Origin of the sequence: Pseudomonas sp. 43mfcvi1.1 (assembly GCF_900115935.1) — a bacterium.
Taxonomy (GTDB): domain Bacteria; phylum Pseudomonadota; class Gammaproteobacteria; order Pseudomonadales; family Pseudomonadaceae; genus Aquipseudomonas; species Aquipseudomonas bijieensis.
This window is the reverse complement of sequence record NZ_UETT01000001.1, coordinates 1-115343: the sequence shown is the minus strand read 5'-3', so window position 1 is coordinate 115343 and position 115343 is coordinate 1. Positions and strand designations below refer to the sequence as shown.

Annotated in this window: 102 protein-coding genes; 21 read left to right on the top strand and 81 right to left on the bottom strand. The window is 61.2% G+C overall.

The features are described 5' to 3' along the window. Window positions 1-43: 43 nt before the first annotated feature. Window positions 44-1558: a polyphosphate:AMP phosphotransferase gene (pap, locus tag DTP52_RS00520; protein ID WP_109751381.1), complete on the bottom strand. Its 1515-nt coding sequence runs from the start codon at window positions 1556-1558 to the stop codon at window positions 44-46. Window positions 1559-1708: 150 nt separating this feature from the next. On the opposite strand from pap, the gene mnmC reads away from it, so the two are divergent. The 5 genes from mnmC to DTP52_RS00495 all read left to right on the top strand — a co-directional run bounded on the left by mnmC (window position 1709) and on the right by DTP52_RS00495 (window position 9291). Continuing rightward, window positions 1709-3691 carry a bifunctional tRNA (5-methylaminomethyl-2-thiouridine)(34)-methyltransferase MnmD/FAD-dependent 5-carboxymethylaminomethyl-2-thiouridine(34) oxidoreductase MnmC gene (mnmC, locus tag DTP52_RS00515; RefSeq protein WP_109751380.1) on the top strand — a complete coding sequence of 661 codons (1983 nt, stop codon included), beginning with the start codon at window positions 1709-1711 and terminating at the stop codon, window positions 3689-3691. A 276-nt stretch (window positions 3692-3967) separates the two neighbouring features. Beyond that, a complete protein-coding gene (locus tag DTP52_RS00510; RefSeq protein WP_109751379.1) occupies window positions 3968-5740 on the top strand; it encodes an N-acetylglutaminylglutamine amidotransferase in 1773 nt (590 codons plus the stop codon). A gap of 3 nt (window positions 5741-5743) precedes the next feature. Continuing rightward, on the top strand, window positions 5744-7489 hold the full coding sequence (gene ngg, locus DTP52_RS00505) for an N-acetylglutaminylglutamine synthetase (RefSeq protein ID WP_109751378.1): 1746 nt from the start codon (window positions 5744-5746) through the stop codon (window positions 7487-7489). A 178-nt stretch (window positions 7490-7667) separates the two neighbouring features. Then, the gene (locus DTP52_RS00500) at window positions 7668-8858 is read left to right on the top strand and encodes an osmoprotectant NAGGN system M42 family peptidase (RefSeq protein ID WP_109751377.1); all 1191 of its coding nucleotides are present in this window, start codon (window positions 7668-7670) and stop codon (window positions 8856-8858) included. A gap of 205 nt (window positions 8859-9063) precedes the next feature. Then, entirely contained in the window at window positions 9064-9291 is a 228-nt protein-coding gene (locus tag DTP52_RS00495) for a YheU family protein (RefSeq protein ID WP_003199186.1), read from the top strand. Here DTP52_RS00495 and csrA read toward each other — a convergent pair. From csrA to DTP52_RS00480, 3 genes are all read right to left on the bottom strand, one after another. Further along, the gene (csrA, locus tag DTP52_RS00490; RefSeq protein WP_057448496.1) at window positions 9280-9480 is read right to left on the bottom strand and encodes a carbon storage regulator CsrA; all 201 of its coding nucleotides are present in this window, start codon (window positions 9478-9480) and stop codon (window positions 9280-9282) included. The genes DTP52_RS00495 and csrA overlap by 12 nt on opposite strands. A 151-nt stretch (window positions 9481-9631) precedes the next feature. Further along, window positions 9632-9964, bottom strand: coding sequence for a YnfA family protein (locus DTP52_RS00485; RefSeq protein WP_109751831.1), 333 nt, complete (start codon window positions 9962-9964; stop codon window positions 9632-9634). A 57-nt stretch (window positions 9965-10021) separates the two neighbouring features. Next, the gene (locus tag DTP52_RS00480; protein WP_109751376.1) at window positions 10022-10837 is read right to left on the bottom strand and encodes an SDR family oxidoreductase; all 816 of its coding nucleotides are present in this window, start codon (window positions 10835-10837) and stop codon (window positions 10022-10024) included. Window positions 10838-11126: 289 nt separating this feature from the next. Here DTP52_RS00480 and DTP52_RS00475 point away from each other — a divergent pair, with 289 nt between their 5' ends. Further along, window positions 11127-11279 carry a DUF3309 family protein gene (locus tag DTP52_RS00475; RefSeq protein WP_003183939.1) on the top strand — a complete coding sequence of 51 codons (153 nt, stop codon included), beginning with the start codon at window positions 11127-11129 and terminating at the stop codon, window positions 11277-11279. A gap of 62 nt (window positions 11280-11341) precedes the next feature. Here the strand turns inward: DTP52_RS00475 and DTP52_RS00470 are convergent, their stop codons facing one another. The 11 genes from DTP52_RS00470 to ccmA all read right to left on the bottom strand — a co-directional run bounded on the left by DTP52_RS00470 (window position 11342) and on the right by ccmA (window position 21208). After that, window positions 11342-13435, bottom strand: a complete 2094-nt coding sequence (locus DTP52_RS00470; RefSeq protein ID WP_109751375.1) for an LTA synthase family protein — start codon at window positions 13433-13435, stop codon at window positions 11342-11344. A 385-nt stretch (window positions 13436-13820) separates the two neighbouring features. Continuing rightward, the gene (locus DTP52_RS00460; protein WP_109751374.1) at window positions 13821-14228 is read right to left on the bottom strand and encodes a hypothetical protein; all 408 of its coding nucleotides are present in this window, start codon (window positions 14226-14228) and stop codon (window positions 13821-13823) included. A gap of 14 nt (window positions 14229-14242) precedes the next feature. Continuing rightward, window positions 14243-15445, bottom strand: coding sequence for a c-type cytochrome biogenesis protein CcmI (ccmI, locus tag DTP52_RS00455; RefSeq protein WP_109751373.1), 1203 nt, complete (start codon window positions 15443-15445; stop codon window positions 14243-14245). Then, window positions 15438-15911: a cytochrome c-type biogenesis protein gene (locus DTP52_RS00450; RefSeq protein WP_109751372.1), complete on the bottom strand. Its 474-nt coding sequence runs from the start codon at window positions 15909-15911 to the stop codon at window positions 15438-15440. The genes ccmI and DTP52_RS00450 overlap by 8 nt, the downstream gene beginning before the upstream one ends. Continuing rightward, a complete protein-coding gene (locus DTP52_RS00445) occupies window positions 15908-16444 on the bottom strand; it encodes a DsbE family thiol:disulfide interchange protein (RefSeq protein ID WP_109751371.1) in 537 nt (178 codons plus the stop codon). The genes DTP52_RS00450 and DTP52_RS00445 overlap by 4 nt, the downstream gene beginning before the upstream one ends. Continuing rightward, window positions 16441-18429, bottom strand: coding sequence for a heme lyase CcmF/NrfE family subunit (locus tag DTP52_RS00440; RefSeq protein WP_109751370.1), 1989 nt, complete (start codon window positions 18427-18429; stop codon window positions 16441-16443). The genes DTP52_RS00445 and DTP52_RS00440 overlap by 4 nt, the downstream gene beginning before the upstream one ends. Window positions 18430-18432: 3 nt before the next feature. After that, window positions 18433-18888: a cytochrome c maturation protein CcmE gene (ccmE, locus tag DTP52_RS00435; protein WP_109751369.1), complete on the bottom strand. Its 456-nt coding sequence runs from the start codon at window positions 18886-18888 to the stop codon at window positions 18433-18435. After that, on the bottom strand, window positions 18885-19061 hold the full coding sequence (ccmD, locus tag DTP52_RS00430; protein WP_109751368.1) for a heme exporter protein CcmD: 177 nt from the start codon (window positions 19059-19061) through the stop codon (window positions 18885-18887). Before ccmD ends, ccmE begins: the two co-directional genes overlap by 4 nt. Next, window positions 19058-19813 carry a heme ABC transporter permease gene (locus tag DTP52_RS00425; protein WP_109751367.1) on the bottom strand — a complete coding sequence of 252 codons (756 nt, stop codon included), beginning with the start codon at window positions 19811-19813 and terminating at the stop codon, window positions 19058-19060. Before DTP52_RS00425 ends, ccmD begins: the two co-directional genes overlap by 4 nt. Before the next feature lie 94 nt (window positions 19814-19907). Next, complete coding sequence (gene ccmB, locus DTP52_RS00420; protein ID WP_109751366.1) at window positions 19908-20576, bottom strand: heme exporter protein CcmB; 669 nt, start codon at window positions 20574-20576, stop codon at window positions 19908-19910. After that, entirely contained in the window at window positions 20573-21208 is a 636-nt protein-coding gene (gene ccmA, locus DTP52_RS00415; protein WP_109751365.1) for a cytochrome c biogenesis heme-transporting ATPase CcmA, read from the bottom strand. The genes ccmB and ccmA overlap by 4 nt, the downstream gene beginning before the upstream one ends. 197 nt (window positions 21209-21405) lie before the next feature. Between ccmA and DTP52_RS00410 the strand changes: the two genes are divergently transcribed. Both DTP52_RS00410 and DTP52_RS00405 read left to right on the top strand, forming a co-directional pair. Further along, window positions 21406-22977, top strand: coding sequence for a flagellar hook-length control protein FliK (locus DTP52_RS00410; RefSeq protein WP_109751364.1), 1572 nt, complete (start codon window positions 21406-21408; stop codon window positions 22975-22977). Next, window positions 22974-23303 carry an EscU/YscU/HrcU family type III secretion system export apparatus switch protein gene (locus tag DTP52_RS00405; RefSeq protein WP_109751363.1) on the top strand — a complete coding sequence of 110 codons (330 nt, stop codon included), beginning with the start codon at window positions 22974-22976 and terminating at the stop codon, window positions 23301-23303. Before DTP52_RS00410 ends, DTP52_RS00405 begins: the two co-directional genes overlap by 4 nt. A gap of 170 nt (window positions 23304-23473) precedes the next feature. On the opposite strand, the gene DTP52_RS00400 is transcribed toward DTP52_RS00405, so the two are convergent. The 14 genes from DTP52_RS00400 to flhA form a co-directional block, all read right to left on the bottom strand. After that, window positions 23474-23869, bottom strand: coding sequence for a DUF2802 domain-containing protein (locus DTP52_RS00400; protein WP_060738629.1), 396 nt, complete (start codon window positions 23867-23869; stop codon window positions 23474-23476). Next, window positions 23870-24355, bottom strand: a complete 486-nt coding sequence (locus DTP52_RS00395; RefSeq protein ID WP_003199144.1) for a chemotaxis protein CheW — start codon at window positions 24353-24355, stop codon at window positions 23870-23872. It abuts the gene before it with no gap. A 72-nt stretch (window positions 24356-24427) separates the two neighbouring features. Next, window positions 24428-25300, bottom strand: coding sequence for a CheW domain-containing protein (locus tag DTP52_RS00390; RefSeq protein ID WP_109751362.1), 873 nt, complete (start codon window positions 25298-25300; stop codon window positions 24428-24430). Between the two features lie 96 nt (window positions 25301-25396). Further along, the gene (locus DTP52_RS00385; RefSeq protein ID WP_018606550.1) at window positions 25397-26188 is read right to left on the bottom strand and encodes a ParA family protein; all 792 of its coding nucleotides are present in this window, start codon (window positions 26186-26188) and stop codon (window positions 25397-25399) included. A gap of 49 nt (window positions 26189-26237) precedes the next feature. After that, window positions 26238-27122, bottom strand: a complete 885-nt coding sequence (motD, locus tag DTP52_RS00380) for a flagellar motor protein MotD (protein WP_109751361.1) — start codon at window positions 27120-27122, stop codon at window positions 26238-26240. A gap of 15 nt (window positions 27123-27137) precedes the next feature. Next, window positions 27138-27878, bottom strand: coding sequence for a flagellar motor protein (locus DTP52_RS00375; protein WP_003199135.1), 741 nt, complete (start codon window positions 27876-27878; stop codon window positions 27138-27140). Beyond that, a complete protein-coding gene (locus DTP52_RS00370) occupies window positions 27878-29008 on the bottom strand; it encodes a chemotaxis response regulator protein-glutamate methylesterase (protein ID WP_109751360.1) in 1131 nt (376 codons plus the stop codon). The genes DTP52_RS00375 and DTP52_RS00370 overlap by 1 nt, the downstream gene beginning before the upstream one ends. Window positions 29009-29056: 48 nt before the next feature. Further along, on the bottom strand, window positions 29057-31312 hold the full coding sequence (locus DTP52_RS00365; protein WP_109751359.1) for a chemotaxis protein CheA: 2256 nt from the start codon (window positions 31310-31312) through the stop codon (window positions 29057-29059). Between the two features lie 30 nt (window positions 31313-31342). Beyond that, complete coding sequence (locus DTP52_RS00360) at window positions 31343-32128, bottom strand: protein phosphatase CheZ (RefSeq protein WP_060738635.1); 786 nt, start codon at window positions 32126-32128, stop codon at window positions 31343-31345. Window positions 32129-32146: 18 nt separating this feature from the next. Further along, complete coding sequence (locus tag DTP52_RS00355) at window positions 32147-32518, bottom strand: chemotaxis response regulator CheY (RefSeq protein ID WP_003199125.1); 372 nt, start codon at window positions 32516-32518, stop codon at window positions 32147-32149. A 167-nt stretch (window positions 32519-32685) separates the two neighbouring features. Next, complete coding sequence (fliA, locus tag DTP52_RS00350) at window positions 32686-33432, bottom strand: RNA polymerase sigma factor FliA (RefSeq protein ID WP_109751358.1); 747 nt, start codon at window positions 33430-33432, stop codon at window positions 32686-32688. Next, window positions 33429-34259, bottom strand: a complete 831-nt coding sequence (gene fleN / locus DTP52_RS00345; RefSeq protein ID WP_003184001.1) for a flagellar synthesis regulator FleN — start codon at window positions 34257-34259, stop codon at window positions 33429-33431. The genes fliA and fleN overlap by 4 nt, the downstream gene beginning before the upstream one ends. Before the next feature lie 116 nt (window positions 34260-34375). Then, the gene (flhF, locus tag DTP52_RS00340; RefSeq protein ID WP_095973956.1) at window positions 34376-35725 is read right to left on the bottom strand and encodes a flagellar biosynthesis protein FlhF; all 1350 of its coding nucleotides are present in this window, start codon (window positions 35723-35725) and stop codon (window positions 34376-34378) included. 11 nt (window positions 35726-35736) lie between these two features. Next, window positions 35737-37866, bottom strand: coding sequence for a flagellar biosynthesis protein FlhA (gene flhA, locus DTP52_RS00335; RefSeq protein WP_109751830.1), 2130 nt, complete (start codon window positions 37864-37866; stop codon window positions 35737-35739). A gap of 257 nt (window positions 37867-38123) precedes the next feature. Between flhA and DTP52_RS00330 the strand changes: the two genes are divergently transcribed. Continuing rightward, the gene (locus DTP52_RS00330) at window positions 38124-40049 is read left to right on the top strand and encodes a hypothetical protein (RefSeq protein ID WP_146206830.1); all 1926 of its coding nucleotides are present in this window, start codon (window positions 38124-38126) and stop codon (window positions 40047-40049) included. A gap of 38 nt (window positions 40050-40087) precedes the next feature. On the opposite strand, the gene flhB is transcribed toward DTP52_RS00330, so the two are convergent. The 44 genes from flhB to DTP52_RS00110 all read right to left on the bottom strand — a co-directional run bounded on the left by flhB (window position 40088) and on the right by DTP52_RS00110 (window position 90928). Then, a complete protein-coding gene (gene flhB / locus DTP52_RS00325; RefSeq protein ID WP_109751356.1) occupies window positions 40088-41224 on the bottom strand; it encodes a flagellar biosynthesis protein FlhB in 1137 nt (378 codons plus the stop codon). Between the two features lie 3 nt (window positions 41225-41227). Then, a complete protein-coding gene (gene fliR / locus DTP52_RS00320) occupies window positions 41228-42010 on the bottom strand; it encodes a flagellar biosynthetic protein FliR (RefSeq protein ID WP_109751355.1) in 783 nt (260 codons plus the stop codon). 4 nt (window positions 42011-42014) lie between these two features. Next, window positions 42015-42284, bottom strand: coding sequence for a flagellar biosynthesis protein FliQ (gene fliQ / locus DTP52_RS00315; RefSeq protein ID WP_038858957.1), 270 nt, complete (start codon window positions 42282-42284; stop codon window positions 42015-42017). A 23-nt stretch (window positions 42285-42307) separates the two neighbouring features. Further along, on the bottom strand, window positions 42308-43057 hold the full coding sequence (gene fliP, locus DTP52_RS00310; protein ID WP_053120292.1) for a flagellar type III secretion system pore protein FliP: 750 nt from the start codon (window positions 43055-43057) through the stop codon (window positions 42308-42310). Then, window positions 43057-43494 (bottom strand): flagellar biosynthetic protein FliO, encoded by a 438-nt coding sequence (fliO, locus tag DTP52_RS00305; RefSeq protein WP_109751354.1) that lies wholly within the window; start codon window positions 43492-43494, stop codon window positions 43057-43059. The genes fliP and fliO overlap by 1 nt, the downstream gene beginning before the upstream one ends. Continuing rightward, window positions 43495-43953, bottom strand: a complete 459-nt coding sequence (fliN, locus tag DTP52_RS00300) for a flagellar motor switch protein FliN (RefSeq protein WP_109751353.1) — start codon at window positions 43951-43953, stop codon at window positions 43495-43497. A 72-nt stretch (window positions 43954-44025) separates the two neighbouring features. Then, a complete protein-coding gene (gene fliM, locus DTP52_RS00295) occupies window positions 44026-44994 on the bottom strand; it encodes a flagellar motor switch protein FliM (protein WP_003184019.1) in 969 nt (322 codons plus the stop codon). A gap of 9 nt (window positions 44995-45003) precedes the next feature. Further along, window positions 45004-45507: a flagellar basal body-associated protein FliL gene (fliL, locus tag DTP52_RS00290; protein WP_013692537.1), complete on the bottom strand. Its 504-nt coding sequence runs from the start codon at window positions 45505-45507 to the stop codon at window positions 45004-45006. 231 nt (window positions 45508-45738) lie between these two features. Continuing rightward, window positions 45739-47121, bottom strand: a complete 1383-nt coding sequence (locus DTP52_RS00285; RefSeq protein WP_109751352.1) for a flagellar hook-length control protein FliK — start codon at window positions 47119-47121, stop codon at window positions 45739-45741. Between the two features lie 88 nt (window positions 47122-47209). Next, a complete protein-coding gene (locus DTP52_RS00280) occupies window positions 47210-47554 on the bottom strand; it encodes an Hpt domain-containing protein (RefSeq protein WP_109751351.1) in 345 nt (114 codons plus the stop codon). A gap of 31 nt (window positions 47555-47585) precedes the next feature. Further along, window positions 47586-49292: a fused response regulator/phosphatase gene (locus tag DTP52_RS00275; RefSeq protein ID WP_109751350.1), complete on the bottom strand. Its 1707-nt coding sequence runs from the start codon at window positions 49290-49292 to the stop codon at window positions 47586-47588. Between the two features lie 5 nt (window positions 49293-49297). Continuing rightward, window positions 49298-49603, bottom strand: coding sequence for an STAS domain-containing protein (locus DTP52_RS00270; protein WP_014337164.1), 306 nt, complete (start codon window positions 49601-49603; stop codon window positions 49298-49300). A 102-nt stretch (window positions 49604-49705) separates the two neighbouring features. After that, window positions 49706-50155 carry a flagellar export protein FliJ gene (gene fliJ, locus DTP52_RS00265; RefSeq protein ID WP_058543553.1) on the bottom strand — a complete coding sequence of 150 codons (450 nt, stop codon included), beginning with the start codon at window positions 50153-50155 and terminating at the stop codon, window positions 49706-49708. 6 nt (window positions 50156-50161) lie between these two features. Further along, window positions 50162-51520, bottom strand: a complete 1359-nt coding sequence (gene fliI / locus DTP52_RS00260; RefSeq protein ID WP_109751349.1) for a flagellar protein export ATPase FliI — start codon at window positions 51518-51520, stop codon at window positions 50162-50164. After that, the gene (fliH, locus tag DTP52_RS00255; RefSeq protein WP_109751348.1) at window positions 51510-52355 is read right to left on the bottom strand and encodes a flagellar assembly protein FliH; all 846 of its coding nucleotides are present in this window, start codon (window positions 52353-52355) and stop codon (window positions 51510-51512) included. The genes fliI and fliH overlap by 11 nt, the downstream gene beginning before the upstream one ends. 7 nt (window positions 52356-52362) lie before the next feature. After that, window positions 52363-53382, bottom strand: coding sequence for a flagellar motor switch protein FliG (gene fliG, locus DTP52_RS00250; protein ID WP_003199086.1), 1020 nt, complete (start codon window positions 53380-53382; stop codon window positions 52363-52365). Continuing rightward, window positions 53375-55159, bottom strand: a complete 1785-nt coding sequence (gene fliF / locus DTP52_RS00245) for a flagellar basal-body MS-ring/collar protein FliF (RefSeq protein ID WP_109751347.1) — start codon at window positions 55157-55159, stop codon at window positions 53375-53377. The genes fliG and fliF overlap by 8 nt, the downstream gene beginning before the upstream one ends. Before the next feature lie 15 nt (window positions 55160-55174). Beyond that, window positions 55175-55501, bottom strand: coding sequence for a flagellar hook-basal body complex protein FliE (fliE, locus tag DTP52_RS00240; protein ID WP_109751346.1), 327 nt, complete (start codon window positions 55499-55501; stop codon window positions 55175-55177). Window positions 55502-55716: 215 nt separating this feature from the next. Then, window positions 55717-57111: a sigma-54-dependent response regulator transcription factor FleR gene (fleR, locus tag DTP52_RS00235; protein WP_109751345.1), complete on the bottom strand. Its 1395-nt coding sequence runs from the start codon at window positions 57109-57111 to the stop codon at window positions 55717-55719. A 5-nt stretch (window positions 57112-57116) separates the two neighbouring features. Next, a complete protein-coding gene (locus tag DTP52_RS00230) occupies window positions 57117-58325 on the bottom strand; it encodes a PAS domain-containing sensor histidine kinase (RefSeq protein WP_109751344.1) in 1209 nt (402 codons plus the stop codon). A gap of 110 nt (window positions 58326-58435) precedes the next feature. Then, the gene (locus DTP52_RS00225) at window positions 58436-59911 is read right to left on the bottom strand and encodes a sigma-54 dependent transcriptional regulator (RefSeq protein WP_003199076.1); all 1476 of its coding nucleotides are present in this window, start codon (window positions 59909-59911) and stop codon (window positions 58436-58438) included. Between the two features lie 169 nt (window positions 59912-60080). Beyond that, entirely contained in the window at window positions 60081-60377 is a 297-nt protein-coding gene (locus DTP52_RS00220) for a flagellar protein FliT (protein ID WP_109751343.1), read from the bottom strand. Between the two features lie 11 nt (window positions 60378-60388). After that, window positions 60389-60784, bottom strand: a complete 396-nt coding sequence (fliS, locus tag DTP52_RS00215) for a flagellar export chaperone FliS (protein ID WP_109751342.1) — start codon at window positions 60782-60784, stop codon at window positions 60389-60391. A gap of 131 nt (window positions 60785-60915) precedes the next feature. Next, entirely contained in the window at window positions 60916-62346 is a 1431-nt protein-coding gene (gene fliD, locus DTP52_RS00210; RefSeq protein ID WP_109751341.1) for a flagellar filament capping protein FliD, read from the bottom strand. An 82-nt stretch (window positions 62347-62428) separates the two neighbouring features. Further along, window positions 62429-62794, bottom strand: coding sequence for a flagellar protein FlaG (locus tag DTP52_RS00205; RefSeq protein WP_109751340.1), 366 nt, complete (start codon window positions 62792-62794; stop codon window positions 62429-62431). 72 nt (window positions 62795-62866) lie between these two features. Beyond that, window positions 62867-63715: a flagellin domain-containing protein gene (locus DTP52_RS00200; RefSeq protein ID WP_109751339.1), complete on the bottom strand. Its 849-nt coding sequence runs from the start codon at window positions 63713-63715 to the stop codon at window positions 62867-62869. Window positions 63716-63990: 275 nt separating this feature from the next. Further along, window positions 63991-64917 carry a ketoacyl-ACP synthase III gene (locus tag DTP52_RS00195; protein WP_109751829.1) on the bottom strand — a complete coding sequence of 309 codons (927 nt, stop codon included), beginning with the start codon at window positions 64915-64917 and terminating at the stop codon, window positions 63991-63993. A gap of 330 nt (window positions 64918-65247) precedes the next feature. Further along, on the bottom strand, window positions 65248-68139 hold the full coding sequence (locus tag DTP52_RS00190) for a TIGR00180 family glycosyltransferase (RefSeq protein WP_109751338.1): 2892 nt from the start codon (window positions 68137-68139) through the stop codon (window positions 65248-65250). 61 nt (window positions 68140-68200) lie between these two features. Next, the gene (locus tag DTP52_RS00185) at window positions 68201-71782 is read right to left on the bottom strand and encodes a glycosyltransferase (protein WP_109751828.1); all 3582 of its coding nucleotides are present in this window, start codon (window positions 71780-71782) and stop codon (window positions 68201-68203) included. Window positions 71783-71892: 110 nt separating this feature from the next. Beyond that, entirely contained in the window at window positions 71893-73458 is a 1566-nt protein-coding gene (locus tag DTP52_RS00180) for a flagellar hook-associated protein 3 (RefSeq protein WP_109751337.1), read from the bottom strand. Window positions 73459-73471: 13 nt separating this feature from the next. After that, the gene (flgK, locus tag DTP52_RS00175) at window positions 73472-75538 is read right to left on the bottom strand and encodes a flagellar hook-associated protein FlgK (protein WP_109751336.1); all 2067 of its coding nucleotides are present in this window, start codon (window positions 75536-75538) and stop codon (window positions 73472-73474) included. A gap of 10 nt (window positions 75539-75548) precedes the next feature. After that, on the bottom strand, window positions 75549-76853 hold the full coding sequence (gene flgJ, locus DTP52_RS00170; RefSeq protein ID WP_109751335.1) for a flagellar assembly peptidoglycan hydrolase FlgJ: 1305 nt from the start codon (window positions 76851-76853) through the stop codon (window positions 75549-75551). 10 nt (window positions 76854-76863) lie between these two features. Then, on the bottom strand, window positions 76864-77934 hold the full coding sequence (locus tag DTP52_RS00165; RefSeq protein WP_162893896.1) for a flagellar basal body P-ring protein FlgI: 1071 nt from the start codon (window positions 77932-77934) through the stop codon (window positions 76864-76866). Between the two features lie 45 nt (window positions 77935-77979). Further along, window positions 77980-78675, bottom strand: a complete 696-nt coding sequence (flgH, locus tag DTP52_RS00160) for a flagellar basal body L-ring protein FlgH (protein WP_109751334.1) — start codon at window positions 78673-78675, stop codon at window positions 77980-77982. Window positions 78676-78747: 72 nt separating this feature from the next. Then, window positions 78748-79533: a flagellar basal-body rod protein FlgG gene (flgG, locus tag DTP52_RS00155; RefSeq protein ID WP_053146447.1), complete on the bottom strand. Its 786-nt coding sequence runs from the start codon at window positions 79531-79533 to the stop codon at window positions 78748-78750. A 49-nt stretch (window positions 79534-79582) separates the two neighbouring features. Continuing rightward, entirely contained in the window at window positions 79583-80320 is a 738-nt protein-coding gene (locus DTP52_RS00150; protein ID WP_060738660.1) for a flagellar basal body rod protein FlgF, read from the bottom strand. 174 nt (window positions 80321-80494) lie between these two features. Further along, window positions 80495-81646 (bottom strand): dTDP-4-amino-4,6-dideoxygalactose transaminase, encoded by a 1152-nt coding sequence (rffA, locus tag DTP52_RS00145; RefSeq protein WP_109751333.1) that lies wholly within the window; start codon window positions 81644-81646, stop codon window positions 80495-80497. Window positions 81647-81697: 51 nt separating this feature from the next. After that, window positions 81698-82375, bottom strand: coding sequence for a metallophosphoesterase (locus DTP52_RS00140; protein WP_109751332.1), 678 nt, complete (start codon window positions 82373-82375; stop codon window positions 81698-81700). Further along, window positions 82356-83333: an ATP-grasp domain-containing protein gene (locus tag DTP52_RS00135; protein WP_109751331.1), complete on the bottom strand. Its 978-nt coding sequence runs from the start codon at window positions 83331-83333 to the stop codon at window positions 82356-82358. Before DTP52_RS00135 ends, DTP52_RS00140 begins: the two co-directional genes overlap by 20 nt. Beyond that, window positions 83330-84178: an NAD(P)-dependent oxidoreductase gene (locus DTP52_RS00130; RefSeq protein ID WP_109751330.1), complete on the bottom strand. Its 849-nt coding sequence runs from the start codon at window positions 84176-84178 to the stop codon at window positions 83330-83332. The genes DTP52_RS00135 and DTP52_RS00130 overlap by 4 nt, the downstream gene beginning before the upstream one ends. Beyond that, window positions 84175-84903, bottom strand: coding sequence for a class I SAM-dependent methyltransferase (locus DTP52_RS00125; RefSeq protein ID WP_109751329.1), 729 nt, complete (start codon window positions 84901-84903; stop codon window positions 84175-84177). The genes DTP52_RS00130 and DTP52_RS00125 overlap by 4 nt, the downstream gene beginning before the upstream one ends. Window positions 84904-84948: 45 nt before the next feature. Then, window positions 84949-88491, bottom strand: coding sequence for a glycosyltransferase (locus DTP52_RS00120; RefSeq protein ID WP_109751328.1), 3543 nt, complete (start codon window positions 88489-88491; stop codon window positions 84949-84951). A gap of 52 nt (window positions 88492-88543) precedes the next feature. Continuing rightward, entirely contained in the window at window positions 88544-89245 is a 702-nt protein-coding gene (locus DTP52_RS00115; protein WP_109751327.1) for a WbqC family protein, read from the bottom strand. Between the two features lie 123 nt (window positions 89246-89368). Further along, a complete protein-coding gene (locus DTP52_RS00110) occupies window positions 89369-90928 on the bottom strand; it encodes a sigma-54-dependent transcriptional regulator (RefSeq protein WP_109751826.1) in 1560 nt (519 codons plus the stop codon). Between DTP52_RS00110 and DTP52_RS30995 the strand changes: the two genes are divergently transcribed. The 4 genes from DTP52_RS30995 to DTP52_RS00095 all read left to right on the top strand — a co-directional run bounded on the left by DTP52_RS30995 (window position 90927) and on the right by DTP52_RS00095 (window position 93697). Continuing rightward, window positions 90927-91115 (top strand): hypothetical protein, encoded by a 189-nt coding sequence (locus tag DTP52_RS30995; RefSeq protein WP_146206829.1) that lies wholly within the window; start codon window positions 90927-90929, stop codon window positions 91113-91115. The two genes, DTP52_RS00110 and DTP52_RS30995, sit on opposite strands and share 2 nt — an antisense overlap. 147 nt (window positions 91116-91262) lie before the next feature. Next, window positions 91263-92048 (top strand): phenylalanine 4-monooxygenase, encoded by a 786-nt coding sequence (gene phhA / locus DTP52_RS00105; protein WP_053154874.1) that lies wholly within the window; start codon window positions 91263-91265, stop codon window positions 92046-92048. A 99-nt stretch (window positions 92049-92147) separates the two neighbouring features. Beyond that, window positions 92148-92504 carry a 4a-hydroxytetrahydrobiopterin dehydratase gene (locus DTP52_RS00100; RefSeq protein WP_109751326.1) on the top strand — a complete coding sequence of 119 codons (357 nt, stop codon included), beginning with the start codon at window positions 92148-92150 and terminating at the stop codon, window positions 92502-92504. Next, entirely contained in the window at window positions 92504-93697 is a 1194-nt protein-coding gene (locus tag DTP52_RS00095) for an amino acid aminotransferase (protein WP_109751325.1), read from the top strand. Before DTP52_RS00100 ends, DTP52_RS00095 begins: the two co-directional genes overlap by 1 nt. Window positions 93698-93893: 196 nt before the next feature. Here DTP52_RS00095 and DTP52_RS00085 read toward each other — a convergent pair whose 3' ends face one another. Continuing rightward, window positions 93894-94457: an NAD(P)H nitroreductase gene (locus DTP52_RS00085; protein ID WP_109751323.1), complete on the bottom strand. Its 564-nt coding sequence runs from the start codon at window positions 94455-94457 to the stop codon at window positions 93894-93896. A 170-nt stretch (window positions 94458-94627) separates the two neighbouring features. Here DTP52_RS00085 and DTP52_RS00080 point away from each other — a divergent pair, with 170 nt between their 5' ends. Then, the gene (locus tag DTP52_RS00080; protein ID WP_109751322.1) at window positions 94628-96082 is read left to right on the top strand and encodes a TrkH family potassium uptake protein; all 1455 of its coding nucleotides are present in this window, start codon (window positions 94628-94630) and stop codon (window positions 96080-96082) included. On the opposite strand, the gene DTP52_RS00075 is transcribed toward DTP52_RS00080, so the two are convergent. Then, window positions 96039-97100, bottom strand: a complete 1062-nt coding sequence (locus tag DTP52_RS00075) for an AraC family transcriptional regulator (protein ID WP_109751321.1) — start codon at window positions 97098-97100, stop codon at window positions 96039-96041. The two genes, DTP52_RS00080 and DTP52_RS00075, sit on opposite strands and share 44 nt — an antisense overlap. 185 nt (window positions 97101-97285) lie before the next feature. Between DTP52_RS00075 and DTP52_RS00070 the strand changes: the two genes are divergently transcribed. Further along, window positions 97286-97597, top strand: coding sequence for a DUF962 domain-containing protein (locus tag DTP52_RS00070; protein WP_109751825.1), 312 nt, complete (start codon window positions 97286-97288; stop codon window positions 97595-97597). Window positions 97598-97629: 32 nt separating this feature from the next. After that, window positions 97630-98220, top strand: coding sequence for an HD domain-containing protein (locus DTP52_RS00065; protein ID WP_109751320.1), 591 nt, complete (start codon window positions 97630-97632; stop codon window positions 98218-98220). Window positions 98221-98377: 157 nt separating this feature from the next. Here DTP52_RS00065 and DTP52_RS00060 read toward each other — a convergent pair whose 3' ends face one another. Next, on the bottom strand, window positions 98378-99193 hold the full coding sequence (locus tag DTP52_RS00060; RefSeq protein ID WP_109751319.1) for a UDP-2,3-diacylglucosamine diphosphatase: 816 nt from the start codon (window positions 99191-99193) through the stop codon (window positions 98378-98380). A gap of 135 nt (window positions 99194-99328) precedes the next feature. On the opposite strand from DTP52_RS00060, the gene DTP52_RS00055 reads away from it, so the two are divergent. Together DTP52_RS00055 and DTP52_RS00050 are read left to right on the top strand one after the other, a co-directional pair. Next, window positions 99329-100078, top strand: coding sequence for an AraC family transcriptional regulator (locus tag DTP52_RS00055; RefSeq protein WP_109751318.1), 750 nt, complete (start codon window positions 99329-99331; stop codon window positions 100076-100078). A gap of 92 nt (window positions 100079-100170) precedes the next feature. Beyond that, window positions 100171-101061 carry a DMT family transporter gene (locus tag DTP52_RS00050; protein ID WP_109751317.1) on the top strand — a complete coding sequence of 297 codons (891 nt, stop codon included), beginning with the start codon at window positions 100171-100173 and terminating at the stop codon, window positions 101059-101061. On the opposite strand, the gene DTP52_RS00045 is transcribed toward DTP52_RS00050, so the two are convergent. Further along, window positions 101055-101342, bottom strand: a complete 288-nt coding sequence (locus DTP52_RS00045; protein ID WP_109751316.1) for a SelT/SelW/SelH family protein — start codon at window positions 101340-101342, stop codon at window positions 101055-101057. The genes DTP52_RS00050 and DTP52_RS00045 overlap by 7 nt on opposite strands. Window positions 101343-101414: 72 nt before the next feature. Between DTP52_RS00045 and DTP52_RS00040 the strand changes: the two genes are divergently transcribed. Beyond that, window positions 101415-103616, top strand: a complete 2202-nt coding sequence (locus DTP52_RS00040; RefSeq protein WP_109751315.1) for a patatin-like phospholipase family protein — start codon at window positions 101415-101417, stop codon at window positions 103614-103616. A gap of 156 nt (window positions 103617-103772) precedes the next feature. Here DTP52_RS00040 and DTP52_RS00035 read toward each other — a convergent pair whose 3' ends face one another. From DTP52_RS00035 to recQ, 3 genes are all read right to left on the bottom strand, one after another. Next, entirely contained in the window at window positions 103773-105725 is a 1953-nt protein-coding gene (locus tag DTP52_RS00035) for a FimV/HubP family polar landmark protein (RefSeq protein ID WP_109751314.1), read from the bottom strand. A 119-nt stretch (window positions 105726-105844) separates the two neighbouring features. Continuing rightward, window positions 105845-106279 (bottom strand): MarR family transcriptional regulator, encoded by a 435-nt coding sequence (locus DTP52_RS00030; RefSeq protein ID WP_003199001.1) that lies wholly within the window; start codon window positions 106277-106279, stop codon window positions 105845-105847. Window positions 106280-106396: 117 nt separating this feature from the next. Further along, complete coding sequence (gene recQ / locus DTP52_RS00025) at window positions 106397-108523, bottom strand: DNA helicase RecQ (RefSeq protein WP_109751313.1); 2127 nt, start codon at window positions 108521-108523, stop codon at window positions 106397-106399. Window positions 108524-108997: 474 nt separating this feature from the next. Here recQ and DTP52_RS00020 point away from each other — a divergent pair, with 474 nt between their 5' ends. Together DTP52_RS00020 and DTP52_RS00015 are read left to right on the top strand one after the other, a co-directional pair. Then, window positions 108998-109585: a YecA family protein gene (locus DTP52_RS00020; protein ID WP_109751312.1), complete on the top strand. Its 588-nt coding sequence runs from the start codon at window positions 108998-109000 to the stop codon at window positions 109583-109585. Window positions 109586-109593: 8 nt separating this feature from the next. Continuing rightward, window positions 109594-109989, top strand: a complete 396-nt coding sequence (locus tag DTP52_RS00015; RefSeq protein ID WP_109751311.1) for a YbaN family protein — start codon at window positions 109594-109596, stop codon at window positions 109987-109989. 161 nt (window positions 109990-110150) lie between these two features. On the opposite strand, the gene DTP52_RS00005 is transcribed toward DTP52_RS00015, so the two are convergent. Next, on the bottom strand, window positions 110151-115343 hold a 5193-nt coding region (locus DTP52_RS00005; protein WP_109751309.1), incomplete at its 5' end, for an S-layer family protein.

Below are 115343 nucleotides of genomic sequence, written 5' to 3'. Positions count from 1 at the left end.
CGACCGCGACAATCATTCACCTCGCGTATGCGTGCTCATCGTCCTAGCGCTTCTTCTTGCGAGCCTGTCGTGCGCTGCGCTCGAAAGCCGCCTCCAGCGCCTGGTTGAGGGTGCGCAACACCTTGACCCGCGCCCAGCGCTTGTCGTTGGCTTCCACCAATGTCCAAGGGGAAATCTCAGTGCTGGTGCGGTCTACCATGTCGCACACCGCGGCGCGGTAGGCGTCCCACTTGTCGCGGTTGCGCCAGTCATCCTCGGTGATCTTGAAACGCTTGAACGGGATGTCCTCACGCTCCTGGAAACGCTCCAACTGCGTTTCCTTGTCGATGGCCAGCCAGAACTTGACCACCACCACGCCGGCATCGGCGAGCTGCTCCTCGAAGTCGTTGATTTCACCGTAGGCCCGCAGCCAGTCGGCCTGGCTGCAAAACCCTTCGACCCGCTCCACCAGCACCCGGCCGTACCAGGAGCGGTCGAACATGGTGAACTTGCCGCGCGCGGGAATATGCCGCCAGAATCGCCACATGTAAGGGTGGGCGCGCTCTTCTTCCGTGGGGGCGGCAATCGGCACGATGCTGTATTGGCGCGGGTCCAGGGCCGCCGTGACCCGTCGGATCGCGCCGCCCTTGCCCGCCGCGTCATTGCCTTCGAACACCGCCACCAGGGCATGCTGGCGCATGCGTTTGTCCCGCAGCAGGCCAGCGAAGCGCGCCTGCTCGGTGATCAGCTGTTCTTCGTAGTCGGCCTTGTCCAGGCGCCGGGTCATGTCCAGGCTGTCGAGCAAGGTGATCTGGCCATCCAACTCCGGCAGCGGCGCCACACTGACCTTTTGCGGCTTGACCTTCGACCGGTCCAGGGCCTGGCGCAAGCCGTCGAGCAGGATCCGCCCGACGGTGAGGCTGCGATAACAACTGTCCATGCCTTCGATCACATGCCACGGTGCGTAATCGCGACTGGTGCGGCGCAGCACCCGCTCACCGTACTTGACGAACTTGTCGTAGGTCTGGGACTGCTGCCAGTCCAGCGGGCTGATGCGCCAGCTGTGCAGCGGATCATCCTTGAGCCCCTTGAGCCGGGCCTTCATCTGTTTCTTGGACAGGTGGAACCAGAACTTGAAGATCAGCGCGCCTTCGTCACAGAGCATTTTTTCCAGGCGCTCGGCACCGGCGATCGCCTGGTCGAGCCGCGGGTCCTTGAACTCGCCATGGACCCGGCCCTGCAGCATCTGGCTGTACCAGTTGCCGAAGAAAATCCCCATGCGCCCCTTCGCCGGCAGCATCCGCCAATAACGCCAGGCCGGTGGCCGCGCCAGTTCCTCGTCGGTCTGCTGGTCGAAGGTGCGCACTTCGATCAGCCGCGGGTCCATCCACTCGTTGAGCAACTTCACCGTCTCGCCCTTGCCCGCGCCTTCGATGCCGTTGATCAGCACGATGACCGGAAACCGGCCCTGCTGCTGCAACTCGAACTGCGCCTCCAGCAGCGCCTCACGCAGGGCCGGTACCTCGGCCTCAAAGGTGTCTTTATCAATGGCATGACCGATTTCAGCGGATTCAAACATGGGCAGCTCCTTCCGGGGATGGGCCAAGACTAGCGGATTGGATGCGGCCCTGTGCAGCAGATTCCATCCAGATGCGCGCTCTATTGCGATGGGTCAAGCAAGCCCATACCGATCGGCTAGAATGGCCGCTCAGTTTTGACCGAGCCTGCCATGACGCCCATCCAGCAACACGCCCAACTCGACTGGGATGACCAGGGGCGCCCGCGCTCGCGGGTGTTCGATGATGTGTATTTTTCCGACCAGTCGGGCCTGGACGAAACCCGTTATGTGTTCCTCGAGCAGAACAATCTGGCCGAGCGTTTCGCGGCCCTGGCCGATGACGGGCGGCTGGTGATCGGCGAAACCGGATTTGGCACCGGCTTGAATTTCCTCTGCGCCTGGCAGTTGTTCGAGCAGTGCGCACCGACCGGGGCGCGGCTGCATTTCATCAGTGTCGAAAAATACCCCTTGAGCCCCCGGGACCTGCGCCGGGCACTGGAGCTGTGGCCGCAACTCAAGCATCAGGCGGAGCAATTGCTTGAGCAGTACGTTGCGGTCCACCAGGGCTTCCAGCGGCTGACTTTGGCGGGTGGACGAGTGACACTGACCTTGTTGATCGGCGATGCCCTGGAGCAGTTGCCGCAACTGGACGGGCAGATCGACGCCTGGTTCCTGGATGGCTTCGCCCCGGCGAAGAACCCCGAGATGTGGACCGCCGAGCTGTTCGCCGAACTGGCCCGGCTGGCCGCACCCGACGCCACCCTCAGCACCTTCACCAGCACCGGTTGGGTCCGTCGATCGCTGAACGCGGCGGGCTTCAAGATGAAGCGCACGCCAGGCATCGGCCATAAATGGGAAATCCTTCGTGGCGTGTTTCTTGGCTGGCCGGAGCAGACACCCGCACCAGCCCCGGCAAAACCCTGGTACGCCCGCCCGACCACTCTGATCGGCGAGCGCCGGGCACTGGTGATCGGCGGCGGCCTGGCCGGTTGCGCCAGCGCGGCCAGCCTCGCCGCCCGCGGCTGGCAGGTGACGCTGCTGGAGCGTCATGCCGGGTTGGCCGAGGAAGCCTCCGGCAACCCCCAGGGCGTGCTGTACCTCAAGCTGTCGGCCCACGGCACCGCTTTATCGCAGATGATCCTCAGCGGCTTCGGCTACACCCGGCGCGTGCTCGAACAACTGCAACGCGGCGTTGACTGGGACGCCTGCGGCGTCTTGCAATTGGCCTTCAACGGCAAGGAAGCCGAGCGTCAGGCGCAACTGGCCGAGGCGTTCCCAAGGGATTTGCTGCACACCCTGGATCAGTCGGAGGCGCAGGTTCGGTCCGGCATCGACCTGGCCTGTGGTGGCTTGTTTTATCCCGAGGGTGGTTGGGTGCATCCGCCGGCGTTGTGTCGCTGGCAAGCCTCGCAGCCAGGGATTGATGTGCAACCCCATCATGAAGTGCTGCAACTGCGCCGAATCGACGGCCAATGGCAGGCATGGGACGGCGAACGCTGCCTGGCCAGTGCGCCGGTGGCGATCCTCGCCAGCGCGGCCGAGATCAAGCGTTTCGAACCGGCCGCCGAGTTGCCGCTCAAGCGCATTCGCGGGCAAATCACCCGCCTGCCGCAAACCAGCCGCAGCCAGAGCCTGGCGACCGTGGTTTGCGCCGAAGGGTATGTGGCCCCGCCACGGCTGGGCGAACACACCCTGGGCGCCAGTTTCGACTTCAACAGCGACGACCTGACCCCCACCGCCGCCGAGCACGCCGGCAATCTGCGGATGCTCGAAGAAATTTCCCAAGACCTGGTGGAGCGCCTGAACGCCGCCATCCTGGACCCGCAACACCTCGAAGGCCGCGCGGCGTTCCGTTGCACCAGCCCGGATTACCTGCCGATCGTCGGACCGTTGGCCGACCGCCAGGCCTTTACCGAGGCTTATGCAGCGCTGGGCAAGGACGCCCGCCAGGTGCCGGATACCCCCTGTCCGTGGCTCGATGGCCTGTACATCAACAGCGGTCACGGTTCCCGCGGCCTGATCACCGCGCCCCTATCGGGCGAACTGATCGCCGCCTGGCTGGACAACGAACCGCTGCCACTGCCCCGCAGCGTGGCCGAGGCCTGCCATCCGAACCGGTTTGCGTTGCGAGCATTGATTCGGGGCAAGGCCTGACGCCGATTTTTGCCCCCACCACAAATCCTGTGGGAGCGAGCCTGCTCGCGATCGCGGTGGCTCAGATGGTACCTGGGTTGACTGACACACCGCGATCGCGAGCAGGCTCGCTCCCACATATCCTTGAGTTATACGGCAGACCAAGCGGCCGCCACCCGTCGCCTTATAACGCATCGATCTAAAACTCACAGCAATCCCCCCGGTCAGTTTCAGGGTACCCGCCATGTCGGCGCGTGCTGCTTGACCCCTCCCCAACGGAAAAACCGGTAAGGACTTATGTGCGGATTAGCTGGAGAGTTACGTTTCGATCAACAACCTGCGGACCTTGCGGCCGTAGAGCGAATCACCCATCACCTGGCCCCACGCGGCCCCGACGCCTGGGGCTTTCATAGCCAGGGGCCGATTGCCCTGGGCCATCGGCGCCTGAAAATCATGGATCTGTCGGACGGCTCCGCCCAGCCGATGATCGACAATCAACTGGGCCTGTCCCTGGCTTTCAACGGCGCGATCTACAACTACCCCGAACTGCGCACTGAACTCGAAGGCCTGGGCTACACCTTCTATTCCGGTGGCGACACCGAAGTGCTGCTCAAGGGCTACCACGCTTGGGGCGAAGCGCTGCTGCCCAAGCTCAACGGCATGTTCGCGTTCGCCATCTGGGAGCGCGATGCCAAGCGGCTGTTCATCGCCCGCGACCGCCTCGGCGTCAAGCCGCTGTACCTGTCGCGCACCGGCCAGCGGCTGCGTTTCGCCTCGGCGTTGCCGGCACTGCTCAAGGGCGGTGATATCAACCCCGTACTCGACCCGGTGGCGCTCAACCATTACCTGAATTTCCACGCGGTGGTCCCGGCGCCTCGCACCTTGCTGGCCGGCATTGAAAAACTGCCGCCCGCCACCTGGATGCGGATCGAAGCCGACGGCAGCACCGAGCAGAAAACCTGGTGGACCCTGCCCTACGGTCCCCGGGCCGACGAACAGCACCTGAACCTGGAAGACTGGATCGACCGCGTGCTCGACAGCACCCGTGAAGCGGTCGCCATTCGCCAGCGCGCCGCCGTGGATGTCGGCGTGCTGCTTTCCGGCGGGGTGGATTCGAGCATGCTGGTGGGTCTGTTGCGCGAAGTTGGTGTTGAAGACCTGTCCACGTTCTCCATTGGTTTCCAGGATGCCGGCGGCGAGCGCGGTGACGAGTTCCAATATTCGGACCTGATTGCCAAGCACTACGGCACCCGTCATAACCAACTGCGCATCGACGAGAAAGAGATCATCGAGCAACTGCCGGCAGCATTCCGTGCCATGAGCGAGCCGATGGTCAGCCACGACTGCATCGCCTTCTACCTGCTCTCACGGGAAGTGGCCAAGCATTGCAAAGTGGTGCAAAGCGGCCAGGGCGCCGACGAGCTGTTCGCCGGTTACCACTGGTACCCGCAGGTCGATGGCGCCAGCGATCCGTACGCGGCCTATCGCGCCGCCTTCTTCGATCGCAGCTACGAAGAATATGCCGCCACAGTGCAACCCAAATGGCTGACGGCCAACGATGCCGCCGGTGATTTCGTCAAGGAGCATTTCGCCCAGCCGGGCGCCAATGCGGCGGTGGACAAGGCCCTGCGCCTGGACAGCACGGTGATGCTGGTGGACGACCCGGTCAAACGCGTCGACAACATGACCATGGCCTGGGGCCTGGAAGCGCGCACGCCCTTCCTGGATTACCGCTTGGTAGAACTCTCGGCCCGGGTCCCGGCGAAATTCAAGCTGCCCGATGGCGGCAAGCAGGTGCTCAAGGAAGCCGCCAGGCGGGTGATCCCTAGCGAGGTGATCGACCGCAAGAAGGGGTATTTCCCGGTGCCTGGCCTCAAGCACCTGGAAGGCAACACGCTGGCCTGGGTCCGCGAACTGCTGCTCGATCCGAGCCAGGATCGCGGCCTGTTCAACCCGGCCATGCTCGACCGCCTGCTGACCGACCCCAACGGCCAGCTCACGCCGTTGCGCGGGTCGCGGCTGTGGCAGTTGGCGGCGCTGAACCTGTGGCTCAGCGAGCAAGGAATCTGATCGATGAAACCTTACGCAACCGTTCACAACCAACGCCTCTTGCGTGGCCAGGCACCGTCCTACGAACGCCTGCAGGCGCGCCTGGCCGAAGACGGCAGCGAATTGGGCGCCGACCCGATCGCGGTGCATTGCGGCTGGGGCCGACTGCTGATCGGCCACACCTTCCCGGACCCGGCGAGCCTGGCCCGGGAACTGCTCAACGAACAACCCGGCGAACGCGACATTGCCTTGTACGTCGCCGCGCCCCAGCAGGTGCTGGGGCTGGAACCGGCGCAACTGTTCCTCGACCCATCCGACACTTTGCGCCTGTGGTTCAGCGACTATCGCCAGGCCACGCGGGTGTTTCGCGGGTTCCGCATCCGTCGGGCCCAGGGCGAGACCGATTGGCAGGCCATCAACCAGCTCTACCAGGCCCGGGGCATGCTGCCCATCGACCCGCAGCGACTGACCCCACGTCATGAAGGCGGCCCGGTCTATTGGTTGGCCGAAGACGATGACACCGGTGCGGTGATCGGCAGCGTCATGGGCCTGAATCATCAGAAGGCCTTCAACGACCCGGAAAACGGCAGCAGCCTCTGGTGCCTGGCCGTCGATCCGCAATGTCAGCGGCCCGGTGTTGGCGAAGTGCTGGTGCGCCACCTCGTCGAGCATTTCATGAGCCGTGGCTTGAGTTACCTCGACCTGTCGGTGTTGCATGACAATCGCCAGGCGAAAAACCTCTACGCCAAACTCGGCTTTCGCAACCTCTCGACCTTCGCCATCAAACGCAAGAACGGTATCAACCAGCCGTTGTTCCTCGGGCCAGGTCCCGAAGCGCAGTTCAATCCTTATGCGCGAATCATTGTCGAAGAAGCTCACCGGCGTGGCATCGAAGTGCAGGTAGACGATGCCGAGGCCGGCTTGTTCACCCTGGTTCACGGCAGCCGTCGGGTGCGCTGCCGCGAGTCCCTGAGCGACCTGACCAGCGCCATCAGCATGACTCTTTGCCAGAACAAAAGCCTGACCCACAAGGTACTGAAGAATGCCGGCCTGAACCTGCCGGCCCAGCAGTTGGCGGGCAATGCCGATGACAACCTGGCGTTTCTCGACGAGCACGAACGGGTGGTGGTCAAGCCGCTGGACGGTGAACAAGGCCAAGGCGTGGCAGTGGACCTGCGCACCATCGAGGAGGTGCAAAGCGCCATCGAAGCGGCTCGGCGGTTCGACAGCCGGGTGCTGCTGGAAAGCTTCCACGAAGGATTGGACCTGCGGATCCTGGTAATCGGTTTTGAAGTGGTGGCGGCAGCGATCCGGCGCCCGGCGGAGGTGATCGGCGATGGCCGGCACACCATCGGCGCGTTGATCGAAGCCCAGAGTCGCCGACGGCAAGCGGCCACGGGCGGCGAAAGCAAAATCCCGATGGATGCCGAAACCTTGCGCACGCTCAGCGCGGCGGGGTTCGACTATGACAGCGTGTTGCCCGCCGGGGAGCATCTGTTCGTACGACGCACGGCGAACCTTCATACCGGAGGCGTGCTGGAGGATGTCACCAGCATCCTGCATCCGACCCTTGTCGATGCGGCGGTGCGCGCCGCGCGGGCGCTGGACATCCCCATGGTCGGCCTCGACCTGCTGGTGCCGGCGGCCGATCAACCCGAGTACGTATTCATCGAAGCCAACGAACGCGCAGGCCTGGCCAACCACGAACCACAACCCACCGCCGAGCGTTTTGTGGATTTGTTGTTTCCCCATAGCCAGGCGGTGGCCTAGCCCTTCTTCCGTGGCGAGGGAGCTTGCTCCCGCTGGGCTGCGAAGCGGCCCTTCTCCGCGGCCCTCCGGGTTTTTGCATCGACCTGGAGCTCAAAAGGGACCGCTCCGCGGTCCAGCGGGAGCAAGCTCCCTCGCCACAGGTTCCCTACTTCAATTTAATGTTCCGTGAGGAGTTTCCATGATCAGCAAAATTCCCGAACCGGATCTCGAATACCTGCAAAAGGTCCTGCTGGAGATGCTCGCCATTCCCAGCCCGACCGGCTTTACCGACACCATCGTGCGTTACGTCGCCGAGCGGCTCGAGGAGCTGGGTATCGCGTTCGAAATGACCCGCCGCGGCACGATCCGCGCCACGCTCAAGGGCCGCAAGAGCAGCCCCGACCGAGCAGTATCGGCCCACTTGGACACCATTGGCGCTGCCGTGCGGGCCATCAAGGACAACGGCCGCCTGACCCTGGCCCCGGTGGGTTGCTGGTCCAGTCGGTTTGCCGAAGGCAGTCGGGTCAGCCTGTTTACCGACACCGGCGTGATTCGGGGCAGCGTGCTGCCGTTGATGGCATCCGGGCACGCATTCAACACCGCCGTGGATGAAATGCCCATCAGTTGGGACCACATCGAGCTGCGCCTGGACGCCTATTGCGCCACCCGCGCCGATTGCGAAAGCCTGGGGGTGGGCATCGGCGATTACGTGGCCTTCGATCCCTTGCCGGAATTCACCGAAAGCGGTCATATCAGCGCCCGGCATCTGGATGACAAGGCCGGGGTCGCGGCGCTGCTGGCGGCGCTCAAGGCGATTGTCGACAGCGGCGAAGAACTGCTGATCGATTGTCACCCCCTGTTCACCATCACCGAGGAAACCGGCAGCGGTGCGGCGGCTGCACTGCCCTGGGATGTGAGCGAATTCGTCGGCATCGACATCGCGCCCGTCGCACCTGGCCAGCATTCGAGCGAACATGCGGTCAGCGTGGCGATGCAAGACTCCGGAGGCCCTTACGACTATCACCTGTCGCGACACTTGTTAAAACTGGCCAAGGAAAACGAGGTACCCGCACGCCGCGACCTGTTCCGCTACTACTTCAGCGACGCCCATTCGGCCATCACCGCCGGCCATGACATCCGCACCGCCCTGCTCGCCTTCGGCTGCGACGCCACCCATGGCTACGAACGTACCCACATCGACAGCCTGGCCGCCCTCAGCCGCCTGCTCGGCGCCTACATCCTCAGCCCGCCGGTATTCGCCAGCGACGCGCAACCGGCCCAGGGCTCGCTGGACCGCTTCAGCCACCAGATCGAGCACGATGCACAGATGGAAAGCGATACCCGGGTACCGTCGGTGGATAGCCTGGTGGGGCAGCGTTCCGATAACTGACCCAGCATTTTCACGGCCTGGAATATCGCCATCGCGAGCAGGCTCGCTCCCACATTGAGTTTTCAGTGCGACTCAAAAACCCTGGGGGGAGCTTGCTCCGGGCGGCGTTCCGACGATGAGGCCGGAACAAACAACCGTAAAACCCAGGCTAGCCGCAAAAGCCCATTGGCCGTAGCATCGCCTCATTGTCTAGCCGAGGTACCCCATGCTCATCCCCCACGACCAACTCGAAGTCGACACGCTCACTCGCCTGATCGAAGATTTCGTGACCCGCGACGGCACCGACAATGGTGACGACACGCCCCTGGAAACACGGGTTCTACGGGTCAGACAAGCCCTGACCAAAGGCCAGGCGTTGATCGTCTTCGACCCCGAAAGTGAACAGTGCCAACTGATGCTCAAGCACGACGTGCCCAAGCACCTATTCGACTGAACAGGCCTTGCGAGTGGCTTGGGCCTTTCTCTTCTGGATCTTGTCGTAGATTTCGGAGCGATGGACATCGACGTGCCGTGGCGCTTCCACGCCAAAACGCACGGTGCCACCGCTGACCGACAGCACACGGACGGAAATATCGTCACCGATGGAAATCAACTCACCTACAGCGCGGCTTAGTACAAGCATGGTTCTTGTCCTTAAGAATGTCTGGACCCTGACCATGCCCGGCCTGTTTCCTGTTCTCAAGACACCCGCGAGAATTCAGTAAGGCCCTACAAGCAAAGCTCCTGTGACTGACGGAAACTTCCTGCAAAACCCTGTCGGATCGCAGGTGGTTTCAGGGCGCCGAGAGTCGTGGGCCGAATAGAATCACACTCGCCCCCAACACGCAGAGCGCCACGCCAATCCAGTCGGAACCCAATGGCCGCACCCGCTCCACCATGGCCAGCCAGCCGATCGAGGCAATGATATAGATACCGCCATAGGCGGCGTAGGCGCGCCCGGCGTACGTCGCTTCGATGCGGGTCAGTAACAGGGCGAACAACGTGAGGCTGAGCAATGCCGGGACGATCCACCAGGCGCTCTTGCCCTGGCGCAGCCACAACCAGAAGGCGTAGCAGCCCGCGATCTCAAACAGCGCGGCGAGAAAAAACCACAGGTAATTGAGCATGCAGATGTCCATCAGGAAGGCCGAATGGCGCCATCCTGAGGACATCGGGCAGCCAGGTCAATTCAGGTTTTGCCGGGCCTTGGCGCGCATCTTGTCGGCCATGACGGTCATTTCGTCGTACAGCAATTGTGGGTTCTTCTGCTTGAGGGCCCACGCCATGCGCCCCTGTTCATGAGGCAGGATCATGAACTGGCCCTGGGCGACTTGCTGGTAGATGTAGTCGGCAATATCCGCGGCGCTGATCGGTGAGCTTTCCAGCAACTTGCCAACCTGGGCCTTCATGGCCGGGGTCGGGCCGCGGAAGGAGTCCAGCAGATTGGTCTGGAAGAACGACGGGCACACCACGTGTACGCCAATTTCCTGCTGCGCCAGTTCCACCAACAGGCTTTCCGACAATGCCACTACTCCAGCCTTGGCCACGTTGTAGTTGCTCATGGCAGGCCCCTGCATCAGGGCCGCCATGGAGGCGATGTTGATGATCTTGCCGCGGCTTTTCTCCAGCAGCGGCAAGAACGCCTTGCAGCCCTTGACCACGCCCATCAGGTTGATTGCGATCTGCCAGTCCCAATCCTCCAGGGAAAGTTCACTGAAGAACCCGCCCGAGGCAACGCCGGCATTGTTGACGATGATATCGATGCCACCGAGCTTCTCTTCGCAAGCCTGGGCGAACGCAGTCAATTGGCTGTAGTCGCGCACATCGCAACGCTGGGTGAAGCCGTCGCCACCGGCGGCGCGCACCAGCTTGAGGGTTTCCACAAGGCCTGGCTCGCTGACATCCGATAAGGCCAGACGCCAGCCTTCGCGGGCCCAGCGCAGCGCGATTTCGCGACCCAGGCCGGAGCCGGCACCAGTGATCATCATGCGATTTTGCATAGCAAACAGCCTTGTTCCGGGAGAGATAGGCCGAGTGTAGCGAAGGAGTTCTGCGGACCCACGCTCCATCAGATTGCTGAATGGCGAGGGCAAACCGTAATGGGTTTTGATCGAGGAGCGCCCTTTGTGGGTATTGGGCTGCACAATTGCACTTTCATACGACCACAAAAAACTTTGAATTTTTTACAGGACGTTACGGTCGGACTTATTAAGCCGCCCGGATTTAACGCATGCGCGCTGGCAGTTGAAAGTTGTATCACCCCAGAACTGACCAATAAGGAAATCTACAATGGGCACAATTCTTATCATCATCCTGATCCTCCTGCTGATCGGTGGTCTTCCGGTCTTCCCGCACTCCAGAAGTTGGGGTTACGGTCCGTCCGGTATCATTGGTGTAGTGTTGGTGGTGCTGTTGGTCCTGCTATTACTGGGCAAGATATAAACCACCAAGTAAGTGCAAAAAAAAGAGGCCTCTAGAGGCCTCTTTTTATGCTCGCTGTTTTATCAATCCGGCTTGCCGTCAACGACGCCAGCGGTGTTATCCAACAGGCTTTTGGTCGCCGTTTGCAGGAACGATTCGAGCTTGAGTTTCATCTGCGCGGTATCCGCTGCATCCGGGATGATTTCCGCATGCGGGTTGGCGCCCAGCTCATAGCGATACATCTTCGGCGCCATTTCCTTCTCCTTCGGCAGTACCAGGATCTGGTCATCGCGGATGATCGCCGTGGTCTGTTCGCTGCCCGACGGCTTGATCACACCAAAACCAGGGTCGCCTTGCGGCAGGTTCAGCAGGTCGCGGCCCCAGCACTGGTTGCGCACTTGCCCGCCGATGCGGCCCATGATGGTCGGCACAATGTCGACTTGAGTGCCCACGGTATGGTTACGCTGGCCGAATTTTTCCTGGATGCCCGGGCCGATCAGCAGCATCGGCACGTTGAAACGGCCCAGGTCCATTTCGGTGATCTGGCGTTCGTTGCCAAAACCATGATCGCCGACCACCACGAACAGGGTTTCCTTGAAGTACGGCTCCTTGCGGGCCTTCTCGAAGAACTGGCCCAGTGCCCAGTCGGCGTAGCGCATGGCGGTCAGGTGTTCGTTCAGGCTGCCGCGGTCGGTGACCCGCTCCACGGGCAACGGTGTCGGCAGAGCATACGGCGTGTGGTTGGACAGGGTTTGCAGCAAGGCATAGAACGGCTTGCCATTTTCCCGCGCCTTGAGCTCGATCAGGCCACGGTCGAACATGTCCTGGTCGGACACGCCCCAGGTCGGATCGGAGAACACCGGGTTCACGAAGTCGTTACGCCCGATGAAGTTGGTCATGCCCTGGCTGCTGAAGAACCCCGACTGGTTGTCCCAGGCGAAATCGCCGTTGTAGACATACACGTCGTCGTAGTCACGGGCGCTGAGCAGTTGCGGCAGGCCCGACAGCTTGTGGCTGCCCTCCGGCGTCTGCATCAGGTATTCGAAACCCGGCAGGTTCGGGAAGCACGCCATGGTGGCGAACATGCCTTGGTGGGTGTGGGTGCCGTTGGAGAAGAAACGGTCGAACAACAGGCCTTCCTTGGACAGCTTGTCCAGGTAAGGCGTGATGTTGCCCGGCGCGCCCAGGGCGCCCACCGAGTGACCGGCCATGCTTTCCATGAGGATCACAACCACGTTCTTGATCGGCAGGGTCTTGTCCGCTGGCGGCGTGTAGTCGCGGCGCACGGCGGCGGTCTCGGTGTCCACGAGTTTATCGTCAGGCATCACCAGCATGTCCCGCACGGTCTGCTGTGCCAGCGGTTGTTCAAGGGTGGCTTTCCAGATGTTGTCGCGGTCTTCGGACATCCGGCTCTTGGCCGCCGCCACCAGCGACAACGTACCGTTGAGGCCCAACTGGTTGGCGAAGTTCGAATCGGTGGTGTAGACGTCACCCCAACGCAGCGGCGGGCCTTGGCGCAAGGTGCCGCGAGCGGCGGCCACGGCCACCAGCAGGCAAACCATGAACACCGCGACACGCCCATACCACGGAGCGATCTGCCGGGTACCGATGGTGCCGCCACTGAACGGCCCACGGGGCCGAGTGGCGCGGTCAGCGCCCTTGAAAGCAAGGCTCAGGATGAGGGTGCCGCCGACCCAGGCCAGCAGGTAGCGCACCACCGGGAAACCGTACCAGAGCATGCTCATCACGGTTTTCGGGTCTTCCTTTACATACTGGAAGACCAGGCCGTTGAGGCGCTGGTGGAATTCACGGTAGAAATCCATCTCCATCAAGCCCAGGAACAGCGCGATGCTGGAGGTGACGGTCAGCCAGAAACGAAAGAACCCACGGGCCGCCATGGCCCTGGCGCTGAACAATGCCAGCAGCAACGGGATGCAGAGGTAGACCACCAGGCGCAGGTCGAAACGCAGGCCGTTGACGAACGCTTCAACGAAGGTCGAGGCCGGGGTGTCGAGGATCATCTCGCGGTTATAGACCAGCAGCGCCACGCGCAGCAGGCTGAACATGACCATCATCACCAGGGCGCAAAGCAACGTATAGGCCAGGTGCGATTTGACGGTCGGTTGCAGCAGGCGATGCGTATTGCGCTGCTGACTCAGGGCGTCCGGGATTGCCATGTCGTTTAAGGACCCTATTGGAGTTGGAGTGACAAAAGAAACAACGGCGCGCCCTCTGTTGACCAAAGCCTGGCCTCGGGGCTTGCGCGAGAGCGCAAATGTTGCACGAACGGCAATGGCATTGCCATTAAATAACCGGCGGCGTTATAAGCGCGGGGGATTGTCCGCAAGATTTTGTGAAAATTTCGTTCAAAGAATATCCGGAAACACAAAAAAGCCCGGCCGATTGATGAAGTTGAGCCGAACGCTATTGTGGCAAAAGGATTTATCTGTGGGAGCAAAGCTTGCTCGCGAAACAGGCGCCTCGATTTCTGAAAGACCGCATTGCCTTTATCGCGAGCAAGCTTTGCTCCCACAGATGCCCTCTGGCTCCAGGGGCCCGTGCTTAGTGGAATTGCCGCCCCAAGCCCGCCGGCACACCTTCGATGGTGGTGTCTTCCCATGGGCCATTGGGGCTGACTGAACGGCTCCAACCGTTGTTCCAGCGGTAATAGGTACGCTGGCGATAGAACGTGTTCGTCTGGTTGTCCAGCACATAGACCCCAAGCTTGGCGTCCCAGTGGCTGTTACCACCCGGCGGCGGGGCGAAACTGGCGGAGGTACGTGGCACCGGCTTGGCCGGTTTGTTCGGGATGACAGGCTTGCCCGGCGGTGTGGACGGGACCGGCTTGGTGGTCGGGGTCGACGGAGGGATCGGTGGCAGCGGTGCCGAGGGCTCCGACGGACGCTGGACCGCACAAGCGCTCAGGCCCATGACGAGCGTGAGCAGGGTGATACGAGCGATGGCGGTCATGGTGCGAATTCCTGTTATTTGTCCGGGCTGTCGATGGTCAGTTGTTGCTGCGCCGTGGTGCTGCTCGCCAGGGGCTGGCTGCGGCCGATCCACTCACCGGCGGTCGGCTGGCCGGCCCGGGAGATGCGCGCCACCAGTTGGACTTCGGGGAAGTTCGACAGTTTCAACTGCGGCATCATTGCGTCCGCGTCACCCAGCTCCACCGTGATCGGCAGATCGGCGACGGTCATGCGCTTGGCGGCCAGCGGCGCCGGCGGGCCGCTGACGGCGCGGGCGAAGATGAACACGCTGTCGCCCGGCTGCACCTTGGCCTTGAGTGCCGGCGCCAGGTCGACACGCACCTTGAGCAGTGCCGCAGCCTTGGTCACAGGAGCCTGGACGACCTTGCCGCCGCTGGCTTGCAGCTTCTCGGTGGCCCGGGTAATACCGCCCTGCAGCGCCTCACGGGACTTGTCACCCTCCGGCAGTTCCACCAGCAGGCGCCCCCAGTAATCGATCGCGTCCTGATAGCGCTCGCCTTCGAACGCGGCGATGCCCAGCAGGCCAAGACTGGTGACCTCCTTGGGATCGAGTTTCAGCGCTTCATCGGTCAGGGTCTGGACCTTGTCCGACCATTTCTTGCCATCGGCGAAATACTGCGCCTGGGCCCACTGCCCGAGCAGCTCGGGCTGGCGGCCGGCCACCGCCACGGTGCGCTCGAAGATCTTCGCCGCGTCTGCGGGTCGATCCTGTGCCATGTAGGTACGCCCGAGGAAGTAAAGGCCTTCAGCGGAGTCCGGCTGCGCCGCCACCGCCCGTTCCAGGCGCTGGGTCATTTCCTCCATCGACTGCGGCGCCTGGGCGAATTCACGGGTCAGCTCGACCTTGTCGCTGGCACCGAAGTGCAGGTACAGCGCCAGGCCCAACACCGGCACCAGCACGGCGGCGAGCAACGGCAATGGCTTGCCCAATCGGGACTCCCGTGGCGCATCGGCGCCCTCGGTGTCGGCGAGCAGCTCGCGGGCGGCTTCGGCGCGACCAGTGTCCAGTTGCGCGGCGTTGAGCACGCCCTCCTCTTGCTCGGCCTGCAACTCGGCGATGCGTTCCTGGTACAGCGCCACGTTGAGCGCGGTACGGTCCTCCTCTCGTTGAGCGCGACGACCACGCAGCACAGGGATCAACAGAAAACTCAGGGCAACCAGAAGAAGCAGACCTGCGGCGAGCCAGAAATCAATCATGCTTGGTTTTATCCAACAGTTGGTCGAGGCGCTGGCGCTCTTCGACAGAAAGCGTATCCGGGGCGGCCGTGCGCTGGACCCGGCGCCGACGCACGATCACCGCGATGACCACGAAACCACCCAGCAGCAGCCCGGCGGGGCCGAACCAGAGCAGCGCGGTCCTGGAGGACAGGGCGGGGTTGTAGCGCACGAACTCACCGTAGCGATCGACCATGAAATCGATGATCTGCTGGTTGTCCTTGCCCTCGCCGAGCATGCGGAAGATTTCCTTGCGCAGGTCGGCGGCAATCGGTGCATTGGAGTCGGCGATGTCCTGGTTCTGGCACTTGGGGCAGCGCAGTTCCTTGGTCAGTTCGCGAAACCGTTCGCGCTCGCCGTCGTTGGCGAATTCGTAGGTGTCGATGGCGGCATGGGCCACACCGACCAGGCTCAAGCCGAGGACGGCAGCCGCTAACCAGCGCTTCATGGCTTGGCCTCGTCCACCAGGGCTTGATACTTGGCAGCCAGTTTCTCGCGCCAGACCTGTTCGTCGATCACGCCGACGAACTTGTCGCGGATGACACCCTTGGCATCGATGAGGAAAGTTTCCGGTGCGCCGTAGACCCCCAGGTTCAGGCCCAGGGAGCCGTCTTCGTCACGAATGTCCAGTTGATACGGATTGTGGAACTCGGCCAGCCACTTCAAGGCGTCGGCATTGACGTCCTTGTAATTGACGCCGTAGATCACCACGCCGTTCTGGGCCAGTTTGTTCAACACCGGGTGCTCGACCCGGCAGGAAATGCACCAGGTGCCCCATACGTTGACCAGCGCCGGTTTGCCCAGCAGGTCGGCGCGGGTAAGGGTCTTGTCGCCTTGCACCGATGGCAGGGAAAACTCCGGGAACGGTTTGCCGATCATCGCCGAGGGCAACTCGGTCGGATTCAGGTACAGCCCCCGGTACAAGAACACCGCCATCAGCAGGAACAGCGCCAGCGGCACCAACATCAACCAACGTTTCATGCAGTGGCTCCCGTCACGCCCAGGGCTTCACGCACCCGGGTTTTCACCTTGACTCGATATCGACGATCCAGCGCCGCCAGCACCCCACCCAGGCCGGTGAGCAAGCCACCGAACCAGATCCAGCGCACGAACGGCTTGACGTGGACTCGGACCGCCCACGCGCCGTCGCCCAGGGACTCGCCCAGCGCCACGTAGAGATCGCGGGTGAAACCGGCATCGATCCCGGCTTCGGTCATGACCGAGTTCTGCACGGTGTAGAGGCGCTTTTCCGGATGCAGCACGGTAATTTCCTCGCCGTTGCGAAGAACCCGCACAGTGCCTTTGTCGGACGTGAAATTCGGCCCCTCGAAGTGTTTGGCGCCCTCGAAAACGAACTGATAGCCGGCCAGGTCCATGGACTCTCCCGGCGCCAGGCGCAGGTCACGCTCTGCGCTGTTCTGGCTGGACAGCACCACGCCCAGGGCGCAGACGGCGATGCCCAGGTGGGCGACCTGCATGCCCCAGTAACTGCGGGTCAGGGTCGGCAGGCCCTTGATCAGGCCTTTGTGACGAGTCTTGTCGAAGATATCCCGTACGCCCGCCAGCAACACCCAGGCCGCCAGCACGAATGTCGCCAGCACCGCCCAATTGAAGTCGCCATAGGCCACGCCGGCCACCACGGCCAGGGCGGCCGTGCCCAGAAGTACCGGGGTCAACATGCCCAGCAGCCACTTGAGCGGGGTGTCTTTCCAGCGCACCAGCACACCGATAGCCATGACCACCATCAGGATTGCCATCAGCGGGATAAACAGCGCATTGAAGTACGGCGGCCCGACCGACAGCTTGGCGCCGGACAACGCATCGAGTACCAGCGGGTACAACGTCCCCAGCAGAATCATCGACGCGGCCACCACCAGCACCAGGTTGTTGCCCAGCAGCAGGGTTTCCCGGGACCAGAGGTTGAAGCCGACCTGGCTCTTGACCACCGGTGCACGCAGGGCGAACAACGTCAGGGAACCGCCGACCACGAACAACAGGAACATCAGGATGAACACGCCACGTTCAGGGTCCGAGGCGAAGGCATGCACCGACGTCAGCACGCCGGAACGCACCAGGAACGTCCCCAGCAGGCTCAGCGAGAACGCCGCGATGGCCAGCAGCACGGTCCAGCTCTTGAACACACCGCGTTTTTCCGTGACGGCCAGGGAGTGGATCAGTGCCGTGCCCACCAACCAGGGCATGAACGAGGCGTTTTCCACCGGGTCCCAGAACCACCAGCCGCCCCAGCCGAGTTCGTAGTAGGCCCACCACGATCCCAAGGTGATGCCAATGCCGAGGAAAGCCCAGGCGACGATGGTCCACGGACGCGACCAGCGTGCCCACGCGGCATCGAGGCGACCGCCAAGCAATGCGGCGATGGCGAAGGCGAAGGCCACGGAAAAACCGACGTAGCCCATGTAGAGCATCGGCGGGTGAACGATCAGGCCGATGTCTTGCAGCAATGGGTTGAGGTCGCGACCATCCATCGGCATCTGCGGCAGGATGCGCTTGAACGGGTTGGACGTGACGATCAGGAATAGCAGGAAACCGGTGCTGATCATGCCCATCACCGCCAGCACCCGGGCCAGCATCACCTGGGGCAACTGCCGGGAGAACACCGAGACGGCGAAGGTCCAGCCAGCGAGGATCAACGCCCAAAGCAACAGCGAGCCTTCGTGGGCGCCCCACACGGCACTGAACTTGTAGTACCAGGGCAAAGCACTGTTGGAGTTGCTGGCGACGTACTCGACGGAAAAGTCGTCGGCCATGAACGCATAGGTCAGGCAACCGAAGGCGAACAGCATAAAGACGAACTGGCCCCACGCCGCCGGCTGGGCCAGGCTCATCCACAAACGGTCACCACGCCAGGCCCCCAGCAACGGCACCACGGCTTGCACCAGGGCAAAGCACAGGGCCAGGATCATCGCCAGGTGGCCCAGCTCGGGAATAAAGATGCCGGTAGTCATCGATCAACCCTCCTTCACGGGAGCGGGCGCCGACTGGCCGCTGTCTTTCAAGGCCTTGGTCACTTCCGGCGGCATGTATTTTTCGTCGTGCTTGGCCAGCACTTCGTCGGCCACCACCACGCCGTCGGCGTTGAGCTTGCCCAGGGCGACGATGCCCTGCCCTTCGCGGAACAGGTCCGGGAGGATGCCGCGATAGGTGATGGTCACGGTCTTGTTGAAGTCGGTGACATTGAATTTCACGTCCAGCGAATCCCCGGAGCGCACCAGCGAGCCTTTTTCCACCATGCCGCCGGCGCGGATGCGGGTGTCCTTGGGCGCTTCGCCGTTGGCGATCTGGGTCGGGGTGTAGAACAGGTTGATATTCTGCTGCAAGGCACTCAGGGCCAGGGCGACCGCGGCACCGACACCCACCAGGATCGCAAGAATGATGACAAGACGTTTTTTGCGCAGCGGATTCACTGACCGTTCTCCCGGCGCAGACGACGCGCCTCTTGTTGCAGATACCGCTTGCGGGCCAGGATCGGCACCGCCACGTTGAGGCCCAGCACCACCAGGCAGATGCCATAGGCTGACCAGACATACAGGCCATGATGGCCCATGGCGAGGAAATCGCCGAATGAAGCGAAACTCATCGAGCGACCTCCAGGCTGTTCTGTACTTCGGCCTTCACCCAACTGGTCCGGGACTCACGCTTGAGCACTTCCAGGCGCATGCGCAGCAGCAGCACCGCGCCGAAGAAACAGTAGAAACCCAGCACGGTCAGCAACAGCGGCAGCCACATTTCGACGGGCATCGCCGGTTTTTCGGTGAGGGTGAAGGTCGCGCCCTGGTGCAGGGTGTTCCACCACTCCACCGAGTACTTGATGATCGGGATGTTGATCACGCCGACAATCGCCAGCACCGCACAGGCCTTGGCGGCACTGTCACGATTGCTGATGGCGTTGCCCAGCGCAATAAGACCGAAGTACAGGAACAGCAGGATCAGCATCGACGTCAGTCGCGCATCCCAGACCCACCACGAACCCCAGGTCGGCTTGCCCCAGATCGCACCGGTGACCAGCGCCACCGCGGTCATCCAGGCACCGATGGGCGCGGCGCACTGCAAGGCCACGTCGGCCAGCTTCATCTTCCACACCAGCCCGACCACACCGCACACCGCCAGCATCACGTAGACGGACTGGGCCAGCATCGCCGTGGGCACGTGGATGTAGATGATGCGGAAGCTGTTGCCTTGCTGGTAGTCCGGCGGTGCGAAGGCCAGGCCCCAGACCACGCCAGAACCAATCAGCAACAGTGCCGCGATGCTCAACCATGGGAGCAGTTTGCCGCTGATGCCGTAGAACCACTTGGGTGAGCCGAGCTTATGAAACCAGGTCCAGTTCATTACTGTTTCCATCACGGTTGCGGCTCGCCATCACGAACCGCCGGGGCGGCCTTTACTTCCAAAGAAGTGGTCAGTTTCTGACCAGGCCTCGTTATTATTCGCCGACGCTGATCTTCAGGCCAGCGGCTATTGCAAAGGGTGTCAAGGTTATCGCCAGGGCGGTCAGGCTCCCAAGCCACAGCAGATAACCGATCGCGGGCATGCCTTGCAATGCCGCCTGCAAGGCACCACTGCCCAGGATCAGGACCGGGATATACAACGGCAGGATCAGCAACGCCAGCAACAGGCCGCCGCGCTTCAACCCCACCGTCAACGCCGCGCCCACCGCACCAAGCAGGCTCAGCACCGGAGTGCCCAGCAGCAACGACACCAGCAACACCGGCATGCACGCGCCGGGCAGCCCCAGCATCATCGCCAGCAGCGGCGAGAGCAGCACCAGTGCCAGTCCGGAAAAAACCCAGTGTGCCAGTACCTTGGCCAAAACCAGAAGGGCCAGGGGGTGCGACGAAAGGACCCACTGTTCCAGTGAACCGTCTTCGAAATCACTGCGGAAAAGCCCGTCCAGCGAGAGCAGGACCGATAAAAGCGCGGCGACCCAGACCAGTCCCGGAGACAAGGTTTGCAACAATTGAGTCTCTGGACCGACCGCCAACGGGAACAGTGCGATGACGATCGCGAAGAACACCAGTGGATTGGCCAATTCGGCCGGACGACGGAACAGCAGGCGCGCCTCGCGGGCAAGCAACAGGCCAAACACACTCATACGGCCCAGTTCCCCAGATCAATGTTGCGATAACCTGCTGGCATTCGCGCCAGCGTGTGGTGCGTGGTCAAGAGCACCATGCCGCCGTTTTCACAGTGCCGGGCCAGGTGTTCCTCGAGCTGGGCGACGCCCTGCTTGTCCAGGGCGGTGAACGGTTCGTCGAGAATCCACAACGGCGGGCTGTCCAGGTACAACCGGGCCAGGGCCACTCGGCGCTGCTGACCGGCGGACAAGGTGTGGCTCGGCACGTCTTCGAAACCGCGCAGCCCTACAGCCGCCAACGCCTGCCAGATCGCCTCGCGCCCGACCGGCGTATGCAATGCGCACAGCCAACTGAGGTTTTCTTCGGGGGTCAGCAAGTCCTTGATACCGGCGGCATGGCCGATCCAGAGCAGATTACGGGCCAGTTCGCTGCGCTGGCTGTGCAAGGGCTGGCCATTGAGCAACACCTGGCCTGCGGTGGGCTGCATCAGGCCGGCCAGCAGGCGCAGCAGGCTGGTCTTGCCGCTGCCGTTGGGACCACTGATCTGCACCATATCGCCACGCGAGAGTCTCAATTCGAGATTTTCGAAAAGCAGTCGCAAGTCTCGCTCACAGGCGAGGCCAACGGTTTGCAGGAGAGGACTGGTCAAGGGATCGCGGGCCTTATACGGTTCAAGTCGGCGGTGCAGCGGCCGTTAAAGAGGTGCAGCATAGATGCTTTGACGACCTGTTCCACAGAGCTGCGTCAAACAATTGCAAGGTTTTCGCCACTCCCTGAAAGACGGGCGGCATTATACATGTCATGCCCTACTCTAAAGAGGGCTTATTTTCCCAGGTAAGACCGCAAATGACAGGCGACATGAACATCCTGCCGCTGCCCCAGCCCACCGCGACGACGCGTACGCCAGTGGTCAGTGGCGAGCTGCTCAAACTGCTGGTGCCGACCGAAGGTCTGATCAGCTCGGGCCAGACCGCCCAGGCCGAAGTGCTCTCGCTCAAGCAGGCCGACCAGACTTTCCAGTTGCTGCTCAAGGTCACCCTGGAGAGCGGCCGCCAGACCACCGTGCAGGCCACCAGCAGCCAGCCGCTGCCCCAGGGCACCAGCCTGGCCGTGACCCAGCCGTCCGCCAGCAACCTGGCGATCGCCGTGCAACAGGCCGTGGCCTCCAGCGTCGCCACCTTGACCCGCATCGACACGGCGCAAATGCCGGTCGGCACGTTGCTGCAAGGCAAGGTACTGACCAGCCAGGCGCTGCCGTCATTGCCCGGGCAGCCGGCGGTCTATCGATCATTGGTGAGCCTGCTCAACACCGCCCAGGCTGGCAGCACCCTGGACATCGACAGCCCGCAACCGCTGCGCATCGGCACGCTCTTGAGCGCTCAGGTGCAAGATGCCCAGACGCTGAAATTCGTTCCTCTGAGCAACCGCCACGAGCAATTGGCGGTGAGCCAGCAACTGGTCACCCAAGTGAGCCGCCAGGGTTCGCTGGACAGCCTGATCACCGCCCTGCAAAACCTGCCGGTCACTGACGACACCGGCACCGAGCTGCGCGCCGCGGTGACTCGTTTGCTGGCTGGCCTGCCGGATGTCCAGCAACTGAGCACGCCCAAAGGCCTGGCCCAGGCCATGGTCGCCAGCGGGGTGTTCCTGGAAAGCAAATTGCTCGCCGGGCAACCACCGAGCCTGGCGCCGGACATGAAAGGCGACCTGCTGAAACTGATCGCCCAACTGACACCGGCCCTGCCCGCCTCCACCAACCTCGGCGCCATCATTGCCGCCAACACGCTGGCCCAGGTCCTGCCCAGTTTCGTGCGCAGCGCCCTGGGGATGCTCGGCCAGGTCAGCGCCAAACCGCAACCCACCAGCTTTCCACTGCCCTCGCGCCTGTTGAAAGAGCAGGACGAAGGCGGCGACCTGGAACACCTGCTACGCCTGGCCGCAGCCGCTGTGTCACGCCTGCAAAGCCATCAGTTGTCGAGCCTGGAACAGACCGGCCTGACCGACGACGGTCGGCTGATGAGCACCTGGCAATTGGAAATCCCGATGCGCAACCTGCAGGACATCGTGCCGTTGCAGGTCAAGTTCCAGCGCGAGGAAACCCCGCCCCGGGAGCAACCACAGGATCGCCGGGAAGAACGCGAGCCGAAACAGCAGCTCTGGCGGGTGGAATTGGCGTTCGACATGGAACCGCTCGGCCCGTTGCAGGTTCAGGCACAGTTGCTCAGCGGCAGCCTGTCCAGCCAGTTGTGGGCAGAGCGGCCGTACACCGCAAGCCTGATCGAAAGCAACCTGACCGCATTACGCGAGCGCCTGGTAACCTGCGGCCTGAACGTCGGCGAACTGGACTGCCACCTCGGCACCCCGCCCCAAGGCCCCAAGACTCGCCTGGAACAACGCTGGGTGGACGAAACCGCATGACAACCCACACCGAACCCCGCCAGGCCATCGCCCTCAAGTACGATGGCCATCACGCCCCGACCCTCACCGCCAAGGGCGACGAAGCCCTGGCCGAGGAAATCCTGCGCATCGCCCGCGAAAGCGAAGTACCGATCTATGAAAACGCCGAGTTGGTGAAGTTGTTGGCGCGGATGGAACTGGGGGACAGCATTCCAGAAGAGCTGTACCGCACGATTGCCGAGATCATCGCGTTTGCCTGGAACCTCAAGGGCAAGTTTCCCCAGGGCTATGACCCGAATGCGCCGAGTGTCGAGAAGGATGTGACCGAGCGCGGCGACGATTACTGATCACAGCCACCAGGGCGGTGTGCTGGCTGGAACGATCAGTGTGTGAGCACTAGAAAAACCTGTGGGAGCGAGCTCGCTCGCGATGAGGTCCTGCCAGCCAACATTGATATTGACTGACACACCGCTATCGCGAGCAGGCTCGCTCCCACAGTTGGATCGAGGTAAAGCGATCAGCCGCCCCGGTGCAGCTTGCTCATCAACTCCGCCTCGGCCTGGGTCAGGCCGCAGGCTTGGGTCAGTTCATCGACGCTGGCGCCCATGCCCACCAGGCGGGCGGCCTGGGCGAAGGACAGGCTGGAGGGGTCGCGCTGTTCCAGCTGGGCAAGTTTATCCGGCAACGGCGCGACCACGGCACGCAGCTCATGGAGCGCTTCGCCCATGCGCACGGTGCCGTTCTGGTAATCGTCGACGCGCTTGGCCAGGTCCTTGATGCGCTGGTCGCGCAGCGCATCGCCCTGGGCCTGTTGAGCGGCGATCTGCCGCTGGCCGCGTATGTACGCCAGGAACATCGCCAGCGTGCCTGCCCAGAAAAGGAACAGGACAATGACTGCTACCTCAAGAATCAATCAGATACTCTCCAGTTCCGACCACTCTTCTTCGCTCATCATCTTGTCCAGTTCAACCAGGATCAGCAACTCGTTGTTCTTGTTGCACACGCCCTGGATGAACTTGGCCGACTCTTCGTTACCCACGTTCGGCGCAGTCTCGATTTCCGACTGGCGCAGGTAAACCACTTCGGCGACGCTGTCGACCATGATGCCAACCACTTGCTTGTCGGCTTCGATGATGACGATCCGGGTGTTGTCGCTGATCTCGGCATTCATCAGGCCGAAGCGCTGACGGGTATCGATCACGGTGACCACGTTGCCACGCAGGTTGATGATGCCCAGCACGTAGCTCGGTGCACCCGGTACCGGGGCGATCTCGGTATAGCGCAGCACTTCCTGAACGCGCATCACGTTGATGCCGTAGGTTTCGTTATCGAGCTTGAAGGTCACCCATTGCAGAATCGGATCTTCAGAACCCTTTTGAGACGACGCCTTATCATTCATACCCTGACCCCTCGAAAAACCGCCTGTGGCGGCGTGTATTCTGTCCGGCGACGCTGCGCGCCACCGGTTGTCTTATTTCGGTTTCCGGACCGGCTTGCTGCCGCCCAGGTGTTTTGCCCCGCCGCTGGCGATCAGTTCCGCCAGTTCGGAAACGTCCAGCAAGGCGCACATGTGTTCGATCACCGTACCGGCCAGCCATGGCCGTTGCCCTCGATGGCTGCGCCACTTGATCTCGTTCGGGTCCAGACGCAGCGAACGGCTGACCTGATGCACCGCCAACCCCCACTCGTAACCCTGCACCGAAATCACGTATTGCAGGCCCTGGCGAAAGTCATCGCGATAACGGTCCGGCATGACCCAGCGCGCGGTATCCAGCACCTTCAGGTTGCCGGCCTGGCTCGGCAGGATTCCGAGGAACCATTCCGGCTGGCCGAACAACGGCGTCAATTCCTGCCCGGCCAGGGAATAAATCGATCCCAGGCATACCAGCGGTACCGCCAGGGTCAACCCGGCCACATCGAACAACAAACACTCGAACGGCTCGGCAGCCCAGGCCGGACGGTCGTCGCCCGGCACCGGTGGCGGCGGATTGCTCGGCGGCAAGTGGACTTCCACTACCGGCGTCACCAGGCCCTGCAACAGCGGGGCAACGGTGGAGACCGGCGCCAGGATCGGCGCAGGCGCATCCATTACCGCCACCTGAGGCTTGATAAACGGTGCCTCGACCGCTGCCGCCATTACTGATTTCTGTGCGTCACGGGCCTGCTCTTCGAGCACGGCCGCTTGAAATTCGTCCAGCACACCCTTGGCTTCGACGTGCTCGGGCAACGCCTCGATCACGCTTGGCTGCGGTGGCAATTCTTCGGTCGCTTCCTGCAACAGCCCATCCAGATAGGATTGCAGGGCCATTTGCGGACGCGAGGTTGTCTTAATCGGGCGGCTCATGGGAACAGTGCGCCACTTGAAGAGGTTATCGGCATGAATGCGGTAGGACTTGAGCGTTCGCAAGCGAACACAGTGCCAGTGGAAAGCCTCGTCACGTTAAGCCACCTGCTGCGGAACAAGCTGCTGGGCCAGCAGGTGCTTGAGCAGCGCCCGGTAGGCCAACACGCCACGGCTCTTGCCATCGAATTGCGAAGGGGTCACTCCGGCCCGACTGGCGTCGCGCAGGCGGGTATCGACGGGGATATAACCTTGCCAGATGTCATCCGGATACATGTCCCGCAATACGCGCAGGGTGCCGAGGGACGCCTGGGTGCGACGATCGAACAAGGTCGGCACGATATTGAAAGCCAGCGTCTGCTTGCGCGAGCGGTTGACCATCGCCAGGGTATTGACCATCCGCTCCAGGCCTTTGACCGCCAAGTGCTCGGTCTGTACCGGGATCACCAGTTGCTGGCTGGCAGCCAAGGCATTGACCATCAGCAAACCCAGCAACGGCGGGCTGTCGATGATCGCGTAATCGAAATCCTGCCACAGCTGCGCCAGACTCTTGGCGATCACCAGGCCCAGGCCGCTCTGCCCGGGCGACTGTCGCTCCAGGGTGGCCAAGGCGGTGCTCGAGGGCAACAGGGAAATTCGCTCGTCGCTGGTGGACAACAGCAACTGCCCCGGCAGGCCCTCGGGCACAACGCCCTTGTGCAGGAACAGGTCGTAGTTGCTGTGCTCCAGGCTGTCGGGATCGTAGCCGAAATAGCTGGTCATCGAGCCATGGGGGTCCAGGTCGACGATGACCACGCGCTTGCCCGCCTCGGCCAGCAACCCGGCTAAAGCGATGGAAGATGTGGTCTTGCCCACACCACCTTTTTGATTGGCGACTGCCCAGACTCTCATTCGGATCGTTCCTCCCGGCCGAAACAGGCTCGACCGAGAAATAGCTCGGTTATAAAGCGGGTGACGGAGAATTGACGGCACTCTGTCTTCCCGGCGGCTTGACCGGAGCCGGTGCAGTTTGTGTGCCAGCCCGCTTCAATGCCGCATCCGGGGTTGCATTGGCCGTACCGGTACCGGTCAGGCTGCGACGCACATCGAGGTTACGCGACACCACCAGCACCACCCGCCGGTTGCGCGCACGCCCCTCGGCAGTGGCGTTGTTGGCGACCGGCTGGAACTCGCCGTAGCCCACCGATGCCAGGCGCCCAGGGTTCACACCCTGCATCGCCAGCATGCGCACGATGCTCGCCGAACGGGCCGAGGACAGTTCCCAGTTGGTCGGGTACTGCGCAGTACGGATCGGCTGGTCGTCGGTAAAGCCTTCGACATGGATCGGATTGTCAAAGGGCCTCAGGATCGCCGCCACCTTGTCGATGATGTTGAAGGCCATGTCGCTGGGCATCGCGTCGCCGCTGCCGAACAACAGGCTGGAATTGAGCTCGATCTCGACCCACAACTCGTTGCCGCGTACGGTCATCTGGTTGGAGCTGATCAAGTCACCGAACGCGGCGCTGATGTCGTCGGCGATGCTTTTCAACGGGTCGCTGCCACCGGCGATACCGGCATCGACCTGTTCGCTGTCCTTGATCAAAGGTTTGGCCGGGGTGCTGCTCTTGGGCCGCTCGTCGCCGATAGGGATCGGCTTGAGGGCGCGGTCGGAGTCGGTAAAAACGCCGATCAACGCCTCGGAAATGACTTTGTACTTGCCTTCGTTGACCGACGAAATCGAATACATGACCACGAAAAAGGCGAACAGCAACGTAATGAAATCGGCATAGGAAACCAGCCAGCGTTCATGGTTGACGTGTTCTTCACGATGCCTGCGACGTGCCATGGTCCATGCTCCCCATCAGTCCATGAAGCCTTGCAGCTTCAATTCAATGGAACGTGGGTTTTCACCTTCGGCAATCGACAGGATCCCTTCCAGCAGCATTTCGCGATAGCGCGACTGGCGCAACGCGATGGACTTGAGCTTGGCCGCGATAGGCAACAGCACCAGGTTGGCACTCGCCACACCGTAGATCGTGGCGACGAACGCCACGGCAATGCCGCTGCCCAGCTGCGACGGATCGGCCAGGTTGCCCATTACATGGATCAGCCCCATCACCGCACCGATAATACCAATGGTCGGCGCGTAGCCGCCCATGCTCTCGAATACCTTGGCCGCCTCTATATCGCGGCTTTCCTGGGTGTAGAAGTCCACTTCCAGGATGCTGCGGATGGCTTCCGGCTCGGCACCGTCCACCAGCAATTGCAGGCCTTTGCGCGAATAGCTGTCGGGTTCGGCATCGGCCACCCCTTCCAGCCCCAGCAAGCCTTCCTTGCGAGCGGTCAGGCTCCAGTTCACTACCCGGTCGATACCGCCGGCCAGGTCGACCCGCGGCGGAAACAGGATCCAGATCAGCACTTGCATGGCGCGCTTGAAAGCACTCATGGGCGACTGCAACAACGCAGCGCCAATGGTGCCACCGAGCACGATCAATGCCGCCGGGCCGTTGGCCAGCGCCCCCAGGTGACCGCCTTCCAGATAATTGCCGCCAATGATGGCGACGAACGCCATGATGATGCCGATCAGGCTAAGCACATCCATTACAGGCAGGCCTCGACCAGGTGTCTACCGATGTCGTCCAACCCGTACACTGCGTCGGCAAGATCAGCTTTTACGATGGCCATCGGCATGCCGTAGATCACGCAGCTGGCTTCGTCCTGGGCCCAGATCGCACTGCCGCCCTGCTTGAGCAGGCGCGCACCTTCACGACCGTCGGCGCCCATGCCGGTGAGCACCACCGCCAGAACTTTGTCACCGTAGGACTTGGCCGCGGAACCGAAGGTAATGTCCACGCAAGGCTTGTAGTTCAGGCGCTCGTCGCCCGGCAGGATTTTCACCGCGCCACGGCCGTCGATCATCATCTGCTTGCCACCTGGCGCCAACAACGCCAGGCCGGGACGCAGGATGTCGCCATCCTCGGCTTCCTTGACGCTGATGTTGCACAGCTTGTCCAGGCGTTCGGCAAAAGCCTTGGTGAACGCCGCCGGCATGTGCTGGATCAACACGATGGGGGCCGGGAAATTGGCCGGCAACTGGGTCAGGACCCGTTGCAGCGCCACCGGACCACCCGTGGACGTGCCGATGGCGACCAGCTTGTAGGCTTTACGCTTGGGGGCCGGCGACGACGCAGTGGCGGCGGGCGCCGGACGGGCAGGAGTCGGTGCCGGAGCGCTGCGTACCGGGGCTGGATTGAAGCTGCCCGACGACGTCGGCGCCGGGCTTGGCGCCACGACAGGGGCTGGCGCGGGTGCGCTGTAGGCACTGACACGCCGGTTGCTGCGGGAAATACTGTGGACCTTTTCGCACAGCAACTGCCGGACCTTGTCGGGGTTGCGCGAAATGTCTTCGAAATTTTTCGGCAGGAAATCCACCGCCCCGGCATCCAGCGCATCGAGGGTTACCCGGGCGCCTTCATGAGTCAGGGACGAGAACATCAATACCGGAGTCGGGCAGCGCTGCATGATATGCCGCACGGCCGTGATGCCATCCATCATCGGCATCTCGTAGTCCATGGTAATCACGTCCGGCTTGAGTGCCAGGGCCTGATCGATCGCCTCTTTGCCGTTGGTCGCGGTACCGACGACCTGAATGCTCGTGTCCGCCGAAAGAATTTCCGAGACGCGGCGGCGGAAAAACCCCGAATCGTCCACCACCAGGACTTTAACTACCATAAACACTCCGTTAGACGAGGCGCGGCCCTGGGCCCCGCCCCTCCAGAATCAAATACGCCGTGCGGCGTAACGCTTGAGCATGCTTGGCACATCGAGAATCAACGCGATGCGGCCGTCGCCGGTGATGGTGGCGCCGGACATGCCCGGGGTGCCCTGGAGCATCTTGCCCAACGGCTTGATGACCACTTCTTCCTGGCCCACCAACTGGTCGACGACGAAGCCGATCCGCTGGGTGCCCACCGAAAGGATCACCACATGGCCTTCGCCCTGCTCCACATGGGCCGCGGAGCTGACCAGCCAGCGCTTGAGGTAGAACAGTGGCAGTGCCTTGTCCCGCACGATCACCACTTCCTGGCCGTCCACCACGTTGGTGCGCGACAGGTCGAGGTGGAAGATCTCGTTGACGTTGACCAGCGGGAAAGCGAAGGCCTGGTTGCCCAGCATCACCATCAAGGTCGGCATGATCGCCAGGGTCAACGGAACCTTGATGACAATCTTCGAGCCCTGGCCCTTGGTCGAGTAGATATTGATCGAACCGTTGAGCTGGGAAATCTTGGTTTTCACCACGTCCATGCCCACGCCACGGCCCGACACGTCGGAAATCTCGGTCTTGGTCGAGAAGCCCGGGGCAAAGATCAGGTTGTAGCACTCAGTGTCGCTCAGGCGGTCGGCGGCATCCTTGTCCATTACACCGCGTTTCACCGCGATGGAACGCAATACGTTCGGGTCCATGCCTTTGCCATCGTCGGAGATCGACAGCAGGATGTGGTCGCCCTCCTGCTCGGCAGCCAGGATCACCCTGCCGCTGCGGACCTTGCCTGAAGCTTCGCGCTCTTCCGGCGACTCGATACCGTGGTCGACCGCGTTGCGCACCAAGTGGACCAGCGGGTCGGCCAGGGCCTCGACAAGGTTCTTGTCGAGATCGGTCTCTTCACCCACCAGTTCCAGGTTGATTTCTTTCTTGAGCTGGCGAGCCAAGTCACGAACCAGGCGCGGGAAGCGCCCGAAGACTTTCTTGATCGGCTGCATGCGGGTCTTCATGACCGCGGTCTGCAGGTCCGCCGTGACCACGTCGAGGTTCGACACGGCCTTGGACATGGCTTCGTCCTGGCTGTTGAGGCCCAGGCGCACCAGACGGTTACGCACCAGCACCAGCTCGCCGACCATGTTCATGATCTCGTCCAGGCGTGCGGTATCGACCCGAACGGTGGTTTCGGCTTCGCTGGCCGGTTTTTCCGCTGGCGCAGCCGCTGGAGCGCGGGCGGGTGCCGGGGCAGCAGCGGCGGGCTTGGCAGGCTCGGCCTTGGGTTCCGGTGCCTTGGCCGCGGGTTTGGGCACAGCCTTGGCCGCGGGTGCTGCCGCAGTGGCGGCGGCAGGCGCGGCAGAAGCGGTACCGACTTCGCTGAACTTGCCCTTGCCATGCAGCTCATCGAGCAGTGATTCGAATTCGTGGTCGCTGATCAGGTCGCTACCCGCGGCAGCGGCAGCAGGCTTGGCCGGTGTCGGCGCCGAAGCGATGGCCGAATCCAGTGCGTCCACGGCAAAGGTGCCCTTGCCATGCAACTGATCGAGCAATGCTTCGAATTCATCGTCGGTGATGTCCGAGCTGTCGCCTGCGGCTTTCGGGGCGGCCGGGGCCGCCGACGGGACGACGGCATCAGGTGCGAACTGGCCCTTGCCATGAAGCTGGTCGAGCAGCGACTCGAACTCGGCATCGGTGATTTCATCGCTGGCAGCCCCATCGGCGGCCGGCGCAGCGGGTGCAACCGGAGCGGCCGGCGCCTCGGCCTGGGCCTTGACGGTGTTGAGGGAGTCCAGCAGTTGTTCGAATTCGTTATCGGTGATGTCGCCCGATTCCTCGGCGACCGGTTCTTCGACCACTGCCTCGGCAACCGGCGCCGCTTCGTCAGCCGATTGCGGCTCGGCCAGGCGCGACAGCGCGGCGAGCAGCTCGGGGGTGGCAGGGGTAATCGGCGAGCGCTCACGCACTTCGCTGAACATACTGTTGACCGCATCCAGCGCTTCAAGCACCACGTCCATCAGTTCCGAATCAACGCGACGCTCACCCTTGCGCAGGATGTCGAACACGTTCTCGGCAATGTGACAGCACTCCACCAGCTCGTTGAGCTGGAGGAAGCCGGCGCCTCCTTTTACAGTGTGGAAACCGCGAAAAATTGCATTGAGCAGATCCGCATCATCAGGTCGGCTTTCCAGCTCGACCAGCTGTTCGGACAGTTGCTCTAGAATCTCGCCGGCCTCAACCAGGAAATCCTGAAGGATCTCTTCATCGGCGCCGAAGCTCATTAATGGCTGCTCCTAAAACAGGGCTAAAACTCAGAATCCAAGGCTGGACAGCAAATCGTCCACATCGTCCTGACCGGACATAACGTCTTCTCTTTTATCGGCATGAATTTGCGGACCTTCACCCTGAGAGAGATGTTTTTGTGGATCTTTTTCAGCAAGCATCGCTTCACGGTCGTGTTCGATACCTGCAAAGCGGTCGACCTGGCTGGCCATCAACACCAGTTTGAGCAGGTTGCTTTCCACTTCGGTGACCAGTTGGGTCACACGCTTGATCACTTGGCCGGTCAGGTCCTGATAGTCCTGGGCCAGCAGAATGTCGTTGAGGTTGCTTGCTACGGCGCGGTTCTCGGTGCTGCTGCGCGTCAGGAAACCGTCGACCCGACGGGCCAGTTCCCGAAACTCTTCAGCGCCGACTTCTCGACGCATGAACCGACCCCAGTCGGTGCTCAAGGCCTGGGCTTCTTCGCTCAGGCCATTGACCAGCGGCGTTGCGCTTTCCACCAGGTCCATGGTGCGGTTGGCCGCGGCCTCGGTCAGCTTGACCACATACCCCAGACGCTCGGTGGCGTCGGTGATCTGCGAGACTTCCTCGGCCTGCGGCATATGCGGGTCGATCTGGAAATTGACAATCGCGCTGTGCAGTTCACGCGTGAGCTTGCCCACTTCCTGATACAGACCGCGGTCACGGGTCTGGTTGAGCTCATGGATCATTTGAACCGCATCGCCAAAGCGACCTTTTTCAAGGCTGTCGACCAGTTCGCGGGCATGTTTTTTCAGGGTCGATTCGAAATCGCCCATTGAAGATTCGTTGTCCATAGCTCCCCCGTGGCGCCGTTAACCGATGCGTTCGAAGATTTTTTCGATCTTCTCTTTCAACGCCTGGGCCGTGAAGGGTTTGACCACATAGCCGTTGACACCGGCCTGGGCCGCTTCGATGATCTGCTCGCGCTTGGCTTCGGCAGTGACCATCAGCACCGGAAGATGCTTGAGTTTTTCGTCGGCACGCACCTGACGCAGCAGGTCGATACCGGTCATGCCCGGCATGTTCCAGTCGGTGACCAGAAAATCGAAGTTGCCACTGTGCAACATCGGGAGCGCAGTGGTCCCGTCATCTGCCTCGGCCGTGTTGGTGAACCCAAGGTCACGCAACAGGTTTTTTATGATCCGCCGCATCGTTGAGAAGTCATCAACGATGAGGATTTTCATGTTCTTGTCCAATTCGACCTCCAAGCAGTCTTAAACGCGCCCAGCACCTGGACGCGCCATTTCAATCAATCCGGCACAACACTCGACAACGGTCTGGAGCACAACGGATGGAGACTGGCGCAGTACTTGCCAGGCCAGCCTCGTTCGCAGTGTCCCCACACTGCCTGTCAACGCGCTCGCCACTCCCCCAAACGCCCCCGCAAACGGGCCGCGCACTGGCTGTGTAACTGGCTGACCCGCGATTCGCTGACCCCCAGGACCTCACCGATTTCCTTGAGGTTCAGCTCTTCGTCGTAGTACAGCGCCAAGACCAGTCGCTCACGCTCCGGCAAATTGGCAATCGCATCCGCCAGCGCGCTCTGGAAACGTTCATCTTCCAGGTCACGCGATGGCTCCATGTGAGCACTCGCGCCATCCTCGTGCAGCCCCTCGTGTTCACCACCGTCCTGCAACAGGTCGTCGAAACTGAACAGGCGGCTGCCCAAGGTATCGTTCAAAATCCCGTAATAATCATCGAGACTCAACTGGAGTTCGGCCGCAACCTCGTGATCTTTAGCGTCACGCCCGGTTTTAGCTTCAATTGCCCGAATTGCATCGCTGACCATGCGGGTATTGCGGTGCACCGAGCGTGGCGCCCAATCGCCCTTGCGGACTTCATCGAGCATGGCCCCGCGAATGCGAATACCGGCATACGTCTCGAAACTGGCGCCCTTGCTCGCGTCGTATTTGTTCGACACTTCGAGCAGGCCGATCATGCCCGCCTGGATCAAGTCTTCGACCTGGACACTGGCCGGCAACCGCGCCAGCAAGTGGTAGGCGATACGCTTGACCAGTGGCGCGTAACGCTCGATCAATTCGTACTGGGCGTCCCGTGCCGATTTTTTGTAGAGATGGTTGTAACCGCTGGCTGTCATAGCACGGGCCCTGCTGTTTGTTGCACAAGACGCTCGACGAAAAATTCCAGATGCCCGCGCGGGTTGGCCGGCAACGGCCAGGTATCGACCTTCTGGGCGATCGCCTTGAACGCCAGCGCGCATTTGGAACGTGGAAAGGCTTCATAAACGGCACGTTGCTTCTGGACGGCCTTGCGTACGCTTTCGTCGTAGGGCACGGCGCCGACGTATTGTAGGGCGACGTCCAGGAAGCGATCCGTGACCTTTGTCAACTTGGCGAACAGGTTGCGGCCCTCCTGTGGGCTCTGGGCCATGTTGGCCAGGACGCGGAAGCGGTTCATGCCATAGTCGCGGTTCAGCAGCTTGATCAAGGCATAGGCGTCGGTGATGGACGTCGGTTCGTCGCAGACCACCAGCAACACTTCCTGGGCCGCGCGTACGAAACTGACGACCGAGTCGCCGATACCGGCCGCGGTGTCGATCACCAGCACATCGAGGTTGTCGCCGATGTCGCTGAAAGCCTGGATCAGGCCGGCGTGCTGGGCCGGGGTCAGGTGAACCATGCTCTGGGTGCCGGAGGCAGCCGGCACGATGCGAATCCCGCCTGGCCCCTGCAACAGCACGTCGCGCAATTCGCAACGGCCTTCGATCACGTCCGCCAGGGTGCGTTTGGGTGTAAGCCCCAAGAGCACGTCGACGTTCGCCAGGCCCAGGTCGGCGTCCAGCAGCATGACCCGTCGGCCAAGCTCTGCCAGAGCCAGGGACAAGTTCACTGACACGTTAGTCTTCCCGACGCCACCTTTGCCGCCGGTCACCGCGATCACCTGTACGGGATGCATGCTGCCCATGTTCGTTCTTTACCTTGTCTTACTTAGACGGAGGCCACATTACTGGCTGCGCGTTCGCATACGGAACAATGCATGGCAGACCATCGATGTAGGTACAAAAAATATTCATGATTACCTCAGCCAACCTGCTTGGTCGGGCTGTGGTAGATATCAGCGAACATATCAGCCATGGCTTCTTCGCTGGGTTCTTCCTGCATTTGCACACTCACGGCACGGCTGACCAGTTGATGACGGCGCGGCAGATGCAAATCATCCGGGATCCGCGGCCCGTCGGTCAGGTAGGCCACCGGTAGTTCATGACCGATCGCCAGGCTCAACACCTCGCCCAGGCTTGCCGTTTCGTCCAGCTTAGTCAGGATGCAGCCGGCCAGCCCGCAGCGTTTGTAGCTGTGGTATGCGGCGGTTAGAACCTGTTTCTGGCTGGTGGTTGCCAACACGAGATAATTTTTTGACTTGATGCCGCGTCCGGCCAGGCTTTCGAGCTGCATGCGCAGGGCCGGATCGCTGGCTTGCAGGCCGGCGGTATCGATCAGTACGACGCGCTTGCGCAGCAACGGTTCCAATGCCTGGGCCAGGGACTGGCCCGGATCCACATGGGTCACCGACACGTTGAGGATCCGTCCCAGGGTCTTGAGTTGCTCCTGGGCACCGATGCGGAAACTGTCCATGCTCACCAGGGCGATGCTCTGGGCGCCGTACTTGAGTACGTAGCGGGCGGCGAGCTTGGCCAGGGTGGTGGTCTTGCCCATGCCGGCAGGACCGACCATGGCAATCACCCCGCCCTCTTCCAGCGGCTCGACTTCCGGCGTGGCAATCATCCGCGCCAGGTGCGCCAGCAACATGCGCCAGGCCTGGCGAGGTTCTTCGATACCATTGATCAATGCCAGCAGGTCCCGGGACAACGGACCGGACAGGCCGATGCGTTGCAGGCGACGCCACAGGTTGGCCTGGGCCGGACGGCTGCCTTGCAACTGGTTCCAGGCCAGGGAGCCGAGCTGGACTTCCATCAGCTCGCGCAGGCTGTTGAGCTCGAAGCGCATCGAGTCCAGGGCGCGCGGATCGACCCCACGGGCAGGCGCGGCGGGTGCCGGCTCTGGACGACGCGGTTCGGCCTGGGCCTGCTCGATCAGCGGCTCGGCAGCGGTCAACGGCAAGCCGGCGGTCAGTGGCTGACCGGCGAACAATTGACGATTGGTGCCCGCGGCACCCTCGCCTTCGCTGCTACGCAGGCTCAGTTCGGCCTGGGCGCTGGCGATGCGCGATTGGGTCTTGCGCAGCTCATCTTCGAGTTCCATGTTCGGAACCCGCGGGGCCAGCGCAGACAGTTTGTAATCCAGGGCCGCCGTCAGCTCGACACCGCCGGCGATACGACGGTTGCCAATGATGGCTGCTTCAGCGCCCAGCTCGTCACGAACCAGTTTCATGGCCTGACGCATGTCGGCGGCGAAAAAACGCTTCACTTGCATAAACCACTACCTCAGCCGTTGGGCCCTACTGTCGCAACGATGGTCACTTGCTTGTTGTCCGGTATTTCCTGGTACGCCAGCACATGCAGCCCCGGGACCGCGAGGCGCCCGAATCGCGAGAGCATCGCGCGAATCGGACCGGCCACCAGCAGGATCACCGGCTGGCCTTGCATCTCTTGCCGCTGGGCTGCTTCGATCAGCGAACGCTGCAGCTTCTCGGCCATGCTTGGCTCCAGCAGGACACCCTCTTCCGAGCCTTGCCCTGCCTTCTGCAGACTATTGAGCAATATCTGTTCCAACCTTGGTTCCAGAGTGATCACAGGCAGCTCGGACTCAGTGCCTACAATGCTTTGGACGATTGCGCGGGACACGCCGACCCGAACAGCTGCCACCAAGGCGGCGGTATCTTGACTCTTGGAAGCGTTGTTGGCGATAGCTTCGGCAATACTGCGTATGTCGCGCACAGGCACTTGTTCGGCCAACAGCGCCTGCAGCACCTTGAGCAACTGCGACAACGAAACCACACCCGGCACCAGCTCTTCGGCCAGCTTCGGCGAGCCTTTTGCCAGTACTTGCAGGAGCTGCTGGACTTCTTCGTGGCCGATCAGCTCGCTGGAGTGCTTGTACAGAATCTGATTCAAGTGGGTCGCCACCACCGTACTGGCGTCTACCACGGTATAGCCGAGAGACTGGGCCTGGGCCCGCTGGCTGATTTCGATCCACACCGCTTCCAGGCCGAAAGCCGGATCCTTGGCGGTGATGCCGTTGAGGCTGCCGTAGACCTGTCCGGGGTTGATCGCCAGTTCGCGGTCGGGGTAGATCTCGGCTTCGGCCAGGATCACCCCCATCAAGGTCAGGCGATAAGCGCTCGGCGCCAGGTCGAGGTTGTCGCGGATATGCACGGTGGGCATCAGGAAGCCCAGGTCCTGGGAGAGCTTCTTGCGCACCCCCTTGATCCGCGCCAGCAATTGCCCCCCCTGGTTGCGATCGACCAAAGGAATCAGGCGATAGCCGACTTCCAGGCCGATCATGTCGATCGGGGTTACGTCATCCCAGCCCAGTTCCTTGGTTTCCATGGCGCGGGCCGGCGACGGCAGCAGTTCCTGCTGGCGCTTGACCTCTTGCAGGGCCTGGACTTTCTGCACGTTCTGCTTCTTCCAGAACAGGTAGGCGCCACCGGCCGCCAGGGCAGCCATGGTCAGAAAGGAAAAGTGCGGCATGCCAGGCACCAGGCCCATCACCGCCATCAGGCCGGCAGCAACGGCCAGGGCCTTGGGCGAGGCGAACATTTGCCGGCCGATCTGCTTGCCCATGTCTTCGGAGCCCGAAGCACGGGTCACCATGATCGCGGCCGCTGTGGATAACAACAGTGATGGCAATTGCGCCACCAAACCGTCACCGATGGTCAACAAGGCGTAAACCCTGCCAGCGTCGCCGAAGGTCATGTCGTGCTGGAAGATACCGACGGCCATGCCGCCGATCAGGTTGATGAACAGAATCAGCAGGCCGGCGATGGCGTCACCGCGCACGAACTTGCTGGCACCGTCCATGGAACCGTAGAACTCGGCTTCCTGGGCCACTTCCAGGCGACGCAGCTTGGCCTGGCTCTGGTCGATCAGGCCGGCGTTGAGATCGGCGTCGATCGCCATCTGCTTGCCCGGCATCGCATCGAGGGTGAAACGCGCGCTCACCTCGGAAATCCGCCCGGCGCCCTTGGTCACCACGACGAAGTTGATGATCATCAAGATGGCGAAGACCACGATACCGACCACGTAGTTACCGCCGATCACCACCTCACCGAAGGCCTGGATCACCTTACCGGCGGCAGCGTGCCCGTCCTGGCCGTGGAGCATGACCACCCGGGTGGACGCCACGTTCAGCGCCAGGCGCAACAGCGTGGCCACCAGCAGGATGGTCGGGAATACGGCGAAATCCAGCGGCCGCAGGGCGTATACGCACACCAGCAGCACGACAATCGACAGGGCGATGTTGAACGTGAAAAACACGTCCAGCAGGAACGGCGGTACCGGCAGCATCATCATGGCGAGCATGACCAGCAGCAACAGCGGCACGCCCAGATTACCCCGACTGAGGTCTACGACATTGCTGCGCGCGGTGCTGAGTAACTGAGAGCGATCCACCAATATTCCCCGTGCCTGTTAAGCAAACTTTTGACGCCTGCAGCGTCATACGGCCTGCTTTTGCAAAAACCCGTCCAACTTTGCCAGGAACTGAAAAATCGGCAGAACACTCGACCCGCTATCACCTTATCAACTCAGCGTCAACCTAACAGTTCTAAGAGTGGTTGGCGCCAACATGGAGGTATTGAATAAGCACTTGAGCGGCTGCGCGGACAATGAAGTCGCCTCTACTGCAGCGCACCTTGCGGAGACCTGTCATGACCGAGAATATCTCCCTTAACGAACTTGCAGAACAAATGGGCGTGCATCCAGATGACCTGGACGAACATGGCGTGTTGAAACCATATGTGCCGACAGTGTTAGCCCCCTATCCTCCCGCCGAATATCCCGATACCGAACACCCCACCCGTTGTGAACCCGCTCCAGGCGATGAACCGCTCTCAACGCCCAGGATAGGCTGGTGCCCCAGTGGCTCCATCAGCGGCGGTATCTGTTCGCCTTTCAACAATGTGCGACCGAATTGGATGGGCTACTACCCCGGTGCCACCGCCAGTCTGCGGATTGACGAAATGATACTGCCCGGCACCCACAACTCTGGCTCGGACAAACAAGCCGACTACACCAACAGCTATGACACTTGCCAGGACGTATCACCTCATGCCCAATTACAAACAGGTATCAGGGTGCTCGACCTGAGGGTGCGATTTTACCCGGGCTACCCGGCAGGCGATTGGAAAAGATTCATGATTTACCACAGTCTCGACTCTGGAAGAACCGTCCGCGGCGACATCCTGCAAGCAGCGATGAATCTTTACAAGGCCTACCCTAAAGAGGTCGTTATCCTGGACTTTCATCAGTTCAGTAACTTCACCGACGCCGCACATCGCGAACTGGCCAACGTTATAAAACAGACCTTCGGCGATAAATTGATAGAGCCCAAATGGAAGCCGCTGGTGCTCAGGCAACTCTGGGCCTTACAGAAAAATGTCGTGATTGCTTATGACGATAACCGACGAGACCCGCAGTTCTGGCCGGGGGTCAATCAGCGTTGGATAGGAAAGGACATACCCTCCAGCAGCGAGCTGAAAAGTTTTATCGACCGCGTCGGCAATGAGACAAAGCCAGAGTATGAACTGCGTGCCATCCAGGCCCACAAATACACGCTGGTCGGACAACCCGACGATATGTCATCGGACGTCATGAGCTGGTTTGCGGCGGGCGACGCCAATTCTCCCATCATGAAATTCCACATCATCAACACCGACTGGTCGCTACGTCACCGGCATATCGACAACTGCATTCATGCGAACAGTTTCAGAAGCAAAATAGGCACCTCCCTTTACCTCAATCCCACGGATCTTGCCGCCGACGGCTACATTCCCCGTGGACACCGGGCGGTCGCCCTGGAGACATATAATGGTAATTGGAGATCCTCGATAGGCCTCCCGATAACGGGATTCCACGGTGCCACCGTACTCATCATCTGCAAAGCTAATTTACCGACAGACCTGCGGGTTTCCAACAGTGACTTTCCGCTCCCCCAACTGAGTTTAGTGCAAGGCGATGTGCTGCTATTCCAGTTCGATAGCTTCCAGCAAAAATGGCTGTTGCAAGATGTCCCTACCTATTCCCCCAACACGTCTGGGGAGACGGTTCCCACCCCGCGTACCGATGAAAAACTCGTCAGATACCAGACAGCAGATTACAACTGGACCGAACATATCAGCCTGCCGACCACTGCACCGGACAGTAGCTATATCGAGGTATCTTCCGTAATTACGGCAGTCGAAGGCTGGCACAGCCAGATCCATCGCAAACCCGCGGAGCGCGTCTACCGCTGCCAACGAGGCGACAAATATCTCTTCAGGTTTGGACAAGGCAGTTGGTGGCCCCTCCAGACGCCCGTACATACCTACGGCGCAGCCAAGGCCGGAGCCCAAATGGAAGATACCGGCACCGAAAAAACCCAGGTGCATTTCCGGGATGGCGACTGGATTGCGCAAATTACCCTTCCCCTCACAGCCTGGGAAAACGACGAAGTCACCTTGACCTCCAACGCCACCTATACGACAACCATCATGGGCACTAATCTCGTATCCGGTACCTCCATGCAACTTAGAAAAGGGGATACCCTCAAGTTCAGATACGTTGCTAACACCCGGAAATGGCGCTCTTCGAACTAGGTGAACGCGCTCAAAATCATCCCAGGCTCGACGGCCTATCAGGAATCACGCCGCAAATCCGGCGGAATCGGCAAGTCCTTGAGCGGCTCTGGACGCTTGCCTTTACCCGCGCGGTGCTGGCGGATCTGGTAGACGTAGGCCAGCACCTGGGCCACGGCCAGATACAAGCCCCCGGGGATTTCCTGGTCGAGTTCAGTGGAGTAGTAGATCGACCGCGCCAACGCCGGGGATTCGAGCAGCATCACTTCATTGGCCACGGCGATTTCACGAATCTTCAGCGCCAGGAAATCACTGCCCTTTGCCAGCAACACGGGGGCGTTGCCTTTCTCGGGGTCATACTTGAGGGCGACGGCGTAGTGGGTCGGGTTGGTGATGACCACATCGGCATCGGGAATCGCCGCCATCATCCGCCGCTGGGAGACCTCACGCTGCAACTGCCGGATCCGCTGCTTGACCTCTGGCTTGCCCTCCGAGTCCTTGTGCTCGTCGCGCACTTCCTGCTTGGTCATCATCAGCTTCTGCTTGCTCTGATAGAGCTGGATCGGCACGTCGATGGCGGCGATCAGGATCAGGCCGCAAGCCATCCACAACGTACTCCAGCCCACCAACTGCACGCTGTGGATAATCGCCTGCTCCAGCGGTTCGTGAGCAATGCGCAGCAGATCATCGATATCGGCCTGCAACACTGTCAGCGCGACGAACAGGACCAACAGGAATTTCCCGAAAGCCTTGAGCAACTCCATCAGCGCCGAGGTAGAAAACATGCGCTTGAGGCCTGCGGCCGGGTTCATTCGACTGAATTTTGGGGCCAGGCTACCGGCGGCGAACAACCAGCCGCCCAGTGAAATCGGGCCAATCACGGCGGCCAGCAGCAAACAGATCAGGACCGGCTGCACCGCCAGGATCGCGATCTTGCCCGAGTGCAGCAGGTGTTGGGACATGGAACCGGGAGAAAGCAGCACCTCACGGGGCAGGGAGAAATTCAGGCGCATGATTTCCAGCAGGTCCAGGGCCAACCCGCCGCCATAAACCAGCAATCCGCCCGCCCCCGCCAGCATCACCGCCAGCGTGTTGAGTTCCTTGGACCGGGCAGTCTCACCCTTTTCCCGGGATTCGCGCAGGCGCTTTTCCGTAGGGTCTTCTGTCTTGTCCTGACCACTCTCGCTCTCGGCCATGGTTCAGCGTGCCTGTGCCATGTCGCGTAAAAGCTGCAAGGCCTGGGTGGCCAGCGGCTGATACTGGTTGAGGATATCCCCCAGGCTGACCCAGAAAATCACCATGCCCAGCACGAGGGTCAGCGGAAAGCCGATGGAGAAAATATTCAATTGCGGTGCCGCGCGGGTCATCACGCCAAAGGCGATGTTGACCACCAGCAACGCGGTGATCGCCGGCAATACCAGCACCATCGCCGCGCCCAGGACCCAGCCGAGCTTACCGGCGATCTCCCAGAAATGATTGATCAGGAACGCATTGCCCACCGGCATGGTGGTAAAGCTCTCGGTCAAGACCTCGAAGACCACCAGATGCCCATTCATGGCGAGGAACAACAGGGTCACCAGCATCGTCAGGAACTGACCGATCACTGCCGTCGTCACGCCATTGGTGGGGTCGACCATGGACGCGAAGGCCATGCCCATCTGGATCGAAATGATTTGCCCAGCCACCACGAAGGCCTGGAAGAACAGCTGTAGCGAGAAGCCCATCAAGGCGCCGATGAGAATTTGCTCGGCCACCAGCATCAGTGCACTGAGGTCCAGGGCATGGACCGGCGGCATCGGCGGGAGTCCGGGCGCGATGACAACCGTGATCGCCAGGGCGAAATACAGGCGCACGCGCCGGGGCACCAGGGTCGTGCCGAAGACCGGCATGCTCATCAGCACCGCGGTGACGCGAAACAGCGGCAGGATGAACGATGCCACCCAGGAACTGATCTGGGTGTCCGTAAGCTCGAGCATCGACATGCGGTCAGCCGATCAACTGCGGAATACTGCCGTACAACTGCAGGATGTATTCCATGAAGGTTTGTACCATCCAGGGGCCGGCGACGATCAGCGTCACCAGCATCACCAACAGGCGTGGCAGGAAGCTCAAGGTCTGTTCGTTGATCTGGGTCGCGGCCTGGAACATCGCCACCAGCAATCCGACCAGGAGGCTGGGGATCACCAGGATGGCAACCATCATGGTCGTCAACCAGAGCGCTTCACGGAACAGGTCTACCGCTACTTCAGGCGTCATATCGTCCTACCCGCACAAAAGGCCTAAACACCGCCGAAACTGCCCGCCAGGGTACCGATGATCAACGCCCAGCCATCCACCAGCACAAACAGCATGATCTTGAACGGCAGGGAAATGATCAGCGGCGAGAGCATCATCATGCCCATGGCCATCAGTACGCTGGCGACCACCAGGTCGATGATCAGGAACGGGATGAAAATCATGAAGCCGATCTGGAAAGCGGTCTTGAGCTCGGAGGTCACGAACGCCGGCACCAGGATGGTCAATGGCGCCTGATCGGCACTGGGGATATCGGTGCGCTTGGACAGGCGCATGAACAGCTCCAGGTCGCTGCTGCGAGTCTGGGCCAGCATGAAATCCTTGATCGGCACTTCAGCCTTGGCCACGGCATCCTGAGCAGTGATTTTTTCCGCCAGGTAGGGTTGCAGCGCATCCTGGTTCACCCGGTCGAACACCGGCGCCATGATGAACATGGTCAGGAACAGCGCCATGCCGGTGAGGATCTGGTTCGAGGGGGTCTGTTGCAGGCCCAGGGCCTGGCGCAGGATCGAAAAGACAATGATGATCCGGGTGAAACTGGTCATCAGCATGACGAACGCCGGGATGAAACTCAGCGCGGTCATGATCAGCAGGATCTGCAGGCTGACCGAGTATTCCTGGGCCCCTTCGGCGTTGGTTCCGAGGGTGATCGCCGGAATCGACAGTGGATCGGCGGCGAACGCCAACGGTGCGGCCAGCATCAGGGCCAATGCCAACAGAATGCGCAACGGCATTACTTTTTATCCTTCTGGTCTTTACCCAACAGTTCCATGAGACGCTGGGCAAACTCGGGACTTGCCTGCTCGGCGGAGGGCACCTGCACCGGCTCCTTGAGGACGTGCAAGGCGGTAATGGTGCCCGGGCTCAGGCCCAGCAGGATCTGCTCGCTGCCGACCTGCACCAGCACCAGCCGGTCCCGCGGACCGAGCGCGCGGGAGCCGATGATGTCGATGACCTGGCCTTTGCCGGCTGGCCCGGCCTGCTGCACCCGACGCAGCATCCAGGCGAGGAAGAAGATCAAGCCCAGCACCAGCAGCAAACCCAGCACCAGCTGTGCCAATTGCCCGGCCACGCCACTGCCGGCAGCCGGCGCAGCGGCGGCCGTGGCAACCGGCTCGGCCGCCAGCACGCTCAATGGCAGCATCGCGGCTGCTGCGAAGAAACCTTTCACTCAGCGCAGCTTCTTGATGCGTTCGCTCGGACTGATCACGTCCGTCAGGCGAATACCGAACTTCTCGTTGACCACCACCACTTCGCCATGGGCGATCAAGGTACCGTTGACCAGCACGTCGAGTGGTTCGCCGGCCAGGCGGTCCAGCTCGATCACCGAGCCCTGGTTGAGCTGCAGCAGGTTGCGGATGTTGATGTCGGTGCTGCCCACTTCCATGGAAATCGACACCGGGATATCGAGGATCACATCCAGGTTCGGGCCATCGAGCGTTACCGGCTCATGACTCTTCGGCACGCTGCCAAATTCTTCCATCTGCAGGCGGCTGGACGCATGAGCGCCACTGTCGGCCGCCAGCAAGGCGTCGATGTCGGCTTGCCCGGCATCACCGGTTTCTTCCAGGGCTGCGGCCCATTCGTCGGCAAGCGCCTGGTCATCCTGGGTATTCATATCGTCAGCCATCATTTGTCCTCGGCGGGCAAAAATCAGTTAAAAACGTAAAATCCGTTACAAACTCAAGGGGTTCGACCCCGCTCAGCGGCGTTCGATCGGCTCGATCACCTGCAACGCCAGGTTGCCTTTGTGAGAGCCCATCTTGACCTTGAAGGCCGGTACGCCATTGGCGCGCATGATCATGTCTTCCGGCATCTCGACGGGGATGATGTCACCCGGCTGCATGTGCAGGATGTCCCGCAGGCGCAGTTGGCGCCGGGCAACCGTCGCGCCGATCGGCACGTCGACATCCAGCACATCCTGGCGCAGCGCATTGATCCAGCGCTCGTCCTGGTCGTCGAGGTCCGACTGGAAACCGGCATCGAGCATTTCTCGCACCGGCTCGATCATCGAGTACGGCATGGTCACGTGCAGGTCGCCGCCACCGCCATCGAGCTCGATGTGGAAGGTCGAGACCACGATGGCCTCGCTCGGGCCGACGATGTTGGCCATGGCCGGGTTCACTTCCGAGTTGATGTACTCGAAGTTCACTTCCATGATCGCTTGCCAGGCTTCCTTCAAGTCGACGAAAGCCTGCTCCAGCACCATGCGCACGACCCGCAGCTCGGTCGGGGTGAATTCACGCCCCTCGATCTTGGCGTGACGACCGTCGCCGCCGAAGAAGTTGTCCACCAGCTTGAACACCAGCTTGGCGTCAAGAATGAACAATGCGGTGCCGCGCAACGGCTTGATCTTCACCAGGTTGAGGCTGGTAGGCACGTACAGCGAGTGCACGTACTCACCGAACTTCATCACCTGCACGCCACCGACGGCCACGTCGGCCGAGCGGCGCAGCATGTTGAACATGCTGATGCGGGTATAGCGGGCGAAACGCTCGTTGATCATTTCCAGGGTCGGCATGCGTCCACGAACGATGCGATCCTGGCTGGTCAGGTCGTAGCTTTTGACGCTGCCCGGTTCAGCAGCGTTCTCGGTCTGCACCAGGCCATCGTCGACACCATGTAGCAGCGCGTCGATTTCGTCCTGGGACAACAGGTCCTGCACGGCCATGTCGTGTTCCTACTGCAATACGAAGTTAGTGAAAAGCAACTGTTCGATCACCACTTTGCCAAGCTCTTTCTGAGCCACTTCCTGCACGCTGGCCGTGGCTTTCTGACGCAGCATTTCCTGACCGACCGGGGTGGCCAGGGTGTCGAAATTCTGTCCGGAAAACAGCATCACCAGGTTATTGCGGATCAGCGGCATGTGCACCCGCAGCGCTTCCAGGTCAGCCTGGTTGCGACCCAGCAGGGTGATGCTGACCTGCATGTAGCGTTGACGACCGTTCTGGGTGTAGTTGGCCACGAAGGCTGGCGCCATCGGCTCGAAAATCGCCGGTTGCTTGCCCACTGGTGCGGCTTCGACCGCCACCGCCGGCTTGCTTTGGGCGCTGTGCATGAAATACCAGGTCGCCCCCACCGAAACGCCGATCGCCAGGAGCAAACCCACCACGATCATGATGATCAGCTTGAGTTTGCCTTTGGTTGCAGGGTCTTTTACAGCTGCTGCTTCACTCTTCGCCATGCCAATAATCCGTCACTAATCGGGGTTTTCACTGTTGCACGGCAAGGCTGGAGCAAGTGTTATGCCAGAAGTGTCGGCGCTTAAGATGACGGGCAGACGCGATCTTCAATCCCCATAAAAACAAAGTGGGAGCGAGCCTGCTCGCGATAGCAGTGGATCAGCCCACGCAAGGGTGACTGACAATCCGCTATCGCGAGCAGGCTCGCTCCCACAGGGGCGAGCATCGTTGGGTCAGGCGTAGTAGTCGACCGCGCTGGTGCCGATGACACTGGTCGTGCTGACAGCCGCTTCAGCAATGCTGGCCGTGCCAGCGTCGTCCGCCGAATCCACCCGCCCACCGGACGACGTGGTGCGCCCCGCCTGGGCTTGCTGCTGGGCCTGCTGCCCCTGGTTCTGCGAGCCACGGGACTGGTCCGATACACTGACGTCGACCTGGCCCATGCCCTGCTGGGCAAAACTGTCCCGCAGGCGATGCAACTGGCCTTCGAGGGCTTCGCGAACGCCGGAGTGGGCGCTCATGAACGTGACCTGGGTCTGCTGGTCCGGAACCATGTTCACCCGGATATCCAGGCGCCCGAGCTCGGCGGGTTGCAACTGGATATCGGCCGCCTTGAGATTGACGCTGGACAGGTACATCACCCGGTTGACCACCTCTTCGGTCCAACCGTTCTGATTCATTGCGATAGGCTGGTTGACCGGCACCGCATTGGCGGTTTTGGGCGTAGCGGCCTGGGTCAGTGCGGCCAAGCGGTTGGCGAAATCGTCCACGCGAGTGTCACTGGAAGCGGCGCCAAGGTCCTTGAGGCCTTCGCTGATCAAGCCACCGAATGCCTTGTCGCCACCCTGGCTGCCGGGCCCGGTACTGTTCTGGTCGGCTTGCACAGTAAGCATGCTCGCCATACCGGCGGCAAAGGTTTGTGCCGAAGTCGGCTCACCATCGAGCGACGCCGGGGCCGCGCTCTTGGGTTGGGCCTGGCTGGTGGCGGAAACATGGCCGCCCTGCTCCATCGCCAAGCGCAAGGCTGGCAACGCGTCGAGTGGGTCGGCTTCAGGATCGAAGGCGGGATCATCCACCGGGACCGCCGCCTGGGTCACCTGGACCGGTGCGGCCAAGGGGGCAACCGGCGCCGCTACTGCCGTACCCAGCTGGGTGTCAGTCGTGACCGCCACAGGTGCAGGTTCCGCCGTGGCTGTCGCCACCGGCACCGCCATGTCCGGCAGCAGTCCTGGATCAAGGCTCGGATCGATAGGCGCAGCATCGGCAACTGGCGTTTGCGCAGGGTCGGCGTTGTCGTCACTGGCGGCGTTATCGTCGGCGCTGGCCGGTTTTTCCGTGGGCAAGGGTTTGCCGCTATCGGCAACCGTCGGCTCCGGGGCGGCAGGGGTCTGGTTGCCAGTGTCTTTTTTGACGGTGTTGTCGGCAGCCTTGTCGCGTACCGATTTCACCGATGGCTCAGGGGCCGCAGCCGATTTGGCAGGCGCCTGCTTGGCGAAGACTTGAGCGAAGCTGGAGGCTCTATCCCCGAGTTCCGGGGCCGCTGCCGGTGAATTGACGGCGACCTGGGGCTTGGCCTGGACAGAGGCCTGAAGCAGTGTGTTGGGGGTAACAGGCATAAAAGGGTCTCCGCTGCACTGGAATCATAGGTACAGTCGAGACTAGGCAATGCAAGGCACGGGCCAACGTCTGCCCGACCGTCGAATCTCAGCAGTGAAAGCCTTCACGCTCTTCCCTGCAAAGCTTGCGGACATGAGCAAATTCATTGTCGATTTCGTTGACCAGCTTTTCGATACCGCCCAATGACGGTTGCTTGGCACGCTGTTCCAGCTCGCCGCACAGCTCGGCCAGGCGGATGGCGCCCATGTTGCTGCTGCTGCCCTTGAAGCTGTGGGCCGTGGCGCTCAGTTTTTCAGCATCCCGTGCTTCATGCAGCACCCGCAGGCGAGCCTCGGAGTCGTTGAGAAACGTATCCAGCAACTCCAGATACCCCTCCTCCATGACTTCCTTCAACGTGCTGAGCACGTCGCGGTCCAGATGAATCTCGTTCACTTGTTCGCTCCCTGATCAAGAATGGCCCCGATTATGCCAGAGCCTCCCAGAAAAACTCCACGCGCGCACTACGACCATCGTCTGACCAACTGGCCTGGTGGCTCAACTGGCGTACCAGGCTCACGCCGCGCCCCGACAACCGATCACTGTCCACGGGCCGCGCCAGCACTCTGGCGACATCAAACCCCTCGCCACTGTCTTCGACTTCGATGGCCAGGCGACCACCCTCGCCGTCTGGTGAAACACGCAAATGCACCCGCACGTAACCGTCGCTCAGTTCATCCAGGCGCGTATTGCGCTCCCGGTAGTAGCGGGCAAAACCCGCCGCGTCACGCTTGAGGCTCGAGTCGAGCCCCAGCACCCCATGATCCAGGGCATTGGAGTAGAGCTCCGACATGACGCTGTAAAGGGCGCCACTCTGCGCCCTGAGTCCATGGACCTCGAGCAACAACTGCAACAGGTAAGGCATCGGGTTGAAGCGCTTGAGTGTCTGCGCCCGGAACTCGAAGCTCACCGACCAATCCAGCGGGCTGGACTGGCCGCTATCGGAATAGACCGGCGGCGGCGGATTGAGTTGCGTCGGTGCGACCAGCCGTACCTCGACCATACTGAAGTCGTCCCGAGCCTCGCCGCGAAAGTCCCGCAGGGCCTGCTGGATATCTTCGAAAAGAAGATCGGGCTCACGGTTGGCTGCAAACACCTGCTGCAACCCCTCCACGCCAAACGGCCGATCATGGTCGTCACTGGTTTCGATTACGCCGTCAGACAACAGGAACACCCGGTCCCCCAACGACATGGCGTGCACTTCGGTGCGATCATCGAATAGCTGGGGCGAGAGCACACCCAACGGCAGGTGCCGCGCCGGCAATGGCGTGCGCACGCCGCTGAGGCTGTCATGCAGGTAACCCTCGGGCATGCCGCCATTCCAGACTTCCACCGTGCACCGCTGGAAACTCAGGCATAGCAACGTCGCGCAACAGAACATGTCCACTGGCAGGATGCGTTTAAGCTTGGCATTCATCTCCCGCAGGATCTGCGCCAGGCCGTAGCCCTTGGCGGTCATCCCGTAGAACACTTCCGCCAGCGGCATCGCACCGACCGCCGCCGGCAAACCGTGCCCGGTGAAATCCCCCAGCAGGACGTGCATGTCGCCGGCCGGGTTGAACGCCGCCAGCAGCAAATCACCGTTGAACAAGGCATAAGGCGATTGCAAGTAGCGGATGTTCGGCGCGCTCAGGCAGCCGGAGTGGGCGATCTTGTCGAATACAGCCTTGGCGACCCGTTGTTCGTTGAGCAGGTAGTCATGGTGCCTGGCGATCTGGTCGCGCTGCTCCACCACCGTGGCCTGCAACCGACGCAAGCGGTCCATGGCCTTGATCTTGGCCGCCAGGATCACTTGGTTGTAGGGTTTGGCCAGGAAATCGTCACCGCCCGCTTCCAGGCAACGGGCCAGGGCTTCGCTCTCGGTCAACGAGGTGAGGAAAATGATCGGGACCAACTGGTCCCCGGCCAACTGCTTGATTTTCTGCGCGGCTTCAAAGCCGTCCATCACTGGCATCATCGCATCCATCAGCACCAGGTGCGGACGTTGCTCCAGATAGACATCGACCGCTTCGGCGCCATCGGCCGCAGTGAGCACATGATGCCCCTGGCGGCGGACAATGGTCGACAACAGCAGTCGATCAGCGGCACTGTCTTCGGCAATCAGGACCGTCAGCGGCTCCGACGACGATTGCATGGCCGTCAACTGATGTCGAACAGCTTGTCGAAATTGGAGATCGCGAGGATTTTCTTGACGTCATTGCTGCTGTTGACGACACGGATATCCGACTGGTCGCCACCGGCATGATCGCGCAACAACAAAAGCATGCCCAAGGCGGAACTGTCGAGATAAGTGGCTTCTTTCAAATCCACCACGATGGAGTCAGGTTTCTGATTGAGCCGTTCATAGGACTCACGAAACTCCTGATGCCGTCCGAAATCGAATCGACCTTTGATCGAGATCGTCAGCTTGTGCCCATCGGGGGATACTTCGGTAACGACTGACATGATCGGCTTCCTTGTCATGGACATACGTGTACAAGGTGTAGCATCTGGTAAAGGTCTGAGCAAGGTTTTGTCAGAATCTGCCGACAAAATCCCGGTTTCGCATCAATAGGGATTCTGCCGCGGCAGGCGCTGGGACAACTCATCGAGCAGTTTCTGTTCGCGCCTGTCTTCCAGTTGCCGTGCCTCATCGATATAGCGCTGCACCAGCTTGCGCAACCCTTCGACCCGGGCAAACGCCTCTTGCCAGCTCTGGCGAGCCTTCTCTAGGTTGTTCTGGTGCCAGACCAGGCTCTGGCGCTGCTGGTCGATAGCGGTACCCAACTGCGCAAGAAAGCCTTGGTAGCCCAACAACCACTGCCCGGAAACCCCGTGGGCACCACGGGCGATCCACTGTTCCTGATATTCGAGTCGAAAGTTTTCGAGGTCTGCCAGCTTGCTTTCGGCGACTTTGACCTGGCCCTGGAAATACGCCAGTCGCTGGACGGCGGTCTTCTCGGCCTTTTCCGCCATGTCCACCACGGGGGCCAGGCGGGCCGCACGACTCGTGGCCATGGTCGGTTAAGTGCCTGAGATCGGGGCGAAAAGAGTCTGCAAGTGCGCCTCACTGGCGCCCATGCCGATGTTGTCGTTCAGGCTCTGGCGCAGGTAGACGGCCATCGACGGGTGCAGGTTGATCGCGGTGTCGGTCTCGCGGTCGCCGCCAGGCACATAGGCGCCGACGCTGATCAAGTCACGGCTTTGCTGGTAGCGCGACCAATACTGCTTGAACTGCTGGGCCCGCTTCATGTGTTCGGCACTGATGACCGACGGCATGACCCGGCTGATGGAAGCCTCGATATCGATGGCCGGGTAATGCCCTTCTTCGGCCAGGCGCCTGGACAGCACGATGTGGCCGTCGAGTACGCCCCGGGCCGAGTCAGCGATAGGGTCTTGCTGGTCATCGCCTTCGGACAGCACGGTATAGAACGCGGTGATCGAACCACCGCCCTTTTCCGCATTGCCGGCACGTTCCACCAGTTTCGGCAGCTTGGCGAATACCGAAGGCGGATAGCCCTTGGTGGCTGGCGGTTCGCCGATGGCCAGGGCGATTTCCCGCTGGGCCTGAGCGAAACGGGTCAGCGAATCCATCAGCAACAGGACGTTCTTGCCCTTGTCACGGAAATACTCGGCGATACGTGTGCAATACATGGCCGCTCGCAAGCGCATCAACGGCGCATCATCCGCTGGCGAAGCCACCACCACCGAACGCTTGAGCCCTTCCTCACCAAGGATATGCTCGATGAATTCCTTCACCTCACGACCCCGTTCGCCGATCAGCCCCACCACGATGATGTCGGCTTCGGTGAAACGGGTCATCATGCCCAGCAGCACGCTCTTGCCCACCCCGGTACCGGCGAACAGGCCCAAGCGCTGGCCGCGTCCGACTGTCAATAAGCCGTTGATGCAGCGGATACCCACGTCCAGCGGTACGCTGATGGGGTCGCGCTTGAGCGGGTTGATCGTCGGGCCGTCCATCGGCACCCAGTCTTCAGCCTTCATACCGCCCTTGCCGTCCAAGGCCCGTCCGGCTCCATCCAGCACGCGCCCGAGCATGCTCATGCCCATGGGCAGGCGACCGTTGTCGGCCAAGGGCACCACGCGCGCGCCGGGGGCGATGCCGGCGACACTGCCCACCGGCATCAAGAAGACCTTGCTGCCAGAGAAGCCCATGACTTCGGCTTCGACTTGCACCGGGTGATAACTGTCGTCGTTGATCACCATGCAGCGGCTGCCCATGGCGGCACGCAGGCCTTCGGCTTCGAGGGTCAGGCCGACCATGCGCAGCAGACGCCCTTCCAGGATCGGTTGACCGGCCAGTTCGCTGGCCTCGGCGTAGCTGCCCAGGCGCTTGCCGAAGCTGGTTCGCTCAAGGCGCATCGCGGCTGTCCGGTGCAGAAGCGTCCAATTCAGGTACATCCAACCCGGCATCGGTCGGCGCGGCATCCGCACTGACCGGAGGTTCGTCCGGCAACTCCAGGCTCAGGTCGGCAGCGGCCGGGTGCAAGGCCTGTTCGTGCAACTGGTCGAACAATTTGGCCATGATCTGGCTGATGCGAGTTTCAACGGTTGCGTCGATGCGACTGTGTTCGGTTTCCACACGGCAACCGCCCGGCAGCAGCGCCGCGTCCTCGACGATGCGCCAGGTTTCTTCATGGCGTTCGCGCAGGGCCTTGACCAGCTCGAAGTCCTGGGGATTGATGTACAACCGCACGTTACCCACGCCCAACGGCAACAACTTGAGCGCTTCACGCATGACATGTTCGATCTGGCTCGAATCGATAGCCAGTTCGCGCTGGATCACTTGTTTGGCGATGTGTTGCACCAGCCCCACCAGGGATTTCTCGATCTGGGTGTCCTGCTCGGCGATGGGGTCGAACAGGTTGAGCATCAGCGATTCCAGCGCGCGAAGCTTGGCCGTCAGCGCCACGTCGGCTTCCTGGCGGACCTTGAGCGTGGTGCTGTGGAAGCCTTCCTTTTCGCCCACGGCAAAGCCTTCGTTGTAGGCTTCCTGGCGAATGCTCTCGACTTCCTCGAGGGTCAGTGGCTGGACTTCCTCCAGCGGCACTTCCTCCATTTCCGGCAGCTCTTCCTCCGGCTCAGGCTCAGGCTCGGGCACGTGGGGATCGAAGCTGGGCAGCGACCAGACGTCGAAACCACCGACGTCCCGGGCGCGGATCAGGTCGCTGGGTGCTTCATCACTCTTGGCAGACATAACGACCTTAGATCATCTCTTCGCCGCCCTTGCCACCGAGAACGATCTCCCCGGCTTCGGCCATGCGGCGGGCGATGGTGAGGATTTCCTTCTGTGCGGTTTCCACGTCGCTGACGCGCACCGGGCCCTTGGCCTCGAGATCGTCGCGCAACAGTTCGGCCGCCCGTTTGGACATGTTCTTGAAGATCTTTTCCTTGACGCCTTCGTCCGAGCCCTTGAGGGCCAGTACCAGCACGTCGGACGACACTTCGCGCAACAGGGCCTGGATGCCACGATCGTCGACATCGGACAGGTTGTTGAACACGAACATGAGGTCTTCGATCTGACCGGACAGGTCTTCGTCGAACTCGCGGATCGAGTCCATCAACTGACCTTCGATCGAACTGTCGAGGAAGTTCATGATGTCCGCCGCACGCTTGATACCACCCAAGGTGGTGCGCGAGGCATTGGAGTTGCCCGAGAACTGCTTCTCGAGAATCTGGTTCAATTCTTTCAGGGCCGCCGGCTGCACGGTGTTGAGCGAAGACACCCGCAGGATGATGTCCAGGCGCACCTTGTGGTCGAAGTTGCCCAGGACTTCACCGGCCTGGTCCGGGTCGAGGTAAGCCACCACGATCGCCTGGATCTGCGGGTGCTCGTAACGGATCACGTCGGCAACCGCCCGCGGTTCCATCCACTTGAGGCTGTCCAGGCCGCTGGTATTGCCACCCAGCAGGATCCGGTCGATGAGGCCGTTGGCCTTGTCCTCGCCCAGTGCCTGGGTGAGCATCTTGCGCACGTAGTCGTCGGAACCGACGCCGAGGCTGGTCTGATCGCCGACGATGTCGACGAACTCGCTCATCACCTGCTCGACCTGCTCGCGGTGCACGTTGCCCATCTGGGCCATTGCCACGCCCACGCGCTGGACCTCCTTGGGCCCCATGTGGCGCAGCACTTGGGCAGCGTCGGTAGAACCCAGGGACAGCAGCAGGATCGCGGCTTTGTCGACCCGGGACAATTTGGCAACAGCGGCTCGATTATCACTCATCTGCGTTAATCCACTCTTTCACGACCTGGGCCACACGACCCGGGTCTTCTGCCACCAGACTCTTGATGGCGTTCAACTGAGCGTCATAGCCTTCGCTCGGGCTTGGCAGCAGGATGCTCTGCGGCCCGCCGAGGCTGACGCGATCGTTGGCCAATTCGCCATCCAGGCCGCCCATGCCTCCCAGCTCGACATCACCGAAACCTGCCAACTGCTTGTTCTTGCCGCCACCGGTGATGTTGTTGAGCACCGGACGCAGCACGCCAAACACCAGTACCAGGATGAACAGCACACCCAATACTTGCTTGACCACATCCCAGAACCAGGGTTGCGAATAAAACGGAATATCGGCGACCACTTCACCGCGCTCGAGGGAGAACGGTACGTTGATCACGCTGACGCTGTCGCCGCGGCTGGCGTCAAAACCGACGGCGTCCTGCACCAGGCGAGTGAAACGCGCCAATTCGTCGGCGCTCCACGGCGCACGACTGGTTTCGCCATTGGCCGGGTTGACCTTGACCTGATCGTCCACCACCACGGCGACCGACAGGCGATTCAAACGACCCTGTTGTTGCTTGGTGTGACTGATGGAACGGTCGAGTTCGAAGTTCTTGGTCGACTGCTGACGCTTGTCGGCCGGGTACGGCGCCAACATCGGCTGACCGGTGGCCGGGTCCATGATCTGCTGGCCATTGGCATCGATCAGCGGCTGGCCTGGCTGCACCATGCCAGCGGCCGCGGTGGCGCCCCCGGTGGTCTGCGGCGCGCTGGCCGGCGACGGCGGCTGGTTGCTCAGGGCTCCCGGTACGCCTTGCGGGCCATTGCTGGCGGTGCGTTGTTCATTGACCGACTGCTCGCTGCGCAACGCCGGCTGGTCCGGGTTGAACTGCTCGGAGGTCGACTCGACGGCACTGAAGTCGACATCGGCCGACACTTCGGCCTTATAGCGATCATTGCCCAGGATCGGTTGCAGGATGTTGTGCACCCGCTGGGTCAGCATGCCTTCCATGCGACGGCTGTAATCGAATTGCTTGCCGGCCATGGTCAGTTCGGAGTTCTCCGCCTGATCGGACAGCAGGTTGCCTTTCTGGTCGACCACGGTGATCTGCGACTTGCTCAGCTCAGGTACGCTGGTCGCCACCAGATTGACGATGGCAACGACCTGGCCTGGCTCCAGGGAGCGGCCCGAATACAGCTCGACCAGTACCGAAGCGCTGGGCTTGCGCTCATCGCGCACGAACACCGAGCTTTTCGGAATCGCCAGGTGCACGCGGGCACCCTTGACATTGTTCAGGCTGGAAATGGTCCGCGCCAGCTCACCTTCCAGGCCGCGACGATAACGGGTCGCTTCCATGAATTGGCTGGTGCCCAGGCCCTGGTCCTTGTCGAGGATCTCGAAACCGATGTTGCCATCGGTAGGCGTCACGCCGGCCGCGGCGAGCTTGAGGCGCGCACGGGCGACGTCATCGGCCTTGACCAGCAAGGCGCCGGAATTAGGTTCGACGGTATAAGGAATGTCGGCGGAAGCCAGGGTTTCCATGACTTGCTTGGCGTCCATGCCCGCCAGGCTGCCGTACAGCGGACGGTAGTCCGGCTGCTGGGACCACAGTACCACGGCAAAACCAATCGCCACGCTGGCAGCCAGGCCGACCAACAGGCCTACCTGACGCAGCATGGTCATCTCGGAGAGATTTTCCAGGAAGGACAGACCGAACAGCGGCGGTTTGCCGTCTACCGGAGTGGCCTTGGCTGGAACGTTATCAACGGCTGCTTCTGCCATGACTCAATAATTTCCTTAGACCGGCATCTGCATGATGTCTTGGTAGGCTTGAACCAGTTTGTTGCGAACCTGGGTCAACGCCTGAAACGAGACACTGGCTTTCTGCGAGGAGATCATTACATCCGTCAGGTCGACGCCACTTTTGCCAATCTCGAAAGCACTGGCCAACTGATTCGATGCCTGCTGGGTATCGTTCACTTTATTGACGGCCTGACCGAGCAAGTCGGAAAAGCTGCTGCCACCCACCTGGGGGACCGCGACCGATTTAGGCTGGGCCATGGCGTCCATCTGCATGGCCCGCATGTCCAACATCAACCGATTAAATTCAATACCTTGGCTCATGGTCTACTCTCTCTGGCGGCCCGCATTTTTTTGACACTTACTCAGCGGGTATTCAGGTATTAGCAACAAGGGTGCCAGCTCCATGGCCGCAAAAAACAAATGCGTGTGGGAGCGGGCTTGCTCGCGAAAGCGGTGGTTCAGTCAATGCAACGGTGACTGGTAAATCGCTTTCGCGAGCAAGCCCGCTCCCACAAGGGGTATTCGGTGCACATTACTCAACTGGCGAACAGATAGGCCTCGACATCCATTCCGGCGTCGCGCATCTGCGCCAACTTGTAGCGCAGGGTGCGCGGGCTGATGCCCAGGCGTTCGGCCGCCTCCTTGCGACGACCGCGCTCGGCGCGCAGGGTGTCGATGATCATCTGGAACTCGCGACGACGCAGGTCATCGCCCAAGGCGCCGGCCGACTCACCCTCGACTTCCAGCGGGGGCGCGAAGGCCGCTGTTGGTACCGGCGACAATGCAGGCAATGGTGCACAAGCGACCGGACCGGCCAGGCAGAAATCCTCCGGCTGGATCAAGCCGCCCTGCTGCAGGATCAAGGCCCGCTGAATGGCGTTATCGAGCTCTCGGACATTGCCCGGCCATGGGTAGGCAACCAGGCAGGCCCGAGCCTCGGCCGAAAGCCGGGCCGCCGCATGCTTCATTTTATTGACGTGCTTGTTCAGCAGACGCTCGGCCAGCGGCAGGATATCGGCGGTGCGCTCGCGCAGCGGACGCCAAGCCAGCGGGAAGACCGACAGACGGTAATAGAGGTCTTCACGGAAACGCCCCGCCGCCACTTCGCCAGCCAGGTCGCGGTTGGTGGTTGCCACCACGCGAATATCCAGGCTGATGGGTTTGCGCGCACCGACCCGCTCCACTTCCCGCTCCTGCAATACGCGCAACAGCTTGGCCTGCAGGCCCAACGGCATTTCGGAAATCTCATCGAGCAGAATCGTGCCGCCGTCAGCCTGCTCGAACTTGCCAGCCTGGGCCGCAATGGCCCCCGTGAACGAGCCCTTTTCGTGGCCGAACAGCGTCGCCTCGAGCATGTTGTCAGGGATTGCCGCGCAATTGATGGCAATGAACGGTTCGTTGGCGCGCCGGGACTGTTGATGAATGTAGCGCGCCAGCACTTCCTTGCCCGTACCGGACTCGCCGGAAATCAACACAGTTGAATCGCTGCGGGCCACCCGCGCGGCCAACTCCAGCAATTGCGCACTGGCCGGTTCGATGGCCACCGGACCTTCACCCTCGACCGCGAGACTACCCAAGGCATGGCGCGCGACCAGATCCAGCAGTGCTTTGGGCTCGAACGGCTTGACCAGGTAATCCGCGGCACCTTGACGCATGGCATCCACCGCTCGCTCGACGGCGCCGTGGGCGGTCATCAGCAAGACCGGCAGTTGCGGCTGACGGGCGCGCAACAGGCCGAGCAATTGATGGCCATCCATGCCCGGCATGTTGACGTCACTGACCACCAGGCCGAACGCTTCGCGGCCCACGGCAAGCAGCGCCTCTTCCGCCGAACCGACGGCGGCGTAGTCGTGGCCAGCCAAGACCAGCGTATCGGCCAGCGCCTCACGCAGCGCCCGGTCATCCTCAACCAGCAACACCTTGATCGCCATTGCTTTCACTCCACCCCTGGCGCATTGGAAAACAACGGCAAGCACACCGTCGCACAAGTGCCACGCCCCAGCCGCGAGCGCAGTTGCAATTCTCCCTGATGGGCACGGGCCACAGCCTTGACCACGGTCAGGCCCAAGCCGGTGCCGGTGGTCTTGGTGGTAAAGAATGGCTCACCCAGGCGTGCCAGCACGGCCGGCTCGATACCACTGCCGCTGTCGCTGACACACAGGCGCAAGATGTTGTCGCGGGTATACAAGTGCACTTTCAGCCGGACGTCGCCGCCGCTGGCCTGGATCGCGTTTTCGATGAGATTCAACACCGCACCCACCAACGTGTCGCGGTTACACAACACTTCGCCGACATGGCTGTCGCACTGCCAGCGAATCGGCAGATCCTGCACATGAGTCAACGCCGCGGCCTGCAACGATTGCAGCAAGGACTTGGGGGTGACACGGTCGGTCAACGGCAGCTCGCCGCGAGCGAAGACCAGCATGTCGCGCACCTGGTGCTCCAGCTCATGCAGGCGCTCTTTCAAGCGTCCGGCAAAGCGTTGCTGGGTTTCCATCGGCAATTGCTGTTCAGTCAGGTGACTGGCATAGAGCAGCGCGGCGGAAAGCGGCGTACGAATCTGGTGGGCCAACGAGGCCACCATCCGCCCCAGGGAAGACAGACGCTCATGGCGAGCCAACTGGTCTTGCAGGTGACGGGTTTCAGTCAAGTCATTGAGCAGCACCAACTGCCCAGGCTCGGCATCCAGCGAGCGCGTCGAGATGGACAGGCGCCGACCGTCCTTGAGGGACACTTCATGGCCGTCGTCTTCACGGGGCGCAAAGCAACGGGCGATGACATGCCGCCACAGCTCCCCCTCCAACGGCAGGCCGAGCAATTCGCAAGCCGCCGGGTTGGCTTCGCGCACACGGCCGTGGGCATCGATGACGATCACGCCACCGGGCAACAGGTCGAGGAGATTTTGCAGGCGATTGGCCAAGCGTTCCTTTTCCGCCAGCTCCTGCATGCGCTGGGCGCTGACCACGGCCAATTCACCCTTGAGCTCGGTGACCCGGGCTTCGAGCAGGCTGTAGGAATCAGTCAGTTGGCTGGACATCTGGTTGAACAGCGAAAATGCCTGCTCAAGTCCAAGCCGGCTTGCCTGCTCGGCGGACGGCCTGTGTTCCAGCTCGGGGACAGGAGACATCTGGGCGACTTGGGTCATCGGGCTCTCTCGCTTGGCTGACCGTCAGTTAAACGGAACGTTGCGAGGGCTATAGCAATACCCGTGCCGAAAAAAAACCGCCTGAAAATCAGGCGGTTGGAAAACAGGCGTCAATCATCCGCCTGTTCATCTCCTTCGCGACGGCTCATGCCGTACTTGCGCATCTTCTCCACCAGGGTGGTACGACGGATGCGCAGGCGTTCTGCGGCGCGGGCCACGATACCGTTGGCATCGTCCAGCGCCTGCTGGATCAACCCTTGCTCCAGGCCTCCCAGGTAATCCTTGAGATCCAGGCCTTCGGGCGGCAGCAAGGCATTGGCAGTGAAATCCGGCGTGTGGCCGTTGATTGCCACCCGCTCCTCCAGATCGCTGCGCAGGCTATCGACCATTTGCTCGTCTTCGTCGTCGACGTAGCGGAATTTCTTCGGTAGCTCGTTCACGCCGATCACCCCGTACGGGTGCATGATCGCCATGCGCTCCACCAGGTTGGCCAGCTCACGGACGTTGCCCGGCCAGCCATGGCGGCACAGGGACATGATCGCCGCCGAATTGAAGCGGATCGAACCGCGCTTTTCGTGCTCCATGCGCGAGATCAGCTCGTTCATCAGCAACGGGATGTCTTCGACCCGCTCACGCAGCGGCGCCATTTCGATCGGGAAAACGTTGAGGCGGTAATAGAGGTCTTCGCGGAAACTGCCGACCTCGATCATGCTCTCGAGATTCTTGTGTGTGGCGGCAATGATTCGTACATCGACGCTCTGGGTCTTGTTGCTGCCCACGCGTTCGAAGGTGCGCTCCTGCAGCACTCGCAGCAGCTTGACCTGCATCGGCAACGGCATGTCGCCGATTTCGTCGAGAAACAGCGTACCGCCGTTGGCCAGTTCGAAACGCCCGGCGCGGCTGGTGATCGCGCCGGTGAAGGCACCCTTCTCATGACCAAACAGCTCGCTCTCCAGCAACTCGGCCGGGATCGCGCCGCAGTTGACCGGCACGAACGGCGCTTCGCGGCGCTTGGAGTGGTAATGCAGGTTGCGCGCGACCACTTCCTTGCCGGTGCCCGACTCGCCCAGGATCAGCACGCTGGCGTCGGTATCGGCGACCTGCTGCATCATCTGGCGCACATGCTGGATCGCCCGGCTGGTGCCGACAAGGCTGCGGAACAGGTTGGGTTCGCGATGCCGGCCGCGCTCGCGAGCCTGATCGTACATCTCGCGATAAACCTGCGCGCGATGCAGCGAATCGAGCAGCTTGCTGTAGCTGGGCGGCATTTCGAGCGTGGAAAGTACCCGTCGGCGCTGGTCTTCAGGCAAGTCAAGGGAAGAATTTTCGCCCATTAACAAAACCGGAAGGAACTCATCCCAGGTTGAGAGTGTCTTTAGCAAGCCCAAAAGCGTTGCGGGAGCATTCACGGTCCCGATAAGGACACAAATGACTTCACGACTGGACGACAAAGAGCCGACGGCCTGCTGCCAGTCATGGCTTCCGCAGGGTAAATTTTCTTCGCCAAGAAAATTTAAGATCACCGCCAAGTCGCGGCGGCGGACGCTATCGTCATCGATCAGGAGAATTTTGGTTTCACGCCACATGCAATAGCAACTTCCCTAGTCAACCCAATGCCCGAAATTAGGGGGCAAGCTAGACGCTTGCAGACTTGTCATGCCTGTAGACGCCTTAAATCTGTAAACAGCTACTAGTTAAGTCAAAAAACCGTGCACAGTCAAATTTATGGCGCAACGGGCTCGGATTAACTGAGCATTAACCGAACAGATGGTAAACCTTTGCCGCGTTCTGTGCTTGATGGATCTGTTGCATCTCGTCGACGATCGCCTGACGCTCCCCCGTCGCCGCCTCCAGCAATTGCCGATATACCCCCAGCAACTCCTCAAGATTTGTCCGCAAGGCTGCCTCATCCACCTGAGGCTCGCCCAGGACGTCTTCCATGCAGGAACGGCAAGCCAGGTCCAACTGACCGATGGCTTCCCAGTTACGCTCGGCCAGGGCATCAACCAGGGCGTCACGGGTTTGTTCGATTCGCTGCAGGACAAGACTCATGAGAGCACTCCTTAGAATTGCGGACCAGGCGCGGCAATGGCATCCCAGCCTTCCTTGACCGTGCGAAGCAGATCGGTGACTTCGTCGAGGATCTTCGGATCGGCCTTGACGTTGGCTTCGGCCAGACGTTTCATCATGTAAGCGTAAAGAGCATCCAACTCAGCGACCGACTCGGCCTGGTTTTCCAGGTCCAGGCCTTCACGCAAACCACCGACGATGCCGATGGCCTTGCTGATCAGAATGCCTCTGTTTGCAATATCCTTGCGCTCCATCGCGCCCTTGGCCTGGGCAATACGATCCAGCCCGCCTTCCATGAGCATCTGCACCAGACGATGGGGACTTGCTTCGGAGGTTTGCGCCTGGGCGCCAATCTTCTGGTATTGGCGAAGGGCTAACATCGGATTCATGTTCTACCTCATCAAAAAACTTCGGTTCGTATAAACAGCGTATCGACGCTGCGTCAAAAAACTTTAGGTCGAAAAGCCGAAAGCCCGGAACGTTGTCAAAACGTTGCCGGGCTTTTTGCATCGGTCGAAAATCAGCTGTTTTTCTGTTGTGCCGTCAATGCTTCGAACATCGAGGTGATGTTGCTGGCGGTGGCCTTCAGCTTGCCGACCAGGGTATCCATGTCATTGTACTTCTTGGTCAGTGTGGCGGTCAGGGTCACAACCCGGCGATCCAGAGCCTCCTGATCGTTCTTCAGGCGGGTCTGGGTCTTGGTCAGCGTGCTAGTGCGCTGATCCAGGATGCCGCCGGTCTGGCTATAGGGTTCGATCGCCTTGCCCATGCGCTCCAGCAGGCCATTGGTGCCCGTGAACAACGTTTGGACTTCACCGCTGAGCTTTTTATCGTTCATCGCTGCGGTGAATTTGACGGTATCGAAGTTCAACGCACCCGTCTTCTGATCAGTGGTAATACCCAACTGGGCCAACGACGTCAGCTTGTCGCCAGCGCCGGTTTCAGACAAGGGCGTTCGAATCGCCGCCAGCAGCGAGCGAGGCAACGCGTCACCGGTCAATTTTGCCGACACCGTCAGCTTCCCATCATCGTCGAGCGACGGCTTGGTCAGTGCGGTGATGCTATTGGCGATCGCGTTATAGGCATCGACGAATTTCTGGATCGAGGCTTTCAGGCCATCGTTGTTTGGCGCGACGGTGACGGTTGAGCTGGCGCTCGGCCCGCCACTGAGCAAATTCAAGGTCAACCCAGAAATCGCCGTGCTGACCGTATTGCTCTTGCTGGTCAGCGCCATGCCATCGACGGAGAACTTGGCATCCTGGGCCAGGGCACCGATGGCACCCGCCGAAGTGGCCGTCAGAGCAGCTCCACCAGCACCCACGACGTTCGTCCCATCGATCTCTAGCCCGGCAATGCCGCTCACCGAGATGTCGGAACCAGCGCCGGTCGTGCTTGAACCCAGTACCAGGCGCGAACCGAAAGAGTCGGTGATGATGTTGGCACTGAAACCCGCAGCCTTGAGCGACGTGTCGGCATTGATCGCGTCACGAACCGATTGCAGGGTGGCACCGGCCCCCACATTGAGGTTGTAGTTGACACCGTTCTGCGCGATGGTCAGCGTGCCGCTCGGGATGGCACTGCTAGCGCCACCGGCGAAGGCCGCCGAGGTGACCTTGGAAGCCGTCGCGATATTCTCGACCTTGATTGCATAGGTACCGCCCACCGCAGAGTTGCTGGCGGTTGCCGTCAAAACAGTTGGGGTCGAGGAAGTCGCAGCAAAACCCGAGAATTGCGGGGTCGTTGTGCTGGACAAGTCCTTCATCGCGGTATTGAAAGCTGCCAACAGCGACTTCAGGGTTCCCACCCCGGAGATGCTGTTGGTAGTCGTCGTCGTCGCTCGGGTGATCTGACCTTGCTTGGCGGCCTTGTCGGAATCGACCAGCGCCTTGACGATCGCGGTGGTGTCAAGGCCAGAGCCTAGACCCAAGCCAGGTAGAATTGGACTTGCCATGTGGGACTCCCTTCAGTGTGTCGCCGGCCTTTTGACCTTTACAACGCCCAAAAGAACATAACAACAAAATTCGTGCCGGTTGTCAGGCTTCGGCGCTGAACAACAAGCTGTTTGCATCATTCAAACTGTTGGCCAGCTTCAGAACTTCTTCGTTCGGGATCTGGCGAATCACTTCGCCGGAACCACTGGCAATCACTTTGACCACTACTTTGCCTGAAGGCTCATCAATAGAGAACTCCAGGTTGCGCTTTACCGACTGGACGAACTTCTCGATTTCCTGAACGGCCTTCTTCAGTTTGTCCTGCTCGGCGGCAGCGTCTTTGGGAGTTTCCTTCACCGGAGCCACGATAGCAGCGTCGGCTTGAGGCTTCTCCACCGGCTTGTCGACCACCGTGGGAGCTGGCTTCGCCGCTGGATAAGACAAGTTCAGCTTCACGCTCATATCCATGTCCATCACCTCTTGAACGGAAAAAGCGAGAGAGCACGCAAGCGCACTCCCCCGCTAAAACTCATCCAGCTATTACTGAAGCAGCTTCAGTACAGCGGACGGCAGTTGGTTGGCCTGGGCCAGAACCGAGGTAGACGCTTGCTGCAGAGTCTGCTGCTTGGTCAGTTGTGCAGTTTCAGCAGCGAAGTCGGTATCTTGTACGCGACCCAGTGCAGCACTGGCGTTTTCGTTGATGTTCTGCAGGTTGGAGATGGTGCTGTTCAGACGGTTCTGGGCAGCACCGAGGTCGGCACGAGCACTGTTGATAGTGTCGATCGCGCTGGTGATTGCATCCATGGCGGCCGAGAAGTTGGTTTCCGAAGTAGCGCTGTCGGAACCAACGATGGTGATTGCCGAGTCAACACCCAGGGTAGCAGCGTCGAAGCTGGCGCTCAGGGTCAGGGTGATCTGGTTGTCAGAACCGTTGTTGGAACCGACCTGGAAGGTCATGGTGCTGGCGGTACCGTCAAGCAGGTTCTTGCCGTTCAGGTTGGTGCTGTTCGCGATACGGGTCAGTTCGTCGCTCATCTGCGAGAACTCTTTGTTCAGAGCGATACGGTCATCTGCGCTGTTGCTATCGTTACGAGCCTGGATGGCCAGTTCACGCATACGCTGCAGAATGTTGGTCTGCTCCTGCATCGCGCCTTCAGCGGTCTGCGCCATGGAGATACCGTCGTTGGCGTTCTTGATCGCCATGTTCTGACCGCGGATTTGCGAGGTCATACGGGTAGCGATCTGCAGGCCGGCGGCGTCGTCTTTGGCGCTGTTGATTTTCAGGCCGGAAGACAGGCGGGTCATCGAAGTGGACAGAGCATCGGAAGCCTTGTTCAGGTTCTTCTGAACGTTCAACGATGTGACGTTAGTGTTTACTGTTAAAGCCATGACGAATTCCTCGTTGGTTGGGTACTGCGGCTTCCGGCCCTGGCAACCGCCGGGTGTGGCCTAGAGAACCTTCGTAATAGTTATCGTCGGGTTAGGCACTTGCTTGAGGGCTTTTTTCAAAAAATTTGCTAGCAGACTGCCACCCCTTGCGAAACAAGGGTTTAGCCGCGGGCAAAGGCCCGAAAAATGGCGTCAAGAAACCGCGAAACAAAGTCACGGGCAAAAAAAAGCGCCACAGGCCAGCCTGAAGCGCTATTTGGAAGAACGTAGTTTGATCAATCGCGATAAAGAATCGCCGATCCCCACGACAGGCCCACACCGAAACCGCTGATTGCCACGCGCTTCCAGTCAGCATCCAGAACGTGCTTTTCCAGCAGCAGCGGAATGCTCGATGACACGGTATTGCCGGTCTCGACCATATCCTTGATAAATTTCTCAGGCTCACCCTCGAAACGCCGCGCCACGGCATCGACAATCGCCGCACTGCCCTGGTGAATGCAGAACGCATCGATATCACTGGCTTGCAGTGACAACTCGTCCAGTAGTTCGTGCAAATGAGCGGGCACTTTCAGCAAGGCGAAGTTGAAGACTTGGCGGCCGTTCATGAAAAACACACCGTCGCTGACCTTCAGGTGCGGCGCGCCGGAACCATCGGTGCCGAACTTGGCCTTGCCCAACTGCCAGGTCGCGTCGTCGGCCATCCAGGTGGCCGTGGCGGCGTCACCGAACAACATGGTGGTGTTGCGGTCTTCAGGATCAACGATCTTCGAATACGGGTCGGCGGTGACCAGCAGCCCGTTCTTCAGCCCTGCGGCCTCCATGAAGCCTTTCAGGGCATAGATGCCGTATACGTAGCCCGAGCAGCCCAGCGATATATCGAACGCCGCCACATGGGTCGGCAGCCCGAGTTTGTCCTGCACGATGGCGGCAGTATGCGGCAACCCCTCTTCATCACCGTTCTGGGTGACAACGATCAACGCGTCGATGGATTCGCGCGAAAGCTGCGGGTTGTTGGCGAACAATGCATTCACCGCCTCGACACACAGGTCCGAGGTCTCCTGGTCAGCGTCTTTGCGCGGCAGGAACGCCGAACCAATCTTGCCAAGGATGAATTCTTCATCCTTCTCGAATTTGGCACCCTGAGCGTAGTTATCCACACCAGCGGTCGGCACATAACTCGCTATGCTTTTTATGCCAATCATCATGGCTTCCCGATCATGTACTGCGACTAGGTTCACCCCCAAAAGCTCAGGGGCGCTTCAAAATAGTTGATTTTCCAAGGGGCGGACGCCTTGTCCAGCAAACGAACAGGCCTCCACTCCGGGGAATACAATACAGTGAAGATGCACTTTATGACCTATGCGTCACGCCGTTTTGTTCTGGAAAGGCATTTTTTCATGACAAACGAAGCCATGTCATTTCCCGCGACGGTATTGGACACTGGACAGGAATCTTGAGGATGGCGGTGCAATTGGGCAAGAACGCCGGCAGTCTTACCTGCCGGCGTCAATGGAACGCCTTGCAAGGCGGAGTTATGCCAGCAATTCGGTCCAGGGTACGTTGCGCACCGGCCCCAGGGTAAAACCAGCACCTTGCAACGCCAGGTTCCCATTGTAGAAACGATCCTGGGCGAGTGCCTCGAACCACTTCTCACGCAGCGCCGCACGCGCCTGCGGCGTACTCGCCAGCACGCCGGACTGGATTACCTGCACGTGTGGCGTCCATACCGTCAGATACCCGGCCTGGCCGACTCGGAGGCACAGGTCCACGTCACCCAAGGCCGCGTCGAACAAATCGCTGTCTATGCCGTCAGCAGCATTGAACAACTGCTTGGAAATCATCAAGCAGGCAAAAGACACCGCCGAGCAATTCTGCTCGACGACCAACCGGTTCATGTAGCCTCTGGCGGTCTTCGGCTCGCCGATGAAAGCCGAGCCAACGACGTCATTCAAGCCCAGGATCAGGCCGGCCTGGGTGATACGGCCATCGCGTTCGGTCAGCTTGGCACCGACCACGCCCACTTCCGGACGCAAGGCCTGATTGAGCAACGATTCGATCCAGTTGACGTTGAGCACTTCGCTGTCCGCCGCCAGGGTAACCAGATACTCGCCCTTGGCTTCCTGGCTGGCAGCGTTGATCAAGGACCCGGTTGCCATGTCCGGCTCGATATCCAACAAGCGAACGCGACTGGCCTGGTGCCCCTGCCCCTGAAGCCAGGTGCGCAGCACGGCGCTGTCTGCCGCAACGGCGCCGAGCAATACCTCGTAGCGCTGATAGCGGGTGCGCTGCAGCACGCTGAGCAGGCAACGCTGTAGCGTCGGCAGATCGCCAACGCCATGGACGATGATCGACACCAGGGGGCGCTCGGCAAAGCGGTAGTCGATTTTGTGCGTGCCCGGCACGACCGCACTCACGTCAGCCTGATAACCCCGAACCGCCAGGTGACGCAGCAATGTCTTGCGCTCATCGGCATTATCTTCCACCGCAGGCGCCTGGCAAATCAGCAGGGGCTCATCCAGATGGGCAAGCCCCTCCAGGCCGTCCTGCTCGATCAAACGCAACAGCAGGTCGAACTCCATCGCGTTCTTGAACTCGCGCGAATAACCGCCGAGTCTTACCAGCGTCTCGCGGCGTAGCAGCCAATGGCGGGCCATCAAGGCCGGGGCGCTTTGCAACAAGTCAAGGTTGAACCCTGGCCGGAAGACATCGGCCAGCGTCCCGTCAGGCTGGCGCTGGAACTCATCCATTGCCACAGCCTGGCACTGTGGAGCGGCCAGCAATTCCACACCCGCGCGGAACAGGCCGGTCGGCGTCAATTCGTCACCGACCTCAGCCAATACCATCCAATCGCAATCGCTGTGGCTGACCACCTGATTGATCTTGTCGACGTAATTGCTTTCGTTGACCTTGACGAAATGCAGGACGTTCTGTGGCGTCGTCTCGGCGGGCAGGTCGCCGGTGGTAAACACGATGATCTTGAACGCCCGGCAATAGCCATTGATGATGCTGTCGAAAGTGGCCTGCATCTTGAAGACGTCGGCGTCCAGGTCCAGGATCAAAATGCCAAACGTGGGGCCACCGTTGCGAGCGGCCAGGTATTTAGACACTTTCTGGGCTTCACTGGCGCTCGGCTCACGCGCCTCGAGCCAGTGCAGCAATTGTCCGGAGCGCGTAGCGTCGAACAACCTTGCGGTATTTTCAAACGCCGCTGCCTTGAGCCGTGGCTCCCAGGCCTGGAGCATTTGCACGTAGCGCGTGTCACCCTTGGCCTGCATGACCTCGAGCAGTTGCTTCACCAGATCCTGGTTGAAGGCATAGCTCAGGAAAGCCCTCGCCAGTTGTTCATCAAGCGGCTCGGCGCTGGTGTTGCGCTGGGGGCGAGACAGCTCTTTCTGCTTGAGCATGACTGCTTCCAGCTCCTTCAACTGCACCAGCCCGCTTGGCGCCGCATGAAGCAGGAATTCCAGAGTGGCGAGCACGTCAAAAAAAGCCTGGTTATAGAAAGGCATTTCAACGTATTGCGTTGGTTCGAAACGACGAACCGGTTCGCCACGTCGCGAATCCCAGGTCGACTCAAGCAGTTTTTGGGTCTGCGGCACCGAACGCTCATCCAGCTTTTTGATGATGGCCCTGGCGTACTCTCGCGCAGGATCCGTACCAAAGGCACTGGCCAACGCCGTGGCAAAACGCTCCTGTTCAGCGACCGCACGCAAGTCCGGAGAGCCGGGCGCCGTAGCGACCAGGCTCGGCGGCTTCGCCACGCGACTGCGTTCATGCAGGCCATAAGGAATGGCCAGCAAACGGACGTTTGCATCTGCCACCAGCCCATAGCAATGGCCGGCCTCCTGCAACCGCGAATCAAAACCGGCGGGCAGCGAAGCGCAACTGCGTCGCAAGGCTTCAGTACGCGTGAGTGCACTCACCAACCATGGGCAATCCTCGGCAAACACGGCCAGCCGGGCATCGGCCGATCCTCCGCAGTAGTCTTCAGCCCCTTTGCGATCGAGCAAGTAATAGTCGATACGGTCGGCATGGGCTTCGAACGCCAGGCTATAGCCTTGACAGGCACTGTATTCGGAGTGCGAGTCCAGGAAACTCAGCGCTTGTTCGAGTGCCTGGGGCAGCAGGAAACTCTCGACATCGGCAATCGCCAGGTAAGGCGTGGCGACTCGCTCGACAGCCTGGCGAACCTTGTCACCGAAACCACTCGCCTCAGGCACGTGCAGATACTGCACAGCGGGGAATGCTGCCTCGATATCAGCGTCGATCCGGCTCGATGAGTCGATAACCAATACGGCGAACGAACTCTCGCTGTAGTAGCGCAACGCCCGCCGCAGGGCAGTCGACTGGTCGTGGGCGAGCAGCACCAGGGTGAACCGTTCATTCAACGGCGCAGTCGATCCTGTTGAGACATTGCTTAGCATATTGATTCCTTAACGAGTGGATGGCCGTATCAGCGACACCGGGAGTTCGAGGTCGAACTCATCAATCCGGCAACCAACCATTGGCCCAGTACTGCAAGTTATCGCCGCGCAATACAAAGTCGCGCAGCACCACTTCACGTAATTCATCGCCCATCCGATAACTGGCAATCGGATCCGCCAGGTGCATACGGATGGCCTCCAGCCATTCTTCGGTGCTGTTGGTAAGGACCCGGGTGCAAGGCAGGTGCCCCCGGTAAGCCTCGGTATCCGAACAAATGACCGGATAGCCGCACGCACCGTATTCCAACAGGCGAAGGTTGCTTTTGCAGTCGTTGAAAATATGGAATTCCAGCGGCGCCAGGGCCAGGTCGAGATTCAGGCTGGCCAGCTTCGCCGGATAAGCCGCCAGGCTCACGCCAGGATGAAACTCATGGACATAGGGCTTGAGCAGATCCGGGCACATGCCGAAGAACACCCATTCGACTTCGTCAGCCAGTTCGCGCACGACATCAGCAATGAGCTCCAGGTCGCCACGGTGGCTGGTGCCGCCGCCCCAACCGATACGCGGTTTGCTTGAGGTGGCACGCTGGCTTCTGAGCTGGTGCCACAGGCCGGCAGCCAGCATGTTCGGCACCACTCGGATGTCGTGGTGCATGCTGGACAAGACGTCCGCCAGCGGATGGGTGGACACCACGACCCGATCACACAGGCCGATCCCTTGGCGCAGCAAGTCCTCAAGGTTGTCCGGCATATTGCGGCGGTGTTCGTTTTTTTCCGGGACCCTGGCGATGTAGTCATCCAATTCGTAGATGCGCATGGCGTTGGAGTAAGTCTTGACTTGAGTGATGTCCTTGAACTTACCCACGTTATAGCGACCCTGAAGGATGATCACATCCGGTGACTGGCGCTCGATGTCGATGATCGAGGGTGTATCGTAGGCAACACGCCCCACGATTCGCCCAGCCGCTTCCAGTTCGAATAACGGTTGGCTGACCCGGTAGTGCCCCACCGCCGAGGTATTGACCGCCATACCCAGGATCGAAGGTACGTTGCGGGTAATCAACGGATTCCATCCGGTGCGTGGCCCGGGCTCGAGACTGAAGCTTTTCCCGGTCAGGGTCAGGTTACGGTTGTAGGCCGGATCGTTGGCGATCCTGGGCAACCAGCGCTGATAGAACGCCTCTTGTTCGTGCTCCAGCCGCTGTTTCCACGAAGAATCACGACTCGTTTCCACGCCGGATGCCAGCACGACATCACTGTAAGGTGTGGTGACGAGCAGGTAACCGTTTTTTCCGACCTGCTGGCATAACTCCAGAGAGTTGATGCGCTGCGTGGTGATCGACTCATCGAACCCACCGGCCTCCTCCAGGACTTGCTTGCGTATCAACAGACAGTGGTCGCCGACGGCGCTCCAGTTCTGCACCGTCTGCAAGCGTTGCATATAGCCGCCAGACGTTACCGATTCGTTGACGAAAGCCCTGCCCGCCAACCCACCCAGTCCCATGATCATGCCGGAGTCAATGACCCGGCCCTGTTGGTTGAGTGTGCGAGGTCCAACGATACCGACCTCGGGACGTTGTCCATGATTGAGCAGTTCTTCCAGCCAGGTGGCTTCCAGCACGATGCAATTGGGGTTGAGCAACAACAGGTATTCGCCGCGGGCCTGTTGCGCGGCGAAATTGCGAATCACGGCTTCGCTGCCGCTTGCCGGGTGCAGGAATATTCGCAATTTTTCACTGCCCAGCTCGGCCATGGCCCGCAGCCAATGCTGCAGCTCGGCGTTTTCACTGGCGTTATCGACAATGATGATTTCGTAGTGCGGATACGCGGTCGTGCTGATCAGGCTGTTGACGCAACGCTCCAGCGCGCCCAGGTCATCCTTGACGCTGATGACGATCGACACCAGGGGGCGCTCGGCGAACAGGTATTCGATGCGCGGGACCAACGCCAGGATCGGCCCCGGATGAAGCCGGTGCGGCACGCCGATACGCTGTAGATGAGCGCCGATCAGCCCGGCGTTTTGCTCGATGACTTGCGGCAACGACAGCCACTGGGCAAACGAAAACGTCGACTCGACCTGGACTTCCGGAATGTGACCGATGACCTGCGGCCCATCCGTCTCCACCAGTCGCCAGATCAAGTCATGGGGCGCCAGTTCGCCCAGGCTCGGATCGAACCCACCGGAGGCCAGGAATCGGGCACGCTCGAAAGCCAGTGTCCGACCGACATAGGGATAACCGCGCATCAGGTCGAGATTGAAGTCTGGCTTGAAGATCGGCTCCACCGACTTGTCATCCACCAGCGCACCTTCATCGCTGTAGAGACAGGCAACGGCCGGCGAGCTGACAATCCGATCGGCCATTATCAGGAGCGCGGACTCGGTCAAGCGATCGCCGGCACGCAGCAGGTAGAACCAGTCGGCGCCGTCCAGTTGAGGCAACAGCCCGTTGAGCTGTTGTGCCCAGTCCGCTTGCAGGCCAAGGCGCAGGACATGGTTGTCCACAGCCTGGCGACCGTTGGACAGTAGCAGCACCGATTCGCAGGCATAGGCCTGGGCAGCGATACTCTGCAGGGTAATACTCAACGCATAAGGATCGTCCTGCGCGTCGATGATGATAGGGATGATCATCGGACGATAGGCCCAGCGGGAGATCTGCCGGGACAAGACTTGCTTGCGCAATGGACTGAAACGTCGACACGTCAACCACTGGGCATAGAGGTCCGCGTAGCTTTCGATGTCAGTGCCGACTTGCGAGCCGATGACGCCCTGCCGAGTCGCAATGACCGAGTAGACGTTGATTTCTTCCCACTCCGATGCCCCTGGCTCCTTGGGCTGCCCCAGCGTCTGGTAGCGCACCCAGCCACTGGCGGGCGCCGGCTCGCCACTGCGCTGGGCCAGCATTTCCTTGAGCCATGTCAGCTCCACCGTAGCCGCATCAAGCATCTTGGCCTGACGCGCCAAGCGCTCCGGATGCAACCGTTGGCCACTTCCCTCGGCGTAGAGCTGGACCAGATTACCCCGGCGCAACAGGCAGATGAACAAGGCAAAATCGAGCACTGCCTCGAAGCCTTCACCCGGCCGCGCCAAAGCCGGCAGCAAGGCCTCGACATCGGTGCGGCGCATCAATGCGCCACTCAAACCGCCGAGAATATTACGGGTGGTCTTTTCAAAATACGCCAGCATGTCAGTGCCGTTGAACAGCGCATCGAACTGCGTGATGCCCGTGTTTTCCACGCGGATCGGCAAGGCGTAATTGTCGGCATCGATCAAGTGATGCTTGTTGACCACCAACGATACTTGCGCATGCTCCTGCAGGATGGCCGCCTGCTGACTGACGCAGAACGCCAGCAACTGATCGTCATCACACAGGAACTTGATGTACTCGCCCCGCGACTCTTCAAGGCAGCGCAACAGGTTCTGCTGGAACCCCAGCCGAGTCGGGTTGCACAGGTAACGCGCCGCCACATTGGCGCCAACGCTCAGTTCCTGGACGATCTGCTCGATTGCATCGCTGCGGCAATCGTCGCAGATGACAATCTCCAGGTTCTCGTAGGTCTGCTCGAGCGCGCTTTGCAAAGCGAGACGGAAAAAGCGTGGATTGAACGCGGGGATGGCAATACTGACAAGAGGAGCTGATTTCACACGCATGGCTCTCAACCGGCGGGCGTCAACTCAGGCGAGAGCAGGACGTCCTGAATCGTATAAAGGAACGGGTCAAGGACCGCTTATAGCGTCACGGTCCCTGCCCTGGATCAGATTTTGTTGAACAATCCCAATTGAGTGATTTTGCTGAACGCCAACTGTGACGCCTGCAGCATAGTCTGCTGCAAGGTCAGGCGCGTCATCACTTCGGCCGGATCGGAATCACGAATCGCCGACTGGGTCTGCGAGTTGGCAAGGACGAAGCTCTGATTGGTATCGCTCTGGGTATCGAGCGACTGGCCACGACCACCAACCGAACTCAATGCACTGGTCAACTGGTCAGTACCGCTGGCCAGGTTACCTATAGCCGAAGCCAATGACGCATTCAGTTTCTGGATGGCGATGTTGTCGCCATCTGCCGGCGTGTTCAAAGCAGTCCGCAACTGGTTCACGGTGTCCAGGATGTTCTGCGTCTCGTGGGTATTGACCGAAATGCTGAACTGGTCGTTGGCGGCCGGAGCACCGTTGAGCGTGAAACTCACGCCGGATGCGGTGGCAACGTTGCCCGCCAGGGTGCCGCTGGACACCGGCTTGCTGTCCGCGTTCAAGGGCGCTGCGTACAGGTCGAAATCCGTGGCACTGGTGAACTTCAGCACCGCCGCCCCCGTCGGGAAACTGGCGTGGTAGGCCACCGGGTCAGTGATCTGGCTACCGGTGATCTGAGTCGCGGTGGCGTTGCCCGGGCTGCGGGCCGGAGTGAACGTATCGGGCTTGGCGGCCAGGGTGAAGGTATGGCCGGGCAGTATCGTGCCGGCAACGTCGCCCGCATGAAGGTTGACGTTCAAGGTCAGGTCGACGCCGCGAAAGCTCACGGTCTGCCCGACCTGGTTATTAGGCTCGATGACACCGCCCTTGCTGGCTTCGGCGGTCACATCGTTGCCGCCCGAATCAGTGATTTTCAACTGGGTGCCGCTGACAAATTCCACCGTGTACGGCTCGCCACTGCGGAACTGGCTGTTGTAGGTCACGCTGGACGACACTTGGCCGTTGGTCAACACAACACGCCCATCGTCCACCGCCGGCGCGGTCATGGTGACTTGGCTACGACTGGTGTTGACGGCTTGCTGGAACGCTTCCCAGCCGGTGCTGTTGGTGGCCATCGTCATGGTGTCGCCGATCGGCAGGTCAAGGGTGACCTGGTCGCCGTTGTAGCTGTAGGTGCCATCACCGTTGCGGGTGAACGGTACGACATCGCCCTTGGAACCGGCAAAGATATATTTGCCGTTTTCATCCTTGGTGTTCATCAGGCTCAGCAACTGATCTTCGATCGAGCCCAATTCCGAAGCGACCGCTTTACGGTCCGCGTCGGTGTAAGCGGCGTTACCGGCACTCACAGCCAATTCCTTGGCGCGCTGCAGCACGTTGCCAATGCTGGTCATGACCGCTTCGGTCGTGCCCAGGGTCGCCTTGATGGTGGTGACGTTGGCTTCATATTGGGACAGCATCGAAGCCTGGTTGCCCAGTTGCAGCAGGCGCGAAGCCCCCACCGGATCATCAGCGGCGGTGTTCACCCGCACCAGGCTGCTGGCCTCTTCGCTGGTCTTGACCACCTTGGAGAAGTTTTTCTGGTAGTTCGCAGCCGAAGATTCGTAAAACTGCGAGGTAGAAATGCGCATGGGCTACGGCTCCTTAAAGACTGCTGATCAATGTGTTGAAGATTTGCTGCGCCGCCTTGATGATCTGCGAAGACGCCGTGTAGTACTGCTGGAACTTGACCAGATTGCCGGTTTCTTCATCCAGGTCCACGCCCGACAACGAATCGCGGGCGGTCTTGGCGTTGTCCAGGATCGCACCGGTGGCGGCACTGTCGAGCTTGCCCTGGGCGGCCTTGGCGCCGACGCCTTCCACCAGCTTGCCGTAGGCATCATTCAGGGAAATACCCTTGCTGGAGGAACCGGTGTCGACGGTCTTGGCAGTCTGCAAGCCGGCCAGGACGGTGCCGTTACGGTTGTCCAGGCTACCGGCCTGGCTGAGGCTGATATTGATGGAGGCACCGTTGGACGGGGCTCCAGCAATGGACATGTCGAACGTGACGGTGCGTTGCACCGGCGGTACGGACGAATCCATGATCGGGTTGCCACTGGCGTCCTTGAGCGGAACACTCAGGCTCAGGGTGTTGCTTTCGCCGGGCTTGATCGTCCCGCTGCTGATCGGGGAGCCCTTGGCATCGAGCAGTTGGTAAGCCTGGCTGGTGCCATCGGCGGACGTCGCGCCGAACACCACCTTGACCGGCATGGAGTTCTTGATGCCGTTCTGGATGATGGTCGTGGTGGCTGCGTCGTAGATGTCCAGCTTGGTGGTCATGCTCGGCTGGCCGCTGGCCGGGATGGTCAGCGTACCGCTGCCACCTGGCACGATGGCGGCACCCAACGGCGCGGCAATCGCCAGCCGCTTGGAGTCGGTCATCTCGGTCTTGATGTTGGCCGCAGCGTTTCGGGTCGGGGTGAGCCTGAACGAGTCGCCGGCGGCTGCGGTGCCGTTGGCAAACGTCATCGAAAAACCGTCGATCACCGGTGGCGGCGTGGTGGCGGTGTTGAACGCGCCCATCGAGGTGCCGTCGGGCAGGCGCTGGACGGTGTAGTCAGTGCCGCTGGTGAACGTCACCTTGTAGTCGTTGGTGGTCAACTTGCCGGAGTCTTCGATGGCGATGTTGAAGTTGCCGGAGCCAGCGCTGTTGTTCAACGAGGCGACGCTGCGCTGGCTGATCTGCGCGGCGCTGTTGATGTTGCTGAACAGGTTGGAGCCGAAGGCCCCGTTCATGTCGATGCCCGAGGCCTGGATGCTGTTCATCTGGTCGGCGACCACCAGGGCCACGCGCCCCAGCTCGTTCATGGCCGGGTCGAGCACGGTACTGCGGTAGCGCATCAGACCGCCAATTTCGCCGCCAGTGAGCACCGAAGTCAGGTCCATGGAGCTGGAACCACTGTTGAGTTGGATGCCAATACGCCCCGGATCGTTCTTGTCCGGCACCGCTTCCAGGGTATTGACGATATTGCCCATCACCAACGGCTGGCCGGAGCCCAGGTAGATGTCCAGGCTGCTGCCGTTCTCGACGACCTGGGTGCCGGTGAACGTGGACAGTTGGCGGATGGTTTCGCTGCGGGCGTCGAGCAGGTCGTTCGGCGCGCCGCCGGCGTTGGAGACCTCGGCGATTTTCTTGTTCAACTGCGCAACGGTGGCGGCCAGGTTATTGACCTGGTCGACCATGTTCGACAGGTTGCCGTTGATGTTCTGGCTCTGTTCCGTCAACTGGCTGGCAACCGAATTGAAACGGTTGCTCAGGGCCTGGGCATCGCTGAGCAGCAATTGACGGGACGCATCGTCACCGGGCTTGGCATTGACGTTCTGCACCGAGGCGAAAAACTTGGTCAGTGCGCCATTGAGGCCAGTACCGCTGTCCGACAGCAGGGAGTCCAACGGGGTGATCTGTCCTTGGTAGGCCGCCGCGTCACTGTTGAGCGACGTGGTGGTTTTCAGTTGCGCTTCAAGATACGAGTTATACACCCGACGCACATCGGCCAGGGTCGTGCCGGAACCGATGAACACGTTGCCGTACTGATTCGACGCCTTGGTGGTCTGCACAGTCTGCTGGCGCGAATAACCGGCGGTATCGACGTTGGCGATGTTGTTACCCGTGGTCACCAACGCAGTCTGGCTTGCTGACAGACCCGACATCCCTATATTGAGCAAACTCATGGTTCAGACCTTATAAAGTCGTGGTGGCGCCTGCAGAAGCGTAGTTTTGGTAACTCGTCATCTGCCGGGCTATGTTCGAAATCTTGCTGGCGTAGTGCGGATCAGTGGCGTAACCGGCTTTCTGCAACTCGCGTACAAACTGTTCCGGGTTATCGGCCGACTTCAACACATCTTGATAGCGACTGTTGCTTTGCAGCAGGTTGACCAAGTCGTGGAAGCTGTCGCGATACGAGGCATAGGAACGGAACTCAGCCGTCTCCTTGACCATCGCGCCATTGCGGAATTCGCTGGTGATCGCCCGCGCCGAATCGCCCTTCCAATTGGCGCTGGCCTTGATGCCGAACAGGTTGTGGCTGCTGCTGCCATCGGGCTGGCGCATGACCGATTTGCCCCAACCGGTTTCCAGGGCAGCCTGGGCCACCAGGTAGCGCGGGTCGACACCGATGCGGTCGGCGGCTTCCTTGGCCATTGGCAGCATGGCGTTGACGAATTCATCGGCATCGCGGAAGGCCTTGCGCGCTGGGGCCAGCGGTGGCTGGGCCACGGCACGACCATAGACCTGCATGTCGCCTTTGGGCTCGGCAGCCTTGAGCGCGGCCAACCAGTCGCCATTGGCCAGTTCGCCGGTGGCCGGCTTGACGGCGGCGATGGTGCGATCCGGCAGCAGGTTCTGTGCGGGCACATCGGTATTGGCCGACGCCGAAGGCACCAGGCCGGCGAGCAGACGGTCAGCCAGTTTCGGCGGCAAGGCCAGGCGGCGCTGGTTGAGCAATTCCATGTCGTTGCGGTGGACACCCTCGGCCCCTTGCGGCGCACTCACGGCCCGCGACGCCCACAATGGACGTTGGCCGCTGGTACGCGACAATGGACCGTCAGTAGGCAGGGTCCCGGCAGCCACCGGTGTCGGCACCGGTGCCTTGGCGACCTTGTCCAGCGCCTCTTGTTGCTTGGCAGCCGACAACGTGGCCGCCTCACCGGGCGCCAGCGGTTTGTTCTTGGACATCTGGCGCAGCAGCACATCGGCCAGGCCGATACCGCCGCCCTCGCGGGACATGGAAACGGCCAATTGCTGGTCGTACATTTCCTGGTATTGCTTGGCCTCGGGCGTATTCATGGGGTTGTCCTTGCCCAAGGCCTCGGTGGCCGAACGCATGGACTTGAGCATTTCGCCGAGAAACAGCGACTCGAATTCCTGCGCCACTTTACGCAGGTTGCCGTCGCTGTTCTTGTCGCCAACCTTGAGCTGGTTCAAGCGGTTCAGGTCCGAGTAGGAACCCGAATCCCCGCTGATCAAAGCGCCCTTGCGCATATCCATGGCTCGCCCCTCAAATCACGATCAGGTCGGCTTGCAACGCGCCGGCCTGCTTCAAGGCTTCGAGGATCGCCATCAAGTCGCCCGGCGCCGCGCCGACCTGGTTCACCGCCCGGACGATTTCATCCAGGGTGGTGCCCGGGCCGAACTTGAACATCGGCTTGGCTTCCTGTTCGGCATTGACCCGCGAACGCGGGACCACGGCGGTCTGGCCGTTGGACAGCGGCCCCGGCTGGCTGACGATCGGGTCTTCGGTGATGGTCACCGTCAGGCTGCCGTGGGTCACGGCGGCCGGAGATACCTTGACGTTCTGGCCGATCACGATGGTGCCGGTGCGCGAATTGATGATGACTTTCGCCACCGCCTGGCCCGGATCGACCTCAAGGTTTTCCAGGATCGACAGATAGTCGACTCGCTGGCTCGGATCCAGCGGCGCAGTGACGCGGATCGAGCCACCGTCAATGGCCTGGGCCACGCCCGGGCCAAGCATGTCGTTGATCTTGTCGACGATGCGCTTGGCGGTGGTGAAGTCGGAACGGTTGAGGTTCAGCGTCAGGCTGTTGCCCTGGTTGAAACCGCTCGGCACCGAACGCTCTACCATCGCACCACCAGGGATTCGACCCGCCGACGGAACGTTGACGGTGATCTTCGAACCATCGCGCCCCTCGGCATCGAAACCACCCACCACCAGGTTGCCCTGGGCGATGGCGTAGACGTTGCCGTCGATACCCTTGAGTGGCGTCAGCAGCAAGGTGCCGCCGCGCAGGCTCTTGGAGTTACCGATGGACGAGACGGTGATATCCACCTGCTGGCCAGGCTTGGCGAACGCCGGCAGATCGGCACTGATCGACACCGCCGCGACGTTCTTCAGCTGTACGTTGCCGGAACCGGCCGGCACCTTGATGCCGAACTGCGACAACATGTTGTTGAAGGTCTGCAGGGTGAACGGGGTCTGGGTGGTCTGGTCGCCGGTGCCGTTGAGCCCCACAACCAGGCCGTAGCCGATCAACTGGTTGGAACGCACGCCGGAAATGCTGGCGATGTCCTTCAAGCGCTCGGCCTGAGCGGTAAAGGCCGCCGACATCAGCAGGGCACCGATCAACAGCTGCTTAAGATTCAACTGGGCCACCTAGAAAGGGAACTTCGGGCTGAGGAAGAAACGGTCGAACCAACCCGGCTGACTCGCATCGGCAAAGGCACCGGTACCTGAGTAAGTGATACGGGCATCGGCCACGCGGGTCGAGGAAACGGTGTTATCGGTAGCGATGTCGTCGGCGCGAACCATGCCGGCGATGCGCACTAGCTCGTCACCGGTGTTGAGGGTCAGCCACTTCTCGCCGCGCACGACGATGATGCCGTTGGGCAGCACATCGGCAACGGTCACGGTGATCGAACCGGTCAGGCTGTTGCTCTGGCCGGACTTGCTATCGCCCTTGGTGGCCCGATCAGAGTTGTACCCGGCGTTGAGGCTCAGGTCATTGCTCCCGATCGGGTTGTTGGTGGTCAGGCTGGAGCCGAACAGCGAGGTCAGGCCGACGCTGGTCTCGCTGGTCTTATCGATCTGCGAGTTGGCGTTCTTGCTGGCCTGGGTCCGCTCGTTCAGGGTGATGGTGATAATGTCACCGACCCGGAAGGCCTTGCGGTCGCTGTACAGGTTCTGTTCGAAACCGGCCTGGTAGATCGAGCCATTGTTGGCCGCAGCCGGCAACGGCGTACGCGGCAACACCGGGGCGTAATACGGGTCATTGGGCCTGGGTGTCGGTGCGACACAGCCCGCGAGTGCGGTGATCCCACTCAGTGCCAGAACAGATGCGAAGCGTTTCATGACCCTACCTCTTGGTGTTGCAGGCGACCCTGGGGCCGCCCTGTCTACGTAATGACGGACGTTGCGACGCGATTACAGGTTCTGCGTAACGAACGAGAGCATCTGGTCGGCGGTGGAAATCACCTTGGAGTTCATCTCGTAGGCACGCTGGGTGGTGATCATGTTGACCATCTCCTCGACGGTGCTCACGTTGGATGTTTCCAGGGTGTTCTGCAGCGTGGTGCCGAAACCGTTCAGGCCCGGGGTGCCGACTTGCGGCGCGCCACTTGCGGCGGTTTCCAGGAACAGGTTGTTGCCCACCGCTTGCAGGCCGGCCGGGTTGATGAAGTCGGCGGTCTGCAGGTTGCCGATCACCTGGGCGGCCGGGTTGCCCGCCACGGTGATGGATACGGTGCCGTCACGGCCCACGGTAAAGGTCTGGGCATCGTTCGGGATGATGATGGCCGGCTCCAGGGCGAAACCGCTGGCGTTGACGATCTGGCCATTGGAGTCGAGGTGGAAGGTACCGTCACGGGTGTAGGACGTGGTGCCGTCCGGCTGCAGGATCTGGAAGAAACCGCGACCGTCGATGGCCATGTCCAGCGGCTGCTCGGTGGTTTGCAGGCTGCCGGCGTTGAAGTTTTTCTGGGTGCCGACGATGCGTACACCGGTACCCACTTGCAGGCCCGACGGCAATTCGCTGTCCTGGGTCGACTGGGCACCAGGCTGGCGTTTTACCTGATACAGCAGGTCCTGGAACTCGGCGCGATCACGTTTGAAACCCGTGGTCGAGACGTTCGCCAGGTTGTTGGAAATGGTCGTCAGGTTGGTGTCCTGGGCGGACAGACCTGTTTTGGCAACCCATAGAGCCGGAAGCATTCGATTCTCCTCGTACGCCTGTTTTTCGGCGCGACGCTTTAATTAATGGTTAGATCTGCAAGACCCGAGCCATGGCCTCGTCGCCTTCTTTGGCGGTGTTCATCATCTTGACGTGAAGCTCGAACTGCTTGGCCAGGGCCAGCACCGAGGTCATTTCATCCACTGCATTGACGTTGCTCGCCTCCTGGAAGCCCGACACCAACTGCACGTTGGCATCGATGGGCGCCGGCTGGCCATCCTTGGTACGGATCGAACCGTCCAGGCCCTTGGTCATGTTCTTGAGATCCGGGTTGACCAGCTTGATGCGGTCCACTTCAGCCATCACCCGCGGGCCTTCGCCCATGGCGCGGATGCTGATGGTGCCGTCCTGGCCGATTTCGATTTTCTGCTCGGGCGGCACGGCGATCGGACCGCCGTTGCCCATCACTGGCATGCCGTTGCCGGCGCGCAGCACGCCCAGGGCGTCGACGTTGAGGCTTCCTGTGCGCACGTAGCTTTCGCCGCCGTCAGGGTTCTGCACGGCCATCCAGCCTGGGCCGCTGACCGCGACGTCGAGGTCACGACCGGTTTCCACCAGCGCCCCCGGGGTGAAGTCCGTGGCAGGCCGTTCGGACAGGGCAAAGGCCCGCGCCGGAAAGCTGTCGCCAAACACCGGCATCGAGCGAGCCTGCTCCAGGTCTTTCTGAAAACCATTGGTGGAGATGTTCGCCAGGTTGTTGGCATGGGCCCGTTGCGCCAGTGCGTTCTGGCTGGCGCCGGTCATTGCCACATAAAGGTACTTGTCCACTGTCGTTCCTCTGCATGCCGGACGTTTGCCGTCCACTGCTGTGTTGCACAGCCTTAAGCAATTTGCAGACCAACTTTTTTCTGGCGGGCCCAGGCCCTGAAAACAAAGGGCTCTGGGTATTCAGGGGGCACTGTCGAGTTGTGTCGAAGACGAAAAACCGGCGGTGTCATGCCGCTAAGTGGCAAGGCCTGCCAAAGCACTGCCGAGAACATCCACCACCCGGTCCTGCTGCTCAGTGGTCAAACCGAGCCACATTGGCAAACGCAACAGGCGCTCGGAGTAACCATCAGTGATATCCATCGAGCCGTGCGCACGCCCATAGCGTGCGCCCCCAGGCGATGAATGCAGCGGCACGTAATGGAACACTGCGTAGATTGCGTGGTTCTTGAGTACCTCGAGAACAGCCTGGCGCTCCACTCCAGGGGCGAGGAGTACGTAATACATGTGCGCGTTGTGCTGGCAATTTTCAGGCACTATCGGACGTCGCAATACCCCTTGCCGCTCAAGCCCTGCCAGAGCCGCATGATAATTGTCCCAGATCGCCAGGCGGCGATTGGTGATGGCTTGAGCGTCTTCCAACTGGGCCCAGAGGAAGGCCGCGGTCATTTCTCCGGGTAGAAACGAGGAGCCCACCTCTTGCCAGGTATATTTGTCCACCTCGCCCCTGAAGAATCGACTGCGATCGGTACCTTTCTCCCGGATGATCTCGGCTCGCAATGCCATGACTGGGTCATTGGCCAGCAAGGCCCCGCCCTCCCCCGAAATGACATTCTTGGTTTCGTGGAAGCTGAACGCCCCAAGGTCACCGATACTGCCCAGCGCTCGGCCGTTATAGGTTGACATCACTCCTTGCGCAGCATCTTCGACCACGGCCAGTCCGTACTTGCGCGCAATGGCCATGATCGTGTCCATCTCGCAGGCCACACCGGCGTAATGGACAGGCACGATCGCCTTGGTCCGTGACGTGATCGCCGCCTCGATCAGGCGCTCGTCCAGGTTCAGGGTATCGGGACGTATATCGACGAAGACTGGCACCGCGCCACGCAATACGAAAGCATTGGCCGTGGAGACGAAGGTATAGGAAGGCAAGATGACTTCGTCGCCCGGCTGGATGTCCAGCAGCAAGGCCGCCATTTCCAGCGCAGCGGTACAGGAGTGGGTGAGCAATGCCTTGTTGCATCCCGTTTGCGACTCCAGCCAGCGGTGACAACGCTTGGTGAATGGGCCATCACCGGCGAGCATGTTGCCGAACTTGGCCTGGGCAATGTAATCCAGCTCTTTGCCGGTCATATACGGGCGGTTGAATAATATCGTTTCATTGCTCATTGCAAACTTCCCTGGGTGGGCATGGTAATTAGTGGCGCACAGCACAAAACCTCAAACCGCACTGATCCGCCCACCTATCTGACTGCCTGTATCAAGATTTTCGTAGAAGTACGGGGTGAACCCGGCCCTCTGCATTGCCTGCTGGGTTTCACCAATATCGTATTCAATCCGATGCAGGGCGAAGACTTCACCGTCCCAGGTCGCGAAACCTGCCCGCGCATCACCATCACGTGGCTGGCCGACTGAACCGGGGTTGCAATAGACCTTGTCCTCGCCACGCCACAAGTACTGGACATGGGTATGGCCGGATGCGAAGTACCGGCCAGGCAACGGCGCGAAATACGCTAGTGATGGCCGCACATATTCATCCAGCGGATCGTTCCAGCCGCCGTGGACAATGCTCAATCCATGCTGGATCGAGCGCTCCGGAAGCGATCCCAACCAGGCCAGGTTCCGCGCAGTGATGATGCCCTGTTGATAGTCCAGGCAAGCATTGGCGCTATTGGAACGGGGGCATCGCTCATTCCTGGCCAGATACCAGTCATGATTGCCCATTACGGAGAAGATGTTTCGCTCGCGCAGGGCCTCGCAACACTCGTTGACTTGGCTGTAATAACCGGCCGTGTCACCCAGACAGATAATCTGCGACACACCCAGTTCATCTAGTTTGGCAAGCACTGTCCGCAGGGCACTGTAATTGCCATGTACGTCAGAAATGATTCCGATCATAGACAATGAAATCCTCTATATAACGAACAGCGAAACCACTACGAATGGTTGTCTGGGCCGGTGTCTTGCCATCGAGGTAGTAATCCAGGCACATGGCGGCTTCGTTGTAACCAAATGCGCGACGTATCGAACTGGTCGAGGATATTCGTGGATTGATCTCAAGCAGGCTCCAGGAGCCGTCGCTGCCACGCCGGAACTGCAAGTTGGTCGGCCCCACCGGTTTGAAGGCACGGCACAGTCTGCTAACCACCTGGTCCAGTGAGTCATCCTGGTACACCCAAGCCTTGGCGGTGGAGCCGTCTGAGGCCAGCTTGCGCTGGAAAGCGATGATCGGCCCCGTGTCGCCACGGCCATCGCCAAACGCTGCCACGGTGAATTCGTCGGCCGCGCTGCCAATGATGGGTTGCGCCATGAGGTAATCACCGAGCAGTGCCGCGTGAGGCGTAAAATCACGCTCGTCGCGAACCCAGACCAACCCTTTGGAGGCGTAGCTTCTACGCGGTTTGAGCAGAAACGGCAGGCCCAGGGCAGCCTTGAGTGAGTGAAAATCACCCGACAGCAAGGTGGGAATACGACTGGCATCCTCCAGCGCCAGCAGCGCTTGGTGCATCGCCCACTTATCCTTGGAAAGGTCGATCAATTCCTGGTTGTTGAGCACGACCTGACAATCGAATGCCGCCAACAACGCTCGGTTGTCCGACAGCCAATGGACATCCTGTTCAATCCCGGGAATCAGCAGGTCAACCTTGTGCCTGGCCAGCGTATCGCCCAACCACTGGCCGTAGCCTGGGTCAGCGGTCAAAGGGGCCTGCACGAACACATCGCTCCAGCCGCGACCGACAGCGTCGTCGTAGATATCCGTGCCGACCAGCCGAACAGAGGGGGCCGCCTCGCGCAACGACTTGAGCAGGCCGTAGCCCATGATGGCGCCTACGCCAGTCACCATGACGGTCTTCATGACAGATTCTCCCGGTGCGCCCTCATCAGCTCAAAGCCCCGGCGAACATCTATTCGCGGAGTAAAACCTATTTGCTCGTACAGCTGATGCGCGCAGTCAAAGGGCGGCAGATCGGGAATATCGCTTTTTTCCGGTAGGAAGCGGACATCCACCGGCTTGCCAAACGCCTCGAATGCGGCCTGGGCAATTTCGGAAAGACGGAGAGATTCGGGATGGCCGCAGTTGTACAAACCAGCAACGCCCCGTTCTGCCAGCCGCGCGCAAACCTCGGCAAGATCACTCAGATGCACGTAGTTGCGCCTGGCGTCGTTGCTGCCATACAGCTCGACGGTTCGCCCTACCTGCGCCTTGTCGGCGATGGCGTATAACAACGGCTGATGAAGTCTGCACTGCCCACCGTCATCGTAGACCTGACTGATACGCAGGACAGTCAACGCCATACCGCGTTCCTGGCAATACAGGCTCGCTACTTCCTCGGCATGGCGCTTGGACAGCGAGTAGATGCCAAAGTAGGGATCCGTCGTCTGGTCGCAGGCCGAACGCGACGACAACAAAATAAAATGACGCGCCCCGCATTGTTCGGCCAGGCGGCAGGCCGCCAATGCACCGACACTGTTGACCAGTTCGGCGCGAACCAGGTCATCTGGCTGACGGCCGCCGAAATCGGCAGCGGCCAGCACGACGACGTCGAAGTGCTCGTCGCAAGCGCAGGGCACCGGGCTGCTCAAGTCAAAGGTGATATCCGCCTCCCGGCGCCCCGCCAACTTGACCGGCCCACAGCGCGACAACGCTTGGGCGACCGCCTTGCCTACGACCGAGGTACTTCCGATGACCAGGCTTTTCATAAATCGGCGACTGTCGCTTCGAGCATCAGCGCACAACTCAGCTCTGGGTAATCGATGCCCACGGTGCACATGGCTTGAATGATGTCCGGGCCCAAGTTCAAGTCTTTCAATTGTCCAGTGGTGAAGGGCTTGAGAAACACACCTTCCTTGCGCACTACCTGGAGCCCGGCGGCTTCCAGTTCAGCGGTCAAGGTCTGTAGCGAGTAGCTGCGCACATGACCCAGTTCCAGATCGCCACGCCCCAGCGCCATCATGTCGTCAAGCAGTCCGGCGGCATGACCGAACCGCCGATGCAGGGACTCGCCATTCGGCACCAGCACGAAGCAACGACCACCCGGTGCAAGAAAGCGCTTGAACCTTTGCAGTACGGTTTGAGGGTCATCGACATGTTCAAGGACAAACCCCATCACGATGAGATCGAAACGCTTGTCGGTGTCGAATGTCTCGAAATAACTTTCGACGACCGCAGCCGTATTGTCCGGGTACTGGGCCTTGAACTGGGCGATCACCGATGCGGAGCCATCGATGACTGTGTGTTCACTGAAGAACTGCGAGAAGCGGTGGGTGCTGAAACCATGGCCAACACCGAGTTCCAGCAGGCTTTCCCCCTGGGTACACAGCGCCATGATGCGTTGGGGATACCAATTGAGAATGATGTTGTTGTCATACGAGTAGCCAAAGCTGTCGCTGTAGGCCGCGATGAAGGTATCGAGATCGTTGCTCATGTCACATGCACTCCGCTGGGCGGCCAAGGTAGTCATTAGTACACATCAATCGGCCAACCAGGCCCGTCGCCAGGCGTCCAGGCGCTCGCCTTCGAGCAGCCACTGCGCCCGCACCGTCGACTGCAAGGCATCCCCCAGCGTCGCGGAGGCCTCACGGTCTTCCAGATGCAAGCGAATCGCCCGAATCCAGTCTTGCGCCTCATTACTGACCCGGGACAACGGCAATACCTCGCCGCCGACAAAACCCGGCACCCGGCTGCAAATGACCGGATGGCCGCACGCGGCATGCTGCAGGACACGCAGGTCACCCGAGCAGGCATTGCCCAGGGTTTCAGCCATGGGTACCAGCGCAAGATCCAGATTCAAGGCTGCCATGGCCCCAGCCAACTGCTGCTGCGCGACAGCTGGGTGCAGTTCCTTCAGAAAAGGCTGCAGTGACGCGGGGCACTCGCCGAGCACCACCCAGTCAACTTCGCCAGCGAACACGGGCAGCACGTCGGCCAGCAGTTGGGTATCCTTGCCGCCCAGCCAGCCCAGGCGCGGCTTGGCCCCCGTGCGGCGCTTGCTTTGTACACGCCCCCAGGCGGCCGGCAGCAGGGTTTCCAGCACGCGGATGTCGTCATGCTGGCCCTGCAACAGCTCGGCCAGCGCCGGCGTGGGGACCAACACCCGATCAGCCTGCAACATCCCGAACCGCAGGCGCTCCAGCAGCTCATCGGTGGAGTAATCGCCTTTCAATTCCATCTGCGGCAGATAACCGTCCAGATCGTAGACCGTGAACGCCTTGGAAAACGCTCTCAAGCGGCTCAGGGCCAATAGCCCGGCGTCATCCAGAGGGCGCTGCAACACCACGGTGGTCGGCGCCAGGCGTTCGATCTCCACCGGCGACAGCAAACTCGAAACAGCCGCGCCTTCGATCTGCCCCGTTTCAAGCAATGTGCTGAACGGCTGAACCAGTCGCGAGTATGCCCCCACCTGCTGTTCAGTGACGCAGACCAGCACCCTTGGCACGCTGCCTTGTAGCGGATACCAGCACAGGTCGGTGTTTTCCCGGGCAAAACCCTCGCCGGCGCGCAGCGAAAAGTTGGCATTGTAGGCAGGGTCGCGGGCCAACTGCGGCAACCAGCGCGCGAGCATGGCGTCCTCTTGCTCGTTACTTGCACGGGTATCTGGCACAGCGTCGATTAACAGACGTGCGTAAGGCGTCCAGACGTTCAGGTAACCCGCCTGCTGCAGCTTCAGACACAGGTCAACGTGTGCCCAGGGCGCCAGCAACGGATCGGTGTCGAAGCCATCGGCCTCAAGGAAAAGCGCTCGCCGCAGCATCAGGCATTCACCGCCCACGGCGGAGCAGTTCTGCTCAAGCTCAAGCCGTCCCATGTAACCCTCCGCCTGGGACGACAAGCCTTCAAAAGCCCGACCGACAATCCCCCCCTGCCCCAACACCAGGCCCGCCTGGCGTATGCGCCCCTGGCTATCCTGCAGCTTGCCTCCCACGGCGCCGACTTCCGGGCGCTGGGCATGATTGAGCAAAGCTTGCAGCCACCCTGGCTCAAGCACAGTGCTTTGCGCATCGAGCCAGAGTAGATACTCGCCACGTGCCTCCTGCGCCGCCGCATTGCACATGGCCGCACGAGACTGCCCCGGCATGAATCGCAACACCTGGAAGCGGCCTTCCCCCATCTCCTCGACCAGCCCCAGCCACTCCAGCAACGCGGGGTCGTCGCCGCCCGGCTCAATCAGCAAGACTTCGAAGTCCACAGCATTGGTCTGTATCAACAGGCTTTCCAGGCAACGCTGGAACTGTCCCAATTGTCCATCCAGGTAAATCAGAATACTGACCGAGGCCTGCCGCTCGTGGCCATAGTCGATGCGATAGCGGCCCGGCTCCTTTTCCAGTGCAATCGCTTGCGCCTGAGCGTAGCCACGCTCTTGCAGGTGCGCATCAATGACCGCCCGCTCATCAGCGCATTGTGACTGCCGCACGTCGTTGGCGATCAGCAGGGGTTCGCTGACATGTCCGATACTCGCCACCCCGTGCTCGCTGATCAGGCGCAGTTGGTAGGCCAATTCAAAGGCGTCACCGCAAGCATTGTCAAAACCGCTCAAGCGCACCAGCGACTCACGGCGGTACATCCAGTGCCGGGAAAGACTGGCCGGGAACGCCAAGAGCAGATCCAGATTCAGATCGGGCCGCAACGAGAGGTTGACCACCCCTCCCATGCGCAGCGCCTCGTCGGCGTATACCGCCAGGCAACTGTCAGGCGCTTCAAGCAGATTCTGAGCCGTCACCAGCAACCCCGCCGCGACAAACTCCTCCCCCGCCTCGACCAACATGAACCAGTCGCTCTGGACGCTCTCGAGCAAACCATTGATCGCGGCCGCAGGTAGCTTCGGATCACACGCCAACCATTGAACGTTGGCACGTCCCGGGTCAGCATCACCCATCACGCACACATGGATGCGTTGGTACAACTGTCGATCCAGGCTGTCCAGGGTGTGAGCCAGGGCCAATTGATTGCCGTCATCGCGAACCAGGACCGTGAAGGCAGGTGCCGCCGGGTTCGCCAACCGTTCATTGACCAGACGCAACTGCTGCGCCGTAGGGTAGCGTTGGCGCAACCAGTCGAGCGCCCCCAGACGGTTGCCGACCGCCTCACGAGCGGCAGTCGCCTGGGTTTTGGCAATGAATACGTCCAGTTGCTGCCAGAAAGACGCGGTGCGTTCAACGTAACGTTGCAGCGCGTCACCGAGACTTGCCCGCGCATGTCCCAACGGGTCCGGCTGATCGAGCATGGCAAAACCGACACTGCCGAAGAAACTGGTGTCGAGCAGTGGCTGGTCGACGCCATGCCCCGGAATGAAGATCACCGGACAGCCACACAGCACGGCCATGACGCAGGTCATTGACCACTCGTAGCTGTACATCACCTCGGCATTGCGCAGCAGCTCGGCCAGCTCAGGCAGGGCCAGGGGATTGGCCATGCTCAGCAGACGGATATCCGCCGGCAGTTGCGAGTAGTCGATCTGATCCAACGGGTGGCGGTTCTGGTAGAGATAGCTGCCCTTGCGCACGGCGCCAGCGCCCACCGTCGAGAACATTTCGATATCGATCGCCGGCAGGCACAGCAAATCACCGTCATGGTCGCCACGGTGCTCGGCGAGTCGGGCTGCGTAATAGAAAAACAAGTCGGTGGGCGCGGCGTCCATGCCTTTTCCCGTGAGAAACCCCTCGAAATTCAGTAGGAAACGCGCCACGACCGAACAGTTGAGCGGATTGCCGGGGAACACCTCGGGATAAACCGCGATTGGCACCTTGCCCGCGGCGATATGGCGCTGTTTGATTGCCGAATTGATCACCGGGGTCTTGAGGTTTGGATTGACTACCTCGGTGCCGCAGATGTAGGCCTCACGCCCACTGAGATTGAGCATATGGCAGAGGTAGTGCAGCGAGACGACGCCCGACGACGATTCACGGTAAGCAGGCGCCAGGAAGTAGTAAGGATGCTCGGGTTTGGCATACATCAGCCGCAGACGCGCCAACGCCTGTTCGAACGAGTAAGCGTCCATCTGCGAAAGGTTCGACATCGGGTGCAGTCTCCAGAATCAAGTCAAAAGGGTTGTCAGTGGCAAGGCCCGCTCAGGCAGCCCTTTTATTCAGAAAAGCCGATGCATCCGCGCCGGTATTGAACAACAGGTCGATGACGCTGACCGCGTGCTGGAAGTCGCCGTACACCTGCGGATACTCGGGATAGCCGGCATAGCTCATGTACGACACGGCAATCCCTTCGGCGGCGAACGCCGCTTCGTCGAGGTAGTGACTGGCCGCCGGCCCAGAGAGGTATTCGTTGGCCCCGAGGGCCTGGCATAGATGGATCAGGCGTTCATTCTTGCCCTCTACGCCCCCCAGATCCTCGGAACGGTGAAGCGGCGTATGGATGCCCAGCAGGGGGCACAAACCGGCGATGAACAGGTGGTTGATGCGGGACAGATGGGTGAGGTCGGCAGCCTGCTCGTAGAGCGCGCGAATCGGCGCCTCCATCTGGGTAAAGCACGGTGCGCGCCGGTAGCTCTGCTCAATGGTCTTCCAGTGCGCCGCGGCCCAATCCGGGCTGCTGACCTGGACTTCGTTGATCAACTGTCCGAGACGGCCCTTCTTCCTGACCGCAATACTCAGCCAATGCTCACCCTGGGCAGTCTTGATCTTGTTGCGGTTGCGCCAGTCACTCCGGGTGTACTGGACATCGTCGTACAGGATGAACGCGTCGACGCTGCGGATCAGATCGAAATAGCCCTTCCAGGGAATGTAATTCGACTGCACCACAGCTATCTTCTTTTGCATCCTGAACCTCACATACGCAGCGGGAATCGGGGCTCTGCCCTTGTCAAAAAATCGCCACCAAATATGAATAAGCGTGGACAGTTCTCGATGTAGCAAATCCCATACCAGCGAAAACAATGCCCGCTAAGGCGCAGCTTTGCCCACCTCGTACTCCCGCAACTTATTGGCGATGGTGGTGTGGGAAACCCCCAGCCGCTTGCCCAATTGCCGACTGCTGGGATGTTCGGAGTAAAGACGTTCCAGCACCGCTTTCTCAAAACGCCCAACGATCTCGTCCAATCCGCCCTCGAGGGAAAAATCGCCAAGGGGTTGGCGCACGCCGTAGTCCGGCAGGCGAATATGCTCGGCTTTCACCGTCCCGCCGTCGCACAGGGAAACGGCCTGGAACAGTACGTTTTCCAATTGCCGGACATTGCCCGGCCAGTGGTAGTGACTCAGACGCTCCATCGCCGCCGGCGCCAGCCTGGGCAGCGCACAGCCGATCTGGCGGCTGGCCTGGTCGAGGAAGTGCTCCACCAGCGGCGCCAGGCCATCGAGGCATTCGCGCAGCGGCGGGATGTGCAAGGAAAGGACGTTCAAGCGGTGGTACAAGTCCTGACGGAATTCTCCCCGGGCACAGAGTTCGGACAAATCCACCTGGGTAGCGCAGATCACCCGGACGTCCAGGTACACCTCTTCATCGCTGCCTACGCGACGGAAGCAGCCGTCCTGCAGAAAGCGCAGCAGTTTCACTTGCAGGCGCGGGCTCATCTCCCCGACGCCATCGAGGAACAACGTTCCCCCGGCAGTCAGTTCCAGCAGGCCAAGCTTGCCTTCGGCCCGGGCACCTTCGAAAGCACCGGGGCCGTAGCCGAACAGTTCGGTCTCGGCCATGGACTCCGGCAACCCGGCACAGTTGAGCGCCATCAATGGCGATTGCCCGCGCGGACTGGCCAGGTGACAGGCGCGTGCCAGCAATTCCTTACCGGTGCCGGTTTCGCCTTCTATCAACAGCGGCGCGTCCAGCGGTGCCATACGCCGGGCCTCACGCACTACCGCCGCCATCACCTTGGAACTCTGGAAAATACTGTCGAAGCCGCGAAGCTCCTGTTTGCGCACGTTATAGATTCGCTCGCCGACCCGGTCGGCCCGGTGCAACGTCAGTACCGCGCCGGCCATGGCCTCGCTGTCGTCGTGCTCCGATTGCAACGGGGCGATGTCGGCCAGGAACACATCGCCCTTGACCTTGACCCGCAGCCCGTTGATCCGCGACTGGTTGGCGCGCACCAGTTCAGGCAAATCGAAATCCTCGGCGTAGCGGGACAGTGGAATCCCGGGCACCTCGTCCACCCGCACCCCGAGCAACTGCGCCGCCGCCCGGTTGGCCGCGACGATGGAGCCGCCCATGTCGATGGACAGCACCGGAAACTCCAAGGCACCGAGCAGGGCATTGAGCTCCATGTGCCGACGCTCGCTAGGCATTAATCCTACGCGCTTGACGCCAAATACCCCGGCGATGCCTTCGAATTTCGGACGTAGCGCCTGGAACTGAATGTTGATCAGGTTCGGGCAATGCAGGTAGATCGCGTTGCCATGCTCACCCCCGACCTCGCCCCGGGCAACGTTGATGCCGTACTCCACCAGCAGGTTGAGGATGTCTCGCAGGATGCCGATGCGGTTTTGGCAATGGACTTTGATGCGCATGAAAAGGCCCGATATCGATGTGTATGCAAGCATGGGGAGGAGGTTGCTGCGCAGCCAGCGCAAGCAAGCTTCCTCGCCACAAGGTTTTCTGCATGGCAGCGCAAATAAACGTCAAGATTATGTGACAGCTGTAGGCCATTTCCCAGCTGAAAATCTCGACAACACTGGAGTACCGCCCAATACGTAACGAAAACTTTACGAATTCATGCCTTTATCGCAATCCATCCCTTCGTCTGCCTGCTGCACACATCCCTGCTTCGAGTTATCTCTAATGCATCGCTGGACATAAAAACAAACAGCCTTCCCCCCTGAGGGAAATCAGCAGGAGAGCAGCATGAAGCAGACGCAGTACGTGGCCCGCGAGCCCGATGCGCAAGGTTTTATCCACTACCCCGCCGAAGAACATGCGGTGTGGAACACGCTGATCACCCGCCAGCTGAAAGTCATCGAAGGCCGCGCGTGCCAGGAATACCTGGACGGCATCGACAAGCTTGGCCTGCCCCACGACCGTATCCCGCAACTGGGCGAAATCAACAAGGTGCTGGGCGAGACCACGGGTTGGCAAGTCGCCCGGGTGCCGGCCTTGATCCCCTTCCAGACCTTCTTCGAACTGCTCGCCAGCAAGCAGTTTCCGGTAGCGACCTTTATTCGTACCCGCGAAGAACTGGACTACCTGCAAGAACCTGACATTTTCCACGAGATTTTTGGCCACTGTCCGCTGTTGACCAACCCCTGGTTTGCCGAATTCACCCACACCTACGGCAAACTCGGCCTACAGGCCTCCAAGGAAGAACGCGTCTATCTGGCGCGCCTGTATTGGATGACCATCGAGTTCGGCCTGGTGGAGACCCCGCAGGGCCGGCGCATCTACGGTGGCGGCATCCTGTCTTCGCCCAAGGAAACCGTTTACTGCCTGTCGGACGAGCCTGAACACCAGCCTTTTGATCCGTTGGAAGCGATGCGCACGCCGTATCGCATCGACATCCTGCAACCGGTGTATTTCGTGCTGCCCGAGCTCAAGCGCCTGTTCGACCTGGCCCACGAAGACATCATGGGCATGGTCAAGCGCGGTCGGGAACTGGGCTTGCACGCCCCGAAATTCCCACCCAAGGCAGCGTGAACCGCGTCTTTTAATCTCAATTGAGTCTGTTGCACAACGCGGCTTTGCTTTAGCGTGGGTGCATCGACGTTTTTCAAATATTCGATCCAGGAACACACCATGAACACTCTGAACCAAGCCCATTGCGAAGCCTGCCGCGCCGATGCCCCGCAAGTCAGCGACGAAGAACTGCCGGCGCTGATCAAGCAGATCCCCGACTGGAACATCGAAGTGCGCGACGGCGTGATGCAGCTGGAAAAAGTTTTCCTGTTCAAAAACTTCAAGCACGCCCTGGCCTTCACCAACGCCGTCGGTGAAATCTCGGAGGCCGAAGGCCACCACCCAGGCCTGCTCACCGAATGGGGCAAAGTCACCGTGACCTGGTGGAGCCACTCCATCAAGGGTCTGCACCGCAACGACTTCATCATGGCCGCCCGCACCGATGACGTGGCCAAGACCGCCGAGGGCCGCAAGTAATGCATTTCGATGCCATCGGCCGGGTACCCGGCGACCCGATCCTCGGCCTGATGGAGGCCTACGGCGCGGACAGCAATCCGAGCAAGTTCGACCTGGGCGTGGGTGTCTACAAGGACGCCCAGGGCCTGACGCCGATTCTTCAATCCGTGAAGCAGGCCGAACAATGGCTGGTGGATCGCCAGACCACCAAGACCTACATCGGCGGCCATGGCGACCCCGCGTTCGGCCAGTTGATCAATGAACTGGTGCTGGGCACCGACTCGCCGCTGATCAGCGCAAAGCGCGCTGGCGCCACCCAGACACCGGGCGGCACTGGTGCCCTGCGCCTGAGTGCCGACTTCATCGCCCAATGCCTGCCTGGCCGTGGCGTCTGGCTGAGCAATCCGACCTGGCCGATCCACGAAACCATCTTCGCCGCGGCTGGCGTCAAGGCCAGTCATTACCCTTATGTGGGCGCCGACAACCGCTTGGATTTCGAGGCGATGCTGGCGACCCTGAACCAGGCGCCCAAAGGCGATGTGGTGCTGCTGCATGCCTGCTGCCACAACCCCACCGGCTTTGACCTGTCCCATGAGCAATGGCGCCAGGTGTTGGAAGTGGTACGCAGCCGCGACCTGCTGCCGCTGATCGATTTCGCTTACCAGGGCTTCGGCGATGGGCTGGAGCAGGACGCCTGGGCAGTTCGGCTGTTTGCCGATGCGCTGCCGGAAGTGCTGGTCACCAGTTCCTGTTCGAAGAATTTCGGCCTGTACCGCGACCGCACCGGTGCGTTGATCGTCTGCGCCCGGGACGGTGAAAAACTGCTGGACGTGCGCAGCCAACTGGCCAACATCGCCCGTAACCTGTGGTCGACGCCGCCGGACCATGGAGCGGCCGTGGTGGCGACCATCCTCGGCAATCCGGAACTCAAAAGCCTGTGGGCCGATGAAGTCCAGGCCATGCGCCTGCGCATCGCGCAATTGCGCAGCGGCTTGCTGGAGGCCCTCGAACCCCATGGCCTGCGCGAGCGCTTCGCCCATATCGGCGTGCAACGCGGGATGTTCTCCTACACCGGCCTGACGCCGGAACAGGTCAAGCACCTGCGCGAACGCCACAGCGTCTATATGGTTGGCACCGGCCGGGCCAACGTCGCCGGCATCGACGCCACGCGCCTGGACCTGCTGGCCGAGGCGATTGCGGACGCGTGTAAATAACGCCACCGTCGGCTGTTGATTTTATGGCGAGGGAGCTTGCTCCCGCTCGCCTGCGCAGCAGTCGTAAACCGGCTTGGCGCGGTGTGCTTGGAAGACTGCGTTGTTCCACTTGGGGCGGCTTCGCCGCCCAGCGGGAGCAAGCTCCCTCGCCACAGTGGATCAATCCAGCCTCAAGCAATCCGCTGCCCTTGCGAGGTTACGCGCCCGTCCACTCGCGGACAAACTGCCCGACATCTTCCTGCGGCGCCGTACGCGCTTCTTTCTGCGGCGTGCCGAGGTAGAGGAAGCCAATGACCTCTTCCCCGTCTTCAAGGCCAAGCCCCCTGGCCACATGCGGCGAGTACGCCAGCTCACCGGTACGCCACACGCCACCAATCCCTTGGGCATAAGCCGCCAGCAGGATGCCATGGGCCGCACAGCCGGCTGCCAGCAATTGCTCGGATTTAGGGATCTTGAAATGGTCCTGCAGACGGGCAATCACCACCACGACCAGAGGCGCGCGCAATGGGCCATTGAGAGCCTTTTCCACCATCGCGTCCGGTACCAGCGGGTCACTGAACCGCGCCGCTTCGGCCAGCAGCTCGCCCATGCGATGCCGCGCCTGCCCTTCGACCGTCAGAAAACGCCATGGGCGCAACTGGCCATGATCCGGCGCCCGCATGGCCGCGGCGAACATGAGTTCGCGCTGTTCGGACGTGGGGGCCGGGTCTACCAGGCGCGGGACGGAAACACGGTTGAGCAAAGCGTCGAGAGCCTGCATCGGCCACCTCCTGAAAGAATGTCCGGCTATTCTAGTGGCTGTTTGGCGAGTTCGTTAGTTCAAATTCCGTTGCCACGCGCCCGCGCCCCGCAAGCGCCGCCGGGTGCCGGTTTACATGACGCTTGCCACAGGTAGAATGGCGCCCTTCCCTTTCAGCCTGAGCGGACTTCATGGCGTTGCCGACCCTGCGGATCATTGGTTTCATCATCGGCATCTTCCTGATCACCCTGGCGATCTTCATGGTCGTGCCCATGGCCACCCTGGTGGTCTTCGAGCGCACCCAAGAGCTGCCGTCGTTCCTGTGGTCGAGCATGATCACCTTCGTCGCCGGCCTGGCCCTGGTGCTTCCCGGGCGCCCGGAACACATCCACCTGCGCCCGCGCGACATGTACCTGCTGACCGTCAGCAGTTGGCTGGTGGTATGTATCTTCGCCGCGCTGCCGTTCCTGCTGACCCAACACATCAGCTATACCGACTCGTTTTTCGAAAGCATGTCCGGCATTACCGCCACCGGCGCCACAGTCCTCAGTGGCCTGGACAACATGTCCCCGGGCATCCTGATGTGGCGCTCGCTGCTGCACTGGCTCGGCGGTATCGGCTTCATCGGCATGGCGGTGGCGATCCTGCCCCTGCTGCGTATCGGTGGCATGCGCCTGTTCCAGACCGAATCGTCGGATCGTTCGGAAAAAGTCATGCCCCGCTCCCACATGGTGGCACGGCTGATCGTGGCGTCCTACGTAGGCATCACCATTCTCGGCACCCTGGCGCTCTGGTGGGCAGGGATGAGCCTGTTCGACGCCATCAACCATTCGATGTCGGCGATCTCCACCGGCGGTTTCTCCACTTCGGACCTGTCCCTGGCCAAATGGACCCAGCCAGCCGTGCATTGGGTCGCCATCGTCATCATGATTCTTGGCAGCCTGCCGTTTGCCCTGTACGTCTCGACGCTGCGGGGCAATCGCCGGGCGCTGATCAAGGACCAGCAGGTCCAGGGGCTTATCGGCGTGCTGCTGGTGACCTGGCTGGTGCTCGGCACCTGGTATTGGGCAACCACCGACCTGCATTGGCTGGATGCCCTGCGGCACGTGGCGCTGAACGTGACGTCCATCATCACCACCACCGGCTTCGCCCTGGGCGACTACAGCCTGTGGGGAAACTTTTCGCTGATGCTGTTCTTTTATCTGGGATTCGTCGGCGGTTGTTCAGGCTCGACGGCCGGCGGGATCAAGATCTTCCGCTTCCAGGTCGCCTACATCCTGCTGCGGGCCAACCTTAATCAACTGATCCACCCTCGTGCAGTGATCAAGCAGAAATACAACGGTCATCGCCTCGACGAAGAAATCGTCCGCTCGATCCTCACGTTCTCGTTCTTCTTCGCCATCACCATCTGCGTGATCGCCCTGCTGCTGTCGCTGCTGGGCGTGGAATGGATGACGGCGCTGACCGGCGCGGCCAGTACCGTGTCGGGCGTCGGCCCGGGGCTGGGGGAAACCATCGGGCCGGCGGGCAATTTCGCACCGCTGCCGGACGCAGCCAAGTGGATTCTGTCGGGGGGCATGTTGCTGGGCCGTCTGGAGATCATCACAGTGTTCGTGCTGTGTATCCCGGCGTTCTGGCGTCACTGACCGGTGCAGGCTGGCTCGCCAGGCGTGCCCGGTATTCACCAGGCGTGGTGTCGAACCAACGGCGAAAGGCCCGGAAAAAATTGCTCGGGTCGGCAAACCCCAGCAGGTAGGCGATTTCCAGCAACGTCATGCCCGGCTGCGCCAGGTACTGCTCGGCCAGTTCGCGCCGGGTGTCTTCGAGCAGGTTCTGGAAACTCGTGCCCTCCTCTTGCAGGCGCCGCTGCAAGGTGCGCTGCGACAGGTGCAGCGTCTGCGCCACCACGTCACGCTTGGGCTCACCCTGGGGCAACAACCGGCACAACACCTGTCGCGCCTTGTGGGTCACGCGGCTTTCCGAAAAGCGCGCGAGGTACTCACCGGCAAACCGGTCGTGAAGCTGCGCCATGGCTTCGTTGGCCGTCGGCAGTGGCGCCTCCATGTCGGCCGGTTCAAAAATCAGCGCATCATAAGACGCGCCGAACACCAGCGGCGCGGGGAAGGCTCGGTGATAAGGCCCCAGGTCCAACGGCTCGGCCCCCTGAAACAGCACCTTCACCGGGTGCAGGGTGCGCCCGGTCAACCAACTGCACAGAGCCAGCGCACAGGCCAGGGAGGCTTCGGCACTTTGGCGAGTGGGGGGCAGATGGTCGCCATGCACCGTCAGGATCAGCCCGTAGCCTTCTTCCAAGCGACGAAAACTCAAGTCGGCGCTTTCGGCAATGATCCGCTGGTAACGCACCAGCCGCTGGAAGCCCTCTGCCAGGGTGCGACTGGACATCAAGGCATAGCCAACCACATGGAACGAGGCCGGACGCACCACTTTGCCCATGTTCAAGCCAATGGCCGGGTTACCCGACAACTCGACCGCCCGTTGCCAGAGCCGCGTCATCGAGTCCTGGGGGAAACGGGCATCCGGATCGTCCAGGGCCTCGAAGTCCAGCCCCAACTGCTTGAACAGCGCCCGGCAATCGACGCCGTCCATTTCCAATGCCTTGACGATCCCCATCGCCCAGCTTGAAGAAGTCGTTCGTTCGCTCATGACGTTTTTACTTGCATGACGAGCCGCAGGGTACGGCTGGATTGGCGAAGGATAGCAGTGTCTTTCATTACAAAAACAAGGGGTATTTGTAACACAGGACACTAGAGTGGCGCCCATTGTCACTAGCCGCTGTCCATGATCGCTCTAGACTTCAATAAACAACAATGACCACAGAGCTCGCAGTCGTGGAAAACGCCAGACGATTCAATACGTTCACTGAGTTCTACCCGTATTACCTCAGCGAACACAGCAACAGCACCTGCCGACGACTGCACTTCGTCGGTACTTCCCTGCTCTTTGTGATTCTCGCCGTGGCGCTCGTCGCGGGCACCTGGTGGTGGTTGATCGCCCTGCCCGTCGCTGGCTACGGCTTTGCCTGGGTCGGGCATTTTTTCTTCGAAAAAAACCGGCCTGCCACGTTCCAGCATCCGTTCTACAGCCTGCTTGGCGATTTCGTCATGTACCGCGACATGCTGCTGGGCAAGGTGGCGTTCTAAGCGTTGAATGCCCATGAGCCAAAGGACCCTCGATGAATACGCATGCACGCTTTACCCACATGCAGGACGGCACCCAGGAAGACTGGGCGATCATCGCAGCCGATTTCAGCGCCTACGCGCGACAGTTGCCGGGCCGGATCCTGGCCCACTTGAAACTGCTGGACGGCGACTTCGGCGGGTTCCCGGTGGATCGCCTGACCCATTCCCTGCAAACCGCCACCCGTGCCTACCGCGACGGGCGCGACGAGGAATACGTGGTCTGCGCCCTGCTTCACGACATCGGTGACACCCTGGGCTCATACAACCACCCGGATATCGCGGCGGCGATCCTCAAGCCATTCGTCAGCGCCGAGAACCTATGGATGGTGGAGAAACACGGGATTTTCCAGGGCTATTACTTCTTCCATCACCTGGGCATGGACCGTCACCTGCGCGAGCAGTTTTGCGAACATCCGCAGTACCAGGCGACGATCGACTTTTGTGCGAAATATGACGCGGCGGCGTTCGATCCGAAGTACGACACACTGCCGTTGAGTTTCTTCGAGCCGATGCTGGAAAGGGTGTTTGCCGCGCCGAAACAATCGATCTACAAGGCGGCGATGGCTGAACAGCCCATGCTCTGACAGACACAGAAAATCCCTGTGGCGAGGGGATTTATCCCCGCTGGGCTGCGCAGCAGCCCCAAGAAAATTTGCTTCAGCGCGATCAACTAGGCACACCAATAGGGGGCTGCTTCGCAGCCCAGCGGGGATAAATCCCCTCGCCACAATGGTGTAAGGCTCACGCAGGTTCGGCGACTTTCAGTGCCTTCAACTGCGCCTCCCGCGCCTGGGCCTCCGCCAACCGATACAACTCGATCGACCCATCCCAATGCTCGATCAACGCCGTGCACGACTCGACCCAATCACCGCAATTGAGATACTCCACCTCCCCCACCTTGCGCATCTCGGCATGGTGGATATGCCCACAGACCACGCCGTGCAGTTCGCGCTTTACACACTCGTGGGCGATGGCCTCCTCGAAATCGCTGATGAAGCTGACGGCGGTCTTGACCTTATGCTTGAGGTACGCCGACAACGACCAGTAACCGTAGCCGTAACGGGCCCGCCAATGGTTGAGCCAGCGGTTCAGCGTGAGGGTGAACTCGTAGGCCGAATCGCCGAGGAACGCCAGCCAACGGTGGTAGCGGGTGATGACATCGAACTGATCGCCATGGATCACCAACAGGTGCCGACCATCGGCGGTGACGTGCACCGCTTCGTCCACCAACTGGATATTGCCCAGGATCAGCTTCGAATAGCGCCGCAGGAATTCGTCATGATTGCCGGTGACGTAGATCACTTCGGTGCCGCGCTTGCTCATGGTCAGCAAGCGGCGAATGACGTTGGTGTGGGCCTGGGGCCAATACATGCCACCGCGCAGTTTCCAGCCATCGATGATGTCCCCTACCAGGTAGATCTTGTCGGCGTGGTAACCCTTGAGGAACTGCGACAAGTGCTCGGCCTGGCAATCCCGGGTGCCCAGGTGCACATCGGAAATCCACAGGGTGCGAACACGCTGTTTGCGGCTGGGTCTGGCGAGCTCGGCGCTGGTCATTGGGCAACCCTCTGATCGTTTTTGCCACTGTGCACGCCAGCGGTTAATGGCCCATGACAAACACAAGTCCATTGCATGACAGCGCCGGGCGTTGCGCCCTCGGTGTATGCTGGCGGCCTGACACGGGAGACCGCGATGAGACCGATCCTCACGCTACGCCACTACAGCCACGACTTGATCGTCCACAGCCATGACCATGCCCAATTGGTGTTCGGGTTGTCTGGCGCACTGGATTTCGAGGTCGAAGGCCAGGGCAGCCAGGTGGTGCAACAAAGCTTCGTGGTGATACCGGCCGGTGCGCATCACGCCTGTGGCAGCCCCCATGGCAGTCGTTGCCTGGTGCTGGATGTGCCCAGTGATGATTGGGTCGGGCAATGCCTGGGGGATCACGCAGACGCCAGCCGCCGCTTGCTCGACGACACCGCGCGCCTGCCCCTGGATGCGGGGCAAAGCCAGTTGGTCACCTGGTTGGCCGGCAGCCCGGTGGACGACCCGGTGATCGCCCAGCAAGGCGCGGTGCTGCTGCTGGCGAGTCTCAATGGTGCTCGCCAGGAAACCCTCGGTGGCCGGCGCCTGCCTTATGCCGCACTCAACGCCCATATCGACCGGTACGCGGCCTATCCGCTGCAAGTGGCGGACCTGGCGCAGGTCGCCGGTCTCTCCAGCGCCCGCCTGCATGCGCGCTTCGTCGCCGAGTGCGGGCAAACCCCGATGGATTACATCCGCAGCCGCCGCTTGCACAAGGCCGTGGCGTTGTTGCGTGATTCGCAATTGCCCATCGGCGAGATCGGCCAACGGGTCGGCTACAGCTCCCAGAGTGCCTTCGCCGCAGCGGTACTGCGCGAATTCGGCGTCTCGCCGGGCAAGCTGCGGCGTCAGCGCTAGATTCGCGCTAAAAATCGCTAGGATCGCGACAGACAGAAGCGCTCGGCAACAGGTTCAATACCCTGACGCTCAACCGTTGGACAAGGATTGAAATGACGCCCCGTACTGCCCTCGGCGCCCTGCATATTGGCGCACTCATGTTTGGCCTGACCGGTGTATTCGGCAAACTCGCCGCAGCTTCGCCGGCGGTCATCGTGTTCGGTCGCGCCGTCTTCGCCGTACTCGCCCTGACGATATTTGCCCGGTTTGCCAGCAGCAGCCGCTGGCAAAAACTGCGGGCACAGGATGGCCGGCGGTTGCTGCTCGGGGGGCTGTTGCTGGCCGGGCACTGGGTGAGTTTCTTCATTGCCGTGAAGGTTGCCGGCGTGGCGATCGCCACGTTGGGGTTCGCCAGTTTCCCGGCCTTCACGGTATTGCTCGAGGGGCTGATTTTCCGCGAGCGGATTCGCGCCAATGAAATCTGGCTGGTGGTGCTGGTGAGCATTGGCCTGGTGTTGGTCACGCCGAACTTCGACCTGGCCAGCGGCGCCACCACCGGTTTGCTGTGGGCCGTGGCCTCGGGGTTGCTGTTTTCCCTGTTGTCATTGACCAACCGCGCCGGCTCGGCGCATGTGCCGCCCGTACAGGCCGCGCTGTGCCAGAACGTGGTGGTCGGGTTGTGCCTGTTGCCAATGGCCGCGCCACAATTGAGCGACGTGCGCCCCATCGACTGGTTGTGGATCGGCTTGCTCGGCGTGTTCTGCACTGGCCTGGCCCACAGCCTGTTCGTCGCCAGCCTGGCGGTGATCAAGGCCCGCACAGCGGCGGTAGTCTTCGCCATGGAGCCGGTCTACGGCATCGCCATGGCCTGGTGGCTGTTCGATGAAAACCCGACACTGCGCATGCTGCTGGGCGGCGTGGTGATCATCGCGGCCATCGTGATCTCAAGCCAACTGGGCGGTTCGAAGAAACCGGGGGTTGGCGCTCAAGCCGCGTCTCACTGAACCCGATCGTTGTGGCCCAGGTCCCGCGCCGGGTCGATTTGGTCGCGGACCCGCTGCTTGAGGACCTTGGCTTCGGGAAAACCGCCATCGGCCTTGCGCTCCCAGATCTGCGTGCCGTCGCAACTGATGTGGAACACACCACCAGTGCCCGGCACCAGGGACACTTTGCCCAAGTCATCGGCGAAGGTGCTGAGCAGTTCCTGGGCCAGCCAGGCGGCGCGCAACAGCCATTGGCACTGGGTGCAATAGGTGATGACGACTTCCGGTTTGTGTTCGGTCATTGCGGGTGGACTCCTGGGTTCGAAGGCGTCGTTATAATACCTGCCTTTGATCGCCCGCCCCCGAGATTGACGATGCGCCGCCTGCTGCCCCTCCTGCTTCTGTTGCTGTTGCCCCTGCTCGGCCATGCCAACGCGCCCGCCGTCGAAGCGCCACGCCCGAAAATCGGCCTGGTGCTATCCGGCGGCGCGGCACGGGGGCTGGCCCACATCGGTGTGCTCAAGGCCCTGGAAGAGCAAGGCATCAAGATCGATGCCATTGCCGGTACCAGCATGGGCGCGGTGATCGGCGGGTTGTATGCCTCGGGCTACAAGATCGACGAACTGGAAAAACTCGCCCTGGGCATCGACTGGCAACAGGCGTTGTCCGACGCCCCACCGCGCAAGGACGTGCCCTTCCGGCGCAAACAGGATGACCGCGACTTCCTGGTCAAACAGAAACTGAGCTTTCGCGACGACGGCAGCCTTGGCCTGCCCTTGGGGGTCATCCAGGGCCAGAACCTGGCCTTGCTGCTCGAAAGCCTGCTGGCCCACGCCAGCGACACCCGGGACTTCGACAAACTGCCGATCCCTTTCCGTGCAGTTGCCACCGACATCGCCAGCGGCGAAAAAGTGGTGTTCCGCAAAGGCCACCTGCCCAAGGTCATCCGCGCCAGCATGTCCATCCCGGCGGTGTTCGCCCCGGTGGAACTGGACGGCCGGCTGCTGGTGGACGGCGGCATGACCGACAACATCCCGCTGGATGTGGCCCGGGAAATGGGCGTGGACGTGGCCATCGTGGTCGATATCGGTACGCCCCTGCGCAACCGCAAGCAACTGGTCACGGTGGTCGACGTGTTGAACCAGTCGACCACCTTGATGACTCGGCGCAACTCTGAAGAGCAACTGGCAACCCTGAAAAAAGACGACGTCCTGATCCAGCCGGCCCTGGCAAGCTTCGGCTCCACTGACTTCGGCCGGGCCCGGGAGATGATCGACGCCGGCTACCGCGCCACCCGGATACTCGAGGCGCGCCTGGCCCCTCTACGCCCTTCCGAAGCGCCCGACGCCGAACTCATGGCCGCACGCACCCCAAGCGAACGCACGCCGGTCATCACCGCCATTCGCGTGGAGAACGATTCGAAAGTCGGCGATGACGTGATCCGCTATTACATTCGCCAGCAGATTGGCGAGCCGCTGGACCTGGGGCGCCTGCAGACCGACATGGGCACGCTGTACGGCCTGGATTATTTCGAACAGGTGCAATACCGCGTGGTCCGCAAGGGCCCGGACCACACACTGGTCATCAGCGCCCGGGGCCGACGCACCGGCACCGACTACCTGCGGCTGGGGCTGAGCCTGTCGGACGACATGCGCGGCGACAGCGCGTTCAACCTGGGGGCCAGCTATCGGGTCAACGGTATCAACCGCCTGGGCGCCGAATGGCTGACCCGGGCGCAGATCGGCGACAGGCAGGAGTTGTACAGCGAGTTCTACCAGCCGTTGGATGTCGGCTCGCGCTACTTCATCGCCCCTTATGGGCAGTTTGAATCGCGAAACGTGGAATCCATCCTGGACAACGATCCGGTGGCCCAGTATCGCGTCGAACGCTATGGCTTCGGCCTGAACGTCGGCCGACAGATCGGCAACAGCGGCGAAATCCGCCTGGGTGTCGGCCAGGCCTGGGGCAAGGCGGATGTGCGCATTGGCGATCACGACCAGCCCAGCGAAAACTTCAATGAAGGCTTCTATGACCTCAAGTACTCCTTCGACTCCTTCGACAACGTGTACTTCCCCCATGAAGGGGAGGACATCGGCCTGACCTGGCGCCAATACGAACCGGGGCTGGGTTCCGACCAGCGTTACCGCCAGTGGGAATTCAAACTGGACAAGGCCCTGAGCAGCGGCCCGGACACCTTCATCCTGGGCGGGCGCTACGGCCGGACAATGGACACCGCGGAGGTCGTGACATCCAGCTTTGTACTCGGCGGCGCACGGCAACTGTCGGGCTTTCGCGAAGACGGGGTCTCCGGGCAGAACATCAGCCTGATGCGCGCCGTGTATTACCGCCGGCTCACACCGCGGGCCTACCTGCCGCTGGACTTGCCGCTGTACATCGGCGGCTCATTGGAACGCGGCAGGGCCTGGAACAACGACAACGAATTCGACAGCGGCTACATCAACGCCGCCAGTATTTTCCTGGGGTTCGATACACCGCTGGGGCCCCTGAATTTCAGCTATGGCTTTAACGACGATGATGAGCAGGCGGTTTATCTGAACCTGGGGCAGACGTTCTGATAGCGATGCGGTATTGGATTATCCGGCGCCGATCCATTGTGGGAGCGAGCCTGCTCGCGATAGCGTCGGCACATTCAATATCGAACAAGCTGCCCCACCGCAATCGCGAGCAGGCTTGCTCCCACACGGGCTCGCTGGGGTTCACCAATCCGAAGTTCAGCGAATCCCGGCCAATAGCACTCGCGCAGTCTGCTTCAAAGGTTCGTCCCCCTCTTCGAGCAGTTCTTCAAGCAGGGAGACGGCGGTCTTCAGGTCCCCATCATCGATGCAATTCTGCGCCTGCTCCAGCTTGAGCGAGTGTTCCGGAGCCTGGGGTTCGAGGGGCATGGCGTCCAGGGAAACAGGTTCAAGGGTCAGCGGCTCAAGCTCCAGCGACTGCTCCTCATCGGCAAAACCGTCGAGAAAGGCATCGTCCAATGACTCGGTTTCCAGCGGCGCTTCCCATTGCAAGTCCGGTTCGTCGAAGCCTGAAAGCGACAAACCATCGGCGGCAAGGGGAGAATCAGCGTCTTTTCTGACAGTGTTGTCCTGGGCATCGGCCAGGTCCCAACTGGTTTCCATGGACAGTGCATCCAGGTCCAACTCGAATTCGTCACTGGGCACCGGCTCACGTTCGGGAGCAGATGCAGGAACCGGTACCTGAGGTTGCACCGATGCCACTGTCGGTGCAGCGATCGCGGCAACCTTGGGGTAACGCCCACGGATTTCCGCCAACATCCCGGCATCGATACCCTGTGCCAGTAGATGATGTTCCTGGGCCTGGAAACCGATGACATCGCCCTGCTTGCCCAGTACCTCCAGCAACTTGAGACCCAGGTCGGTGCGTTCCGGCTCCGCCAGCAACGCGGCACGCAACAGCCCCGCGGCCTCGGCGAAACGACCGTAGGTCAGGTAAATCCCGACGCCCTCCAGCACATCACCCAAGGGCGCATCCCCATTATTGAACGATGCCGCGGGCTCGGACGGCTCCGTATCGGGAATTGATGCAAAGGTTTCGTCGCCCTCCTCCAGCATCGGCTCGGGACGCCCGCTTATCGGCTCCAACTCGGCCTGCTGCTGCCGGCGCCGAACCAATAGCAACAGCGCCAGCAACCCCAACAGGCCCACCAACCCCGCCACCCATGACCAATTGATGCCCTCTGGCTCGACAACCGGCTCTGTAGCGGGCTGTGCGTCCGGTACCGGTTCCGATGCAGGGAGCTGCGGCTGCGGTTGCGCCACTGCAACGGGAGTTGGCGCAACTTCGGCCAACCGAGTCTGCAATTCGCTGATCTGCTTGCGCTGGCCAGCGATTTCCTCATCCTGGGCCTGGAGCCGGGCTTGCAGTTCATCGATGGTTTTCTGTTGCTGCTGGTTTTGCAGCACGCTGGCGGCCAGTTGTTCATCGGACGCAACGGATGCCTGGCCGGCGCTGGTTGCAGCAGACGTCGGCAGCACGGCTGAGTCAGGCAATAACAAGCGCTGGCCGATGGAAAGCCGGTCGCTGCCGGGGTTCAAGGCCTGGATGCCCTGCATCAGTTCATTGACCGACGCATTGCTACCGGCATCATGCAGGCGCTTGGCGATGATCCAGGGGTTGTCTCCCGGCACCACCGTGTAGCGCTTGCCCTGTAGCGCCGGGGGCGGCTTGATCGCCGGCATCGCGGGCTGCGGGGCCTCGGCAGGTTCGTCGCGGGCCGGCACGATACCCGGTGTGCCCGGCGGGTCGATCAGTACGGTGTATTCGCGCAACAGGCGCCCGTTGGGCTGATTGAGCTGCACCAGGAAATTGAGAAACGGTTCCTCCACCGGTTTGCTGGAAGTCACCCGAATGAAGCTGCGCTCCCCGCGCAATACCGGGGTGAAGCGCAAGTTATTGAGAAAGAACACCCGCTCCACACCCGCACGACTGAAATCGTCCGGGCTCGCCAGGCTGGCCGACAGATCGCCCTCGCCGATCCCAGCCACATCGACCAAGGCGATATCGGCGCGCAACGGCTGGTTCAGGGCAGAATGGAGCGTGATCTCGCCAAGCCCCAGCGCTGACGCCAAGGCCGAATACCCCAGGGCACCCACGACGACCGACACGTTGACCCAACTGCGCAACGTGGACTGCAAACTTTCAAGCATGGGCATCCCTTTCGATTACCAGAACCAACCTCGGCGTAAACGCCCCCAATAGGAACGCTTACTACTGGTTATAGTTCGCTAACCGGCGAATCTCAAAAGTCTGACGCCAGGGATCTGCCTCAGGATTTTTCCAGGTTGGCCAGGATCGTACCGTGGACCCGCATGCACACGCGCATGTCCGCCTCGTCGACACCCTCGAACAACTCACGACGCAATTGCGTGGCGATGGTTTCGATTTGTTCGATCAACGGTAGGGCCGGTGCGCACAGCACGATTTTCTTGGCCCGGCGATCCTCGGCCACGGCCTGGCGCTGCACCAGCCCCTGGGTTTCCAGGCTGTCGAGCAACCGGGCCAGGGTCGGCCCCTCGACGGCGACACTCTGGGCCAGTTCACGTTGGGTCGGTGCCTGTTCGAAACGGGCCAGGTGCAGCAGCACCAGCCAACGCGCCTGGGACAAGCCCAACCCGGCCAGGCGACGGTCCAGTTCGGCACGCCAGCCGCGAGACATTTGCGCCAACTGCATGCCAAAACGGTGTTGATCGGTTAACGGCATAAAAAACTCATCAGATCTGAAATAGAGAAAAACTAATTATTAGTCAGCTAAGCATGAGCTTTGGATTCAAGCAAGGTTCGCCTTGCACTGAATCGTTAAAGGAACGCAACTGACTGATCAGACTTCAAATTCCGACTGCAACGCAGCCCTGACGCAGTACAGCACGCCTTCGGGAACTCGTCCGACAAACAATGCAGCGACTTCAGACACTGGCGGTAACTCGCCTTCGCCATCCAGGAACGCGTCCTGTACCTCTCCCATCAGCTCTTCGGGCAGATCCAGTGCCTGTTCCAGGGATAACTGCTGTTTGCCAATGGCCTCGGCCAGCATCGTGTAGACGTTCTTTTCCGAGCACTGCAGTTGCCCGGCGATCTGCAACGGCGTCATGCCGGCGCGGGCCAGGGTGATGAGTTCGTGGCGTACATCGGCCACCGCTTTCGGTGCTTCGGCCTCGCCGCCCAGTACCTGGAGGAAGGCCTCGCCATAGCGTTCCAGCTTGCGCGCGCCGACGCCACTGACCCGGGCCATTTCCGCCAGGGAGGTGGGCTGGCTGCGGAGCATTTCCAGCAGCGTCGAGTCGGGGAAGATGACGTACGGCGGCACGCCGTGTTCTTCGGCCAGCTTGCGACGCAAGGCGCGCAAGGCTTCCCATTGATCGCGCTCTTCGCCGCGCACCAGTTGGCTGGCCTGGCTCTTGCTGCTCTTGATCGCCGTTGCCGGCTTGAGGTCGCGGCGCAGTTCGAGGGTGACCTCACCCTTGAGCAAAGGCCGGCAGGTTTCAGACAAACGCAGGCCGCCGTAGCCTTCCAGGTCGATGTCGGCCAGGCCGCGGGCCACGAGTTGTCGGAACAATGAACGCCATTCACTCTCGGTGCGGGCCTTGCCCACCCCGAATACCGAAAGGTGCTGATGACCGAAGTTGCGGATCTTCTCGTTGTCCTTGCCCAGCAACACGTCCACCAGATGCCCCACGCCATAGCGCTGGCCAGTGCGAAAAATCGCCGACAGGGCCTGGCGGGCCGGCTCGGTGGCGTCCCAGGTTTCCACGCCATCGACGCAGTTGTCGCAATGACCGCACGGCTGAGGCATGTCTTCATCGAAATAGGCCAGCAGGGTCTGGCGACGGCAGCGGGTTTCTTCGCACAGCGAGAGCATGGCGTCGAGCTTGTGCTGTTCCAGGCGCTTGTGGCGCTCATCGCCTTCGGAGTTCTGCAGCATCTGCTTGAGCATCACCACGTCTTGCAGGCCGTAGGCCATCCAGGCGTCGGCCGGCAAGCCATCACGGCCGGCCCGCCCGGTTTCCTGGTAATACGCCTCGAGGGACTTGGGCAGGTCCAGGTGCGCGACAAAGCGCACGTTGGGCTTGTCGATACCCATGCCGAACGCAATGGTGGCCACCATGATCAGGCCTTCCTCGTTGAGGAAGCGCTTCTGGTGATAGGCCCGCAGGTCGTTGGGCAGGCCCGCGTGATATGGCAACGCCGGGAACCCCTGCTCACACAGAAACGCTGCCACTTCATCGACTTTTTTGCGCGACAGGCAATAGACAATGCCTGCATCGCTACGGCGCTCGGCGAGGAACGCCAGCAACTGCTTGCGCGGCTGCTCCTTGGGCACGATGCGGTAGAAAATATTGGGACGGTCGAAGCTCGACAGGAACCGCTCGGCATCCTGCAAGTGCAGGCGCTCGACGATTTCTTCGCGGGTGCGCTTGTCGGCGGTGGCGGTCAGGGCGATGCGCGGCACGTCGGGGAACAGTTCCGCCAGTTGCCCCAGTTGCAGGTATTCACGGCGGAAATCATGGCCCCACTGGGACACGCAGTGGGCTTCGTCGATGGCGAACAGGGCGATCTCCAGGCTCTGCAGGAACGCCAGCATGCGCGGCTGCACCAGGCGTTCCGGGGCCAGGTACAACATCTTCACTTCGCCGCGCTTGATGCGCGTCGCCAGGTCCCGCTGTTGCTCGGCGCTGAGGGTGGAGTTCAGCGAAGCGGCGGCGACACCCAGCTCCTCGAGGGTCGCGACCTGGTCGTCCATCAGCGCGATCAGCGGCGAAACCACCACCGCCAGGCCGTTGCGCAGCAGCGCCGGCACCTGGAAGCACAAGGACTTGCCGCCGCCGGTGGGCATCAGCACCAGGGCATCGCCACCGCTGGCCACGCGCTCAATAATGGCACCCTGGCGGCCACGGAAACTGTCGTAGCCGAAGATGTCCTTGAGGACGCGTTGAGCCTGTTCGAGCATAGAAACTCCAAAAATCACCGAAACATCCCTGCAAGGCTGGTTCAGAATCGCAAAAGCTGCACCGGCGAATCGTAAGTGCGCGTTTCAGACCGGCGGACGCCGCAGGGCATCACAAAACGCGGCAGTATACCCGAGGCCTTCGTTGCGAAGGGCGTCGCTGACAAGAGGCTCTTTGGACTTTGAAGATAAGGAAGCCGAACACTGCATGTGTGGCGAGGGGATTTATCCCCGCCGGGCTGCGCAGCAGCCCTCTCGGCTTACTAGGTGGATCGCAAACTCAGGTGGCCATTTTGGGTCTGCTGCGCAGCCCAACGGGGACAAATCCCCTCGCCACAGGGACCGAGTTCAGCCCTTCTTTTTCGGTACGCCCCCCAACCCTGCCCTCATGGGCAAGGCAAATACACCACGCGGCTGGCCTGGGCGCTCAAGAAGGCCTAGAATTCCCGCATTGTTTATTCCCCAAGGTAGCCCGTAATGTCCTTCGCTGAGCAACTGACCCGCCTGCAAGTCTTCCTCGATGCCGATGAGCTGCACGATGAAGCGCTGGACTACGTGGCCGCTCATGGCTACCTGACCGCCCTGTCCATCTGCTCCGAACAGGTGCCGGACCGTGAGTGGATCGACGCCCTGTTCGCCGAAGAGCCGCATTACGCCAGCGAAGCCCAGCGCGCCGAAATCGAATCCACGCTGGTCGGCCTCAAGGCCCACATCGCCCGCCAACTGGCCTCCGACGAAGAATTCGAACTGCCCTGCGAACTGGACCTGGGCGATGACCCGGACGATTCGGAACTGCGTGGCTGGTGCATCGGTTTCATGGAAGGCGTGTTCCTGCGCGAAGCCGCCTGGTTCGAAACCGCCGAAGAGGAAGTCAGCGAAATGCTGCTGCCGATCATGGTCGGTTCCGGCCTGTTCGACGAACAACCGGAGTTCTCCGACATCGCCGCCGATGCGAACCTGATGGACGACATGATCGTCCAGATCCCCGAAGCCCTCACCGCCCTGTACCTGCTGTGCAACGCCCCGGACGAGAAACCGGCGATCCTCAAGCCTCGTCACCACTGAGTAACCGGGTGTCCGCGCCCATCGGCAACCGCCCGTTGATCCTGCGTTACGCTCTACTGGCCATCGGCTGGTTGAGCGTGGTGCTGGGGGTCATCGGCATCTTCGTCCCCGTACTGCCCACCACCCCTTTCCTGCTGCTGGCCGCAGCGTGCTTCGCCCGCAGCTCGCCGCGCTTCTACCAATGGCTGGTGGAACATCCCCGCCTCGGCCCGTGGATCCGCGACTACCTCAGCGGCAACGGCATCCCGCTCAAGGGCAAGGTCTACGCCATTGGGCTGATGTGGGCGAGCATCCTCTTTTCCTGCTACCTGGTGCCCTTGCCGTGGGCGCGAGGGTTCATGCTTACCAGTGCGGTGCTGGTGACGGTTTATATCCTCAGGCAGAAGACATTGCGAAAACCCTGAGTATGAGTGCGGCGCATTCCCCTGTGGCGAGGGGATTTATCCCCGCTGGGTTGCAAAGCAACCCCAAAACCAGACGCCGCGCAGCGACAGATGGCCCCTACCGACCGGTTTGCGACTGCTGCGCAGCCGAACGGGGATAAATCCCCTCGCCACAGCAGCCCTCACACCGTGTCCACCTTCAACGAGTGATCATTCAACATCCCGTTGATGATGGTCGCCGTGTCCGCGCCCGCGATCATCCCGTCCGCACCCGGCGTGACGCCGTAGTGGCTGGCAAGGTTGACGCCGGCCAGGTCGATGGTCTGGCTTGGCGTAGCGCCAGCGGTGGCGCTGACGTCGATACTGGTCACGAGCGACGCACCGCTACCGGTGACAGAGAAGTGCAGGTAATCGTCCAGTGACGCCGCACTGCCGTTTTCCCCCTGCAACAGTTGGGACAAGTCGAGTTTATCGAGGCCAGGCGTGAAGTCGGTGATCACGTCATGGCCGCTGTTACCCGCTTGCCACTGGAAGGTATCGGCACCGCTGCCGCCAGTCAGGGTGTTGTTGCCCAGGCCGCCGATCAGCAAGTCGTCGCCGCCACCACCATTGAGCACGTCATGGCCCAATCCGCCGTTGATGCGGTTACTGGCGCCGTCGCCGGTGAGGGTGTCATTGAAGTTCGAACCGATCAGGTTTTCGATACCGGTCAGCGTGTCGGTGCCGGCGCCCAAGGTGTTCTGCGCCGCCAGCAGGCCCAGGTTGACGGTGACCCCGGCGGTCGCGTGGGCATAGCTCGCGGTGTCGTTGCCCGTACCGCCGTCGAGCAGGTCGTTGCCCGCGCCGCTGTAGAGCAAGTCATTGCCTGCCCCGCCGTGCAAGGTATTGTTGCCCGAACCGGCGCTGAGTATGTCGTTGCCGTCGCCAGCATTGAGGGTGTTGTCACCGCCACCGGCCATCAGCACATCGTCCCCGGCGGTGCCCGTCAGGGTATGGCCGGCCTGGTAACTGATGCCTACCGACGCGCTATCACTGCCGCCATGATTGTCGCTGGCGGTGTAGCTGCCGTGGTAATCCGACGTGCTGTCCTGCGCCCCGGCATAGTCGACGGTCAGGGTCAGTTGATAGTTTTCCGCAGCGTTGGCGTTTCCACCGCCTGCATTGGGGATGTTGGTGACGTGGATCTGGTAGTTGCCATCCGCTGCCGCGGTGAAAGAAGCGCCGTCACTGATCGCGATGAAAGGCCCGCCGTTGAGTGAATACTCCATGGCAATGCGACCGGCCGCCAGGTTGTGGTCCAGGGTGAGGGTTTCACCCTGCTTGAGGCTGATGTTGAGCCGGTCCTCATCGTTGGTGTTGTTACTGGACACCATCCCCAATGCACCGCTGACCACCAGCGCCGCCGTCATACTCGCGGTATTGGCGACAAAGGCGCTGCGGCTGAGGTTGATCGACTGCACGTTGTTACCGGTGAAACTGACCGTGCCTGTACTGCCGGTAAAGTCCGCGCCTTTGGCGGCCCAGCCGGTATTGAAGCTGGTGGGTGACGCGGTGAGCGGATCGCCGTTGGCGTCGCTGTCGTTACCCAGCAGCAGCTCACCCGGGATCACAATGTTGCCCGACAGCACGTTGGTGATGATGTTGTCGTCGACGGCGATCGGTGGGCTGTTGGGCACGACATTGATCACCAGGTTGGAGCTCGCCAGGTCACCGTCATTGTCGCTGACGGTGTAGCCGATGTGCTCGGTGATCAAGGTGCTGGTGGCCGTCTGAGAGGTGTAGCTGAACGCACCGGTATCCAGGTTGACCACCAGGGTACCGTCATGGTCGGTGGCAATGCTCAGTGTATTGGTGACGGTATTGAAAGAGCCGTGGTTGGCCCCGCCACTGGCGCTCAGCGCACCCTGGCCACCGTTGGCCGCCGGGTCGTAGCTGTACGTGGTGCCGTCGACCACCAGGCTTTTGACAAACCCGCCATCGGCGCCGAACGAGCCCCCCTCGCCCAGCAGGTTGCCAGTGACCGGCGCACCTTGCACGGTGTCGGAAAGCACCGAGTTGAGCTGGTTCAGGTCGGTGACCACCACCGCGTTGGTGTTGGTGTGGGCGCTGCCGTCGTAGGCCAGCGGGTCGAGGTGGGCGTTGCTGACGCCACTGCCCAGGCCAATGGCGTAGTTCTTGATGCCGTTGGCGTCGAGGAAGGCTTTCCAGGCGGCCTCGTCTGCCGAGCCGATTTCACCCAAGGTCGGCTTGCCGTCGGAGAAGAAATAGCCGACGTTCTGTGCGCCGGTCAGTTGGCCTGGATTTTCGAACGCAGTCTTGGCCATCGCCACGGCAGCATCATAATTGGTGTCACCGTGCGCGCTCAGCGCCGAGATCAGCGTCTTGGCAGTTGCCACATCCACCCACAGGGTGCTCTGGTCGGTGGCACTGCCGCTGAAGGTCACGAGCTGGACTTTCACATCGCCCATGTCGTCGTATTTGTCGAGCAAGGCGCTGATCGCCTGTTTCGCCAGGTCCATCCGCGAGAGCCCCGGCACACCGGAGGCATCTTTCATGCTGCCAGAGACGTCGAGCACGATCAGCAGGTTGGTATCGATCTCCACCGCCGTGACCGAACGCTCGGACGCAACGGCCTTTGGCACGTCATCGACGATGCTGACCACCAGGTTACCGGTGGTGCTGTTGCCCAAGGCGTCCGTGGCCTGATAGGTGAAGCTTTCGCTCAAGGCATTCGGACCATCGTTGGCGTGGGGCGTGGTGCTGGCCGGCGAGGTCAGGGTGTAGGTGTACGACCCATCAGGATGGAGCAGCAACTGGCCGTAGGCGCCCGTGGCGTTGCCCACCAGGGTAAAGGTGACGGCGCCCGTGGCACCGCTGACCGACCCGACCAAGCTGCCACTGGCGGTTTCCCCGGTGGCGCTCGGGTCACTGCCGGTGACGGTGCCGGGGGCCAGGTCCTGGCCATCCTGGGTCAGGTCCAGGGCTTTTTCATAGACGGTAATCTCGTGATCGGTTTCCGCAACGAGGCAGCTGTTGTGCACGTCAATGGTGATGGTCGTGGTGCTTTCATCGCCATCGGCGTCGCGCACGGTATAGGTGAAGACATCGGTCGCACCTGGCGCGCCAACCGCGTCGGGGTTGCTGTGGTAGACGGCGTTGCCGTTGGCGTCCAGGGTCAGGTAGCCGTAGGTGCCATTGATCTGGCTGTTCAGGCCACCGATGGCCGGGTTCGAGGTGTCGTTGCCGGCGCGCACACCAATGACTGCACCGCCGTCGGCACCGAGTACGTCGTTGTCCAGCACATTGCCGCTGACCGTGCCGCCCTCCACCACCGAGGCAACATCGGCATGGGCGTTGGGCACGTCGTCGACGATGTCGATGACGATGGTGCTGGTGACCGTATTGCCCAACGAGTCCGTCGCCTGATAGGTGAAGCTTTCGCTCAACACGTTCGGGCCATCGTTGGCGTGAGGCGTGGTGGCGGCTGGCGCCGTCAGGGTGTAGGTGTAGGAACCGTCGGGCTGAAGCGACAGTTGACCGTAGGCTCCGGTGGCGTTGCCCACCAGCGCGAAGGTCACTGCGCCCACGGCGCCGCTGACCGAGCCGACAAGGCTGCCGCTGGCGGTCTCGCTGGTGGCGCTCGGGGCGCTGCCGGTGACGGTGCCGGGCGCCAGGTCCTGGCCGTCCTGGTTCAGGTCGAGGGCTTTTTCGTAGACGCTGATTTCCTGGTCCGATGTGGCGACGAGGCAGCTTTCGTGAACATCGATGGTGATGGTGGTGGTGCTTTCATCGCCGTCGGCGTCACGCACGGTGTAGGTGAAGACATCGGTGGCACCCGGAGCACTGACGGTATTCGGGTTGCTGTGGTAGACGGCGTTGCCGTTGGCGTCCAGGGTCAGGTAGCCGTAGGTGCCGTTGATTTGAGTGTTCAAGCCGCCAATCGCCGGGTTCGAGGTGTCGTTGCCGGCGCGCACACCAATCACCATGCCGCCGTCGGCGCCAAGTACGTCGTTGTCCAGCACATTGCCGCTGACCGTGCCGCCCTCCAGCACCGAGGCAACATCGGCATGGGCGCTGGGCACGTCGTCGACGATCTCGATAACGATGGTGCTGGTGACGGTATTGCCCAACGAGTCTGTGGCCTGGTAGGTGAAGCTTTCGCTCAACACATTCGGGCCGTCGTTGGCGTGAGGCGTGGTGGTGGCTGGCGCAGTCAATGTGTAGGTATAGGAACCGTCGGGCTGAAGCGACAGTTGACCGTAGGCACCGGTGGCGTTGCCCACTAGCGCGAACGCGACTGCGCCAACGGCGCCGCTGACCGAACCGACAAGGCTGCCGCTGGCGGTCTCGCTGGTGGCGCTTGGGGCGCTGCCGGTGACGGTGCCGGGCGCCAGGTCCTGGCCGTCCTGGTTCAGGTCGAGGGCTTTTTCGTAGACGCTGACTTCCTGGTCTGGCGTAGCGACGAGGCAGACATCATGGACATCGATGGTGATGGTGGTGGTGCTTTCATCGCCGTCGGCGTCGCGCACGGTGTAGGTGAACACATCGGTGGCACCCGGGGCGCTGACGGTGTTCGGGTTGCTGTGGTAGACGGCGTTGCCGTTGGCGTCCAGGGTCAGGTAGCCATAGGTGCCGTTGATCTGGGTATTCAAGCCGCCAATCACCGGGGTCGAGGTGTCGTTGCCAGCGCGCACGCCAATCACCGCCCCACTCGCGGCCGGCCCGTCGGCACCGCCTTCGTCGTTATTCAGGACGTTGCCACTGACCGTCCCGCCTTCATCCACCGAGGCGGAATCAGCGTGGGCAGTCGGCAGGTCGTCGACGATGTTCACGTCGAGGTTGCCGTTGGCGGTGGTGCCGTTGTCGTCGGTGACAACTACGGCAAATTGCTCGCTCAGGCTGTTGGCGCCATTGGCGTTTGGATGGGTTTCATTGTCCAGCAGCGTGTAGCTGTAGCTGACCACGCCTGTGGTGGCGTTGTAGCCGGTGATGGTCAGGGTGTTGCCCAGCGCGGTGGTAATCGATTGTGGGAAACCGGCTGCCACGCCGCCCGTAACCACATTGATACCGCCGACGCTCAAGGTCTGCACACCGTCCAAAGCAGTAATCGTAAAAGTACCGCTTTGCGTCAGGGCCGGCGCATCCGGGCTGCTGCCGTCGCTGAGGTTTTTTTCCTGGACCGTCAGCTCGCCGCCTTCGGTGTCGAGGCCGGTGATGATCACCGGGTCGTCGTTGTTGTGCACTTGCAGTACCAGGTTCGCGGTACTGGTGTCGCCATCGGCATCGGTCAGGGTGTAGGTGAAGGTCTCGCTGCCATTGCCGCCACCATGCAAACCTTTGAAATCGGCGTCGGCAGTGTTGAGGGTGTAGGTGTA

Bases quoted from the DNA above. Each gene is read 5' to 3' on its own strand.
- fliD (WP_109751341.1), bottom strand. From the start codon at position 62,346: ATGGCAAGTCCAATTCTACCTGGCTTGGGTCTAGGCTCTGGCCTTGAC.
- DTP52_RS00395 (WP_003199144.1), bottom strand. From the start codon at position 24,355: ATGAATGATAAGGCGTCGTCTCAAAAGGGTTCTGAAGATCCGATTCTG.
- fliN (WP_109751353.1), bottom strand. From the start codon at position 43,953: ATGGCTGACGATATGAATACCCAGGATGACCAGGCGCTTGCCGACGAA.
- DTP52_RS00425 (WP_109751367.1), bottom strand. From the start codon at position 19,813: ATGAACTGGACCTGGTTTCATAAGCTCGGCTCACCCAAGTGGTTCTAC.
- recQ (WP_109751313.1), bottom strand. From the start codon at position 108,523: ATGCTCGAACAGGCTCAACGCGTCCTCAAGGACATCTTCGGCTACGAC.
- DTP52_RS00205 (WP_109751340.1), bottom strand. From the start codon at position 62,794: ATGGATATGAGCGTGAAGCTGAACTTGTCTTATCCAGCGGCGAAGCCA.
- flgG (WP_053146447.1), bottom strand. From the start codon at position 79,533: ATGCTTCCGGCTCTATGGGTTGCCAAAACAGGTCTGTCCGCCCAGGAC.
- DTP52_RS00390 (WP_109751362.1), bottom strand. From the start codon at position 25,300: ATGAGCCGCCCGATTAAGACAACCTCGCGTCCGCAAATGGCCCTGCAA.
- DTP52_RS00220 (WP_109751343.1), bottom strand. From the start codon at position 60,377: ATGAGTCTTGTCCTGCAGCGAATCGAACAAACCCGTGACGCCCTGGTT.
- DTP52_RS00200 (WP_109751339.1), bottom strand. From the start codon at position 63,715: ATGGCTTTAACAGTAAACACTAACGTCACATCGTTGAACGTTCAGAAG.
- pap (WP_109751381.1), bottom strand. From the start codon at position 1,558: ATGTTTGAATCCGCTGAAATCGGTCATGCCATTGATAAAGACACCTTT.
- ccmD (WP_109751368.1), bottom strand. From the start codon at position 19,061: ATGAGTTTCGCTTCATTCGGCGATTTCCTCGCCATGGGCCATCATGGC.
- DTP52_RS00075 (WP_109751321.1), bottom strand. From the start codon at position 97,100: ATGAGCGAACGAACGACTTCTTCAAGCTGGGCGATGGGGATCGTCAAG.
- DTP52_RS00080 (WP_109751322.1), top strand. From the start codon at position 94,628: ATGGCGTTGCCGACCCTGCGGATCATTGGTTTCATCATCGGCATCTTC.
- fliS (WP_109751342.1), bottom strand. From the start codon at position 60,784: ATGAATCCGATGTTAGCCCTTCGCCAATACCAGAAGATTGGCGCCCAG.
- DTP52_RS00190 (WP_109751338.1), bottom strand. From the start codon at position 68,139: ATGCTAAGCAATGTCTCAACAGGATCGACTGCGCCGTTGAATGAACGG.
- flgJ (WP_109751335.1), bottom strand. From the start codon at position 76,853: ATGGATATGCGCAAGGGCGCTTTGATCAGCGGGGATTCGGGTTCCTAC.
- DTP52_RS00045 (WP_109751316.1), bottom strand. From the start codon at position 101,342: ATGACCGAACACAAACCGGAAGTCGTCATCACCTATTGCACCCAGTGC.
- DTP52_RS00135 (WP_109751331.1), bottom strand. From the start codon at position 83,333: ATGAAGACCGTCATGGTGACTGGCGTAGGCGCCATCATGGGCTACGGC.
- DTP52_RS00485 (WP_109751831.1), bottom strand. From the start codon at position 9,964: ATGCTCAATTACCTGTGGTTTTTTCTCGCCGCGCTGTTTGAGATCGCG.
- DTP52_RS00055 (WP_109751318.1), top strand. From the start codon at position 99,329: ATGAGACCGATCCTCACGCTACGCCACTACAGCCACGACTTGATCGTC.
- DTP52_RS00035 (WP_109751314.1), bottom strand. From the start codon at position 105,725: ATGCTTGAAAGTTTGCAGTCCACGTTGCGCAGTTGGGTCAACGTGTCG.
- fleN (WP_003184001.1), bottom strand. From the start codon at position 34,259: ATGGGCAGCATGCATCCCGTACAGGTGATCGCGGTGACCGGCGGCAAA.
- DTP52_RS00470 (WP_109751375.1), bottom strand. From the start codon at position 13,435: ATGGCAATCCCGGACGCCCTGAGTCAGCAGCGCAATACGCATCGCCTG.
- fliQ (WP_038858957.1), bottom strand. From the start codon at position 42,284: ATGACGCCTGAAGTAGCGGTAGACCTGTTCCGTGAAGCGCTCTGGTTG.
- DTP52_RS00065 (WP_109751320.1), top strand. From the start codon at position 97,630: ATGAATACGCATGCACGCTTTACCCACATGCAGGACGGCACCCAGGAA.
- DTP52_RS00495 (WP_003199186.1), top strand. From the start codon at position 9,064: ATGCTCATCCCCCACGACCAACTCGAAGTCGACACGCTCACTCGCCTG.
- DTP52_RS00445 (WP_109751371.1), bottom strand. From the start codon at position 16,444: ATGAAACGTTGGTTGATGTTGGTGCCGCTGGCGCTGTTCCTGCTGATG.
- fliJ (WP_058543553.1), bottom strand. From the start codon at position 50,155: ATGGCCACGAGTCGTGCGGCCCGCCTGGCCCCCGTGGTGGACATGGCG.
- DTP52_RS00125 (WP_109751329.1), bottom strand. From the start codon at position 84,903: ATGAGCAACGATCTCGATACCTTCATCGCGGCCTACAGCGACAGCTTT.
- DTP52_RS00275 (WP_109751350.1), bottom strand. From the start codon at position 49,292: ATGCAATCGTCGTCGGAGCCGCTGACGGTCCTGATTGCCGAAGACAGT.
- flhB (WP_109751356.1), bottom strand. From the start codon at position 41,224: ATGGCCGAGAGCGAGAGTGGTCAGGACAAGACAGAAGACCCTACGGAA.
- DTP52_RS00230 (WP_109751344.1), bottom strand. From the start codon at position 58,325: ATGACCCAAGTCGCCCAGATGTCTCCTGTCCCCGAGCTGGAACACAGG.
- DTP52_RS00120 (WP_109751328.1), bottom strand. From the start codon at position 88,491: ATGTCGAACCTTTCGCAGATGGACGCTTACTCGTTCGAACAGGCGTTG.
- DTP52_RS00060 (WP_109751319.1), bottom strand. From the start codon at position 99,193: ATGACCAGCGCCGAGCTCGCCAGACCCAGCCGCAAACAGCGTGTTCGC.
- DTP52_RS00110 (WP_109751826.1), bottom strand. From the start codon at position 90,928: ATGCGCATCAAAGTCCATTGCCAAAACCGCATCGGCATCCTGCGAGAC.
- fliM (WP_003184019.1), bottom strand. From the start codon at position 44,994: ATGGCCGTGCAGGACCTGTTGTCCCAGGACGAAATCGACGCGCTGCTA.
- flgH (WP_109751334.1), bottom strand. From the start codon at position 78,675: ATGAAACGCTTCGCATCTGTTCTGGCACTGAGTGGGATCACCGCACTC.
- DTP52_RS00050 (WP_109751317.1), top strand. From the start codon at position 100,171: ATGACGCCCCGTACTGCCCTCGGCGCCCTGCATATTGGCGCACTCATG.
- fliG (WP_003199086.1), bottom strand. From the start codon at position 53,382: ATGAGTGATAATCGAGCCGCTGTTGCCAAATTGTCCCGGGTCGACAAA.
- DTP52_RS00480 (WP_109751376.1), bottom strand. From the start codon at position 10,837: ATGCAAAATCGCATGATGATCACTGGTGCCGGCTCCGGCCTGGGTCGC.
- fleR (WP_109751345.1), bottom strand. From the start codon at position 57,111: ATGGCGATCAAGGTGTTGCTGGTTGAGGATGACCGGGCGCTGCGTGAG.
- DTP52_RS00100 (WP_109751326.1), top strand. From the start codon at position 92,148: ATGAACACTCTGAACCAAGCCCATTGCGAAGCCTGCCGCGCCGATGCC.
- DTP52_RS00030 (WP_003199001.1), bottom strand. From the start codon at position 106,279: ATGCCGTTAACCGATCAACACCGTTTTGGCATGCAGTTGGCGCAAATG.
- DTP52_RS00375 (WP_003199135.1), bottom strand. From the start codon at position 27,878: ATGGATGTGCTTAGCCTGATCGGCATCATCATGGCGTTCGTCGCCATC.
- DTP52_RS00040 (WP_109751315.1), top strand. From the start codon at position 101,415: ATGCGCCGCCTGCTGCCCCTCCTGCTTCTGTTGCTGTTGCCCCTGCTC.
- DTP52_RS00270 (WP_014337164.1), bottom strand. From the start codon at position 49,603: ATGTCAGTCGTTACCGAAGTATCCCCCGATGGGCACAAGCTGACGATC.
- DTP52_RS00450 (WP_109751372.1), bottom strand. From the start codon at position 15,911: ATGAAGCGCTGGTTAGCGGCTGCCGTCCTCGGCTTGAGCCTGGTCGGT.
- DTP52_RS00020 (WP_109751312.1), top strand. From the start codon at position 108,998: ATGTCCTTCGCTGAGCAACTGACCCGCCTGCAAGTCTTCCTCGATGCC.
- flhF (WP_095973956.1), bottom strand. From the start codon at position 35,725: ATGCAAGTGAAGCGTTTTTTCGCCGCCGACATGCGTCAGGCCATGAAA.
- DTP52_RS00140 (WP_109751332.1), bottom strand. From the start codon at position 82,375: ATGATCGGAATCATTTCTGACGTACATGGCAATTACAGTGCCCTGCGG.
- rffA (WP_109751333.1), bottom strand. From the start codon at position 81,646: ATGAGCAATGAAACGATATTATTCAACCGCCCGTATATGACCGGCAAA.
- DTP52_RS00475 (WP_003183939.1), top strand. From the start codon at position 11,127: ATGGGCACAATTCTTATCATCATCCTGATCCTCCTGCTGATCGGTGGT.
- DTP52_RS00085 (WP_109751323.1), bottom strand. From the start codon at position 94,457: ATGCAGGCTCTCGACGCTTTGCTCAACCGTGTTTCCGTCCCGCGCCTG.
- fliH (WP_109751348.1), bottom strand. From the start codon at position 52,355: ATGTCTGCCAAGAGTGATGAAGCACCCAGCGACCTGATCCGCGCCCGG.
- phhA (WP_053154874.1), top strand. From the start codon at position 91,263: ATGAAGCAGACGCAGTACGTGGCCCGCGAGCCCGATGCGCAAGGTTTT.
- DTP52_RS00180 (WP_109751337.1), bottom strand. From the start codon at position 73,458: ATGCGCATTTCTACCTCGCAGTTTTACGAATCTTCGGCTGCGAACTAC.
- DTP52_RS00370 (WP_109751360.1), bottom strand. From the start codon at position 29,008: ATGGTAGTTAAAGTCCTGGTGGTGGACGATTCGGGGTTTTTCCGCCGC.
- ngg (WP_109751378.1), top strand. From the start codon at position 5,744: ATGAAACCTTACGCAACCGTTCACAACCAACGCCTCTTGCGTGGCCAG.
- DTP52_RS00460 (WP_109751374.1), bottom strand. From the start codon at position 14,228: ATGACCGCCATCGCTCGTATCACCCTGCTCACGCTCGTCATGGGCCTG.
- DTP52_RS00330 (WP_146206830.1), top strand. From the start codon at position 38,124: ATGACCGAGAATATCTCCCTTAACGAACTTGCAGAACAAATGGGCGTG.
- DTP52_RS00130 (WP_109751330.1), bottom strand. From the start codon at position 84,178: ATGAAAAGCCTGGTCATCGGAAGTACCTCGGTCGTAGGCAAGGCGGTC.
- fliL (WP_013692537.1), bottom strand. From the start codon at position 45,507: ATGGCGAAGAGTGAAGCAGCAGCTGTAAAAGACCCTGCAACCAAAGGC.
- DTP52_RS00165 (WP_162893896.1), bottom strand. From the start codon at position 77,934: ATGTCGGCGGCCTTTACCGCTCAGGCCGAGCGCTTGAAGGACATCGCC.
- fliA (WP_109751358.1), bottom strand. From the start codon at position 33,432: ATGACAGCCAGCGGTTACAACCATCTCTACAAAAAATCGGCACGGGAC.
- fliR (WP_109751355.1), bottom strand. From the start codon at position 42,010: ATGTCGATGCTCGAGCTTACGGACACCCAGATCAGTTCCTGGGTGGCA.
- ccmB (WP_109751366.1), bottom strand. From the start codon at position 20,576: ATGAGTGTGTTTGGCCTGTTGCTTGCCCGCGAGGCGCGCCTGCTGTTC.
- fliE (WP_109751346.1), bottom strand. From the start codon at position 55,501: ATGAGCCAAGGTATTGAATTTAATCGGTTGATGTTGGACATGCGGGCC.
- DTP52_RS00385 (WP_018606550.1), bottom strand. From the start codon at position 26,188: ATGAGAGTCTGGGCAGTCGCCAATCAAAAAGGTGGTGTGGGCAAGACC.
- flgK (WP_109751336.1), bottom strand. From the start codon at position 75,538: ATGAGTTTGCTCAATATAGGGATGTCGGGTCTGTCAGCAAGCCAGACT.
- mnmC (WP_109751380.1), top strand. From the start codon at position 1,709: ATGACGCCCATCCAGCAACACGCCCAACTCGACTGGGATGACCAGGGG.
- DTP52_RS00440 (WP_109751370.1), bottom strand. From the start codon at position 18,429: ATGACTACCGGCATCTTTATTCCCGAGCTGGGCCACCTGGCGATGATC.
- fliF (WP_109751347.1), bottom strand. From the start codon at position 55,159: ATGGCAGAAGCAGCCGTTGATAACGTTCCAGCCAAGGCCACTCCGGTA.
- DTP52_RS00360 (WP_060738635.1), bottom strand. From the start codon at position 32,128: ATGGACAACGAATCTTCAATGGGCGATTTCGAATCGACCCTGAAAAAA.
- DTP52_RS00115 (WP_109751327.1), bottom strand. From the start codon at position 89,245: ATGCAAAAGAAGATAGCTGTGGTGCAGTCGAATTACATTCCCTGGAAG.
- DTP52_RS00225 (WP_003199076.1), bottom strand. From the start codon at position 59,911: ATGTGGCGTGAAACCAAAATTCTCCTGATCGATGACGATAGCGTCCGC.
- csrA (WP_057448496.1), bottom strand. From the start codon at position 9,480: ATGCTTGTACTAAGCCGCGCTGTAGGTGAGTTGATTTCCATCGGTGAC.
- DTP52_RS00410 (WP_109751364.1), top strand. From the start codon at position 21,406: ATGACAGGCGACATGAACATCCTGCCGCTGCCCCAGCCCACCGCGACG.
- ccmI (WP_109751373.1), bottom strand. From the start codon at position 15,445: ATGATTGATTTCTGGCTCGCCGCAGGTCTGCTTCTTCTGGTTGCCCTG.
- fliP (WP_053120292.1), bottom strand. From the start codon at position 43,057: ATGCCGTTGCGCATTCTGTTGGCATTGGCCCTGATGCTGGCCGCACCG.
- DTP52_RS00405 (WP_109751363.1), top strand. From the start codon at position 22,974: ATGACAACCCACACCGAACCCCGCCAGGCCATCGCCCTCAAGTACGAT.
- DTP52_RS00285 (WP_109751352.1), bottom strand. From the start codon at position 47,121: ATGCCTGTTACCCCCAACACACTGCTTCAGGCCTCTGTCCAGGCCAAG.
- DTP52_RS00365 (WP_109751359.1), bottom strand. From the start codon at position 31,312: ATGAGCTTCGGCGCCGATGAAGAGATCCTTCAGGATTTCCTGGTTGAG.
- DTP52_RS30995 (WP_146206829.1), top strand. From the start codon at position 90,927: ATGAAAAGGCCCGATATCGATGTGTATGCAAGCATGGGGAGGAGGTTG.
- DTP52_RS00095 (WP_109751325.1), top strand. From the start codon at position 92,504: ATGCATTTCGATGCCATCGGCCGGGTACCCGGCGACCCGATCCTCGGC.
- DTP52_RS00355 (WP_003199125.1), bottom strand. From the start codon at position 32,518: ATGAAAATCCTCATCGTTGATGACTTCTCAACGATGCGGCGGATCATA.
- DTP52_RS00500 (WP_109751377.1), top strand. From the start codon at position 7,668: ATGATCAGCAAAATTCCCGAACCGGATCTCGAATACCTGCAAAAGGTC.
- DTP52_RS00510 (WP_109751379.1), top strand. From the start codon at position 3,968: ATGTGCGGATTAGCTGGAGAGTTACGTTTCGATCAACAACCTGCGGAC.
- fliI (WP_109751349.1), bottom strand. From the start codon at position 51,520: ATGCGCCTTGAGCGAACCAGCTTCGGCAAGCGCCTGGGCAGCTACGCC.
- DTP52_RS00195 (WP_109751829.1), bottom strand. From the start codon at position 64,917: ATGATTGGCATAAAAAGCATAGCGAGTTATGTGCCGACCGCTGGTGTG.
- motD (WP_109751361.1), bottom strand. From the start codon at position 27,122: ATGGCACGTCGCAGGCATCGTGAAGAACACGTCAACCATGAACGCTGG.